We start from the raw sequence: 114,537 nt of genomic DNA, 5'->3' as shown, positions 1-114,537 counted from the left end.
CCATTCGTATAGGTGTAATTGCCCACCACGCCGAAACCGCCCCACAAGCCCTGCTGGTAACTGAGTTCCACACCCTTGTTCTTGGCGCCGATATTCGTCGGCGACTGGATCACATAGGTGTTGAATTTCTTGAAGGTATTATTGTAGTAGCTCACGGGCGCCGTACCAAACGTCACGTACGATTTCATGTCCATGTAGAAGGCCCCCACGGACAGCATGGCTTTCGGCGCGAAGTACCATTCCAGGGTGGCGTCGTAGTTGGTCGAGCGTATCGGTTTCAAATCCGGATTGCCGCCCGTTCCCGTCAGCAACTGGTCGTTCAGGTTGACGGCGCCCACCAGGGCGCTGTAGTCGGCGCGCGCCATGGTTTTCGCCACCGCCGCGCGGGCCACCAGGTCCTTGCTGAGGTCAAACTTGATGTTCGCGCTCGGCAGCACATCCGTGTAGCTGTGCTTGACGACGGTGGGCGTGTAGGTGCCGAAAATGTTTTCCTGGCCGATCGGGTTCTCGCCGCCCGGCACGTTCGTCACCGTCGTCTGCTGCGTGCGTACCACGCGTACGCCCACGTTGCCGCGCCACTTGTTGCCTGCCAGGTTGGCCATGATGTAGGCCGCGCTATCCTTTTCCTTCACGTCCAGTTCAGCCGGCCAGTTGCGCGAATTCGGGCCGCCCGTATTGTCATACTTGTTGGCCCACGCCACCAGGTCGGCCGGATCGAGCTGCCAGTAGCGTCCCTGCGCATTGCCGCCCAGGCCCTTGCCATAGTCGCCCGGGTAGGTGCCGCCATTCCATGTCGGCAAGGGCGCATTCGTCGTGCCGTCGCACACGGCGCAGCTGCGGTTTTCCGGCCATGACACATTGCGGTGGTGTTCCGCGTAGCGCGCGCCGAACTTCAGCGATTCCAGCACGCCGTAATCCATGCTCAGCTCGCCATCGGCCTGGCCGTATTTTTCCGTGTCCAGGGTTTCCACATGCGAACCCCAGGCCGATGCCGTTACCGCATTCGATAACTTTGAAACATCGAGACCGGGGAAATTCAGCCTGGCCGGCGACAGGCCGTTCAGCTGGTACGACACGCCCACACCGGTCAAGCCCGCCTCATAGCCGAGGTCGACGGGTGTTTCGCCTATGCCGCGCGTGTAGCCGAGGCTGCCCGTGATGCGCAGGCGCTCGCTGGCGCGGTAGCTGCCGTTGAAGTCGATGTAGGCGGTGGACGAGTTCGAGCCAGGGCGGTAGATTTGGTCCACCAGGGCCGGATACAGCTGACCGTTGTACGGCGTGGTGGCATTCGCGGCAGGAAATTGCGACGCGGGAAAATCGGCTGCCACCAGGGTGTTGTTCTTGACCGTAAACGCGCTGGGAATCACGCCCACATGCTTGCCGTCATTATCGACGGCATTCAGATTGGCGCCGGGCTGGTTATAAAAGCTGCGGTTGTAATTGGCTGCGTCCAGCTTGGAATAGAAGCCATTGACGTCCAGCATCAAATCAGACGTCGGCTTGAATTGCAGGTCGAGGCTGCCCCCCTGGCGCTTGCGTACCTGTTCGAACAGGGCCGAGTTGATGCCCAGCGGCGCCAGCACACCCGCCAGTTCCGGATATTTCTGCGCGGCAGGGCTGCCGGCGTCGATGGCGCCATACCCGAAGAATTCCTGTCCGTCACGGCGCTCGTGGCGCTTCTCGGAAAACACCTGGAACAGCACGCCCATGGTCTTCGCTTCGTTCTTCCAGTTAAACAGGGCATTCATCTGCGGATCGGTCTTGCCCGGCAAGTCCGCATAGATGGCTTGCACGGCCAATTCCGCCGTGAACGGCTGCTTGAAACTGAGGGGCTTGCGCGTCTCGATATTGATGGAGCCGGCCACGCCGCCTTCCACCAGGTCCGCCTGCGCGCTCTTTTGCACGGTGACGCGGCTGACGATTTCCGACGGCAGCAAGGCAAAGCTGACGCTGCGCCCCACAGTGCCCACCTGGTCGGTGACGAACCAGTCGCCCGTACCCACGGCGTGGCCGTTGATCAGGGTTTGCGTCAGGCTGGGACTGGTGCCGCGGATGCTGACCCGGTCATTTTCCGAGAAGCCGCCCTCACCGCCGGCCGACGAGGAAATGTTGACGCCAGGCACACGCTGCACGGCGTCAGCCACGTTCTTGTCGGGCAACTTGCCGATGTCTTCCGCGCTGACGACGTCGATCACGGAATCGCTGTTGCGCTTCTGGCTCAGCGATTGCTCCAGCGAGGCGCGGATGCCGGTCACGACCACTTCCTGCATGGGGGCTTGCTGCGCCTGGGCAGCCATGCTCATGGACAGCAAGGCTGCTGCGGCGGCGATGGGATGTAATACGGGATGCAAACGGCTGTTCATAGACTCCTCGTTATGGATGCCCGCCGCGCTGGCGGGACGGTTTTATGGATGAGTACAGACGGCAAACGACGGGGTGCAGCAGAAAGCGACAAAGATCAGCGGGAGCGCCGAAAAAAAAGGCAAGCCCCTGAAACAGGAACTTGCCTTGAAAGACCGAGGAAGACCGGGCCTGACGCGGGTGCATCAGGCCGGATCGTCTTGTTTACAGCTTGGCGCGCAGGCCCAGGTAGAAGGTACGGCCGTTGCTATAGAAAGCGCGTGGCTGATCCTTGTTTTCCGCGTACATCTTGATGGTCGTGTTCGTCAAGTTAAGCGCATCGAACGTGATCGTGAAGTGTTCGTTGATCTTGTAGTTGAGCGAACCGGCCAGGCCGCCGGCGCCGGCAACGTGCTGGCTGGCGCCACGGTCCACGCCCGCTTTGTAAGCCGAACGGTAGTTGTAGGCCAGGCGTGCGCTGAGGGCGTTGGCTTCGTAGAAGGCCGTCAGGTTGTACGTGCTGCGCGATGCGTTGACCAGTTCGTCACCGTTGTCCAGCTTGCCATCGGCATAGGTGTAGTTGGCCAAAATGCCGAAGTCGCCGAACAGCGGTTGCTGATAGCTGAACTCCGCGCCCTTGTTCTTGCCGCTGGTATTGAATGGCGACGTGATCTGGTACACGGCGTTGGCATTGCGCTTGCTGTTGAAGTAGGTAGCGTTGACGGTACCGTTCGACACGACCGATTTCAGGTCCATGTAGAACAAGCCCACCGAGAAGGCCGACTTCGGTGCGAAATACCATTCGGCGCTGACTTCGGCGTTATCCGACTTCACCGGATTGAGGTTGACGTTGCCGCCGCTGCCGCTCAATGCATCGTCGTTCAGCGATACCGAACCACCAAGCGCGCTGTAGTCGGGACGGGCGATGGTGCGGGCCACGGCGGCGCGCACCACCAGGTCGTTGCGCACATCGAACTTGATGTTGGCGCTAGGCAAGAAATCGTTGTAGCTGCGCTCATACAGATGCTGCGAGTACGCACCCCAGTCGGAACCGGTGATCGGGCCGCCGGCCTGATTCACCAGGGTCGATTGCTTGGTGTGAACGGCGCGCAGACCGAAGTTGCCGCTCCAGTTGTCGCCCGTCAGGTTGGCCATGGCATAGATAGCCGAGGTTTTTTCCTTCAGCTTGAATTCGTCGGTCCAGTTATGGCGACGCACGTAGTCGAACAGGCGGTTGCCCGGTGCCGCGCCCCAAGCGCCCAGTGCCGAACCGTCGTACTTGAAGTAGTTGCTCGACAGGTTGCCGCCCAGGTTGTTGGCGAAGTCGCTCGGGTACATCGTGCCATTCCACACGGGGCCAGGATTGGAGAAGCCCAGGTCGCCCGGACGGGTTTCGAACGGATGCTCCGCATCGCGCTTGTGATCGGTCAAGCGGCCGCCGAACTTGACGGAATCCCAGATACCCGAAGACAGGCGCAGCTCCGCGTCGATCTGAGCATATTTTTCCTGGTCCACGGAACGCGATTCGCCGCCGCCGGCCCATGCCGTCGAGCCTGGCTTGGTGGTGGTGCCGCCCGGATAGGAAACACTGGCCGGGCTCATGCCGTTCAATTGATACACCATGCCGCCATCGACGTTGTTCTGGTAGTACACATCGTCGCGGTCATAGCCGACGCCATGGGTCTTGCCCAGCTTGCCAGTCAGGGTCAGGTCCTTGGTGGCGCGGTATTTGAAGTTGAAATCGAGGTAGTACGACTCGCCGCCGGCATCAGGACGGTAGATATTGTCGACTTCGCCAGAGTTTTTTGCGAAGGCGGCGCCTGTCAGTGTGCCATTCTTGACCGTGTAGTTGGTCGGCACCTGACCGGTCGAGACACCTTTATCGTTGGTACTGTTCACCGAGTTGGCCGGTGCAGCCAGCCAGTTGGTGTTTTGATGCGGTGCCTTCAGCTGCGAATAGAAGCCGTTTACGTCCAGGGTCAGGTCCTTGCTGGGCTTGAATTCGATGTCGAATGCGCCGCCTTCGCGGGTTTTCTTTTGCTCGAACAGGCTGGCGCCGATAAAGGTCGGCACTTTTACGCCGGCCAGTTCAGGATGGGCCAAGGCCGCATTGCTGGTAGCGGAGATCGGCGTATAGCCGAGGATTTCCTGGCCATCGCGGCGCACCGTCGACTTTTGCGAGAAACCCTGCACCATGATGCCCAGGGTATTCGTGTCATTCTTCCAGTTTACCAGGCCGGAGAACTGCGGGTCCGTCTTGCCGGCCAGGTCATTATGGAAAGCCTGGATCGAGCCTTCGGCCGTGATCTGGTTCTTGAATTCCAGCGGACGACGGGTGATCACGTCGATCACGCCCGAGACGCCGCCTTCAGGCAGGTCGGCGGTGGCGCTCTTGTGCACGACAACGGAGCTCACCAACTCCGATGGCAGCAAAGAGAAGCTGCTGCTACGGCCCACGTTGCCGCCAAATTGATTCAAGACAAACCAGTCGCCCGTGCTGATGGCATGGCCGTTGAACAGGGTTTGCTGGAAGCTGGGGCTGGTGCCGCGCAGGCTGACGCGGTCGTTTTCGCCGAAGCCGCCTTCGCCACCGGCAGACGATTGGGTATTCACACCTGGCAGGCGCTGGATCGCGTCAGCCACGTTACGGTCCGGCATCTTGCCGATATCTTCGGCGGTCACCACTTCCACCACGGAATCCGCATTACGTTTTTGCTTCAGCGATTTTTCCAGCGAGGCACGCACGCCGGTCACCGTCACCACGGTGGCCACGTCTTCGGCGGGCGCTTCCTGCGCCTGCGCCGAAAAGGACAGACCGGCGACCATCACGGCAACGGCCGCAGCGATCGGCGTACGGCTACGCGAACCGGATTTCACGACGGCAGCTGCAGGTGTCAAATTGCGTTTCATGTACTCCCCCTTGATTTAGGCTCCAGGATTGGAACCTTTTCATTTTTAACGTAGGTCTTCTTTCCAGCCCGCCTACTCTTGCGGCATGCTGCAGACCCTTCGGCACAACCACTTACAAAACCAATTCAACGCCAATATACTACTATCCAATACCAGAACACTACCAGTTGCAACTTTTTTTTTATAACGTTGTTTGAATCACACAGACCACTTCAGCGAAATCAATTTGTAGCCCGTATGAGCGGGGTAAATACCAGCGAGGGCAGGCATAAATTGCCGCCCTGATAATTCAAATTGGTTTTATAACGGTCTTTTTTGGTATTATCCAGCGACATAAAACAGATACAGAGCGCGTCTGCAACGCGCCGTAACGGAGACCTTCAGCGTATGACAACCCTGGCTCACATCATGCAAGGCCTGGGGCAGACGAGTAGCCTGCCCCTGTACCAGCAACTGCAGCGCGCGCTGCGCGAAGCGATCGACAAGCGCATCCTCGGCCCCGACGAAGCCCTGCCGGCCGAGCGCCAGCTGGCCAGCGACCTGGCCGTCTCGCGCATCACCGTGCGCAAGGCCATCGATGGCCTCGTCAACGAAGGCTTGCTGGTGCGGCGCCCCGGCTCGGGCAATTTCATCAATACGCGCATCGAGAAAAACTTCGCCAAACTGACCTCTTTTTCGGAGGACATGCGGGCGCGCGGACGCACGCCGCGCAGTGTGTGGCTCAAGCGCGCAGAGGGCACCGTGACGCCGGAAGAGGCCTTGCGCCTGCGGCTGTCGCCGGGCGCGCCCGTGTACCGCTTCCACCGCATCCGCTATGCGGACGAAATACCGATGTGCCTGGAATACGCGACCATCGTCGCCAGTTGCCTGCCGGCGCTCGACGCCGTCGACGTGTCGATGTACGACGCGCTGGAACAGGCGGGCAACCGGCCCGTGCGCGCCCTGCAGCGCCTCAGCGCGCTGTTGCTGACGGGCGAGCAGGCCAGCCTGCTGCAGGCGGAGGAAGGCGACGCGGGCTTGTCGGTGGAAAGGCTGGGCTTTCTGCGCGATGGCCGCGCCGTGGAATTTTGCCGCTCCTACTTCCGCGGCGATATGTATGACTTCGTGGCTGAATTAAGTACCAATTAATACCAATCGCCGCATTTCACGAATACCAGATAACACCATTTATTGCAGTGCAATATATATGCCGCCATCACGCCTATTATATGCACGGCCATGGCGAATGAATCGGCGGCGATTATGTAACCTGCGTACGGAGAATATAAAAAGGGCTGCGCAATGCGTTTTTGCGCATTGCAGCAAAATCTGACTTTCCCCATCAGGAAGAAGGCATGGCACGGCGTCCCGCGCACAGCAACATCACGCCCAGCGCCACGCAGAGCCAGCCGAACAGCGGCCCCAGCCATCCAGCCCAGGTGGCGACGGACGGGTGCGCCGGCAGCGGCGCCAGCAAGGTGCTGCCCGACATGGCGCTGCTGGTCCGTTCCGCCAGCACGCGGCCATACGCGTCGCTGACCGTCAGTACCCCCTCGCGCGCCGCGCGCAGCACGGCATAACCGTTTTCCACGCCGCGCACCACCGTCATGCGCGCGCCCATCCAGCCGTCCAGCTGAAAATCCCAGGCCGGCACCAGCATCGCCTGCACCCCGGCCGCGCCATACGCCTGCCCCAGGGGCGCGAAATGCATGTCCTTGCAGATGGCCAGGCCCATGGCCACACCCGCCACCGGCTGCACGGCATACGCGTTGCCGGCAAGAAACTCGCGCTCGGGCGGCGCCAGGTGATGTTTTTGATAGCTGACGGGCGCGGCGCCATCGGGCGCGAACAGCCAGGCCAAGTTGCGCCGGCCAGCAGCATCCTGCACGCCGATGCCCAGGGTAATCCACGCACCCGTGCCGCGCGCCAGCGCCTGGAAACGCTGCCGCACGGCATCCGCCTGCGCGGGCGCCAGCACGGCTATCTTTTCCGGCAACAGCACCAGCCTGGCGCCCTGCCCGGCCAGCTGTTCGACGTGGCGCACGTACTGGTCCCAGACGGCTTGCGCGCGTGCCGGCGGCGTGGCCGGGCCGATGAAGTCGTCGATGGCCACCAGTCCCGCCAGTGGCCCGCTTGCTGCCGGTGCGCCCTGCACGCGCCAGGCGCCACCGCCAAACGCAGCCGCCAGCAGCAACAACGTCGCCCCCGCCGCTGGTGCATACGCACGTCCGCCGGCCAGCAGCAAGGCCAGCGCGGACGGCGCCAGGCACAGCAGAAACAGCAGGCCAGGCACGCCGGCCAGGGCCGCTACCTGCAATATGGCAACATTGTCCGCTTGCGAATACGCAAGGCTGCCCCAGTTACCATCGGGCAGCAAGGCCGCCATCAGGGTATCGATAGCCACCCACAGCACGGGGTACGCCAGCACCGTCCACGACGCCCGGTAACGCAGCACGAGGCGCCGCGTGGCCAGCACTACCAGCAGCCACAGCAGTGCCTTGACGGTGATCACGGCCAGCACGGCCGGCAAGGGCATGAGCAGGCGAAAATAACTGAAGTTGGATGACAGACCCAGCACGGTGGCCAGGAAGGTCATCCAGGCCGCATCGCGGCGCGACGAGCGCAGGGCCAGCCACAGCACGGGCAACGGCGCGCACCAGGCCAGCGGGCCCAGCGGCTGCGGCCCAAGCACCCAGTACAGGGGCAGGCCCGCCGCCAGCGCGGCGGCGGTTTGCGACAGGCGACGGCGCAGCGCGGTGGTGCCGGCGAACAGGGCCGGCGCAGACAAGGTATTGAACATGCTCATGCTTTCAAGGGGAGCCAGATTTCCACGCCACCGACGCCGCTGGCGGGATCGAATTGCCGGTCGTAGCGCTCAAAATCGGGCGCGTCGGCCACTTCCAGCCCCGACTGGGGCAGCCACTCGTTCCACACCGTATGCCAGGTGGCGCGGATGGTGGAAATATGGCCGCGGTGATGAAAGACGGCATAGCGCTGCGGCGCGATGCGCAGCCGCGCCCAGCCGTCGGGAGCCTGGGAAAAGTCGGCCACCGGCATGGCGCACAGGTAGTCGAAATTGCCCGCGTCGTCATTGTTGCAGCACACGCCATACACGAGCTGGCCGGGCGCCACATGGGGCAGGAAGCGCTGCCACAGGGCGGGAATGCCGGCAGACGATTCCGCGCAATACCGCTCAACGAGGCCCGCCAGCAGCAAGGCGGGCCCTTGCTCGAAACGGGGCGGCGCCAAAGGCACGCCCGGCGCCACATCCATTTTGAAGGCGTCCACCAGCGCCAGGTTGGCGACGTGGCGCTGGGCCCGCACCGTTTCCGGCGTGACGTGGAACTGGTCGCGGAAGGCCCGCGTAAAGGCTTCATGGGAACCGTAGCCGGCCTCCAGCGCGACGGCGAGGATGTCTTGCGCGCCCTGGGCCAGCGCGCGCGCCGCCTCGCTGAGCCGGCGCGCCCGCACATAGCGCATCACGGAGTGGCCCGTGGCCAGGCCGAACGCGCGCGTCAAATGACATGGCGAAGCGCCGCCCACGTGGGCGATATCGCCGAGCGAGAGATCGTCCGCATAATGCGATTCGATATACCAGAGTGCCTTGGCCAGATAGTGCATGAACGCTTCCCGTTGAACGAGCAGCGACTGTAGCATTTTCAGCAAGCCGTGACTTGACCGGAATTGCGCAATACGCGCTTACTTTCTGGTGCGCTTTTCGTGGACCAGCTGGCCGCTGCTGATGCGCGCCAGCTCGGCCATTTCCTGGGCCAGGAAGGCCAGCAAGTCGTCGATGCTGACAACGCCGGAAAGCGCGCCCAGGCTGTTGACCACGGGCAGGCGGCGGATGCCGTTGACGCGCATGCGTTCGATGATGTCGTAGACGTCTTCGTCTTCGCTGGCGGTGAGCAGCTGCGCGCTCATGATGTCGCCCACCAGCAGGCTGGCGGGGTCGAGACCGAGGGCGATGACGGAAATGACGATGTCGCGGTCGGTGAGGATGCCGATGGGGACGCGTTCGCCGTTCGGCTGTTCGGCCACGATCAGGTCGCCCACGTGGTGCTGGCGCATCAGCAGCGCGGCGTCTTGCACGCTGGTGTCACGCTGGCAATGGATGGTATGCAGGGTACAGATGTCGCCGATGCGCATGTCGCCGCTCCGTTTGAGGCAGAGTGTCCACGCTACGCCAGCCCGCCGTGGCGGGCTTGAGGCAAATCAATTGAAACGGTCTTACTTTTCTTCGGGGGGCGGCAAGAAGCAGGCTTCGACGATCTGCAGGTCGTTATCCTTGGCAAATTCGCGCACGAAGTGAAACGCCATCGGCTCGATCTCGCGCAGCTTGGTGTTGACCACCACCGACTTGACGCCATTGACGACGGTCGGGCGCACATAGGGCGAATACTGGAGGTGCGCATTGCGCCCGCCGCCGTCGGGATTGAAACAGGACATCACTCCGCAAAGGCGCTCGGCCCAATCGCTGGGTCGGAATTGCTTGCCATTGCTGGTGAGACCAAGGATGAAGAACTCGTCTGAGAGTTCCCCTGTTTTTTGAGATAACTCGGCCATGTGGCTTGTCGGGACTGGATTGCGTGAATGGCCCCGGCGGGTAAGCCGGGCTGGTAGTCAACTACGTTTGCTGCGGTAAGCCAGTATTATATCTTATAGAAGACTTGGGTTCTACCTCGATCTGCCCTGGCGATGCAAACAGGGGCCGGCACGCCTTGCGCGCCAGCCCCTATTTTAACCTTGTTCCACGCGCAAGGCGCATGGATGGCGCATGTGCGCCCGCGTCAGCCGAGGAAAACGGCGCCCGACATCAACAGCAGCAACAGCATCCACAGCAGCAAGGCGCGCCAGACGAGGCCCACCGTGCTCTGCAAGGCGCGCGCGCCCGGCTCTTCGCCCGGCAGGATATCGCTTTCGCTGTCGCTGTCGTCGACGGCCATGTCGGGCGTGACGAGCACGCGCGCGGCCGTTTCCGCTGGCGTGCCCAGGCGTACGCCCATGGCGCCGCCGCCGGCCGTCAGGATGATGCCGATGGACTCGTCCTGCCAACGCTGGGCGAAATTGCGCCAGGCGTAGATGGCGTCCTCGAAATTGCCGACCACGGCAAACGCCACGGCCGTCAGGCGCACGGGGATCCAGTCGATCCAGTAAAAGGCGCGCGCGGCGAACTGGCCGAACGCTTCATTGCGCATGTGCTCGGGCTCGTTCCAGGCGCGCGCCAGGTATTCGGCCACGCGGTACATCACGGCGCAGGCAGGACCCAGCGGCATGAGGAACCAGAAGAACACGCCAAACACATTGCGGTGCGTGGTGATCAGGGCTTTTTCCACGGCGATGCGGGCGATCTCGCTCGCTTCCATGCCCACCGTGTCGAGCTTGGTCCAGTCGGCCAGCAAGGTACGGGCCGTCGCTTCGTCGCCGGCGCTCAGGGCCAGCTGGATCGAGGTGAAGTAATGGCTGTAATGACGGAAGCCCAGGGTCAGGTAGACGATGAGGACGTTCCAGGCAAAGGCCAGCAGGGTCAGCTGGTAGTGGAGCAAGATCCAGTACACGCCCGCCGTCGGCACCATCAGCGCGCCGATCATGAGGAACCAGCCCATGCGGCCGTGGCTGGCGTGGCCGGCATTGAACCAGGTCTCCATGCGCATCGCCAGGCTCTTGATTTCGGCGTAGATCGGATTGTCCGCGCGCAAAGGTTTGAGCTGCTCGATCAGCAATGCGCAAAGTATGGAGAGAAATGTCATCAAACGTCCTTTTTGTCTTTTTCAGCAATACCGCAATGCCCGCTACGATAGCGCAGTGCCGTGCTGGAATCAAACTTATTACGTGCGCGGCGCCATTTTACGCGCGCAGCAGGTGAAACAGATTGCGCAGCATGCCGGCCGTGGCGCCCCAAATGTAGAAACGCTCGTACGGCATGGCGTAGAACGAGCGCCGTCCGCCCGGCAATTCCACCGACAGGCGCTGATGGTTGAGGCCATCCATGAGGAAGGCCAGCGGCACTTCGAAGATTTCCGCCACTTCGGACGGGTCGGCGCGCAGTTCGAACGGCGGCGTCACCAGCCCCACCACGGGCGTGACCTGATAGCCGGTGCCCGTCAGGTAGTCGGGCAGGCAGCCCAGCACTTCGATGTGCTCGCGCGCCAGGCCCACTTCTTCTTCCGTTTCGCGCAAGGCCGTGGCCACGGGCGAGCCATCGAACGGCTCGCTGCGACCGCCGGGAAAGCTGACCTGGCCCGCATGGCTGCTCAGGTGGTCCGTGCGCATGGTCAGCAAAATGGTCAAGCCCTGCGGCCGCTGCACCAGGGGAATGAGGACGGCGGCGCGCACGGGAACGGCGCGGGCGGAGAGGAAATCCTGGGTGATCTCGGGCTGCCAGTCAGGCTGTTCGGCCAGGCGCTGGCGCAGCCAGTCCGGCGTCAGGCGCACGGCGTCCAGCGCCGCCTCGCCGGCGATCGAATCGATGGCGAGTTGTTTTGGATCAAATGCGATGGTGGCCATGGCAGCTTGTCCCATTAGCAATTCTAAATAAAAAAAGGGGCACCAATACGGTACCCCTTTTCCCAACGCAGACGCTGATATTACGCGCTTGCTTTCGCCACAACGCGGCGGTTTGGCAATTTTTCTTTGATACGCGCCGATTTACCCGAACGCTCACGCAGATAGTACAGCTTGGCGCGGCGAACATCACCACGGCGTTTCACTTCGATCGAAGCGATCAGCGGCGAGTACAGTTGGAACGTACGCTCAACGCCTTCGCCGGACGAGATCTTGCGAACGATGAAGTTCGAGTTCAGGCCACGGTTACGACGGGAGATAACGACGCCTTCGTAAGCCTGGGCGCGCTTGCGCGTGCCTTCGACTACGTTGACGCTGACGATAACGGTATCGCCTGGTGCGAATTCAGGAATGGTTTTACCCAGACGAGCAATTTCTTCCTGCTCTAATTGTTGAATCAAGTCCATTTTTATAACTCCGAAAACCATCATGCCGGCGCACTGTGGATAGCAAGTATCCGCCCGGTAGAGGATGGGTAACACAATATGGGCAACATGCCCGGCACTACTGGCCACCCTGCCGGCCGTCCGGAGACGGCTTACAGGCTGGCCAAGAATTTTTCGTCGGTCTTGCTGAGCAAGCCGGCGGCGCGCGCACTGACCAGCAGGTCAGGCCGCTTTGTCGCGGTCGCTTCCAGCATGCGCTGGCGGCGCCACTTGACGATCTCGGCATGATTGCCACCCATCAAGACGGGCGGCACGGCCATGCCTTCGTATGTTTCCGGCCGCGTGTAGTGCGGCGAATCGAGCAAGCCATTGACGAAGCTGTCCTCGATGGCCGATGCCTCCGTGTTCAAGACACCGGGCAACAGGCGGATCACCGCATCCATCAGCGCCATGGCAGGCAATTCACCGCCCGACAGGACGAAGTCGCCGACGCTGATCTCTTCGTCGACGCAACGGTCCAGCAAACGCTGGTCCACGGCTTCATAGCGGCCACACAGGACCACCAGGCCAGGCTCGGCTTTCAACTGCGTGACGCGCGCGTGCGTCAGCGGACGGCCTTGCGGCGACATGAACACCACGCGGGGCGCCGCCAGTCCCAATTCAGTCTGGCGTTGCTTAGCGGCATTAATTGTCGCTTCGAGGGGACGGGCCATCATCACCATGCCGGGGCCGCCGCCATACGGGCGGTCATCCACGGTGCGGTGATTGTCGGTCGTGAAATCACGGGGATTCCACAAGGACAAGCCACATTTCCCCTGCTCGAAGGCGCGCCGGGTCACACCCGACTGCGTCAGCGCGGCAAACATTTCCGGGAACAGGGTCACGACATCAAATTGCATCGCTCACCATCCTGCAACGTTTGCCCGGCGCAAAGTTATGCGCAGGCGGTTTAATAATCGAGGCCCCAGTCGACCGTGATCTTGCTGGCAGCCTTGTCAACGTTAATGACAAACTGGCCAACAAACGGGATCAGGCGCTCAGGCGCCTTTTCAACGGTCTCATCGGCACTGGCGACGGGCGTAACGCGCAAGATCGACTGCGGACCATTGCTCATCATGTCGTGCACTGTGCCGAGGCACTCGCCTTGCAAATTCTCGACTGTCAGTCCGATCAGATCGGACCAATAAAATTCATCGGCCGACAGCGTCGGGAAATGGCTACGCGGAATTTGCACAGACACGCCTTTCAGCGCTTCTGCGGCATCCCGCCCGACCACACCCACCAGCTGGGCCACGACGTCGCCGCCGTGTAACTTCGCTTGCCTGACTTGAACATCATGCAAGGTCGGTTTATCAAACCACCAGGTTTTGACGCTTAATAATGCATCCGCATCGTCGGAGAAAGGAGTGATCCTGACCCCGCCAGCAATGCCATAAGCACCGGAGACATAGCCTACCTGTACCAGGTCATCGGGGACTTTCACCCCGGATGCAGTCTTGACCGTCAAACCAGTGATCTAATTAAGCTGCTGCTTTGTTGTTGCTGGCTACCAGGCGAGCAACGGTTGGCGACAATTGTGCGCCAACGCCTTGCCAGTAGGCCAGACGGTCTGCGGTGATACGCAGTGGAACTTCGCCACCTTGCGCCATCGGGTTGTAAAAACCGATACGCTCAATGAAGCGACCATCGCGGCGATTGCGCGAATCAGTAGCGACGATGTTGAAGAACGGGCGCTTCTTGGCGCCTCCACGAGCTAAACGAATAACGACCATAATATTTCCAAAAAGTGTGCTGAGGCGGAAAAAGCCGCAAATTATAGCGCGCTTTACCGCCAGGCAGCAAGCGTTATGATGACGGGCGTGTAATTTGGGCTAATCAAACATTATGACCAGTCAGGGCCGAAGACGCAATAGGCGTCTGCGTCTATCGTGCCGGCCATGGCTTGAACTCACGCGAAATCATTGCATAAACGCCACAGGAAAGTGCTATCGTTGTGCGAGGCAATGACCGATACTGGCAATCTTTACTGATGAGCAATTCTGGAGTCCCATGACCACCGCTACCATTTTGCAACAGTCGCACAAGAACAAGGCATTCACCACCCTGCTGGCCTTTTTGCTGGGCACGCTGGGCGCACACCGCTTCTACCTGCACGGCGCCAAAGACCGCTGGGGCTGGCTACACCTGGCCGCCCTGCCCGCCAGCGCACTGCTGCATCAGCTGTTTCCCGAGGCGGACTGGTTTTATCAGATATTGCCGCTGACCCTGTCCGCGCTGGGCGGCTTCCTGGAAGCGCTGGTCCTGGGCTTGATGCCGGACGACAAGTGGGACGCCCGCTACAATGCCGCATCAAGCCGCCTGTCGGACACGGGCTGGCCCCTGGCCGTGGTGCTGGTCGCTACCTTGATGCTAGGCGCGGGCGTGCTGATCGCCACCATGGCGCGCCTGTTCGACTTGCTGTACACAGGCGGCGCCTACGGTTAATTTCCGCATGGAAATGACATCTATCCGTCGCCCCGCACGCACATGTAAGTGTTGGTAAGCAATCATGATTTTCCTCTATACTGCATTCACAATGCCAACATTACTGGCTCATTTAACACCCCCTAGGAGAAGATCATGATTCGTCGCCCACTCATCCTCGCAGTCGCCGTCACGGCCCTGTTCAGCACATCCGCCTTCGCGCAAAACCTGTCGCCGAAGGCGCAATACGCGTACGACACGAAGCAAGCCAACACGCGCTATGCGGACGACAAGAAACTGTGCGCAGAAGAAAGCAGCTCGAAAGCCCGCATGCAATGCCTGCGCGACGCCAAGGGCGAATACGACCAGGCCATCATCAATGCCAAGGCCGCGCAAAAGGCGGGCAACTCCTACGCCAGCCAGCCCTCCAAGCAGCCGCAGCATCAGATTTGCGCCGATTGCGGCAAGGTGCTGGCAGTCAACGTCACTGAAAAAGCCGGTGAAGGCGGCGCACTGGGCATGATCGGCGGCGGCGTGGCCGGCGCCCTGCTGGGCCGCCAGGTCGGCGGCGGACGCGGCAAGGACCTGGCCACCCTGGCCGGCGCCGCTGGCGGCGCCTACGCGGGCAAGCAAGTCGAAGGCCACATGAAGAACGCCAAGACCTGGACCGTCACCGTGCAATACGAAACGGGCGCCAAGGCCGATTTTGCGTTTGACCAGGATCCTGGCCTCGCGGCTGGCGACTTGGTACGCAATTCGGGCAACGGCATCGCCCGCCGCTAAGAACGCAGAGTAAATCTGGGATCAGTCCCTGTGGGATCGGAATGCGCGCCATTGGCGCACATTCCCCCGGCGGGTCTGACCCCGGCATTTGTCTTTGTGGTTTAAAAAAGCGCTGGAGAGCGATCTCCAGCGCTTTTTTTGCCTTCTGCGGGTCTTCAGCACACTGCTGGGGTCAGACCCTCAACAATGCCAACGCCAAACTCGGCGTTAGCGGACGAGGGGGTCTGACCCCGCTTAAAACTGCTCTTCCGACAAGGCCATCACGCCGGCGCTGCCGTCGATGATGGTGGCGCGTAAGCCCGGTGCCTGCGACAGGATGTGGTCAGCAAAGAAGCGGGCTGTGGCGATTTTTGCCTTGTAGAACGATGCGTCGCCGCTGCCCTCTCCCAGCTTTTGCTGCGCCACGATGGCCGCGCGGGCCATTTGCCAGCCGCCCAGCACGATGCCGGCCAGCTTCAGGTAGGGCACGCTGCCCGCGAACACGGCCTTGATGTCCGTCTTCATGTTCGCCACCACATACTCGACCACGGCTTCCAGCGCGGCGCTGCCTTCGGCCAGGTGGCGCTGCATGGCCTGGAAGTCGGCGCCGGTCAGTTCGCCCAGCTGGGCTTCCGTAGCGCGCACCTGGGCGATGATGGCTTTTGCCACGGCGCCGCCGTCGCGCACCGTCTTGCGGCCCACGAGGTCGTTCGCCTGGATGGCCGTCGTGCCTTCGTAGATCGTCAGGATCTTGGCGTCACGGTAATGCTGGGCGGCTCCCGTCTCTTCGATGAAACCCATGCCGCCGTGCACTTGCACGCCGTCGCGCGTGACGTCCTGCGACATTTCCGTGGCCCAGCCCTTGATCACGGGCACCAGGTATTCGTACGTCGCCAGGCTTTCCGCGCGCACGTCGGCGTCCGGATGGTGGTGCGCCACGTCGCTGATGGCCGCGCCCACGTAGGCCAGCGCGCGCGCCGCCTCCGTCTGCGAGCGCATCGACATCAGCATGCGGCGCACGTCCGGGTGGTGGATGATGGAGACCGGACCGGGCGAGCCGGCCAGGTCGCGCGACTGCACGCGGTCCTTGGCGAACGCCACGGCCTGCTGGTAGGCGCGCTCGGCCAGGCCGATGCCCTGCAGGCCCACGCCGAAGCGGGCCGCGTTCATCATGATGAACATGTATTCGAGACCGCGGTTTTCCTCGCCCACCAGGGTGCCGATGGCGCCGCCGTGGTCGCCGAACTGCAGCACGGCCGTGGGGCTGGCCTTGATGCCCAGTTTGTGCTCGATGGACACGCAGTGCGCGTCATTGCGCGCGCCGAGGCTGCCGTCCGCATTGACGAGGAATTTCGGCACGATGAACAGCGAAATGCCTTTTACGCCGGCCGGTGCGTCCGGCGTGCGGGCCAGCACCAGATGGACGATGTTTTCTGCCATGTCGTGCTCGCCGTACGTGATGAAAATCTTCGTGCCGAACACTTTATAGGTGCCGTCATCCTGCGGCACGGCGCGCGTGCGCACGGCGGCCAGGTCGGACCCCGCTTGCGGCTCAGTCAGGTTCATGGTGCCCGTCCACTTGCCGGAGACCAGGTTTTCCAGATAGGTGGCCTTTTGCGCGTCACTGCCGGCCGTCAGCAGCGCTTCGATGGCGCCGTCCGACAGCAGGGCCACCAGGGCAAACGAGATGCTGGCCGAATTGAGCATTTCGATGCAGGGCGTAGCCAAGAGCTTGGGCAAGCCCTGGCCGCCAAATTCCGTCGGATGCTGCACGCCCTGCCAGCCCGCTTCGCCGTAGGCCTTGAACGCTTCCTTGAAGCCTTTCGAGGTCGTGACCTGGCCGTCGTGCCAGAAGCTCGGTTCCTTGTCGCTGGGGCCGTTCAAGGGGGCCACCACGCCGCCGCAGAACTTGGCGTTTTCTTCCAGCACGGCTTCGGCCGTGTCGGGTGTCGCGTCTTCGCAGCCAGGCAAAGTATGGATTTCGGCCAGGCCGGCCAGTTCGTTCATGACGAACAACATGTCTTTCAGCGGGGCTTGATAGCTCATCTATTTCTCCAAGAAAAAAGCCACGCGCGGCTCGCCGTGTGGGGCGGGCCGGCGTGGCTTCGTGATATACAAAACCTGATGGGTTTAAATTAACCCAGTTCTTTGACCAGTTGCGGCACGATCTCGAACAGATCGCCCACGATGCCGTAGTCGGCCACGGCAAAGATCGGCGCTTCCGGATCCTTGTTGATGGCGACGATGGTTTTCGAGTCTTTCATGCCGGCCAGATGCTGGATCGCGCCCGAGATGCCGACGGCGATGTACAGCGATGGCGCGACGATCTTGCCCGTCTGGCCCACTTGCCAGTCGTTCGGCACGAAGCCGGCGTCGACGGCGGCGCGCGAAGCACCCATGGCGGCGCCCAGCTTGTCGGCCAGCGGTTCCAGGATGTGGAAGTTCTCGGCCGAACCCATGCCACGGCCGCCCGACACGATGATTTTCGCGGCGGTCAGTTCAGGACGGTCGGACTTGGCCAGTTCGCGGCCCACGAAGGCGGACTTGCCATTGTCGGCAACGGCGGCGACGGTTTCGGTGGCAGCCGAACCGCCGGTGGCGGCAGCGGCGTCGAAACCGGTGGTGCGCACGGTGATGACCTTGATCTTGTCGCCAGATTGCACGGTAGCAATCGCGTTACCGGCGTAGATCGGGCGCTCGAAGGTGTCAGGCGAGTCGACCTTGGTGATTTCCGAGATTTGCGCCACGTCCAGCTTGGCGGCCACGCGCGGCAGGATGTTCTTGCCGTAGGCGGTGGCTGGCGCCAGGATGTGGCTGTAATTGCCGGCGATGGCCAGCACTTGCTCGGCCACATTTTCGGCCAGGCCGTCGGCAAAATAGGGCGCGTCGGCCACGATGACTTTCGTCACGCCGGCGATTTGCGCGGCGGCAGCGGCGGCGGCCGAGGCGTTCGAACCTGCGACCAGTACGTGCACGTCGCCGCCGCACTGGGCAGCCGCGGTCACGGTGTGGTGGGTGCTGCCCTTTAAGGTAGCGTTGTCGTGTTCAGCAATAACTAATGCGACCATGATATGTCCTGTAATTGTTCTGGATAGACGGCAAAGCCGCTTAGATGACTTTGGCTTCGGTACGCAGCTTGGCGACCAGGGTGGCGACGTCCGGCACCTTGATGCCGGCCGAGCGCTTGGCTGGCTCGACGACTTTCAGGGTCTTCAGGCGTGGCGCAACATCGACGCCCAGGTCTTCCGGCTTGACGGTCTCGAGCGGTTTTTTCTTTGCCTTCATGATGTTCGGCAAGGTCACATAGCGTGGCTCGTTCAGACGCAGGTCGGTGGTGATGATCGCTGGCAAGGTCAATGCCAGGGTTTCCAGGCCGCCGTCGACTTCGCGCGTGACGGTGACTTTGCCGTCTTCCAGCACGACTTTCGAAGCGAACGTGGCTTGCGGCCAACCCAGCAGGGCAGCGAGCATCTGGCCCGTCTGGTTGCTGTCGTCATCGATCGCCTGCTTGCCCAGGATGATCAGTTGCGGCTGTTCTTTCTCGGCCAGGGACTTGACCAGCTTGGCCACGGCCAGCGGTTCCAGGTCGGTCGTCGTTTCCACCAGGATGCCGCGGTCGGCGCCGATGGCCATGGCCGTGCGCAGGGTTTCCTGGCACTGCGTCACGCCGCAGGAGATGGCGACCACTTCAGTGACCTTGCCGGCTTCTTTCAGGCGCATCGCTTCTTCCAGCGCGATCTCATCGAAAGGGTTCATCGACATTTTGACGTTGGCGGTATCGACGCCAGTGCCGTCACTCTTGACGCGGACTTTGACGTTATAGTCGACCACGCGTTTGACGGGTACCAAGACTTTCATAGCTATGCCTTTGGGAAATTATAAAAATGACGGATCAAGTGCTGATTGTGCGTTCGATTATAAGAGAAATTTGAATCCTGAACCGAATTTAAGCACGATCGTGCGATTTTTTGTTAGAGCAATCCATCTAAACTGTCCAGCTTCGGGGATTTCAAGGGGGTCCGCCGCTACGCTGCAGGGCAGCAAAAGGGCTGGTTCGGGAAGGAAAACCAGGCCGCGCCACGGCGGCCCCGGCTGGCAGAATTATTTGCGTTGCATCAGGAAGACGAATTCGGTACCCGTCTGCACGTGCGACAGCAGGGCATTGCCCGTTTGCTTGGCGAAAGCCTGGAAGTCGCGCACGGAACCGGGATCGGTTGCCATGATGCGCAGCACTTCCCCGCTCTGCAGCTCTGACAAAGCCTTTTTCGCCTTCAGAATCGGCAACGGGCAATTCAAGCCGCGCGCGTCGAGTTCTTTGTGAAATTCCATAATCTCGGTATCAAGTAGTGTGTCGCTCATCATCAATATCCCACCATTGTTTTGTTGTACTGATTTTCGACATACTACTCTAAATCAGGGGCATTGACGCGCTGCACCAAAATAGTTCATCGGCTGTTGTGGTGTCACAACGAGATTCCACACGGCAAAACGGCCCGCAAACACCGTCTGCGGGCCGTTTTCAAGGGGCTGTGGGGCGAAAACCCCGCATGCCTTCTAGCTTACGCCTTATTTTGCGCGTTCGCCGACCCAGGCCGGCACGCCGGCCAGGGCGTTCGCCAGGCCGCTCGGATCTGTGCCGCCAGCCTGCGCCATATCGGGGCGTCCGCCGCCTTTTCCGCCCACTTGCTGTGCAACGAAGTTCACCAGCTCGCCCGCTTTGACCTTGGAAGTCGCGTCCGCCGTCACGCCGGCGATCAGGCTGACCTTGCCGTCGGCCACGCTGGCCAGCACGATGGCGGCCGTTTTCAGCTTGTCCTTCAGCTTGTCCATGGTTTCGCGCAGACGGGCCACGTCGGCGCCTTCCAGCACGGCCGCCAGCACCTTGATGCCGTTGACATCGATGGCTTGCGTGACCAGCTCATCGCCCTGGCCCGACGCCAGTTTCGATTTCAGCGCGGCCAGTTCCTTCTCCAGCGCCTTTACGTGGTCCTGCACCTGGACGATGCGGGCCGTCAATTCTTCCGGCTGCGCCTTCAGGGCGCTGGCCGCTTCGACGAGGCGGCGGTTGATGGTTTGCACCAGCGCCAGCGCGCCCTCGCCCGTCACCGCTTCCACGCGGCGGATGCCGGCGGCTACGCCGCTTTCGCCGATGATCTTGAACAGGCCGATGTCGCCCGTGCGCTGCACGTGGACGCCGCCGCACAGCTCTTTCGAGCTGCCGATGTCGAGCACGCGCACTTCGTCGCCGTATTTTTCGCCGAACAGAGCCATCGCGCCATGCTTGACGGCGTCGTCAAACGACATCAAATGGGCTTGCGTGGCGCGGTTTTCCAGGATTTCCTTGTTGACGATCGTTTCCACGGCGGCGATCTGCTCGGCCGTCATCGGCGCATTGTGGCTGAAGTCGAAGCGGGTCTTGTCCGGGTCGACCAGCGAACCCTTTTGCGCCACGTGGCCGCCCAGCACTTCGCGCAAGGCCTTGTGCATCAAATGCGTGGCCGAGTGGTTGCGGATCGTTCGCGCGCGCTTGGCGGTGTCGACTTCGGCCGAGACGGCGTCCCCCACCTTCAGCACGCCCGATTCCAGCACCCCGTGGTGACCGAACACGTCGGCCTGGATTTTCAGGGTGTCGCTGACGGCAAAGCTGCCGGCGCCCGAGGCGATCACGCCCTGGTCGCCCACCTGGCCGCCCGATTCCGCGTAGAACGGCGTGGTGTCGAGCACGACGATGCCGTCCTGGCCCGCCTTCAGTTCAGCTACCTGCGTGCCGGCCGCGTACAGCGCGACGACCTTGCTGCTGAACGTCAACTGGTCGTAGCCGACGAATTTGTTTTTCTCACCCGTGTACTCGACCTTGCTGTCCTTGTGCGTCTTGCCGCCCTTGCGCGACAGTTCCTGGCTTTCCTTCAGGGCTGCGTCGTAGCCAGCCTGGTCGAAACTGATATTGCGTTCGCGGCAGATGTCGGCCGTCAGGTCCGGCGGGAAGCCGTAGGTTTCGTACAAAGTAAAAGCGGTGGCGCCGTCGATGCCCGTGGCATCCTTGGCCAGCTGCGCTTCCAGCACTTTCATGCCCGTTTCCAGGGTTTCGCCGAAACGCTCTTCCTCGGCCTTGAGCATGTTGGCGACGTTGTCTTTCGCTTCTTCCAGCTCCGGATAGGCGCCGCCCATCTCGATGGCCAGATCGGCCACCAGCTTGTAGAAGAACGGTTTCGTCTGGCCCAGCTTGTGGCCATGGCGCAGGGCGCGGCGGATGATGCGGCGCAGAACATACGCGCGGCCTTCGCTGCCCGGAATGATGCCGTCGACGATCATGAAGGCGGCGGCGCGGATGTGGTCGGCGATCACGCGCAGCGACTTGTTTTCCAGGTCCGTGGCGCCCGTTTCGCGCGCGGCAGCCTTGATCAGGTGCTGGAACAGGTCGATTTCATAGTTCGAATGCACGTGCTGCAGCACGGCGGCCAGGCGCTCCATGCCCATGCCCGTGTCGACGCACGGCTTCGGCAGCTTGTGCATGACGCCCGCTTCGTCGCGGTTGAACTGCATGAACACCAAGTTCCAGATTTCAATGAAGCGGTCGCCGTCTTCGTCAGGCGAACCCGGCGGGCCGCCGGGAATGTCGGCGCCGTGGTCGTAGAAGATTTCCGTGCATGGACCGCATGGACCCGTGTCGGCCATCTGCCAGAAATTGTCCGAAGCGTAGCGCGAACCCTTGTTGTCGCCGATGCGGATGATGCGCTCGACAGGCACGCCGATTTCCTTGGCCCAGATGTCGTACGCTTCGTCATCTTCGATGTAGACGGTGACGGTCAGCTTGTCAGCCGGCAAGCCGTACACCTTGGTCAGCAGTTCCCATGCGTACTGGATCGCGTCGCGCTTGAAATAGTCGCCGAAGCTGAAGTTGCCCAGCATTTCAAAGAACGTATGGTGGCGCGCCGTGTAGCCGACGTTTTCCAGATCGTTGTGCTTGCCGCCGGCGCGCACGCAGCGCTGCACCGAGGTGGCGCGCGTGTACGGACGGCTGTCCGTGCCCGTAAACACATCCTTGAACTGCACCATGCCGCTGTTCGTCAACAGCAAGGTCGGATCGTTGCCTGGCACCAGGGAGCTGGAACGGACGATGGAATGGCCCTTGGACTCGAAAAATTTGAGGAACTTGTCGCGGATTTCAGTTGATTTCATGTTTTTTTGGCAAAGAGTGGCGGCAGCTTTAAAGGGAAGATTATACGTGATATGGGGTGCGGCATTGACGGCGGGCACGGGCATTGTTGCGCACGTGCCAACATCGACAGCCTGCCCGCTCAGGCCGGGTCGTGGCCGCTGGCGCAGGCGTGCGAGGCGGCACCGGCGGCGACCGCACTGGCGCCGGCGGCCGCATTGCAATCGGCGCAGCGGCCGTACAGGGTCAGTTCGTGGCGCTCGACAATAAAGCCTTGCGGCGCCATGCGCTTCAAGTCGCCCGGGCAATCATGCACATCGAACACGCGCTGGCACGTGGTGCACTGGAAATGGTGATGGTGGTGATTGGCGGCCGTGTTCGACTCGTAGCGCGGGTTTTCGCCCGGCAAGGTCACCACGTGCACCTTTTCCTCCAGCACCAAGGACTTCAAGTTGCGGTAAACGGTGGCGATGCCCAGCTGCGTCACCTGCAAGCTGGCCTGTTCGAGGATTTCCTGCGCCGACAGGGGGCGCTGGGCCGACTCGATGGCGGCTTGAATAGCGGTTTTTTGACGTGTTGTGCGTTCCATAGCCGACAGAATACACCATCCGCCTGTATCTACTGCCCGGAAAAACTGCCACACATTAATGATAATGGGTTATCATTATCATCTTAGGGCAGGCTATTTCCTGTTCATGCGCTGCCCCAACCCTGCCAACACCGATAGCTGATAAAGGAATTCTTGCCCATGTCCGTCCGTCCTCACCAACCCACTCCCCTCGCGCTGGCCATCATGCTGGCCTTTGCCGCCCCCGCCAGCGCCCTGGCGCAACAGGCCGCCACCTTGCCCGCCGTCACCGTCTCGGCCAGCGCGCTGGCCCTGGGCAGCGACGACATGAGCACGCCCGTGACCATACTGGAAGGCGAGGAACTGGTGCGCGCCCGCGAAGCGACCCTGGGCGAAACCCTGGCAGGCCAGCCCGGCATCACGTCCAGCCATTTCGGCGCCGGCGCCAGCCGCCCCATCATCCGCGGCATGGATGGTCCCCGTGTGAAGATCCTGTCCGATGGTGCCGAAGTGCAGGATGCCTCGACCATCAGCCCCGACCATGCCGTCGCGGCCGAACCGATGCTGTCGGAACAGATTGAAGTCTTGCGCGGCCCGTCCGCATTGGCCTATGGCGGCGGCGCCGTCGGCGGCGTCGTCAATGTGATCGACAAGAAAATCCCCACGCGCGTGCCAGCCAAGGGCTTCGAAGGCAGCGCGGAAGTACGCGCCAACTCGGCAGCGCGCGACAAGGCGGGCGCCTTTGAAGTGACTGGCGGCTCCGGCAACATCGCCTTCCACGCGGAAGGCGTCAAGCGCGACGCGAAGGAATACAAGGTCGGCAGCGGCTGGGAAGGCGGCTCCAAAGTGGCCGGCAGCTACAACAAGACGGACACGGGCAGCGTGGGCGTGTCGTGGGTGGGGCAGCGCGGCTTCCTGGGCCTGGCCTTCACCAGCCAGCATGCGGAATACGGCTTGCCTGGCCACAACCATGAATTCGAGAGCTGCCACCCGCACGGCACCCACCTGCACTGCGGCGGTCATGAAGGCCACGGCCATGGCGGTGAAGACGAGCATGACCACGACCACGAAAATGGCGCCGTGCCCTACGTGAAACTGAAGAGCGAGCGCTGGGATGTGCGCGGCGAATTGCGCGACCCCGTGCCCGGCTTCGCCAAGCTGCGCCTGCGCGCGTCGTTTACCGATTACAAGCACGATGAAATCGAAGGCACGGAAATCGCCACCACATTTAAAAACAAGGGCCACGACGCGCGCCTGGAAATGGAACACCATCCCGTGTTCGGCTGGCGCGGCGTGGTCGGCCTGCAAACGTCGAAGCGCGATTTCTCCGCCCTGGGCGAGGAAGCGTACGTGGCGCCGACGGTAACGAAGAAGCACGCCGCCTTCCTCGTGGAGGAATACAAGCTCGACCAATGGCGCTTCGAGGCGGGCTTGCGCCACGAATGGCAAGACATCGCGGTCGACAGCGCCACCTTGCAGGACCGCAGCGCCAAGGGCACGTCGGTCTCGCTGGGCGCCGTGTGGAAATTCGCGCCCCAGTATTCGCTCGGTTCGACCATTTCGCGCACCCACCGCCTGCCCAGCGCCGAGGAACTGTATGCGCACGGCGTGCACATGGCCACGGCCACGTATGAACTGGGCAATCAAAACCTGGGCAAGGAAACGTCGAACAATATCGACTTGACCTTGCGCAAATATGCGGGCGCCACGACCTTCTCGGCCAGCGCCTACCGCAACAAGGTCGACAACTACATCTTTGGCAGCACGCTGGATAACCACGAAGGCTTCCAGCTGATCCAGTACGCCCAGCGCGACGCCACGTTCACGGGTGTGGAAGGGCAAGTGCGCCAGCAATTGAACCCCATGTTCGGCGCCAGCGTGTTCGGCGACTACGTGCGGGCCAAGCTGGCCAACGATGGTGGCAACTTGCCGCGCATCCCGGCCCAGCGTTTTGGCGTGAAGGTCGATGCCAACTGGCAGGCATGGAGCGGCGTGGCCGAGTTCTACCGCGTGGGCAAGCAAGACAAGGTGGCCGCGTTCGAAACGGCAACCCCGGGCTACAACATGCTGAACCTGTCCGCCAACTACGACACGCGCATCGGCACGACGCCGGCCCAGTTCTACATCAAGGCGAACAACCTGACGAACGAACTGGCGTACAGCCATACTTCGTTCATCAAGAACGCGGCGCCTTTGACGGGGCGCAATGTCACCGTCGGCATGCGCGTGACTTTCTAAGCCGCTTGAAACGTAGGTCGGCTTAGCGCGCAAGCGCGTAAGCCGACAACACCAATAACGTCAACAATGTTGTCGGATTACGCGGGGCTTTGCCCCGTTAATCCGACCTACGCCATGGATGGAATAATATCGATCCTGTCCGTGCAAAAACCATCCACGCCCCAGGCCAGCAGCTCGCTGGCCCGTTCGGGCGTGTTGACGGTGTAGCAGAACAGCCCCAATCCCTCCTCTTTGACAGCCAGCGCCAGCGCGCGCGTCAGTTGCGTGTGGTCGCAATGGAGCGCCACCACGTCCAGTTCCTTCACCGTGCGCGCCCAGTCGTCCGGTATCCATTCGACCAGCCAGCCGCGCGCCAGTTCCGGGGCCGCCTGGCGCGCCGCTTCCAGGGCGGCGATGCTGAACGACGAGAGCAAGGGCAATAACTCTCCTTCAGCAATTTCCTTTGCAAAATAATCGCGCGTGGCCTGCGCCACCGTCTCGCCCGTCGGCACGTCGCAGCCGGGCGCCGGCTTGATTTCGATATTCATCCAGATGCGCTGCGTCTTGCAATAGTCCAGCACGGCCTCGAACGTGGGCACGCCCTCGCCCGCAAACTGCGGGCCGAACCAGGCGCCCGCCTCCATGGCCCCCAGCTGCGCGGCCGTGTAATCGTTGACGTGGCCGCTGCCGGCCACCGTGCGGCCCAGCTCGGGGTCGTGCACGACGACGGGCACGCCGTCGGACGCCAGCATGACGTCGAATTCCACGGCGCGGTAGCCGTAGGCCAGGCCGCAGCGCAGGGCGGCCAGGGTGTTTTCAGGCGCCAGGGTGCCGCCGCCGCGGTGCGCCAGGGTGCGTGGGTAGGGCCACATGAGGTTTCCTTTATAGCAAAGACTGTCTTGCCATACTATCCCGCGCCCATCGTGAAAAGTAAAGCGGCCCCGTTTGGCGGCGCGACGCTGCGAATGGCGACGCGCCGGCCCCGTTTCGTCGCAGCCCTGTTGCGCCCTGGCCTGCGCTGGCACACAATGCCCCATCGCTACCAGCAGACACTTCCATGAACTCCGACGCCCCTTCCGCCGACGCCCCCGCCAGACGCCGCTTTCCCTACTACCGCATGCTGCTCGACTCTCGCTATGCGCTGGTGCTGAACGCGATCTGCGCGCTGGTCATTACCTTCATCCTCAATCCGGGCAGCCATTTCGGACAAAACCTGATCGCCTCGATGTGCATCGGCACGATCGCCTTCCTGCTGATCGACGGCATGCGCCTGACTTTATGGGGTGCGGACCAGCGGCCCAGACTCCTGCCCTTCATGCTCATCATCCTGCTATCCGTGCCCGTGGCGCAAATGCTGGGCCTGGTTCTGTTCGGCTGGCTGACGGGAGTGGACGTGGGCGGCTTCGACAAGCTGTTGCCCACGCAAATGATGGGCACGCTCGTGTTCACCCTGCTGGCCACGGGCGGCGCCGTGCTTTTTTTCTCCAGCCGCGAAAAGATTGCCCGCCTGCAAATGATCGCCGCCGAGGAAAAGGCCCGCGCCGAATCCGTGGCGCGCCAAGCCATGCAGGCGCAGCTGCAACTGCTGCAGGCGCAGATCGAGCCGCACATGCTGTTCAACACCCTGGCCAACCTGCAGGGCCTGATCAGCTTTGATCCGGACCGCGCCCAGCTGCTGCTCGACCAGCTGATCCAGTATCTGCGCGCCACCTTGAGTTCCTCGCGCGCCGGGTCCACCACCCTCGCGCAGGAGTTTTCCCTAATGCAAGCCTACCTGGGCCTGATGTCGATACGCATGGGTGCGCGCCTGAACTATGCACTGGACTTGCCCGAGGCCTTGCGCGATATCAAGGTGCCGCCCATGCTGCTGCAGCCGCTGGTGGAAAATGCCATCCAGCACGGCCTGGAACCGAAGATCGAAGGCGGCCATATCCACGTGCAGGCATCCACAGACGGCAGCGTGCTGATCCTGACGGTTGCGGACGATGGTCTGGGCCTCGACCATCCGGGCCAGACCAAGGGCACGCAGCTGGGCGTGGCGAATATCCGCGAACGGCTGCACGGCATGCATGGCGATGCCGCCAGCCTGTCGCTGATCGCCAATACGCCGGCAGGCGTTGTCGCCCGCCTTCAATTACCGATACACTCCACCACCACGAGCCCCACGCCATGACCAGTTCCACCCCGCGCGCCCTGATCGCCGAAGACGAACCCATACTCGCCGCCGCCCTCGCGCATGCCCTGCGCCGGCTATGGCCGGAACTCGACATCGTTGCCACCTGCGCCAATGGCGTGGAAGCCTTGCAGCAAGGCCTGGCGCTGCAGCCCGACATTCTATTTCTCGACATCAAGATGCCGGGCAAGACGGGCCTGGAAGCGGCCGAGGAACTGGCGGAGCAGTGGCCGGACGGCGTCGCGTTCCCCCATATCGTGTTTGTTACCGCCTACGACGAATATGCGCTGGCCGCCTTTGAGCACGCGGCCGCCGATTACGTCTTAAAACCCGTCAACGATGCGCGCCTGGCCAAGACGGTGGAACGCTTGCAGCAACGCCTGCGCGACAGCGCCGGCGCCAGCGGGAGAGCAACGCCAGCGGCGGCAGCGGCGGCAGCCACTGCGGCGGCGCCGGTGGTGGCAACCGTCACAGCGGCCCCCAGCGACGACAACCTGGCCCGACTGCTGGCCCAGTTGCAGGCCATGGTGCCGCCCGCGCCGCGCCTGCAAATGATACGGGCGGCCGTAGGCAACAGCGTGCGCATGATCGCGCTGGCCGACGTCGTGTATTTCGAGGCGCTGGACAAATACATCAACGTCGTGTGCCAGGACAGCGAAGCGCTGATACGCACGAGCCTGAAGGAACTTTTGCCCCAGCTGGACCCGCAACAATTCTGGCAAATCCACCGGGGCACCATCGTCAATGCCAGCGCCATCGCCACGGCCGTGCGCGACGAGGCGGGCAAGCTGTCGCTGACCCTGCGCCAGCATCCGGCGCAACTGCGCGTCAGCCCTTTATATGCCCATCTGTTTCGGCAGATGTAGCGCGCAAGAGCCGGGTTCTAGTGGAGCTGATGCTTCAGGTCCGATAGTTCATCGTGGACCTTGAGCACGGCGCTCTTCATTTCCGGCGTCACGCTGGTCGCCGTGCCGCACGCCCGTTTGGCGCGGTCGCCCAGCGATTCCATCTGGTCGACGGCTTGGCGGATGCGCGCATCGTCCTGCGTGTCGATGGCTTGCCGCACGGCGCTCTTTTGCTGGTCCAGCTGATTGATGCAATCCTTCAAGTCCATTGGCATGCCCTGCTGCTTGCCGCACAACTGGGCCGCCTGGCCGATCGCGTGTTCGATGGCGCCAAAGCGCCGTGCCACTTCCTTTACCTGCATCATGATCTGTCCTCCCATGGTATCGAGAGTTGGATCGTCAGGCCGGCCCAAGGTTCCCCGCCACGCGCCATGGCCTTGAAATTTCCATGGTGCACTTTTTTGTAAGCGCTTGTGACATTCTAGATAATTATCAAATCCTTCAGATACATTGGCGTACCTGAACCACCATGCCCTCCATGACCTCGCTGCCACCCCTGCCCCGCCGCGCTCCCGGCCTGCTGCTGATCGTCCTGCTGCACGCGGGGCTGGCCTATGTCGTGGTGCAGTCGCGCCCCCGCCTTGCCGCTGACGAGCACTTGCCGCAGGGCCCGGCCATCACCTGGCTGCGCTACACGGCCCCTGCGCCGCCCAAGCCGATAGCCTTGCGCAGCGCAAAACCGGCCGCTGAACGTGTGCCGCGCCGAACCATACCGGCGCCCGTCAGCCGCCCCCTGCCCGCGCCCGCCGCCGAGCCGGCGCCAGCACCGGCAATGCAGGAAGCGATCACGGCGCCGCCAGCGCCCAGCGCCGCCGATATCCTGGCGCAAGCCAAGCGCGACGTGGGCAAGATCGACAAGGATTTACGCAAGGAATTCCCCCAGCGGGGAGAACAAAAACTGGAGGACACGGGCTTCAAGCGCATGCAGCAAGGCTTTGCCGAAGCCTACGCGGCCGTGCCGCCGAAATGGTACGAGGCATCGAAAATCGAGGAAGTGGGCGCGAATGAGGCCAGGGGCAGCCGCACGTATAAAATCACCAGCGCGCTGGGCACCTTGTGCGTGACCACGCGCGCGGGCAAGCAGGGGGAAACGATGATCGGCAACTGCCCCAAATAGCCGCCTCAGCCCACCGCTTCGCGCGCGCCCAGCGGCTGCAGATGGCGCAGGCGCAAGGCGATCAGCACGCCGCCGCCCAGGCATACGCCCAGCATGATGATGACGCCCGTCCAGCCGTCGAAGCCCCACATCATGCCCGAGGCCGAACCGATCAGGCTTGACCCCAAATAATAGAACAGCAGATAGAAGGCCGAGGCCAGTGCCTGCGGCGCGCGGGCGCGGCGGCTAACCCAGCTGCTGGCGATCGAATGCGAGGCAAAGAAACCGAACGTGGCCAGCGCCATGCCGATGACGATCAGCGGCAGCGAGTCGAACAGGGTCAATACAATGCCACTGAGCATCACCGACAGCATGATCCACAGCACGCCCCGCCGGCCCAGCCGGTCCACCAGGCGGCCCGCCCACACGGAACTGAAGATGCCGATCAGGTACAGAAAGGCCAGCAAACCGACCGTGCTCTGGCGCAAGCCAAATGGCGCGGCCAGCAGGCGGTAGCCGATGTAGTTATACAGGCTGACGAAACAGCCCATCAGCACGAAAGCCAGGCAGAACAGCCATGGCAAGCCCCGGTCGGAAAAATGTTGCTTGATCGCGTGCGGCAATGCATTCCAGCCTTTGGTACTGGGCACGAAATTTTTCGACGCAGGCAGGCTGCGCCAGAATTCCGCCGCCGCCAGCACGCCGGCCACGCCCAGCACGCCCAGGGCCCAGCGCCACGACAGGAAATCGCTGAGCATGGAAGCGATAAGGCGTCCCGACATGCCGCCAAACGCGCTGCCTGCAATATACAAGCCCATCGACAATCCCAGCGACGGCCCCTCGATTTCCTCGCCCAGGTAAGCCATGGCCACGGCCGGCATGCCGCCCAAGGCAATGCCCAGCGCGGCGCGGATGGCCAGCAGTTGCGCATAATCCTGGGCGAAGGCGGACAAGATCGTCAATATCGCGGCGGAAAACATCGACGCCACCATCAGCGGCTTGCGCCCGACCCGGTCCGAGACGGCGCTGAGCAGCACCAAGGAGATGGCCAGCAAGCCGCTCGACACGGACAAGGACCAGCTGCTTTGCGCGGGCGTCAAATGAAACTGGTGCGACAGCAGCGGAAACAGCGGTTGTATGCAATACAGCAGGCTGAAGGTGGAAAAGCCGCCAAAGAACAGGGCGCGGTTGCTGCGCTTGAATTCGATCGAGCCCTTGGCGATGGCCGTGCGGGGCGCGGGTGCGGCGGGAGAAACCGGGATGGCAGACGAGGTGGCGGGGGCAAAGGCAAGCGATGAATCAGACATGGCCGTGTTTCGGAAAGGAAGCGAGTCTTCATCTTAGGATTGCCAACTCATATCGTCCAATATATATTCAAGGCCCAACTCATACTTTTAAAATATTACTTATATGGAACTGCGCCACCTCCGTTACTTTGTCGCCGTTGCCGAAGAGCTGCACTTCACACGCGCGGCCGAGCGCCTGCACATCGGCCAACCGCCGCTGAGCCAGCAGATCCAGGCGCTGGAGGCGGAACTCGGTGCGCAGTTGTTCGAGCGCAACAAGCGCTCCGTGCGGCTGACGCAGGCAGGCGCGCTGTTTCTCGACGATGCGCGGCGCATCCTGGCCCTGTCGGAACAGGCGGCCGTCACGGCGCGCCGGGCCCAGCGGGGCGAAGCGGGCGAATTGCGCATCGGTTTTACCTTTTCCACGCCGTTCACACCCTACTTCGCGACCGTCATCAACCGCTACCGCCAGCAATTCCCGCACGTCACCTTGACCCTGCATGAAATGGCGACATTGCATCAACTGGAAGCGATCTCGGCCAGGACGATGGACCTGGGCTTCGTGCGCCCGCCGGAAACGACGTACCCGGACGACATCCGCCTGACGGAATTGCGCCAGGACCCGCTGTTCCTCGTGCTGCCCGTCGCCCACGCGCTGGCGGCCAAGGACAGCATCGCGATTGCCGACATGGCGGGCGAAGGCTTTGTCATGTATCCCAGGGATGCGGGCACGGGGATTTATCCGCAGATCTTCCGCCTGTGCAAGGCCGCCGGCTTCGTGCCCCAGGTCACGCAGGAAGCGGGCGAAGCGTCGACCATCATCGGCCTGGTGGCGGCCGGCTGCGGCATTTCCGTGCTGCCCGCCTCGTTCGACCGCATCCGCATGGATGGCGTGTGCTACCGCCCCATCGCCGACCCGCAGGCGACGACCAGCTTGTTACTTGCACAACGGGAAGAAGAGACGTCGCCGCTGGTGGCGGCATTCGTCAAGCTGGCCGAGGAAGCGGCGCTGGAAGGGGGAGCGTAGGCTGCAATGTCGGCTTACGCTGCGGCTGTGCCGCAGCTAAGCCGACCTACGGAACGCGCGCCGTCGTAGGTCGGATTAGCGGCGGCACGCCGCGTAATCCGACAACAGCGTTGGATTACGAATAATCCGCATCCAGCTCGGAACCCGCGTAATTCTCCAGGTCCTCGAACAGACTCTTCATGCTGGCCCGCGTGAGGATTTTCTGCACCACGGTGCAACTGCGGCGGTAGGACGCGATGCGGTCGAGCAACACCGGATGGTGCTGCACGGGCACCTTGGCCACCAGGGCGGCCCAGCCTTCCTCGAAGTCGGGCTTGTTCTTGCGCACGGAACGCACGAAACGTTCAAACTCCTTTTGCCCCGTGCGCGCCACGATGCGCCCGCCGCCTTCGATGGCGAAGATGATGGCCAGAGCGATGACGCCCTCGGCATTCAAATCGCTGTCGCTGACGGGGCCGTTGTCGTGGTGGCGGCGCAGCCAGCTGGCCAGGCGCACGACGGCTTGCACTTCCTTGCGCTGTTGCAACTGCAACGCATACTTTTCATAGCCGGCCCAGTTCTGGTTCGGGTCGGCCTGGCAAATATCGATGAACAGCTCGCGCAAACGGCGCTGCAGGTAGACGGGGTCCTGGTCGTATTCGCCGACGAGGGCGTCTTCGGGCAGCTGCGACAGGTCCTTGATCAGGCGAAAGCCCACCTGGAACGCGTGCTCGGCGCCGTGCTCGACGAGGAAATCGAGCGCGGCCTGGTCGCCTTCATGCGTGACGGCCTGCTCCAGGCCCAGCGACACGCCGCCTACAGTCAGGTACAGCGCCTTCTGGATGCCGTCGGCCGTGCGTTCATTCGTGAACTTCTCGGCCACCATGGCCGTGATGCCCGTCAATTCGTCGGCCAGGTTCAGCGCCGCGTCTTCGCGCGGGTCGCCCGGCAACAGCTTGATGGCGCGCACCAGGCGCGGAAGATTCTCTACAACAATTGCTGGCAGCATTAGTGATTCCCTGCTTTCATTACGAGAAAATGCCCGTGCCCAGGCTGCGGCGCGTGCTGGAACGCGGCGCGCTGCGCGTGCTCGGCACTTGCTTGCGCAGACGGTACAGCAATTCCTTGGTACTGCGCTGCAACATGGTCGGTTCTTCGTCCGGATCGTCCGAGTATTCCGCGTCGGCCAGGTCGGCGCTGTGGCGGAAGTCGGGGAACAGTTCGAACAGCGAGCGGTCCCAGCCGTCTTCATTCGCTTGCGCCAGTTCGATGGCCAGCGGCACGATGTCGTTGTCGGACGAAGTCACGCCCGTCACGTACGGTCCCTTGATGACGATTTCGCCCGCCACTTCGAGGATTTCCTTCGGCGCCATCGAGAACAAAATGGCGAACGCCGTGGCGCCCCAGTCGGTGGCGGATGCTTCGAGCAGCAGCTCGCGGCGGCGCTCGGCGTCGTCGGTGGAAAACACCACGCCGTGGATGTGCGCGAACAGCGCTTCGGCGATGCGCTCCGGATCATCCTCGATCTGGTCGTCGCTCCAGGTGGCGGCAATGAAGGCCAGGCTGTCGGCCCACGCTTTCGGCGGCACCAGCAGGGTGGCCAGCGACATCTTGCCGCCGTCGAAACCGGCCAGGTGCAGGGCCGTCACCTGCGGCGGGATGGCGCTCAGCACTTCCACCACGGCCAGGTCGCCGTACTGGTCGGCCGCGTCCGCAAACGCCTGCTCGGCGTGGCCCAGCGAACCGGACAGCACCAATTCCGTGACCTGTTTCGTCAGCGCGGGCAGGTTACTTTTTTGTTCATTATCGGCCATGGTCATCTCCATCCTGGTCAAACATCTGGGCGAAATCGTCGGTGGCTTCGTCTTCATCGTGATCGTCGTCGCCGTCGTCATTGGCGGCCAGCTGGTCGAGCGACTGGTCGTCGTCGTCCCACAGGCGCGGGTTCTTGTGCAGGAAGGCCGTGATGATGGCCTGGCGCGCCAGGTCGGGGAAGCTCTCTTCGATGGCGGCGTACATCTTCGCCGCTTCCGGCGCGGCGCACGCGGCCATGGAAAACACGCGGGACGGGTCGCCGAACTCGTAGTCTTCGCTTTCGGCCAGCAAGCCCTTCGGGTCGCTGAAGGTGATGTGATCGACCAGCGCGAAGGCCAGCATGTTCACGTCTTCGATGCCGCCGCCGCTCGCGTACTCGCTCACCAGTGCGTCGACCATGCTTTTGTAGTTCTTGCGGTTCGGCGGGTCGCCGAGGATGCCGTCGATCTGGCCTTCCAGCTCGCGCGACTGGTACGCGAATTCAGGGTGTACTCTTCTCATGCTGTGCTTTCCAATGTGATGCGCGGCGCTGTTACATTAAAAGCGCCGTTGTTGTTGTTTTTAAAATCATCCGGACTGTACCGCGTCTCACAGAACCGTAGCGAGCGGCAGTGAGGCTCGGCGCCCCCGTTGGCCTAAGAAGCGCAACCGTACTTTAGTACGGTGAGCATCGCAGGCCGCAAATCACGACGCGCAGTAGGTTATGTGAGACGCCCTCAATCGGCCGGTAGCACGGTGCCGTGAAGGCGGAACACGCCGCACCACAGGGCATAGGCTTCCGCTTCCGGATCGATGATGATGCGGTGGTTCACGCTCTGGTCGTATTCGGCGCGCTTGGCCGGGTCGGCCAGGATTTCATACGCCTTGGTGACGCTCTTGAAGCGCGCCTCGGCGCCGGGGGCCTGGTTGCGGTCGGGGTGGAAGCGCATGGCCAGCGAACGGTAAACCTTCTTGATTTCATCGTCGCTGGCATTGGGCGCGACACCGAGGACGTTATACAAATTTTCCATAAATGGCTCCGGGGTCACGTTTTGTTTGCTAATTAAAGGCGAATTATCCTATAGAACGGCGCCCGCGTCGCTTGCATGCTGGGATATGGGGCCAAATACGTGCTTATAAAGCGCCTGCGGTACGGTAAAATGCTTTTTACTGTCACTCTTCCGCATTGATCAATGAGCAACGATAAACCGAATACCGCCGCGCCAGCGCTGGCGCCCAATTTCTTGCGTAACATCATCGAAGCCGACCTGGCTGCCGGCGCGCACGTGCGTCCCGGCCTGCCCCAGGTGATCACGCGTTTCCCGCCGGAGCCTAACGGCTACCTGCACGTGGGCCACGCCAAGTCGATCTGCGTCAACTTCGGCCTGGCGCGCGATTACGCCGGCCAGTGCAACCTGCGCTTCGACGACACCAATCCGGCCAAGGAAGAGCAGGAATACGTCGACACCATCATGGACAGCGTGAAATGGCTGGGCTTTGACTGGGAACCGAAGACTGCCGATGGCCAGAGCCACCTGCACTACGCGAGCGACTATTTCGACCAGCTGTACGCGATGGCCGAGTACCTGATCACGGCCGGCTTTGCCTACGTGGACAGCCAGAGCGCCGAAGACATGGCCGCCAACCGCGGCAATTTCGGCCAGGCCGGCAAGAATTCGCCGTTCCGCGACCGTCCGCGCGACGAATCGCTGGCCCTGTTCCGCGCCATGAAGGCGGGCCAGTTCAAGGATGGCGAACACATCTTGCGCGCGAAGATGAGCGAAGATGCCATGAGTTCGCCGAACATGAACTTGCGCGACCCGGCCATCTACCGCATCCGCCACGCGCATCACCACCGCACGGGCGACGCCTGGTGCATCTATCCGATGTACGATTACACGCACCCGATCTCGGACGCGCTGGAAAACATCACGCATTCGATCTGCACGCTGGAATTCCAGGACCACCGCCCGTTCTACGACTGGCTGCTGGAAACCCTGGCCGCCGGCGGCTTCTTCCAGCAACCGGTGCCGCGCCAGTTCGAATTCTCGCGCCTGAACCTGACCTACATCGTCACCAGCAAGCGCAAGCTGCGCCAGCTGGTGGAAGAACACATCGTCGACGGCTGGGACGACCCGCGCATGCCGACCCTGGTGGGCATGCGCCGCCGCGGCTACACGCCGGAAGCGATTCAATTGATGTGCGAACGCACGGGCGTGACGAAATCGGACGGCTGGATCGACTACAGCGTGCTCGAAGGCTGCTTGCGCGAAGACCTGGACCCGAAGGCGCCGCGCACGGTGGCCGTGCTGCGTCCGTTGAAGTTGATCATCGACAACTTCCCGGAAAACGAGAGCGTCGAGTGTACGGCGCCCGTGCACCCGCACTTCCCGGAACGGGGCTTGCGCACCTTCCCCATCTCGCGCGAGCTGTGGATCGAGGAAGACGACTTCATGGAAGTGCCGAACAAGGGCTATTTCCGCCTGTATCCGCCCATCGACGACAAGCCAGGTAGCAAGGTTCGCCTGCGCTACGGCTATGTGATCGAGTGCACGGGCTTTGACAAGGATGCCGAAGGCAAGGTCATCGCCGTGCATTGCAACTATTTCCCGGACAGCAAGTCTGGCACGGAAGGCAGCGCCAACTACAAGGTCAAGGGCAATATGCACTGGGTCAGCGCGCCGACGGCGATTCCCGCCGAAGTACGCCTGTACGACCGCCTGTTTACGGACCCGCAGCCGGACGCGGGCGGCAAGGACTTCAAGCTGGCCCTGAACCCGCTGGCCAAGGAAGTGGTGCAGGCGTGGCTGGAACCGGGCGCGGAACTGGCCCAGCCGGAACAGCGCTTCCAGTTCGAGCGCCACGGCTACTTCGCGGCCGACCGGGTCGATAGCCAGCCTGGCAAGCCCGTCTTCAACCGCATCGTCACCCTGAAAGACAGCTGGCAGCCCGCAAAATAAGGCGCCGGACGACCCACAAAAAAACCGCTGCGGCGGTTTTTTTTCGTTTCAAGAACATATGTCACCCCAGAATATTGCCTGTTGACTACATTCACGATAATTTTGTATATTAGGCAGCTATTGAGCAATTTGCAATTTCAATAGCGCTTGTATAACACAGTCGCCCAGGCGGCCCCCGATTCCTCTTCCTGATGCGGATGGCGATGTCTTCTACTGCCAGCGAACACCCCTTATCTGCTGAAAAAAGACCGCTCTGGCTGCTCGGCTTCGTGATGTCGATGGTGGTGGGCTTGCTGTTCTACATGGCTGCCTCGCTGTCGATCGAAAACGACGCCAGCGACCTGTTCGACAATCTGGCCCGCAATACGCGGAAAAACATCGAATCGCGCGTCAAGTCGTATGCCAACCTGCTGCGCGGCACGGCCAGCCTGTTCCACGCCAACGCACACGTGAGCCGCGAGCAATTCCACCGCTACGTGGCAAACATTGCCCTGCAACAGAACTACCCGGGCGTGATGAATCTCAATTACAGCCAGGAACTCGACGACGCGCAGCGCGGCGCCTTCGAAGCGGCCATGCAGCGCGACTATCCGCCCGGGCGCGACGGCTATCCGGCGTTTGCCATCCATCCGCCCGCCCCGCGCGCCCGTTATTCCGTGCTGGTGTACATCGAGCCGATTGCCAGCGCCCCGGAAAAGTATGGCCAGGACATCGCCGCGCGCCCCCTGATCGCGGAAATGCTGGCGCAGTCGCGCGATTCCGGGCAGATCAGCAATTCCGGCGTGCCCGTGCCGATGGAAGGCCGGCCCCAATTGACGGGCATGGCCATGCGCCTGCCCGTGTACCGCTACGGCATGCCGGTCGATACGGTGGAGCAGCGGCGCGCCGCTTACCAGGGTTCCGTCGGCATCGGCTACGACCTGGTGACAATGATGCGCAGCGCGCTGGCCGACATGCCGGTGCGTAACGTGCGCCTGACCCTGTTCGATATCGGCCCCCAGGCGCGCGAAGCACTGAACTTGCCGCACGACACGCGCCCCATCTTCGACAGCACGACGGCGGGCATGCATGCGCCGTGGTGGCTGCCCGGCAGTTCGGGCCGCTACCTGAGCAGCACGATGCTGATTGAACACAATGGCCGCGTCTGGCAAGCGCTGTTCAGCGTGCGCAAGAGCGACCTGTATACGCGCTTCGACGCCTTCTTGCCATGGCTGGCCCTGCTGATCGGCTTTGCCAGCGCCATGCTGCTGTACATGCTGTTCCACACGCTGGCGTCGTCGCGCCGGCGCGCCATCCAGATGGCGACGGGCATGACGGAGGAATTGCGCGCCAGCCAGATCCGCCTGCAGCTGTCGCACCAGAAACTGCGCCGGCTGGCGGCCCACGCCGACCAGATCAAGGAAGAAGAGCGCAAGCGCATCGCGCGCGAAATCCACGACGACCTGGGACAAAACCTGCTGGTGCTGCGCATCGACGCCGACATGCTGGCCTCGCGCACGCAGCGCCGCCACCCGCGCCTGAATGCGCGCGCCCGCTCGACCCTGGAGCAGATCGACGCCACCATCAAGAGCGTGCGGCAGATCATCAACGACTTGCGCCCTACCGTGCTGGACCTGGGCGTGAATGCGGCCGTCGAATGGCAGGTGGCGCAATTTCGCCAGCGCACGGGCATCGCCTGCGAAGTGCATGAAAGCCATGGCGACATTTGCCTCAGCGACCAGTGCGCGACGGCCCTGTTCCGTATCCTGCAAGAGTCGCTCAGCAATATTTCCCAGCATGCGAATGCCAGCCGCGTGCATGTCAAGCTGGAAAAGTGCCGCGATACGGTATCGATGAGCATCAGCGACAACGGCGTGGGCGCGGCCATCGACGGGCGCAACAAGCTGGGCTCGTTTGGCCTGGTGGGCATCGAGGAACGCATCAAGTTGCTGGGCGGCACTTTCTACATCGAAAGCAGCCCCGGCGCCGGCATGAGCGTACACGTCAGCGTACCGCTGGGCGCGGACGCTACCGCGTTTCCCTACCAGGAAGAAAGCCGGGCCAGCAGTTGATTGGCGCCCGCCCGCATGAAGCAAGCTCAGCTTGCATATTTCGTAATTAGATGCAATATTGATGTTGAACAACTCAGCGCCCGCCCGCCATGGGCAGGCATTCCTCGACTACTTGCCAGGAGTACACACCCGCCGCCTTCCCTTGTTTCACCGTATTTCCCACAACGCTCTTTACAAAAGGACATTCATGGATACGAACGACAGTTTCAAAGCAATTGCCGATTTGAATTTGGACGCGATCAAGGTCAAGCTGATGCACCGGGAGTCAGGCGAAGGATGGAGCCTGGAAAAGGCAAATGCGGTGGAATTTGAATACCGCCGCTTCCTGATCCTGATGAAACAGTTTCCGGAAGAAGAAACGGCGCCACTGATGGATGTCGATACTTTCTGGCACTACCACATCCTCGACACCCTGAAATATGCGGCGGACTGCGAGCAGGTGTTCGGTTACTTCCTCCATCACTTTCCGTACATCGGCTTGCGCGGCGAAGACGACGAAGCGGCGCACCATCGCGTGGGCGAGCGCATGAAGCAGTTGTATGAGCAAACGTTCGGGGAAGATTATATCCGCGCAGAAACGGCGTATTCGGGGCGCGCCGTACAGGCGGCGTATTCGGGACGCGCGGTACAAACAGCATTTTCCAGTGCCGCGGTACAGGCCACCGCTTACTCGGGCCGGGCCGTGCAGACGGCGTTTTCCAGTGCGGCCGTGCAGGCGACGGCGTATTCGGGCCGCGCGACGGGCGCTGCCAGCACCGCGTTTTCCAGCGCGCCGGCTTCTCTGACCGCAGCGGTGGTCAAATCGTCTTCGACTGGCCTGGAAATGGGGCGCTTCTATGTCGATCGTCCGGTACTGAACCGCGACCCGCAATAGAACGGCGGAAAACAGATGTGGCTGCCGCACGCGGCAAGCCTGACTTACCCAGACGGCACCTCTCAGTTTGCCGTCTGTCAGGCGCTCTTAGGCAGCCATCAACTCGCGCAGTTCACGAATGCTGAAATCGCTGATTTCATGCATGCGGATGAGGATCGTGGCGCCGATCGGCAAGGTGTTGTGACGAATCTTGCTGATAACAGGTGGCGCCACTTCCAGAGCTCGCGACAAGGCGGCATCGTTTTTCAGTTGCAGCTTGTCGATGATCGCATCGAGGACGCGATTCGGGTTGTAGGTAGGCAAAGAAGTAATTTGTTTGAGAGACATGATCAAAAATCCGTACTTGTTGTATTAGAGCAAAAAGAAGCCGAATGCCTCTTTCGCTATAATTCAGGGTAAACACACTAAAAAGCGCCATCACTTATGCGGCTTTTACGCCACAAACAATATAATACACGCTATTGTTGATTTTTGCGTAACTTAAAGCAAAATTGTGATAATTGAAGAGAATTGACGCACTTGGAATGTGCTAGAGGATAACCCAAATCGGAAAAATTTGCTGCAAGTCATCAATTTTTACAATGAGGAACGCCGCTGCGCATGAGCCAGGCAATCGCCATGAGGGCGCCCAGGCGAGCGATTTCCGTCGATAAATGCCAGCCTTGCGCGGCCACGCCGGCCGGGGTGGCCAAAAGGCAGTTGCATGAAAAATCGTCGATGCGGCACCAGGCCAGTTGCCGGCGAATTTCATCGGGCGGCGGCGGCGGTTGCAGCGCACGTTCGCGCCGGCGCATATACGCGCGGACCTGCTCCTTGCTGGGGTGACTCGTAGCTCGCATGGCTCGCTCCTGCTGACGGGAAACAGCGTCGCGCTAATTGTAGATGCCGAGCCCGCCACAAGAGCCCGGACGCGTGACGACATTGCTCACCATATCGCCAGCGCGCCATGACACGTTTGCGCTGCATCAAATGGCACGGTCCCGGCGTTGCGCCGCAGCCCGTGCTGCCCCGCAACCTGACGGCCAGAGGCACAGCACACCATTCTTATTTCTTTTGCTGGCGCACGCGCTGTTGTTGTTTTTCCTGCGTTTGCTGACGGTTCTGCTTGCGCTCGAACAGGGCGACCGCATCTTTCTTGGCTTGCTCCACGGTACGCATTTCCTCATGCGCATCGTGCGGGACAAAAAATTCGGCGTCCTGCGCCGCCACGACCAGCTTGATGGCGGCATCGTCGTCGAGGTCGTACAATTCCGTCAGGACGGTGGTGACCTCGTCCAGGTATGCTTCGTAAGTGAGGGTGCTCATGCTGTCTTCCTTAAGTGAGTGGCGCAACGCGGGAACGGCGCGCTGCGCGCCGGCCCAGCAAAGTGCGCAGATAACCGGCCATTTTACCCGATGCGGCCCGCGCCGGCTGCCAGCGCCTGCAAGGCATCGGCCACGCGCGCGTAGCGCAGGCGCACGCCCAGCTCGCGCTTGATGCGCGTATTGTGCAGGCGGCGCGATTCGGACATGAACGACAGCAGCATCGGCGTGACCACTTGCCGCAGCTCGGCACGGGGCAGGCGCGGCGGACGCGGCAGCCCAAACGTATCGGCCACGGCATCGAAATACTCGGCCATTTTGAGTTCGCTGTCATCGCTGGCGTGATACACGCGTCCCGACTTGCCGCGCCACAAGGCCCGTTCGATGATGCGCGCCAGGTCATCGGCATGGATATGGTTGGTGTACACGTCGTCATCCGCGGCCAGGGCCGGCGTGCCTTCGCGCAAGCGTTTCAAAGGCAGGCGGTCTTCCGCATAGATGCCCGGCACGCGCAGGATGGCCACCGTGGCGCCACGGCGCGCGCCCCAGCCACGCAAGACCTGTTCGGCGTCGACGCGCCGCTTCGCGCGCGCATTGGCGGGCACCACAGGCCGCGTTTCATCGACCCAGGCGCCGCCGCAATCGCCATACACGCCGCTGGTACTCACATACACCATGCGGGCATGCTCGGGTAAAATGGCGGCCAGATTGCGCGTGCGCCGGTCCAGCAAGCCCGACGACAGGGGCGGCGCCAGGTGCACGATCATCGTCGCCAGTCCCGCCAGCCGTTTCAAGCTGGCGCGGTCGTCGAGATTGGCCACGATGGGCACGGCGCCGGCCGCGCGCAGCTGCGCGCAGCGGGCCGGCTGGCTGGTGACGGCAAAGACGCGAAAGCGCGCGCGCAGCAGGGGCAGCAGCCGCATGCCGACATCGCCGCAACCGAGGATCAGCAGGCGCGGCAAGCCTGAGGGCTTGCGCAAAGAGTGCTTTAACATATTTTTCATCTCAAGGATTGTATGACTTTTCAAATTACTGTTCAGCCCAGCGGCCACCAATTCAGCTGTGAAACGGACGAAACCGTCCTGTCGGCGGCGATACGCGCCGGCGTCGGCCTGCCGTACAGCTGCAAGAGCGGCGCCTGCAGCTCATGCAAGGGCAAGATCGTGTCAGGCAATGTACAGCATAAGCCATACCAGACCCGCTCCCTGACGGAAGAAGAAGCGGCGGCCGGCTATTCGCTGCTGTGCTGCGCCGTGCCCCAAGGCGATTTGGTGGTGCAGGCGCGCGAAGTGGCGGGCAGCAGCGACTACCCGATCAAGAAAATGCCGTCGCGCGTGACCACCATCGAGAAGGTCGCCCCCGACGTCGTCGTGTTGACCCTGCAGTTGCCGGCCAGCGAGCGCCTCAACTACCGCGCCGGACAGTATATCGAAATCATGCTGCGCGACAACAAGCGCCGCAGCTACAGCATGGCAAGCGCGCCCGTCGAAGGCGGCCCCGTGAGCCTGCACATCCGCCACATGCCGGGCGGCCTGTTCACCGACCAGGTGTTCGGCACGATGAAAGAGCGCGACATCCTGCGCTTTGAAGGCCCGATGGGCACCTTCTTCCTGCGCGAAGATTCCGACAAACCCGTCGTGCTGCTGGCCTCGGGCACGGGCTTTGCCCCGCTGAAAGCCATCGTCGAGCACATGATCAGCGAGCAATCCCCGCGCCCGATCACCCTGTACTGGGGCGGCCGCCGTCCGCACGACCTGTACATGGATGCGCTGTGCCGCCAGTGGGCCGCCGACTTGCCGCAGTTCACCTATGTGCCCGTCGTGTCGGAAGCCTTGCCGGAAGACGAATGGCGCGGCCGCACGGGCTTCGTGCACCAGGCCGTCATCGCCGACTTGCCCGACATGTCCGCGTATCAGGTGTATGCCTGCGGCGCGCCCATCGTCGTCGAATCGGCCAACCGCGATTTCGTGCAATTGTGCCGGCTGCCAGCCGACGAGTTCTACGCCGACGCTTTCACGACGGAAGCCGACCTGGCCAAGTAAGCATCCAGACAGCGGGGTGCTGCTGGCGCGGCATCCGCTGCCGTCACCCGCCCCACCCCGCTGTTTCCTGGAAATGTCATGTCTCTCGCTTCCGCCGGCAACGGCTTCAGTATCCTGCGTCACCGCAATTTCGCCTGTTACCTGTCCGCCCGCGTGCTGGGCACGGTGGCCGTGCAGATGCAAAGCGTGGCCATCGGCTGGCAGGTGTACCAGATCACGGGCAGCCTGTTCGACCTGGGCCTGATCGGCCTGGCGCAGTTCGCCCCCTTCCTCGTCTTGATTTTACCGGCCGGCCACGTGGCCGACCGCTACAACCGCCGCAACATCATCGCCTGGTGCCTGACGGCGCAGCTCGCCTGCGCGCTGGCCCTGCTGGCGTTTACGTTAAGCAATATTTCCATCGTCTGGCCCGTGTTCGCCGTGCTGGTGCTGTTCGGCAGCGCGCGCGCCTTCATGATGCCGGCCACGCAAGCCGTGCTGGTCAACATGGTGCCCACGCAACACTTCAGCCGCGCCCTCGCGCTCAGTTCGTCGAGCTCGCACGTGGCCATCATCCTGGGACCGACCTTGGGCGGCCTGCTGTATTACTTCGGCCCCAAGGTCGTGTATCTGATCTCGTCGGCCTTGCTGGTGCTGTCCGTGCTGCTGATGCGCGCCACCACGCCGGCGCCGCAAGTGGTCAAGCGCGAACCCGTCAGCTGGCATACCTTGCTCGAAGGCTTGCGCTTCGTCTGGTCGAAACCCATCGTGCTGGGCGCCATTTCGCTCGACCTGTTCGCCGTGCTGTTCGGCGGCGCCACGGCCCTGCTGCCGGCGCTCGCGCACGACGTGCTGCATATCGGCCCCAGCGGACTGGGCCTGCTGCGCACGGCGCCCGGCGCCGGCGCCGCCCTGTGCTCGATCGCACTGGCCCTCTTTCCCATCACGCGCCGGGTGGGCGCCTGGATGTTCGGCGGTGTGGCCGTCTTCGGCCTGGGCACCCTGGTGCTGGGCAGCACCAGCTATTTCCCGCTGGCCCTGGCGGCGCTGTTCCTGATGGGCGCCGGCGACATGGTCAGCGTCTACATCCGCCACCTGCTGGTGCAGTTCGAGACGCCGGACGAGATTCGCGGCCGTGTCAGCGCCGTCAACGCCGTCTTCATCGGCGCCTCGAACGAGCTGGGCGAATTCGAATCGGGCTTGACGGCCGGCTGGTTCGGCCTGGTGCGCGCCGTGCTCTTCGGGGGCGCCGCCACACTGGCCGTGACGGGCGTGTGGGCCGTGCTGTTCCCCGTGCTGTCGCGCATGGACCGCTTCCCCCACCACGAAAAGGAAGCGGCCGCCAGGACGCCCACCGCGACCGCAAACTAAAGGCTAAGATGCGCTATTGCCACTGACGAACTTGCACCATGAAAATCACGCTTCCCTTGCACGGCTTCATCCGCAGCCGCCCCCACCTGAGCATGGCCACGGCCATCGGCGTGGCGGTCGGCCTGCTGTTGCCCTCTTCCTGGCAACAGATGACGCGTTTGCTGACGGCGTGGAATGTCGCCGTCTGGTTCTACCTGGCAACGATGGCCTGGATGATGATGCGCGCCAACCATCACAAGGTCAAGGTGATGGCGGCGCGCCAGGATGAGCGGGCCACCACGGTCCTGTCGGCCCTGTCCGTCGCATCCGTGATGAGCCTGGTGGCCATCGTCTCGCAACTGTCTTCGATGAAAGACATGGCGCCCGACGAGCGCGCGCTGCATTACGGCTTGACGATCCTGACACTGGTCGGTTCCTGGTTCCTCGTCGGCACCCTGTTCTGCTTCCACTATGCCCACCTGTATTACCAGGCCGACCCCGCAGTACGCCCCCTGAAGTTTCCCGACGACGAGCAAAACCCCGATTACTGGGATTTTCTGTATTTCGCCTTCACCATCGCCGTGGCCGTGCAAACGTCGGACGTTTCCGTACAGACGCGGCTGATGCGGCAGATCGTGCTGGGGCAATCCGTGCTGAGCTTTTTCTTCAACCTGGTCGTGCTGGGGCTGTCGATCAATATCGCGGCCGGCCTCATCAATGGATAAAGCTGGCGCCGGCTTGAAAAAATTCCGTGAGGAAACTTGACCTGGGTGTAGGGTTAAGCTCATCTTAATCGTGCGCACCCTCTTGAAATACTGGAAAGAGGAGTAAGATAAGTTCCATGCACAGACGTCATGTGCATGAGGCAGCAACCAGGCCGCAGCACGCCTGAGATGGGTTTTTTTTGAATTGACAGGAGTAAGCATATGCAAATCAATATTCATACCGACAGCACCATCGCCAACACCGCTGGACTGAACGAACATGTGCAATCCGTACTTGAAAGCGCACTGAGCCGCTTCCGCGACAACCTGACCCGCATCGAAGTCCATATCAGCGACACGAATGGCCCGAAAGGCGGCGCCGACGATATCCGCTGCGTCATGGAAGCACGCGTTGCTGGCTATCAACCGATTGCCGTGACCGAACAAAACGCCACCGTGCATCAATCCGTTGCCGGCGCCACCGACAAACTGAAACGCGCCATCGATAGCGCCCTGGGCCGCCTGCAAGACAGCAAGCGCCACGCCACCGGCAAGAATGCCGTGATCGATACGGCCGAAGCGGAAGAAACCGCCGAGTAACTCCCCTCCTGCAGGATTTCCAGAGACTGAGGCAGCCGTTCAAGGCTGCCTTTGCACATCTGGAGCCACCTTCCTGCGCGACAACATCCATAGTAGAACAGCAAGCATTTCAACTTATTAACACGGCAATGAAATAATTGTCGTATTTCCCACAGAAAGTGACACCAAGCAAGCCTTTGTCGTTACAGCCAAGGCCGCTTTACGCTATCATGAAGCTACCGGCCCCCTGCTCGCGCGCGCCGGCTTTTTGAAAGTGTGATTGTGGAACAGATCGGCAACTTCGGCGCTTCGGGCTGCAACATCGGCGATTTACAGCTATTTCGCGATGGGGCGGATAGCCAGACGGCCGCCATGCTGGCGCCCTGCCCCGTCATGCGCCTCGAAGCGGGCGAAGCCATTGCCGACACACAGGGCACCAGCCTGTATATCGTCCTGCGCGGTTCGCTGGCCGTGGCCGCCGACATCCACACGGGCATGGATGACGGCACCGTCAGCAAGGTCTTGCCCGGCGAAAGCGTGGGCGAACAATCGGTGCTCGATGAAGCGAGCAACCTGGCCGCCATTTCCGCCCTGGAAGAAACTGACTTGCTGGTGATCGACGCGGCCGTCGTCTGGGAATTGATCGAACAATCGAACGGCCTGGCGCGCAACCTGCTGCGGCTGCTGTCTTTCCGCATCCGCGCCGCCAACGCCCTGCTGCGCCGCCGGCAGAAGCTGGGCGAGTTCTACCGCCAGATGTCGATGGTCGACAGCCTGACGGGCTTGTACAACCGCGCCTGGCTCACCGATTTATTGCCGACCATGATAGTCACGGCCCACGCCAGCGGCTCGCCGATGTCGCTGGTGATGATAGACCTCGACCATTTCAAGCGTTTCAACGACACGCACGGCCATCAGGCGGGCGACCAGGCGCTGCGCATTGCCGCACAAGTGCTGGGCGCGGCCCTGCGGCCCACGGATTTTGCCGTGCGCTATGGTGGCGAGGAAATGATGGTGATCTTGCCCGATACCAGCAAACACGTGGCCTTGCGGGTCGCCGAACGCTTGTGCGAACGCATGCAGCAAGCCGTCATCTTCGCCGATATGCGCAGCGCGCTGCCGCACATCACGGGTTCCTTCGGCGTGGCCAGCCTGGCGGCCGAGCAGGACGACGAAGCGCTGATCGCGGCGGCCGACGCGGCTTTGTATCGCGCGAAGGCCGGCGGCCGCAACCGGGTCATGCTGTAGCTCAGGCAGCCTTGCTGTCGGCCGGCTTGGCAGCATCCGGCTTGGCCGCATCATCCTTCTTGCTGCTGTGCGCAGCGATGAAATCCGCGTAGCCCTTCTGCACCAGCTCATACGTCTTGTCGATATTGCCGGCGATATCGCCGTTCAGCACTTTCAAGCCGCCCAGGATGTCGCGCGCTTCCTTGAAGCCTTTTTCCATGCCGCCGCTGATGGTGTCCATGAACTTGGTCAGGGCCGTATCGTCGTCCATGCCGGGATTCTGTTTCTTGAACGCGTCAAAAAACCCCGTCGACAGCGAGACGATGCGGCTCGCCGTCGCTTCGGCGCTGTTGTCCTGCGACGCCGCGTTCTGGATCGCATCGTCGCCGTACTGGCCTTTCAGCGCTTCATTGATGTTGGTGATGGCCGTCTTGTACAGCAGCGCCAGCGGTTCGTTCTCGGAACCGATGGACACGTTCAACGACGCCTGCATGATGGACGCGTTCAATTGCAGCTTGCTGCGGTCATTCACGCTCATTTCAGCGTTGACGCCGTCCTTTTGCTGGACTTTATCGTCCTTGCCGGCAACGCCCGGACTGACGGAAGTCACGGAAGGGGTGGAATTGCCGCCTGCGGCGATGGGAATTGACACGATAGACCTCCTTGAACGGACAATGTATGCCACCATGCGGGAAACGCGATGATGACCATCCTCTCGTGTAGTATCGGCAGGTTTTCAGAAAACTGAAGCGGCGGCTTGTTTTTAGCGGCCCGGATAACCCATTCAGCAACATTAAGTTACGACCATCAATGACTAACCAGACCTTTCTTTGGCACGACTACGAAACCTTTGGCGCCCAGCCGCGCCGCGACCGCCCGGCCCAGTTCGCCGCGATCCGCACGGATGCCGAACTCAACGAGATCGGCGAACCGATCATGTTGTATTGCCAGCCTGCGAATGATTTCCTGCCCGATCCGCAATCGTGCCTGATCACGGGCATCACGCCGCAGCAATGTCTGCAGCTGGGCGTGCCCGAACACCAGTTCGCCGCCACCATCGAAGCGGCCTTTTCGGAACCGGGCACGATCGGCGTGGGCTACAACACCATCCGTTTCGACGATGAAGTCACGCGTTTTCTGTTCTGGCGCAACCTGATCGACCCGTATGCGCGCGAATGGAAGAACCATTGCGGCCGCTGGGACATCCTCGACGTGGTGCGCATGACGCACGCGCTGCGCCCGGAAGGTATTCAATGGCCGAAGCGCGACGATGGCCAGACCAGTTTCAAACTGGAACACTTGAGCAAGGCCAATGGCCTGGCCCACGAAGCGGCACATGATGCGCTGTCCGACGTGCGCGCCACCATCGCCCTGGCACGATTGATCCGCGAAAAGCAGCCGAAACTGTTCGAATTCTGCCTGGCCCTGCACAAGAAGGACCGGGTCGCCAGCGAAATGGGCATGCACCTGGCCGCCGGCGAGCGCCAGCCTTTCCTGCACGTGTCGGGCATGTTCCCGGCCGAACGCGGTTGCCTGGGCGTCGTCTGGCCGCTGGCCACGCACCCGAGCAACAAGAACGAGATCCTCGTCTGGGATTGCGCCTACGACCCGCGCGAACTGTTCGAACTGGACGCCGACACCATCCGCACGCGTTTGTTCACGCGCAAGGAAGCCATGCCCGAAGGGATGACGCGCCTGCCCGTGAAAAGCGTGCACCTGAACAAGTCGCCCATGCTGGTGGGCAATTTAAAGACCTTGTCGCCGGCCATGGCCGCGCAATGGGGCATCGACGTGGATGCGGCGAAGATCAACGCCCAGCTGGCCGCCGCGGCGCCGAACATGGACGCCATCTGGGCCGAAGTGTTCCAGCGCCCGGGTGCGGCTGCCGCGCTGGACGTGGATGAAGATTTGTACAACGGTTTCGTCAGCAACGACGACCGCCGCCTGCTCGAATCCTTGCGTCGCGAAACGCCGGCCAAGCTGGCCACGGCCCGCCCCTCGTTTGCCGACGAGCGCCTGCAGGAATTGCTGTTCCGCTACCGTGCCCGCAATTTCCCGCAAACCCTGAGCGAGGCGGAAAGCCTGCGCTGGGAACAGCACCGCGCCGCCCGATTATTCGACGGCGACGGCGGCGCCCGCACCATCGAGATGCTGTTTACGGAAATCGACGTGCTGTCGGAATCGGTCGATGAGCGGGGAGAAGAAATTCTGGGCGAGCTGTACGATTACGCGGAGATGGTGGCGCCCATGCGCGACTGAAGGACCAGGCCGGGTAGGTCGGATTAGCGGGGCAAGGCCCCGCTAATCCGACAACATTGTTGACGTTACCGATATTGTCGGATTACGCGGCTACGCCGCTAATCCGACCTACTCATTGAACCACCAATACGGCCGTAGGTCGGATTAGCTCGTAGAGCGTAATCCGACAACATAGTTGGCCCGAGCGTGGTGGTGTCGGATTACGCGGCGTCGCCGCTAATCCGACCTACGCTGCGCGGTGTTGATTGATCGCATCGCGCGTTTCGATCGCCACGCGGCGCGCCGCCTCGGCCCAGTCTTCGCCGTCCTGCGGCGTGGCGTAGATGATGGCGCGCGAGGAGCTGATCATCATGCCCATGCCGTTCGCCGTCTGGCCAGCGCCGACGGTGGCGGCGATGTCGCCGCCCTGGGCACCGATGCCGGGCACCAGCAGCGGCATGTCGCCCACGATGGCGCGCACTTGCGCCAGTTCTTCAGGGAAGGTGGCGCCGACGACGAGCGCGCACTGGCCGTTCTTGTTCCATTTCTCGGCCACCAGGCGCGCCACGCGCTGGTACAGCGGTTCGCCGTCCGTGTCGAGGAATTGCAGGTCCGAGCCGCCCGGGTTCGAGGTGCGGCACAGGATGATCACGCCGCGGTCTTTCCACGCCAGGTAGGGATCGAGCGAATCCTCGCCCATGTAGGGGTTCACGGTGACGGCGTCGGCGCCGTAGCGCTCGAACGCTTCGCGCGCGTATTGCGTGGCCGTGGCGCCGATGTCGCCCCGTTTCGCGTCGAGGATCAGGGGGATGTGCGGATAGTTCTCGCGCACGTAGCGGCAGATGTCTTCCAGCTGCTTTTCCGCGCCCAGCGCGGCAAAATAGGCGATCTGCGGCTTGAAGGCGCAGGCCAGGTCGGCCGTGGCATCGATGATGCGCGTGCAAAAGGTGGTGATTCCATCAGGCAAGTCGCGCAGCTCGGCCGGCAGTTTCGCCAGGTCCGGGTCCAGTCCCACGCACAGCAGGGAATTATTGGCCGTCCATGCGGCGGATAATTTATTGATGAAATTCACGGCACACCTTCTCTATATTCAGTTGCAAACCCCGTATTGTAACGCGGCGCAGGCCAGGGAAGGCAGGCTGAGGCGGCGGCCGGCGCTTATTAAACCGACATGGCGGGCCGTTTCAGGTATATTTGCCCCACCTCCTTTACTCTGCACGGAACCCATCATGCAAATCACCAATCAATTCACCAAATGGCTGCGCCTGGCCCTGAGCGTCACCGTCCTGGCCGGCATCCTGACGGGCTGCGGCTACAACGAATTCCAGAGCAAGGACGAAGCCACCAAGGCCGCCTGGGGCGAAGTAGTCAACCAGTACCAGCGCCGCGCCGACCTGATCCCCAACCTGGTCAACACCGTCAAGGGCTATGCCACGCACGAGCGCGAAACGCTGGAAGCGGTGACCAAAGCGCGCGCCGCCGCCACCAGTTTCCAGATCACGGCCGAAGTGCTGAACGACCCGGCCGCGTTCGAGAAATTCCAGCAGGTGCAGGGACAGCTGTCGTCGGCCCTGTCGCGCCTGATGGTGGTGTCCGAGAAATACCCGGATTTGAAGGCCGACACCAGCTTCCGCGACTTGCAGTCGCAGCTGGAAGGCACGGAAAACCGCATCACCGTGGCACGCCAGCGTTACATCGCCGCCGTGCAAGATTACAACGTGCATGCGCGCAGCTTCCCGAACAACCTGACGGCGATGATCTTCGGCTACAAGGTCAAGCCTTCGTTCACGGTGGAAAACGAAAAAGCCATTTCGACCGCGCCGACCGTCAACTTCGGCAAATAAGATGAAAGCCTGGTCTTATCTGGCGGCGCTGGCGACGGCGCTGCTGCTGTGGACAGCCTTGCCCGCCAGCGCGCAGGGCTTGCAGCCCGTGCCGCCGCTGGCGGCGCGCGTGACGGACAACGCCGGCATGCTCGATGACAAGCAGAAAGCGGCGCTGGAAGGCGTGCTGGCCGACTACGAAGCCAAGACGGGCAGCCAGATCGCCGTGCTGCTGGTCAAGAGCACGGAACCGGAAGCCATCGAGCAATACAGCATCCGCGTGACGGATGCCTGGAAGCTGGGCCGCAAGGGCGTCGATGACGGCGTGCTGCTGATGGTGGCGAAGGACAACCCATCGTCCTTGCGCCGTTTGCGCATCGAAGCGGGCCGTGGCGTGCAGGGCGTGCTGACCGATGCGCAATCGAAACGCATCCTGCAAGACGTGATCGCCCCCCATTTCAAGCAAAACGACTATTACGGCGGCCTGGTGGCCGGCATTGGCGCCATCGCTACCCTGCTGAACCAGGAGCAATTCCCCGCACCGGCGCAAAAACAGGCCCCGGCGACCGTGGAAGCGGCCGGCCTGACCTTCTGGCTGCCGCTGCTGTTCTTCGGCTTTCTTGTGCTCGTGACCGTGTTCCGCTCGCGTGGCGGGCCGAACCGGCTGCAGCGCGGCAGCAACTGGTCCAGCGGCGCCACGGGCGTCGTGCTGGGCAGCATCTTGAACCAGGCGCTGAACAACCGCGGTGGCGGCTTCGGCGGCGGTGGCGGTGGTTTTGGCGGTGGCGGTGGCGGCGGTGGTTTCGGTGGCGGCGGCGGCGGTTTTGACGGCGGCGGCGCCTCGGGAGATTGGTAATGACGAAACAACTGACATTCGGACAACGCTGCGGACGGGCCCTGAAACATTTACGGGGCACGCCGGCGACGGCGCGCCAGGCCTTTCCTGAGCGCACCCTGAAAGCCATCGAAACGGCGATTGCCGACGGTGAAACGATGCACCGGGCGGAAGTGCGCCTGATCGTCGAAGCGGCCCTGACGCCGGGCATGGCCTATCACGGCGTGAGCAACCGCGAACGGGCGCGCGAACTGTTCGCCCAATATGGCGTGTGGGATACGGAAGACAACGTTGGCGTGCTGATCTATATCAACCTGGCCGAACACCAGGTCGATATCGTGGCCGACCGCAACGTGGGCCGGCGCGTGACGCCGGAGCAGTGGCAAGCCGTGTGCCGCACCATGACCAAAGGGTTCAAGGATGGCAATTACCACGACAGCACGCTCGATGCCTTGCAGCAGCTGAATACCTTGCTGCAAAGCCACTTCCCCGCCAATGGGACGCGCGGCAACCAGTTGCCGAACGAACCCATCCTCCTCTGATTCCTGCCCAGGGATTAAAATCTGCCCATTGCCGCGCGGGCTGGTGTTCCTGGCAGCGCGGCCCCCATACCCCGCCGAGGAGCACACATGAAATTAGTCAATAAAACCGCCATCGTCACGGGCGCCACGCAAGGCATCGGCCTGGCTTGCGCCACCCGCCTGATCGCCGAAGGGGCGCAAGTGATGCTGGTCGACATCAAGGAAGATGGCGCGCAGGCGGCGGTCGCCCTCGGCCCGCAGGCACGCTTCTTTTGCGCCGACGTCAGCCAGAAGGCGGACGTGGACGCCATGCTGAAGGAAACCTTGGCGCAGTTCGGCCACATCGATATCCTCGTCAACAATGCGGGCGTCACGCACGCGGCCGACTTCCTCGACGTGTGCGAAGACGATTTCGACCGCGTCATGCGCATCAACCTGAAATCGATGTTCCTGTGCGGCCAGGCCGTGGCGCGCGAGATGGTCAAGCGCAACAGCGGCTGCATCATCAATATGTCCAGCGTGAATGCGGAGCTGGCGATCCCGAACCAGGTGCCGTATGTGGTGTCGAAAGGCGCCATCAACCAGCTGACCAAGGTCATGGCCCTGAACCTGGCGCCGCACGGCGTGCGCGTGAACGGCATCGGGCCAGGCACCATCCTGACGGAACTGGCCAAGCAGGCGGTGCTGTCGAGCCCGCAAGCGCGCCACACGATTTTGTCGCGCACGCCGCTGGGCCGCTGCGGCGAGCCGGAAGAAGTGGCCGGCATCGCCGCCTTCCTGGCCAGCGATGACGCTACCTACATGACGGGCCAGACCATCTATGTCGATGGCGGACGCATGGCGCTCAACTACACGGTGGCCGTGAAAGAGTGAAACAGGCGAGTTATATCAAAAAAGAATAATGCATATCTAAAAAGATCATTAGACACATATCGTGCGACGCAGCATAATGCACCTGTCTCCACTATTCTCCTCCAAGAAAATAGTTTTAAGCCCGCTTTCACCAGCGGGCTTTTTTTTTGCCATCGCTGCTGCAACATGGCCATTCTTGCCATTTCTCACAATCTACCCGTTCATTCTGTCTGCCGCAAAAAAATGTTGCGGCGTGTCATCAGCCCGTCATTTTCGCCCCCTATACTTGCTTCATCTGCTGTACAGGCAACCGATATGCCTGACTACAGACAGGTGTGCCGCCATGGCACACCACTCCCCTTTCATGACCGTGGCGGGCGCCGGCAAGGCGCGCGACAGGGTAAGTACCGAGCAACTCTCAACTCTTGACCCTTTCATTTGGGTTTTTGGCCCGCGCCCCCGCGGGCCTTTTTTTTTCCTGTCCGGCAAGCTCTTGCGCAAAAACACGGTGCCCCGCCACGCCCATGATATTGTGACTGCCTTTCCACCCATCCTGACGCATCATGCCTGCAGCCTTGTCCGAACTTTGTTTTGCCGACCGCTACGAACGCCTGCGCTACCGCACGGCCCTGCTGTTGTATGTGCTGGTGATTTTGATCGGCGACATCCCCGGCGTGCGCGCGGACGTGGGCCAATATGCATCGGGCGGCGTGCTGCACTCGTTCGGCTATGGCGTGCTGGCCCTGATCCTGTTCAGCGGCACGGCCGGCGGCATGGCCCGCCGGGCGCTGCTGTCGGTGCTGATGGTGGCAGCCATGGGCGCGCTGGACGAATTCATCCAGAGTTTCCTGCCTTACCGCCATGGCGCCGTCAGCGACTGGGTGGTCGATATCACGGCCGCCACGGCCGTGGTGTTGCCGCTGTACTTCCTCTGGCCCGGCATGGCCGCCGCCGCGCTGAAGAAGGCGCGCGGCTGATCAGGGCGCCGCGCCATCGCCGGCGCTCAGCGCCAGGGGCAACTGGCCTTGCCCGGCCGCGGCCCGGCCGGCGATGCGGCGCAAGGCCGCGTGCATCTCGCGCCGGCCGTGCGCTCCCGCCGCGCGCGCCGCATCGCGCCGCATTTCCATCAACTGCTCCGACCGTGACAACCTCGTCAAGGCATGCAGGGCCTGGGTCAGCGCATGGCGGGCGCGCATATCGTTCGCCGTGCCCGGCGCACCATACACCGCAATCACCAACTCATTGATCAGCTTGACGCTAGTGGAATCGGAAGCCATTTATTCTCCTGAGATAAGCAGCGGGAAGGACAGCGGGACAGCGCTGACGCTGTGCACATTCGTACAAGAATGTCTTTTATACCAAGCTCGACAATTGAAGCGCTTGATGTATCTCAATGTGAAATAACAAGGATCGAACATCTTTCCTTCCCTGCTCTCTTACTAGCAGTAGTTACGGCCATGCCTGGCATGCGCCATTGACGCTGACCTCCGCCACACCCTGAAAACCGGGTTACCACTTTGTCAGACCAAGAGGAGAACAAGATGAGAGCAAAAAAAACCATGGCGCTGGCCGGCCTGCTGTGTACGCTGGCCGCCTGCAATTCGAATCCGAACAACACCGGCATGAGCAGTACGAATGGCCGCAGCGGTGAAAGCTACAGCAATACGGCCGGGACGGGCAGCACATCGACAGGAACCGGGACCAGCACCAGCAGCACGATGAGCAATGCCGGCACCGGCAGCGCCGACACGCGCACCTCCACGGCCAATAACGCCATGAACATGGACGGCAGCCAGACGGGTGTCCGCATCGCCTCTGCCACGGTACAGTCGATCGAGCCAGTGCCGCGCGGAATGGATCAGCGCAGCGGCGACATGCAATCCGGCAGTTCCGGCACAGCGGGCAGCACCTCGGGCAATACGCAGTACCGGGTCACCCTGCGCCTGGACGACGGCAGCACACAAACCCTCATGCAAAACTCCCAGCCCAGCTACCAGATCGGCGATCACGTCAAGGTGGTCAACGGCTTGCTGCAGCGCTACTAGGCATACCGCGTCGCCATACGCGATAGCGTCCGGGGCTGGCGTTCCGGACGCTGAACGCCAGCGCGACACCGCGCCACCAGCGTGCTGAGACAGGCAAGGCAGATATTTCATTCGCCTTGCCTGTTGTATTTCATCTGCCTTACCTGTTGCCTGTTGCGTGTTGCCTATTGCCTGTTGCCTTTTCTTGTCTACGCCTTTCCCTGCCTTTCCCCATTTGCGCCTTTTCCCTGTTTGCCTATCCATCCTGCGCCGGGAGCGCCGTTCCAGGCTCCCCCGGCGCAAGCGCCTATTCCACCATGCTCACCTTGCGCCGGCTGGCCGCCAGCCCGGCGATCTGTTCCGCCGCTTTTTTCCCGGCCAGGAAGGCATGGTCGGAATTGTAGTATTCCCATTCGCTGTAGCGTCCCGCCAGCACGATATCCTGCGTGGCCAGCCAGGCCTTCACCAGCGCCACATTGGCGGCCCGCGCGTGGTCGTACACGACATAGGCGTAGGGCATGTCCACCTGGTTGGCAGCCAGCAGCCGGTCGTCGTCGCGCAGCAAGCCCACGGCGATGCAATCGGCCATGCAACGGTCGATCAGGGCTTGCCCATCCAGCGGCAACGGTTTCCAGGGCGAATAACTGATCTCGCACGTCAAGCCAAAGCCGCCCGGCGCATTGCAGTGGGGGCTGGCGTTACCTTGCAGGAAAATGCGGTGGAATATCGTCTCTTCCGGGTAGTAAATCCAGTGTTTCTCGCTGATGTTTTCACGTGCCACGCCCAGGTTGACGCAGCGCACGGAAATATGCCGCAAGGCGTGCGCCGCCGCCCGTACCTGCTGCGGCGCCTGCTCGCCGCTCAGGCGCACCAGTTCCGGCAAGGGCATGGTGCTCAGCAAGTGCTGGTAGCGGAAGCGGCGGCCGTCGGCCAGCACGATTACATGCTGGCGCGGCAGTATCTGCACCACCTCGGCGTTGAGCTCCAGCTGGCCTTGCAGATGCGGCAGGAAGCCCGACATCAATGCCTGGAAACCACCGCGCAAGGGATAGCCGAAGCGGGCATTCGGGCCCATCGGCCTGGCCACCGGTTCGAGCGCGCCCTCGATGATGTCTTCCAGGTTCGGCAACGGTACCCGCCCGCCCAGCCACGACGTTTCCATCTCGGCCAGCGGTACAGTCCATAATTTCTTGTTGTAGGGAATGGCGAAATGGCGGGCGATGCCGCTGCCCCATACCTGATGGATGAACTGCTCGAAATTGAGCCCCGCCTGGGGCGGTGCCGCCACGGCATCGTGCGCCTGTTCCAGCCCCGTGCCGCCGTCGGCGCAGCAGTCTTCCACGGCGCAGGCCCCCGCCGCCGCATGGCCCGACACGGCAGGCGCCTTGCCGTAGCGCGCCTCGATGGCTCCCATGATGCATTCCTTGATGACGGCCGGCGGCAAGCCGTACAGCGCGCCCTGGAAAGGATAGCGCGTGTAGACCTGCTTGCTGTACACCCAGGCTTCGCGGTTTTGCCAGTGCAGGTTGGTGCCCAGCAAGGTGCGGTACATGTCGAGCACATAGTCATCGTTGGAAAACATGATGTGGCCCGCATGGTCGAAAGTGAAACCGCGGTCGACGATGGAGCGGCACCAGCCGCCCACCGCAGCATTTTTGTCCAGCAACAAGGTATCGGCGCCCAGGTGATAGGCGGCGCTCAAGCCCGTCGGACCCGCACCGATGATGGCGCAGGCCACGGCTTGCGGCGCACCGGGCGGATGCAGGAGGTTGACGCCGGCGCCCGGTGCGGCAGCCTGTGCCGTGCTGACGGCGGGCACCGCCTGGCGGGCCCCCTGCGCCGGCGGCGTCGTGTCGAGCAAGTGGCGCATCTGTTCCACCGTGGCATCCCAGGAGGTGGCCTCGACGATGGCGCGCATGCCGGCGGCCATGGCAGCACGCTGCTCCGGCGTCGCGGCCAGCGCCGCCTCGCAGGCGGCAACAAAGGCATCGGGCGTGTCGGCGATGGCCACGATGCCGCCATACGGCACGGCCACGTCGGTGATCGAGGTGCTAACGATGGGCAACTGCGCCGCCATGTATTCCAGCACCTTGGTAGGACTGATGAAGCGGGTCGCCTCGTTCCGGGCGAAGGGCAGCAGGCACACGTCCCAGCCGGCCAGGAAGTGCGGCAGCGCCTGGTACGGCTGCTGGCCCAGGTAATGGATATTTTGCCGCTGCGGCAGGCTGGCCGGGTCGATCTTGAGGATGGGGCCGACGAGCACGATTTGCCAGTCGGGATGGGCATCGGCCAGCGCCGCCACCAGGGCAGGCTCGAAACGCTCGTCGATCACGCCGTAATAGCCCAGCCTGGGACGTCCGATCTCCGCTTGCGCGGGATGGCCGTTGTGGCGGTCCAGCGCCTGTTCGAAGTGCACGGTATCGACGCTGCTGGCGAAGCAATGGACGTTCGCATGGCGCGTACGTTTCGCCTCGAACAGGCTGGGGCCGCCCGCGAACACCAGTTCGGCGCGCGCCAGCAGGGCCGTTTCGCGCTGCAGTAATTGTCGCGGAGCATTTTTGAATGCGGCCAGTTCATCCATGCAGTCATACACCACCAGGCCCGCGTGCAGGGCCGGCAGCAGCGGCAGCGCCATCGGCGTATAGAACCAGACGATGGGGTCGTCGGCGGGCGTGATCTGGGCCAGCAGCGGTTGCAGCACGGCCAGCTGGTCGTCGTGAAAACCGGGCGCCCGCACGGCCGTGCGGGGCTGGCACACGGTCACGTTCGGCGCCGGGGTCGACAGCTCCAGCGTACCCGGCCCGTCGTGCCAGACCGGTTCCTCGATGAAGACCACGCGGTAGAACTGCGCCAGCCGCGACAGCAGCTGTTGCGGCCGCTGATACACGAAATTCCAGCGCAGGTGTGAAAAGACGATAATGGTTCGCATGTCAGTTCCTTTCTGCCCCGCCGGGGCAAACGTTGAACAAAGGTGTGCGGTCAGGCGCTGGGCCTGCCGTAGTGCCGCCGCGTAAGGCGGCGAAAGGATGCGCCGCAGCCGCTCCCCTCCCGCCTCTTCCAGGCGGACATCCCACAAGCCGCTGCGGTGCCAGTGGCTGGCATCGTCCCAGTCGGGGCGGTCGATGACGGGATAGATGCAGATGCCGCGCAGATCCGCGCCGTGCTGGACGGCCAGCGCCGCCTCGGCGGCCACGTCGCGTATCCAGGCGCCGCGCCCGCTGCCCACGTGGCTCGTTTCCGCCAGCAGCAGCGGCCGCCCATAGCGCCGCCCCACTTCCAGCAATAGCTGGTACAGGGGCATGCGGCGCGGCTCGCCCAGGTGCCACCACAGGCGCAGGTTGCTGCCGCTTTCCCACTGGTTGCTGTGGTAGTAGTTCAGGCCGATCAAGTCCAGGTAGCGCGGCGCGCCGCCCAATTCCGGCGCCCGGCGGCCGCACAGCATGTCCCAGGCCTCGAACTGCGAAGCGCGCCAGGCGGCCGCCTGGTCGACCCAGTCCGGCCGTCCCGGCGGCGCGATCACGTGGATCAGGGGATCGCATTGCAGGAAACGCGCATGCGGGCTGACGGCGCGGATGGCGTCGCAGCCGGCCACGGTGGCGCGCACCAGCTGCCGCTTGCCTTCATGACCCGCGTCCGGCCGCTGCATGTTCAGGCACTGGAACATGTGCACCGACAAACCCCAGCTGGTAAACGAGATTTCGTTGACGGGCGAATACACGGGCTTGCTGCCCGCATAGGGCGCGAGAAACTGCGCCGCCGCCCTGCAGTAGCGGGCAAAGCGCGGCACGAAGTCCGGCGAGAACAGGTCGACGTCGGGCGGCCAGCCGTAGTGGCAGAAGGTCCAGTTGACCTGCAGCCCCAGTTCCCGCGCCACGGCGGCGCGCTCCTCGATGCAGGAAAAATCGAAACGGCCGTCGCGTTCGGCCAGGCGCCAGCCTATGCTTTCGCGCACGCTGCGGATACCGAACTGGCGCAGCAGCAGGTAGTCTTCGCGCACCCTGTCCAGGTGACCCGTGGCGCGGTTCATGTCCAGCGCCTGGCCGCCGTGCGTGACGTGGTCGGCGCCCTCGTAGCCCGCCTGCCAGTAAGTCAAAAACGGCGCTGCCGCGCCATCGGTATCGGCCATGCCTGCTCCTGTTAATGTAGGGACCAGATGAAACTTGTCAGGCCCGGCTTGCGTTCAATTGAGCCGGATATTGCGGGTGGCCGCGCTGAGCAGTTCCAGCGCGGCCTTCGGCGTTCGGTCCGCCGTCAGCAGGCCATTGGTTTCCTGGAACGTGTCGGCGAACTGCGTGTAGCAAAAGCCGCTGAACATTTGCGCCGTATTGACGACCGTCATCAGGCGCCGGTACAGGTCGAGGAAGGCCGCCTCGTTCCCCACGCGCGCATAGCCCCAGGTATCGGTTTCCCCCTGCTCCCGGTCAAAGGCGATGCCGCCAAATTCCGTGAGGACGATGGGCTGGCCCCGGTGCGGAAAACCGTCGAGCGTGAGGATGCGCCCGCCCGGGCGGCGCTGGTCGAACAAGGTGGTGCGGGCCGAATCGCTGATCGCATAGCGCGCCTGCAGGCGTTCCGGATCGCAGTCGTAATCGTGGATGCCGAGGATGTCGGTGGCCGACGCTTCCCAGCCGTCGTTGCCGATCACGGGCCGCGTGGGATCGAGCGTGCGCGTCAGGTGGTACAGCGCCTCGACGGCGTTGCGGTGGGCCTGGATGGCCGTCAGGTTGGGCACGCCCCACGATTCGTTGAACGGCACCCAGACGAGAATGCACGGGTGGCTGTAGTCGCGTTCGATCACGTCCGTCCATTCGCGCACCATGCGCGTGATGGCCTTGCCGGAAAAACGGTAAGTGGACGGCATTTCTTCCCACACCAGCAAGCCCAGGCGGTCGGCCCAATACAGGTAGCGCGGGTCCTCGATCTTCTGGTGCTTGCGCACGCCGTTGAAACCCATGGCCTTGGCCAGTTCCACGTCGTGCCGCAAGGCCGCATCGGAAGGCGCCGCCAGCAGGGTGTCGGGCCAGTAACCCTGGTCCAGCACCAGGCGCAGCGGATACGGCCGGCCATTGAGCATGAAGCGGTCGCGGTTGATCGCCACCGAGCGCAGCGCCGTGTACGACCTGACCGTGTCGAGCAAGGCGTCGCCATGCCGCAGCGTGACTTCGGCATCGAGCAGGATGGGCCGCTCCGGGCTCCACAGCAGTTCGTTGCGCGAATCGTCGATGCCGGGATCGGACAGGGCGATCTTGCGGCTCGCTTCGTTTTCGATCAGCTTGTACTGGTCGTCGGCCAGCAGATTGTCGCCATGCCAGATGCGCACGCCCACGATGAGATCGTCGTGCAGCTCGCCCATGGCGAACACGTCGCAGCCGATTTCATAGCCCTCGAACACGGGCGTCCAGCGCAGCTTGCCGATGTAGGTGGTGGCCACACGCTCAATCCACACGCTTTGCCAGATGCCCGTGGTGCGCGGATACCAGATGGAATGGGGCAGCAGTTGCCAGTCCTGCTTGCCGCGCGGCTTGGCCAGGTCGTGCGGATCGTCCTCGACGCGCACCGTCAGCACCTGCGGCCCGTCGGCCAGCAGGGCGTGGCTGATGTTGGCGACAAACGGCGTGTGGCCTCCCTCATGCTCGGCCACCACGTGACCGTTCAGCCAGACCTTGGCATGGTAGTCGACGGCGCCGAAATGCAGCAGCACGCAGGGTCCGCCCGGCTGCAGCAGGAAGTCGCGCTGATACCAGCATACGCGGTGAAAACCGCGGTCGCCCACGCCGCTGGCCTGCGATTCCGGCGGAAACGGCACGATGATCTCGTGCGTCCAGCCGATGCCGCCGTCGGGCAGGCGGTAGCGCCGTTCATTGTCGAAGGTAAAACGCCAGGCGCCGTTCAGCGATTGCCAGTTCTCGCGCACCATCTGCGGGCGGGGATAGGCAAAGCCGCCCGCGCCAGGCAGGGCAGTACCGGCCAGGCCGTCATTCGTATGGGGTGGGGAGAGATGGTCATCGAGCATGCCAATTGGATGCATGCGGCATGGGGCAAGTTCCGCCGTATGGGGCTTGGGCGGTGATGCATGAGCAGGATCAAACCATGCTCAGTCGAGCGGAACCAGCATGCGTGCGTGGCGTCCCAAAGCGTTAAAGCGCTGTACCACCGTACGCCCCGCGCTGGCCGCGCATTGCTTGCGGCACAGGGCCACGCAAGCGCCGCCAAAACCGGCGCCCGTCAGGCGCGCGCCGTACACGGCCGACTGCGCCGACAGCAGCGCCACCAGCGCATCGAGCACCGGCAGCGACACCTCGTAATCGTCGCGCAGGCTGGCGTGCGACTGCGCCATCAGCTGGCCGAAGCGCACGGGACCATGCTGGCCGCAAGCCTGCAGCACGCGCAGGTTTTCGCTGACCACGTGGCGCGCGCGGCGGCGGTACGGCTCGGGCAAGCCTTCCACCACGGAGGGCTCGCGCACGTCGCGCAGTGCCGCCACGCCCAGCAGGCGCGCCGCCTGTTCGCACTCGGCGCGCCGCACGTTGTAGGCGCTGCCGGCCAGAGTGCGCGGCACGCCGCTGTCGATGACCAGCACCTCGCTGTCATGGGGCAGCGCCAGCAGTTCATGGCGCAGGGTGCGTGCGTCGAGCAGCAGCATGTGATGTTCGTCGGCCAGACTGCATGCCATCTGGTCCATCACGCCGCAATTGACCTGCGCGTAGCGGATTTCCGCCTGCTGCCCCATCAGCGCCAGCGACACGTCATCGATCTGCAGTCCCAGCAACTGGCGCAGCGCGCGCAGCATGGCGATCTCCAGCGCGGCGCTGCTCGACAGGCCGGCGCCCGGCGGCACGTCCGAATCGATATGGCCGCGCACGGCCGGCACCGCGACGCCGCGCTCCTCGAGCAGGCGTATGCAGCCTTCCAGGTAGCGGCCAAAGCCGGGCGGTGCGGCGCTCTGGCGCTCGAAACGCACGAGTTCGTCAAGGGTGGCGGAATAGAACTGGTGATGCCCGTCGGCGGCCAGCGCCAGCATCACCCGCGTGCGCTGCGGCGTGGCGCACGGCAGCATGTAGCCATCGTTGTAGTCCGTATGCTCGCCCAGCAGGTTGACCCGTCCGGGCGCCGAGGCCACCACCACGGGGACGGCGCCGAAATACGCGTCGGGGGTGATCATTGCACTTCCAGTGTCAGCGGACGCCGCCGTCCCTGCACCGTTGCCGCCGGCCAGTCGGGATCGCAAGTCAGGTTGTGCAGGCGCCCGCCGCTGAGCAGGAAAGTGTCTTCCACCATGCTGCCGGGCAGGCTGGGATGGAAGGCCACGGCCATGCCGTCCTTCAGGGCGATTTCCGTATGCGCGCCGGCGGCCACCTCGGGCGCGCGGTAGCCGGCGATGCCGCCCTGCCGGAATTCCTGCACCGTATCGGGCTGGCCCGCATAGGCATAGGCGCTGTCGAGCGCGTGATACACCATGCTCAGCGCATGCCCCGCCACGCAGGCATCGAGCGCCACCGCTTCGAGCGCCAGGATGGCCGCGTCGGCTTCGCCGATGCCGTCGCGCGCGGGACGGAAACGGCGCTGGCGGCTCAGGCTGGCGCACAGGCCGAAACCTTGCGCGCACAGCGCCAGCACGGCCCGTTCGCCCAGCGGCGACGCAGCGGGTGGCGCGCGCCGGTAGCGCTCGAAGCGCTCGGCGCCGGCCGCCAGCACGTACACGGCATGCAGGCCGCGCGACCACAGGGCGCGGGCGCAGGCGCCGGCCAGCTCCTGCTCGCTCCAATCGGGCCGCGCGGCGCGCAGCGCCTCGCTGGCGGCAGCGGAGGCCAGCCGGCCCACTTCGCGGTAGCGCGCCTGTTCCGGCGCCAGCAAGGGCAAGCGCTCCTCGCGCAGGGCGACGGGCAGGCAGCGCTCGTGCAGGCCGGGCCGGTCGCACAGCACGGGCCTCCCCTGCGCCGCATGCTGCACGAAATGCTCGCGCAATTCGGCCAGCCGGGGCTGCATCCACGGCGTCACTTGCCAGGTCCAGCAGCCGCGCACCTCTTCCTGGCGCAGCCGCTGCGCCTCGGCCGCATCGGTCAGGATGTAGGCCGCATCGCGCGTGACGAGCACCTCGGCACAGCCGCACTCGGCCGTCTGGCAGGTGCTGCCCGACGCGCCGGCCGTGGCCCAGGCGAACCAGTCCACGCCGCGCAGGCGCAACGCGCCGGCCTTTTCCTGTTCCAGCCAGCCACGCATCTGCGCCAGTTTGTGCGCAATTTCCAGTTCGACATTCCAGTTCATGCGATTTCCTCTGCCATTTCCCATGCCACGCGCACTTGCTGCAGCTGCCGCGCCGATTCCTCGGGCAGGGCATCCATGGCGTACATGCCGGCGGCCAGCTCGGTGCCGGCCAGATATTTGAGCCGTTCGCGCGTGCGGTACGGCGGATAAAACTGTGCGTGCAGCTGCGTTTCCGGATGCGCGCGGCCGTCCGGCGGCGCCTGGTACCAGGCCATCAGGTAAGGCATGGCGCGCTGCCACAAGCCGTCGTATTTCAGCAGCACGGTCTTGAGGGCGCGCGCCAGGTCGTCGCGCTGCAATGCCGACAAGGCCGCGAAGCTGTCCGTCTGCCGCAGCGGCATCACCCACGCTTCATACGGATAGCGGGCGCAGGCGGGCACAAAGGCGATCGCCTCCGGTCCCAGGTACAGCAGGCGCGCGCCGCCATCGGCTTCGCGCCACGCCATGTCCACCAGCAGGGCCTGGCCATGGCTGGCGAAATATGCGTGTTCCTGCTCCAGCATGCGCGCCGGCACGGGCGGCACAAAGGGGTAGGCATAGATCTGGCCATGCGGATGGTGCAGGGTCACGCCCACTTCCGCGCCGCGGTTCTCGAACGGCAGCACGTACGCGATGCCTGGCCGGCTGGCCAGCTGTGCCGTGCGCTCCCCCCACACCTGCAGCAACAAGGCGATGTGGCCGGGCGCCAGCGTGCCCAGCGAGGCGCCGGCATCCTGCGCGAACACCACCACTTCGCAATGGCCGCGGGCGGGCGCCGTGGCGACCGTCAAGTCGGGCGGATCATGGGCGTGCGGCGCCAGGGTGGGAAAGCGGTTGTCGAAGACGGCGATATCGTAGTCGCCGGCAGGCAATTCCGTCGGCTGCGCGGCATCGCGCGTGGGCGCCAGCGGGTTGTACCGGGCCGGCGGCAGGAAGGGGCGGCCCTGGCGGTAAGCCGCATACGCCACCCATTCGCCGCGCAAGGGATGCCAGCGCAAGTGCGGATTGGCCTCCTGCGGCTCGGGGAAGGGACTCGGTGCAACGCCGGCGACGACGATGGGACGCCGGCTGTACAGGGTCAGCTGGCGCCCGTCGGGCTTGGCAAGTTGCTTGCAATACATGATGTTTCGCATTCTTAAGACACGAATTCTTAAGACTGGCACTGGCAACAAAAGTTCCACAGTCTGCAAATATTTACCAGGTTTGCTCAACACCGGTTTCCCGTCGTGACGAGTTTTTTACCGATCAGTACGCAAATTCCCGATTCGCATTATCATGTGCACAGCCTGTCATCCCTGCCGCTTTCAAGGCCGACCCTATTGTCGTCAGGGGATAGACAAATCGTCCATTGTGATTTTCCACCACGTCCCGATATCGCTACCATGATTCCATTTTCCATACTCGACCTCGCGCCCATCGCCGAAGGCAGCAACGCCAGCCAGTCGTTCAAGAACACGCTGGACCTGGCGCAGCACGGCGAACGCTGGGGCTACAACCGCTACTGGCTGGCCGAACACCACGGCATGCCCGGTATCGCCAGCGCCGCCACGGCCGTCGTCATCGCCCATGTGGCGGCCGGCACCAAGACCATCCGCGTGGGCGCGGGCGGCGTGATGCTGCCGAACCACTCGCCGCTCGTCATCGCGGAACAGTTCGGCACGCTGGAAGCGCTGCACCCGGGCCGCATCGACCTGGGCCTGGGCCGCGCGCCCGGCTCCGACCAGACGACGGCGCGCGCCCTGCGCCGCGACCTGCAGTCCGACGCGGAACAGTTTCCGCAGGACGTGCTGGAATTGATCGACTATATGTCCGACGAACCGCGCCAGCGCGTGCTGGCCGTGCCCGGCAAGGGCGCGAACGTGCCCGTGTGGATACTGGGGTCCAGCCTGTTCGGCGCCCAGCTGGCCGCCCACCTGGGCTTGCCGTATGCGTTCGCCTCGCACTTCGCGCCGCAAATGATGATGCAAGCCGTGGCCTATTACCGCGAACACTTCAAGCCGTCGAAGCAATTGACGAAACCGTACGTGATGCTGGGTTTTAACGTCTTTGCCGCCGACACGGATGCCGAGGCGCACCTGCGCGCCACGTCGATGCAGCAAGCGTTCGTCAACCTGCGCACGGGCCGTCCGTCGCGTCTGCAACCGCCCGTGCCCGGCTACCTGGAGCAACTGGGCCCGCAGGAACGCGCCATGCTCGATTCCGTCCTGTCCTGCACGGCCATCGGCGCGCCGGACACGGTGAAAGCCAAGATGGCCGCCTTCATCGCCGAAACGGGCGCCGACGAACTGATGATCACCTCGCAAATCTTCGAGCACCAGCACCGGCTGCGCTCGTATGAAATCACGGCGCAAGTGCATGCGGAGCTGGCGCGCGCGCACTAACTTCACTGTCTTCCTCGGTATTTCCCCAAATACCCTTTTCCCGGCCGTCGGCAACGATCGCCGGGATTTTTTTGCTCGCGTCCAGTCACAAAATCGGCCGCGCCCGGCAAGAAATGCGCAGCCCCGCTATCATGCTGATCCAAAAGCATCATTCCAAGAAAGTTGTACCGCATGAAATCCGCACCATCGAATGTCGACGCCAGCACCCTGCTGAGCTCCACCCGCATCCTGTTGTTCGCCCTGTCCGCCGGCGTGCTCGTCGCCAGTCTGTACTATGTGCAGCCGCTCACGTCCATGCTGGCCGCCTCGTTTGGCGTGAGCGTGCCGCAAGCGGGCTACCTGGTCACGGCCACGCAGATCGGCTATGTGCTGGGCATCGTGTTTTTGGTCCCCCTCAGTGACGTACTGAACCGCCGCCAGTTGCTGACGTGGATGCTGATTGCCAAGATCGGTGCCCTGCTGCTGGCCGCCACCAGCCAGAATATTATCGTCTTTGCCGTCGCCAGCGTCTTGATGGGGATCACGGCCAGCGCCTTGATGGTAGTCACGGCCATGGTGGCGTCGTATGCGCCCGACCACAGCCGGGGCCGCATGGTGGGCACCGTCATGACTGGCTTGTTGTTGGGCATCTTGCTCGCGCGTACCGTCTCCGGCACCGTGTCGCAGATCAGCGGCGGCTGGCGCACCGTCTACGTGCTGGCCGCCATCGTCGTGGCCGCCCTGCTCGTCATGCTGCGCCGCATCCTGCCCAACGAAGCGCCACGTGGCACGCTGCAGTACGGCAAGCTGATGGCTTCCCTGGCCGACATCATCCGCCAGGAACCGTTGCTGCGCCAGCGCGCCCTGTTCTCGGGCCTGGGCCTGGGCACCTTCAGCGTGTTCTGGACGGGCCTGACCTTCCTGCTCAGCGGCGCGCCGTACCACTATTCGGAAATGCAGATCGGCCTGTTCGGCCTGGCCGGCGCCACAGGCGCCTTTGCCGCCAACACGGCGGGCCGCATGGCCGACCGCGGCTATGCGCGCCAGGCCACGTGGCTGCTGGCCGTCGCCTCGATCGCGGGCTGGGCCCTGATCGGCTTCGGCGCCCATTCGCTGGCGCTGCTGTTGATCGGTATCGTGCTGCTGGACATGGGCGTGATGGGTTTGCAAGTGACGCACCAGTCCATCATCTATAAACTGGCTCCGCATGCGCGGGCCAGGGTCACCACCGTCTTCATCGCGGGCGGCTTCATCGGAGCGTCGGCAGGCTCGGCCCTGGCCAGCGCCAGCTTCGCCGCTGGCGGCTGGCCCGCCCTGTGCATGGTCGGCGGCGCCATGCCGCTGTTGCTGCTGATCGTGTGGAGCAAGTACCGGCATACGCAGCGCAGGCTGGAACGGGCGGCTTGATCCGGCGCTGCGGGGCTGCGGCGCAAACAATGTTGTCGGGTTACGCGCTGGCGCGCTAACCCGACCTACGCACTTGCTCCAAGCGAACAGGCGTAGGTCGGATTAGCGGGACCGCCGAGGCGCGGCGAGGCCGCGCGTAATCCGACAACGTTGTTTGCACAGACCACGTCTTATTTCGCGGCCGGCCCGCGCGCCTTGCCAAACGCATCGCCCGCCTTCCAGGCCGGCATTCTGGCCGCATTCGCCACGGCTTGCCCCAGGTTCAAGGTGAATTGCGCCTGCTGCGTCATGCCGGACAGATCCCAGCTGGCGTCGTACTCATCGGTCACCTGATGGTAGCGGGGGCCGTAGGCGGCCGCCTTGGCTTTCGACGCGGCCACGTCCTTGATGTACTCGCGTCCGCCATTGATGGAAAACGCGGGCACGCCCGCCTTGGCAAAGCTGAAATGGTCGCTGCGGAAGTAGCCGCCGGCCAGGTCGGGACGCGCGGCAGCAATGTGCATGCCCATGGCTTTGGCCGTTGCCGCCGCCATCGCCCCCAACTCCGTGCGCTCGCTGCCCTGCGCGCCGATGTCATGCGTGGCGCCCACGAAGTTCAGGCTGTCAAGGTTCAGCGCGGCGGCCGTCTTGTCCAGCGGCCACAGCGGATCGGCCGCGTAGGCGGCGCTGCCCAATAGCCCCTGTTCCTCGGCCGCCACCCACAGGAATATCTGCGTGCGCTTCGCCGGTTTCTTGACGGCTTCCTGCGCCATGGCCAGCAAGCCGGCCGTGCCGGAAGCGTTGTCGACGGCGCCGTTGTAGATCGTGTCTCCAGAGTCACCTTGCTTGCCCAGGTGGTCCCAGTGGCCGCTGTAGATGACGGCTTCATCTTTCAATGTCGGGTCGGTGCCCGGCACCATGCCCGCGATATTGAATTGCTCCACCTTGCGCACGATGGACTTCATCTCGCCCGACAGCTTGGCGTTCAAGGCAACGGCCTGGAAATCCTTGCTTTCCGCCTTGGCGCGCAAGGCGTCCAGGTCCTGGCCGCCCGCCGCAAACAGCCGGCGCGCCGCGTCTTCCGCGATCCAGCCCTGCAGGGGCGTACCGGCAGTGCGATCGGCCAACTGGAAGCGTTCGCTGCCGCTCCAGCTGTTCTGCACCACGCTCCAGTCGTACGAGGCCGATGGTTTCGTGTGGATCAGCAATACGCCCGCCGCGCCCTGGCGCCTGGCTTCCTCGAATTTGTAGGTCCAGCGGCCGTAATAGGTCAGCGCCTTGCCGGCGAAGCGGTTCGGATCAAGCGCGGTCGGCTGCGGGTCGTTGACCATCATGACGACGATCTTGTTTTTGACATCGGCGCCCTTGAAATCGTTCCAGCCCTCTTCCGGCGCCGTGATGCCGTAGCCGACGAACACGAGCGGCGCGTCGAAGGTGTGCGCGGCAACGGAGTCGCCCGTGGCCCACACCCAGTCGGGGCCGAACGCCAGCGGCACGGGCTTGCCGCCGGCCACGGCCTGCAGGCTGCTTTCGGCAGGCAGCGACTTCACGCCGGCGATCCGCACGCTCTGGCGGTAGCTGTTGCCGCGCACGGGTTGCAGTCCGGCCATCTGCGCCTGGGTTTCCAAATAAGCCACCGTCAGGTCGGCGCCGCGCTGGCCCGTGCCCCGGCCTTCCAATAAGTCGTTGGACAGGAAGGCCAGGTGGGCGCGCAAGGGCGCTTCCTGCACCACGGGTAAACCGGTGGCGGCCTGGGCGGAAAACGCCAGCGCCGTCAAGGCCAGGGAAGAAAACAGCTTCTGCATAAGATCCTTTGGATAAGAGGAGACATTCAGTCCGGCGGATAGCCGGGCCGGCGATTGTATGCCATGGGGCAGGCGCTGCAAAATGCGGACGAAAAAAATCCCCGCGGCAAGGCGGGGATGTCATGGCCGAGTAAATTACACGAGCAAGGCGGCCGCCAGCGATTCGATCTCTTCGGCCGATTCCTCGAGTATCGTATGCAGGGTGCTGCCGCCGATACCGAAATCGATCTTCGCCGCCGCCTGGCGCCGCGCGGCGCTTTCCGGCGGGTGCAGGGGCGAGCCGACGGGCGACAGATCGTTGGCCAGCACCAGGGTCGCGCCCAGGGTGCGGGGCGGGAACGTGCTGCCGCCGTGCCACATGCCTTCCACGGCCTGCAAGACCATGTCCGGCACTTGCAGCTGGCGCAGCACGCCGCGGCCGATCAGCTTTTCGCCGTATTCGATCCAGTCTTCGGTATTGTCATCGAGCAAGCCCGGATATTCCTCGGCGCGCGACAGCAGATAAAAGCCGCCCACTTCGTGCACGATGGCGGCAAACATGGCCGTTTCCACATCCACGTGCGTGACTTTCCGGGCGATCACCTGGCTCAGCGCGGCCACGTGGGCCGTATGTTCCCACAGCCTGGCCGCCTTGGCGCGCAATTGCGGGTCCGTGATCTGGCTGCCCAGCTGGCGCACAATGACGGATGCCACCATCGATTTCAAGGTGGCAAAGCCCAGGCGCGAAACGGCTGCGCGCACATTGGCGATTTCATTGCCGGAACGGTTGTAGGCGGCCGAGTTGGCCAATGCCACGACCCGCGCCGACAGCAGCGGCTCGGCCATGACCATGCGGGCGGCCGCTTCGATATGGCAATCGGGGTCGTCCAGCGCTTCCTGCAGCTTCAAGGTGGCCTTGACGTTGGCGGGGAACGTCAGCTCGCCCTTGCTCGCTTGCAACGCGATAATCTTGAATACTTCCAGTCTGTCCATGGGTCAATCTCCGGTACGGGCCTATTAGGCTCTGCTGTGTGGGTGGGCCGGGAACGCGCATGTATCCCCGGCCTGGCTCCCGTTTCCGGCAATATTACAGCAAGTTTATACGCAACCCTATTACTTTCCGGAAACTTTCCCTGCCACGCCTTCGACAAAATAATCCATCTTCGTCAATGCCGCATCGTCGAGCACGCCTTTGTCCAGGCGCACCTTGCCATCGTTATCCTTGATCGGCGCGCTGAAAGGATTGAGCTTACCAGCAACCAAGTCTTTCTCGCGCGCCAATACAAACTGTTTCACGTCAGCGGGCACGGCCGCATTGATGCCTTCCAGCTTGACCATGCCATCCTTGATGCCGCCCCAGGTGCTGCTGGACTTCCACGTGCCGTCCAGCACGGCCTGCGCCTGCTTCGTGTAGTAGTCGCCCCAGTGGTGGGTGACGGCGGCCAGCTGCGCCTTCGGCCCGTACTTTTTCATGTCCGAGTGGTAGGCGATCGCATACTTGCCCTTCTCTTCCGCCGCCTGCACCACGGCGGTCGAGTCCGTGTTGTGGGTGACCACGTCGGCGCCCTGGCCGATCAGGGTGATGGCCGCGTCGCGTTCCTTGCCCGGATCGAACCAGCTATTAACCCACACCACTTTCACTTCCGCCTTCGGATCGACGCTGCGCATGCCGCGCGTGAAGGCGTTCACTCCCTGCAACACTTCCGGGATGGGAAACGCCGCCACGTAGCCGGCCACGTGGGTCTTGCTCATCTTGCCCGCCAATACGCCAGCCAGATAGCGGCCTTCATAAAAACGCGCATTCGTGTTGGCCACGTTGACGGCCGTCTTGTATCCCGTCAAATGAATGAACTTCACATTAGGAAATTGTTTCGCCACTTTCAAGGTGGGATTCATGTAGCCGAACGAAGTCGTGATGACCAGCTTGCTGCCCGTTTGCGCCAGGTCGCGGATCACGCGCTCCGCATCGGCGCTCTCCGGCACGTTTTCCACAAACCTGGTGCTGATCTTGTTGCCCAGCGCCTTTTCCATTTCCTTGCGCGCCTGATCGTGCTGGGTGGTCCAGCCCGCGTCGCCGATGGGGCTGATATACACGAAACCGACATTCAGCGGCGCAGTCGCGGGGGCGGCGGCCATGGCGGGCATGGAAGACATCAGCGTGGCACTGCAGACGGCGGCGCACAGTAATTTCTTGGACATGGTTTTCCTTGTGGTCAGTGATTAATTTCCGGGATTGAAATTTTTCCCCAGCGAAGCGGGCATGTTGAGCTTGATGTAATTGGCATTGCTGGAAATGAGCACGAGCACGACGATGGCTGCCACATACGGCAGCATCGACAGCAGCTGCGACGCGATGGGCACGCCCATCGCCTGCGCGTGGAACGTCAATATCGTGATGCCGCCGAACAGGTAGGCGCCGCCCACCACGCGCGCGGGGCGCCAGGTGGCAAAGGTCGTCAGCGCCAGCGCGATCCAGCCCCGCCCCGCCACCATGCCCTCGACCCACAGCGGCGTGTACACGAGCGACAAAAACGCGCCGGCCAGGCCGCAGCAGGCGCCGCCGAACAGCACGGCCGCCAGGCGGATACGCCGCACGGGATAGCCGAGCGCATGCGCGGAAGACGGTGACTCGCCCACGGCGCGCAGCACCAATCCTGCCCGCGTGCGGTACAAAAACCAGGCGATGGCCACGCACAGCAAGAGCGACAGATACACCATCGGATGCTGGCGGAACAGGGCCGGCCCCAGCACGGGAATGTCTTCCAATAAAGGGATGCCGAAGCGGCCATTGTGCAGACTGTTGCCCACATACTTCAAGCCGATATACGTGGACGCGCCCGCGCCGAACAGCGATAAAGCCAGGCCCGTCGCGTACTGGTTCGTGCCCAGCCACACGGTCAGCCAGGCAAAGAAGCCGGACAGGACCATGCTGGCGCCCGCCCCCGCCAGAAAGCCCAGAGTGGGGCTGCCCGTATTGACGGCCACGGCAAAGCCCGTGATGGCCGAGACCAGCATCATGCCTTCCGCGCCCAGGTTCACCACGCCCGCCTTTTCATTCACCAATAAACCGAGGGCGGCGAGCATCAGGGGCGTGCCCGCATTGATGCTGGCGGCAATCAAGGGCGCTATCGTCAGGGCCAGGTTATCCATGTTTCCTCCAGCCCAGTTTGTATTGGATCAGCACGTCGCAGGCGAGCAAGGCAAACAGCAGGATGCCCTGGAACACGCCCGTGATGGCGCTGGGCAAGCCGAGGCGCGATTGCGCCAGTTCTCCGCCGATATAAAACAGGGCCATGACGAAGCTGGAAAAAATCACGCCGACCGGATGCAGCCGCCCCACGAAGGCGACGATGATGGCGGCAAAGCCATAGCCGGGCGAGACCGTGGGCGTGAGCTGCCCCATCGGTCCCAGCACTTCGCACGCGCCCGCCAGGCCCGACAGGGCGCCGCAGATCAGCAAGGACGACCACAAGGTCTTGCGCGAAGAAAAACCCGCATAGCGGGCGGCGGCCGGCGCCATGCCGCCCACGCGCAGGCGGAAGCCGGCAATGCTGCGCGACAGATACAGCCAGCCGCCCAGCGAGGCCAGCAAGGCAAACACGATGCCCACGTGCAAGCGCGTGTCGCTGATCACCATCGGCAACAGCAAGCCGTCCGACAGCAGTTTCGACTGGGGAAAATTGAATCCTTCCGGGTCGCGCAGCACGCCATACACGAGATAGCTGAGCAGCAATTGGGCGATGTAGACGAGCATCAGCGAGACGAGGATTTCGCTGGCGTTGTAGCGGTCGCGCAGCCAGGCCACCAGGCCCGCCCACGCCATGCCGCCCGCCATGCCGGCCAGCAGGGATATGCCGATGATGGCCGCGCCGCCCACGCCATCGTCGAGGTACAAGGCGGCCGCGCCGCCGCAGATGGCGCCCAGGGTCAGCTGCCCTTCCGCGCCGATGTTATAGATGTTGGCGCGAAAGCAGATGGCCAGGCCGACGGCGATCAGCAGCAAAGGCGCCACCTTGATACCCAGCTCGGACCAGCCATGCGCGTCGCGCAAGGGTTCGACAAAGAACACGGCCAGGCCCGCCAGCGGATCGTGTCCCAGCGCAACAAACAGCAGCGCGCCGCACAGCACGGTCAGCAGCACGGCCAGCACGGGCGACAGCCACGACATCAGGCGCGACGGTGCAGGACGGGCTTCCAGGCGCAAGGCAAACTTAGCCATGGGCAGCCTCCTGCGGCCACAGCCCGCTCATCCATTGCCCAACGAGATCGACGCTGGCCTCGCCCACGTCCAGCGACGGTGAAATTTTTCCTTTTGCCATCACCAGCAGGCGGTCGCTGATCTCGAACAATTCATCGAGTTCTTCCGACACGATGAGCAAGGCACAGCCAGCGTCGCGCAGCGCCAGCAGTTCGGCGCGAATTTGCGCGGCCGCGCCCACGTCCACGCCCCAGGTCGGCTGCGCCACCACCAGCACCGTGGGCTCGCGCATGACTTCGCGTCCGACTATGTATTTCTGCAAGTTGCCGCCCGACAGGCTGCGCGCCAGCGCCTGCGGCCCGCCCGCCTTCACCTGGAAGCGGGCGATGATGGCGGCCGCCCGCTGCGCGATGACCTTGCGGCGCAGGAAGCCGTGGCGGATGGTGGCGGGGGTCTGCAAGCTCAATAAGACGTTGTCGGCCAGCCCCATGTCGGGCACGGCGCCGCGTCCCAGCCGCTCTTCCGGCACGAAGCCGAAGCCGAGGGCGCGCCGGCGGCCCGGCGGCAAACGGCCGGCAGGCGTGCCGTTCAGCACGATGCTGGCGGGCGCCGCGCGCAGGTCCTCGCCCGACAGGGCAGCCAGCAATTCCTGCTGGCCATTGCCGGACACGCCAGCGATGCCGACAATTTCTCCCGCGCACACGTCGAAATGGATGTCGATCAATTGCGTGGCGAACGGATGGCTCTTCGGCAAATCCAGCTGCCGCACGCTCAGCATGGCCGCGCCGGGCGCGCGCGCGACGCGCGTGACGGCGGGCGGCTCCGCGCCGATCATCATGCGCGACAGGCTGGCCGCCGACTCTTGCGAAGGGTCGCACACGCCCGCGTTCTTGCCGGCGCGCACCACGGTGCACGTATGGCACAGGGCGCGGATCTCGTCGAGCTTGTGGCTGATGTACAGGATGCTGCAACCTTCGGCCGCCAGCTGGCGCAACGTGCCAAACAGTTTTTCCACGGCGCCCGGCGTCAGCACGGACGTCGGTTCATCGAGGATCAGCAGTTGCGGCTTGGCCAGCAAGGCGCGCACGATTTCCACGCGCTGGCATTCGCCGACGGACAGCGTGTGCACGTGGCGCTGCGGTTCCAGGTCCAGGCCGTACTGGCGCGCTGTGTCTTCGATGCGCTGGGCCAGCTCCGCCATGTTGGTGCCGGCAGGCAAGCCGAGGGCGATGTTTTCCGCCACCGTCAAAGTGTCGAACAACGAAAAGTGCTGGAACACCATGGCGATGCCGAGCGCGCGCGCGGCCGACGGGTTGGCGATCTCGACCTCGCGGCCATTCCACACGATGCGGCCGCCATCGGGCTGCACGGCGCCGTAGATGATTTTCATCAAGGTCGATTTGCCGGCGCCGTTCTCGCCGAGCACGGCGTGAATTTGTCCGGGCGCGACGGTGAGGTCGATGCCGTCATTGGCCACCACGGCCGGATAGCGCTTGCTGATGTCGTGTAATTCCAGGCGTGCTGTCATTGTTTTTTTCGTGCCTCGCTGCGGGGTCGCCGGCATCATCGCCGGTGGAAAAATTCAAGCTCTTGTCTCTATCGTATCGGCATCCGCGGCGCTTGGGGGATGGTGTGGCGGCGCGCATTTCTATTTCCACAAAAAAACAACACCTGTATACAATTTTGAAAAAAATTATCAGCTTTACAGCGGCCGCCTTGCCCCGCAAGGCTGAGAAGGTGCGATGATTATATGCAAGAACTGATAGTAAGTATGCAGATAAGACATATCGCCCAGCGCGGCACTTCTCGCATCATGGATTGAACGGCGCGCAATATCCCATCGCAGCACTTCATGCGCGCCAGTGGGCTCCCCCCTGCGCCCAGCCATTCCCAGTTCCCGTTTTCCAACACCGCCATCAGGAGCCGAAAGTGCCAAAAACCCTACCTTGTCTGTTGCTCTGCCTTACTACCACCCTGGGCATGGGCGCGACCGCCCAGGCCGCCGAATGGAGCGATACCGCGCTGAGCTGGCGCGCCGGCAATGACTACCGCGAGCCGTTCAATCCGGACGACATCAAGAAAAACATCTTTGCCATCACGCACGCCAGCGGCTACAAATACGGCAGCAACTTCGTCAACCTGGACTTCCTGATGTCCGACAGCAAGGACCCCGGCGCACTCGGTAAAACGTCCGGCGCGCAAGAGGCCTACCTGGTGTACCGCAACACCATCGACATCGGCAAGGTGCGCGGCAGCGACATCAAGTTCGGCCCCGTGCGCGGCGTGGGCGTGACCCTGGGCTTCGACGTCAACACGAAGAATGACGTCGGCTACAACTCGCGCAAGCGCATGCTGGTGGCCGGCCCCACGCTGATGTGGGACGTGCCCGGCTTCTTCAACACCAGCCTGCTGTTGCTGCGCGAAAGCAACGCCCCCAGCGGCGCCTTCCCGCCCATCTCGCAAGTGACGGGCCGCTACACATTTAAAACGCACGCCATGCTGACGGGCGCCTGGGCCATCCCCTTGTCGCCGCTGTTCTCGTTCGAAGGTTTCTTCAACCTCATCGATTCCAAAGGCAAGGATGAAGTGGGGCGCGACACGGCCGTGGAAACGAATATCGACATGCAAGTGATGTACGACGTGGGCGCGGCCCTGGGCAGCGCCAAGAACACCTTCCGCGTGGGCCTCGAATACCAGTACTGGAAGAACAAGTTCGGCAACTCGCCCGCCACCACGGGCAACGTGGGCCAGACGGCGAAGACGCCGATGATACGCGCGGAATACCATTTCTAAGAATCATTGTCACGTATCAACACCCACCGTCGCGCCTGATGCCAGCATGAAGCTTTCCTGCTGGCGGAGAGCGCGACCGTGGAACAACTGCTGCCGTATTATGAGCGTGAGCTGGGCCTGTTCCGCCAGTACACGCGCGAGTTTTCCAGCCGCTATCCGAAAGCGGCCGGGCGCCTGCTGATCGCCGGCGAGACGTGCGAAGACCCGCACGTCGAGCGCCTGATCCAGTCCGTCGCCCTGCTCACGGCCAGGGTCGCCAAGCGCCTCGACGACGCCTATCCGCAATTCACCAATTCTCTGCTGGAAACTTTGTACCCGCACTATCTGCGGCCCTTTCCCTCGTGCTCCATCGTGCGCCTCGCGGCAGACGAAGCGCCGGGCGGCGGCCAGCTGTCCCAGGTGGCGCACGTGGCGCGCGGCACCGTGCTGCGCTCGCAGCCGGTGCAGGGCGTGGCCTGCAAATTCACCAGCGCGTATGACGTGACCCTGGCACCGCTGGCTATTTCTCGCCTGCATTTTTCGCCGCTCATCGACGCGCCGCCCGGCCTGCGCCTGCCCGCCGGCGCCAGCGCCTTGCTCAGCATTCAGTTCACCAGCAGCAGCGACATCTACCATCTGGATCAGCCAGGTTTTGCCAGGCTGCGCCTGTTTGCCGATGGCGAACCGTCCGTGCGCGCGGCCCTGCTCGACGCCCTGTTCCTGCGCGGCACGGGCGCGTATGTGGCGCTGGACGAACACAGTCCGTGGCTGGCCGTCGACGGCACGCCGCTGGCGCCGGCCGGCTATGTGGACGACGATGCGCTGATCCCCGTTTCCGCCCGCTCGCACCCGGCCCAGCGCCTGCTGACCGAATATTTCGCCTTCCCGGAAAAATTCCATTTCATCGATGTCGCCTGGTCCCTGCTGGCCGCCTTGCTGCCGAAACAGTGCCGCCAGTTCACCTTGCACCTGCCGCTCAAAGGCGTGCGCAGCGACAGCCACGAGGCGCGGCTCCTGTCCGGCGTCAGCCGCGACAACCTGCTGCCCGGCTGCACGCCCGTCGTCAACCTGTTTGCCAAGTCCGGCGTGCCGATCCGCCTCACGCACACGGAGCCCGACTACGCGCTGGTGGCCGATGCCACGCATGCGTTTGCCTACGACATCCACAGCATCGAGGCCGTCACCGTGGTGCGCAAGGATGAGGCCGGCGAGCGCCTGAGCACCTTCTTGCCGCTGTATGCATCGCTGCAGGGTTCTCGGACTGAGCATGGCCAATACTGGCTGGCGCGCCGCGACGAAGCCGTGGCGGACGTCAGCCCCGGCCATGAAATGCGCCTGAGCCTGATCGACCCGCAGTTTTCGCCGGGCAGCGCCGCCTGCGCCACCATTTCGACGCAGCTGCTGTGCAGCAACCGCGACTTGCCCACGCAACTGCACTATGGCTCGCCCGGCGGCGACCTGCTGGCCGAGGACGTGCCCGACGGCATACCCGCGCGCTTCCTGCGCAAGCCCACACCCAGCATGCGTTTCCCGGCGGACACGCACTGGCGCCTGATCGCGCACCTGTCGCTCAATTACTCGAGCCTGACGCAGGCTGGCCTGGGCGACTTCCAGAAAATGCTGAGCCTGTACGACCTGCCCCGCTCGCCCACCACGCAACGGCTGATCCAGGGCATCGTCACGCTCGAGCACGGCAGCACGCGCGCGTGGATGCCAACCGTACCGTTTCCCACCCTGATGCCCGGCATCGCCATCCGCCTGGGCATTGACGAGCAAGCGTTTGTCGGCAGCAGCGTGTACATCTTCGCGCAGGTGCTGCAGCGCTACTTCGCCCTGAACAGCCAGCTCAACTGCTTTAGCCAATTGACGCTGCTGTCCCATCGCAGCGGCGAGGAAATCCTACGATGCCCAGAACGCAGCGCCGACGCCACGCCAGCGTGATCCAGCAATTGCTCGACGCGCCGCAGCGCTTCGAGTGCTTCCAGGCGCTGCGCCTGCTGCTGGCCTGGCTGGCCGAACACGGCATCGATGAACACACGGCGCTGGTGAAGGTCATGCGCTTCGACAATAGCGTCTCGCTGCGCTTTCCCGCCAGCCAGGTCGAGACGCTCACGACAAGCGGCATCGCCGACGCCGATGCCTTGCTGCAAGCGCTGCTGTCGGGTCATGTACACCATATCCACATCACGCCCGCCTTCATGGGCCTGCTGGGTTGCCAGGGCAGCTTGCCCAGCCACTACTCGGAGCGCATTGCCGCCCACCAGTACAGCGAACGCGAGAATAGCCCGCGCGCTTTTCTCGACCTGTTTTCCAGCCGCACCGTCGTCCTGTTTTACCAGGCCTGGCAAAAATACCGCATCGAGCAAGCCGGCCACAGCGGGGACTTCCTGACGCGCCTGCTGGCCCTGGCCGCATGCCGCCCAAGCCAGGACGAGGCCGCCGCCGGCCTGTACAGCGGCTTGCTCCAGCAGCGCAACATCTCGTCCATCGTCATGGCGCGCATTCTCGCCGACCACTTCGGCGTGCCCTGCCATATCGACGAGGCGACGGGCGCCATGGACGTGCTGGCGCCGCGCGAACAAACGGCGCTGGGCATGGCAAACGCCGTGCTGGGCCAGCGCGCCACCGTCGGCGAGCGCTGCCGCCGCCCCGACCTGGCCGTGCGCCTGCGCCTCGGCCCGCTCACCGCGGAACAGCACGCCGGGTTCCTGCCGCGCGCCCCGGCCAGCGTGGCACTGCGGCACATGCTGATGCTGTTCCGCCAGCCGCTCGTGCGCTACGACATCGTGCTGGTGCTGCGCGCCAGCGATGTGCGGGGGACGACGTTGACGGCCGCCGGGCAAGCTGACCTCGGCCGCAACAGCTTTCTCGGCGATGCGGCAACGCCGCGCCACCGCGACGACATGCATTACGACATGCAATTGATGCCTTCACTCAACGATTGAATCTTGTTGCCGCGCAAAAACGCTTGTGTTCGCTATTGCTACAGTCGGCCAACGATTCCTACCGTGAAGCGATGCGCGATGGGCCAGTTCCCCGATACGACGGCGGCATGGACGGCATTAATGGGCGACATGCAGGGCCAGCGCCTGCTGCGCCTGCACTTTCCGCATGGCGACGGCCCTGCTGGCATCCAGTTTCTGGCCAACAGCCTGGCCGCCAGCGAAAGCCTGTCGCGCGATTTTTCCTAGCAAAGGTGGCACGATCAATCTATTCACTTTACCAACGAACAATATTGACACGCTCAAGAAGCGACTGGAAAAAACTGCTTTTTTCGTCAATTACGTAGAGGCTCCCTACGCAAGTTTTCTGAACGTCGAAGATCCGATGGGGAACAATATTTGCCTCTACCAACCGTGCTGAATCACTGTAATAATTCATACGAGATGCCTCATTCAAAATTCCGCATGACAGAATGAAAAAATTTGAAATCCCAAGCTATATTTTTGATTTCATTGATGGATTACTGCTCGTCAATAGAGAGATTGCATTATCGAAAAAAACTCCAGCAAACTATTTCATAAATAGCATTATCAATACATTCCACACCAAACCCACAACAACAGGGGCTGGAATGTATATTTTTGATATCAATGGATGGGTAGGCGATTACGTTGTCGAGTTGATTATTGTAAAAGAAAATTTCCCCGAAATAGATTACGTAATAATGCATTACTTTGAAAATAATTCTGTAGGCAACGGCGTGAGTGAATCATCGTTAGTCAAAAAAATTCAAAGAAAGTCTGGCATTCCCGGAAAAATGAAAGGGTTATCAGAAATAATATTTCAATTTCCGTGGGGAAGCGTTATCGTACAACATGACATAAAAACATCCTCATCATGCATAATCTTGCAGTACAAAATAGCCAGAAAATCACCCATCCGATTGAAAATGAATGATAATTGTGAATCGCATATCAATATAGATAAATCGATAAAAGTGCAGCAACGAATAATGGAATCCATAAAAAATAGTGATACTTTTTTCCCAAAAACAAGTGAGATACAATGGCTGAATTTATTGAAAAAGCTACCTCGAAGATTAAAAATCTGTCTTCTCAATGAAATTTCTTTTGAAAAAGCATTGATAGCAATATATTCTTCAAACTGGCCAGATGAGGGGAGCGTTGTAGCACTGCTGAGTAACAAGTTCAGAACGAAGAAACTCGACAAGGATTTACATTTCCGAGAGCTGAATGACCCGCATTACTGCAATGAAGAAATTTCATATGTTGAAGATAACGTTACACACTTGATTATCAATTAGGCAGCACCTGGAACAACCCAAGATTTGACTTGCCCATCGCCCTGCACGATACTTGCCGCTGTCGCCAAGCTACCGATCCTGCGCAATAAACCATCAGTGCCTGTCACCACCGCCTACACTTACAGCATGCCGTCTCCGAACTCCCCCACCGCTCCCTACATCGGCCGCTTCGCCCCCTCCCCCTCCGGTCCCCTGCACATGGGCTCGCTTGTTGCCGCCATGGCCAGTTATCTTGATGCCAAGGTGCATCAGGGCACGTGGCTGTTGCGTATCGAGGATCTGGACTACGACCGCAATGTCGAGGGCGCCGATCTGGGTATCCTGGCCAGCCTGCGGCGCTGCGGCATGCACTGGGATGGCGAGGCGACATGGCAGAGCCGCAGGCTGCCGCTGTACGAGGCGGCGCTGAAGCAGTTGCAGGACGATGGCCTTGTATATGCGTGCGGCTGTTCGCGCAAGGAGATTCAGGATTCGGTGCTGCAGGCGGGCGCGCCCAAGAGTGGCGCCGCCGTGTATCCGGGCACCTGCCGCCATGGCTTGGCGCCGGGCAAGGCGGCGCGGGCCTGGCGGCTGCGCGTGCCGCAGGGGCCGCAAGCCGTGTACGGCTTTACGGACCGCTGGGCGGGTCCGCAGCGGCAAGACCTTGCCAGCGAAGTGGGTGACTTCATCGTGCTGCGCGGCGATGGCTTTTGGGCGTATCAGCTGGCCGTGGTGGTCGACGATGGCGCACAGGGCATCACGCAGGTGGTGCGTGGGGCGGACTTGCTCGACTCCACGCCGCGCCAGCTGTATCTGCAGGATGTGCTGGGCTTGCCTCATCCCGGCTTCTTGCACGTGCCTGTCGTCACCAATGACAGCGGCGAGAAACTGTCGAAACAGACAGGCGCCCTCGCCTTCGATACGGGCACCGATGCGGCCGAACTGCTGGCGTCGGCGCTGCTGCCGGCGGCCCGCTTCCTCGGTCTCGACGTGCGCGCCGACGACGTGGAAGATTTCTGGCGGCAAGCCATTCCCGCCTGGGCGCAGCGGCTGGCGCGCCTTCCCGGGCACGCATAAAAAAACCCGCCGCGGCGCGAGCCGGGCGGGTAGCAATGCAGGCGCCAGCACATGGCCGGCGCCTGGAACTGAACACTTAAGAAAACCGTAGCGAGCGGCGGTGAGTTGCGGCCGAGAAGCGCAGCTGTGCTTTAGCACAGTGAGCATCGCAGGCCGCAAATCACGACGCGCAGCAGGTTTGCTTATGTGTTCTTAGAAGTTGCCTTTGAATTGCACCCCAAATTGACGTGGCTCATTAATGAAGCCCGTGCGATTGTTGAAGTCGATGGCGCCCGTGATACGCTGGGTGTCGGTGATGTTGCGGCCGAACGCGGCCACTTCATACTTGCCGGCATCCCAGGTGTAACCCACGCGCAAGCCGCCTTCGACCATCGGCTTGCCGGTGAACTCGGTTGCCTCATACAGGAAGAAGTTGATCTTGCTGCGGTAAGCCCAATCTGTGAAGACGAAGAATTCGCCGTTTTCCATCGGGATCGAATAACGGCCCGTGGCGGTGATCGTCCACTTCGGCGCTTGCGGCAATGGATTGCCGTCGATGATGGCACGGTTGCCGGTGGTCAGCGGGTCCGTCACGGTGCAACGCGTTTGCGCGCAGGTGGCGATCGACAGGCTCGGGTCCTTGATTTCCGTGAAGTTGTAGCTGCCGCCCAGCGACATCTTCAGGCTCGGCGTGACAAAGCCTTCCAGTTCCAGCTCGGCGCCGCGGCCGTTCGTCTTGGCTGCATTGATCAGGCGCGTGATATTCGACGTGCCGCCCACCACCGTCAGTTGCTGGTTTTTCACCTGGTAGTCATACACGCTGAACGCGACGCGGGCGCGGCGGTTGAACAAATCGGCCTTGATACCGGCTTCGTACGAAGTGATGGTTTCCGCATCGGCAACTGTCACGGACACCTTGTCGCTGGCCGGGGCGATACTTGGCGCGCGGAAACCAGTGGCGATACGGGCGTAGAAGTTCACGTCCTTGTTGTATTTATAGGTGCCGCTCAAGTCCCAGTTGACCTTGGCTTTGCTGACATCGGCGCTGGTCGGGTTGACCTGCACGATGTTGGTCGCTTCCACCGTGTTGAAATCTTTCTTGTCCTTGGTGTAGCGCAAACCGGCGCGCAGCATGAAGTCATCGTTGACGGCGTAGTTGACGGAACCGAACGTGGCCCAGGCCGAGTTCTTCTGGCGGCTGGCCAGGTGCGTGGTCAGCACGTGCGTGTCGGTATCGAAGTTGTCGGTGAAACCGTTGGCATCTTCGTTGAAGTAGTACACGCCTGCCTGCCAGTTCAGCGGACCGGCATTTTTCGATTCGGCGCGGAACTCCTGCGAGTATTGTTTCACGCTGGTGATGCCGCCGGCCGTTTCAACCTGGAAAGGAATGAAGCCGGGGCCCGTCGGCGTGCCGCCGTCGATGTCGCCATGCGACACGTAACTGCCGACCTGTTCAAAGCCGGTGATCGAGTACAACTTGACGCCGTCCAGGTCCCAGCTCAGGCGGGCGCTGGCGCCGTTGGTGCGCAGACGCTGGAAATTCGGCGCATTCGTGAACGACTTGTTCGGGTCGAAACCGTCGACGATGTCGTTCGTGCCCTGCTTGATCATGTTGGCGTAGAAAACGCGCGCGCTGCCCGTGGTGTTGCGCTGGTGCACATTGAACAGGGCGTTGAACGTGGTGTTCGGTGCGTACAGCAATTGCACGCGTTCAGCATGTTCGTTGTAGCCGTCCAGCGCGTTTTTCTGGCCCGTAAATGTGTTGTCGACGTAATCGTCGCGGTGCTGGCGCAGGGTCGAGAAGCGCAGCGCCCATTCTTTGCTCAGCGGCACGTTGACGGCGCCGTCGAAGTTGGTCGTGTTGTGCGTGGCGGCGGAAACGTTGTAATAGCCTTCAACCTTGTCCAGCTTCGGCTTGACGGATTCGAACTTGACCACGCCGGCCGGCGTATTGCGGCCGAACAAGGTGCCTTGCGGGCCGCGCAGTACTTCCACGCCAGCCACGTCGAAAATCGGATAGCCCTTGAGGATGGGATTTTCTTGCACGACATCGTCGTAAATCAGGGAAACAGGTTGCGATGCAAAGATGTTGAAGTCGGTATTGCCGTAGCCGCGGATGTAGAAGCGGGGGAAGGTGCGGCCATTCGACGATTCCACGTTCAGGCTCGGCACTTTGCCGGCCAGCACGCGGATATCCTGGCCGCTGGACACGAGCACGTCGAGCTTCTCGTCGCGCAGCAGCGACACGGAGACGGGCACGTCGCGGATATTTTCCTTGCGGCGCTGTGCCGTCACGGTCACGGTTTCCAGCTGGCTGGCGGCAGGGGTCGTATCAGCAGCGACTTCATCAGCATAAGCCGAGCCGATAGGCAAGGCAGCGGACAGTGCCAGCATAGCAGCGCTTTTGGCGCACAAACGCTTGTGCATCTTGGACATCTTGATCATGTGGTTTCCCAGAAGTTTAAAAAAAGAATTGCGAAATCTGTCTTTCTTGCAACCTGTCTCCGGGTTATATACGGCGCTGGACGATCGTTTGCACCATCACGGTGCAGCAGCGCGAGCGGATGTTCCCCCGCTCTCGGCGTCACTGGCTCTGTCCTGGCTGTCACTGAAGTTGACAGCGGTTCCGGCCGCATCTCTCGGATGTCTGATGAACACCAACTTTTAAGTAAGGCGCCAATTTAATTCAAGCGGCTTATGCGCTGCAAGAATATTGTTATGTAAAATATTTATTCACCAACATAAAAGCCTGACTAGTGGTTATTCAGCCACAATACGCTCAGGAGCTTGCTGTTTTGCCCATTTTCCGGCCCTGGCGCCGCCATTGCGCCGCGGCGGCGAAATGCTGCCTGCAAGACAGGCTCCGGCCGGTATTTGACTGTAATATCGCCATACTTGAGCTTGCCGTGCTGCCCCATCCCAGTGCAGCGGCGGCGCGCCGCACCATTGCCGACCTTATCCATGCCAGAACCGAGCCAGCACAGCCACGACATCATTTCCTCCCCCGCCGCCGCGCAGGCCGCGCATAGGCTGCTGGGCGCCCATTGCGACATCGTCTGGAGCACGAAAACCTTCGGCCAGTTCGATACCGACCAGCCGTCCTGGCGCGCCTTCACGGGCCAGACGGAAGCCGAACTGCGGGGCCGCGGCTGGCTCAATGCCCTGCATCCGGACGACCGCAACTTGCCTTACGTCATGCCGTCGCATCTGACGACCGTGTTCGAGGCGGAATACCGGCTGCGCCACGTCAGCGGCAGCTACCGCAACATGCTCGTGCGCATGCTGCCCGTGCTGGCGCCCGACGGCAGCATCGTTGAATGGCTGGGCTCGCATTGCGACGTGACGCAGCAGCGGCAGACGGAACAGCGGCTGCGCCTGGCCATGCAGGGCGGCCGCATGGGCACGTGGGAGATCGACCTGGGCAGCGGCAGTATGGCCGGCTCCGATGCGTTCAAGGCCAATCTGGGCCTGCCACCTGACAGCCACATCGATTATGCGCAGCTGACCGGTGCCATGCTCGACGGCGATCTGCAGCAATGGCAAGCGGTGGTGCACGCAGCCATTGCCAGCGCCAGCGATTTCGAGATCGATATCCGCGTGCGCTGGCCCGATGGCGCGCTGCACTGGGCGCACATGCGCGGCACCTGCGCCAGCGACGGCGCCGGCAATGTGATCGCCCTGTCCGGCATCTCGCTCGACCTGACGGCCAGCAAGCAGAACGAGGAAACCCTGCGCCTGACCCTGGCGGCCGGCGAAGTGGCCACCTGGAACTGGGACATCGTTGCCGACCGCGTGACGGCCGACAGCAATATGGCGCGCCTGTTCCCCGTCAATGCCGATGCGACCACGGCGGCGCCGTTGGCGCGCTACCTGGACATCATCCATCCCGATGACCGCGAGCAAGTCAGCGCTCAAATTGCCCAGGCGCTGCACGCGCACGCGCCGTTCGAGGCCAGCTACCGCGTCGCTGCCGGCGATGGCCAGTACCGCTCGGTCATCGCGCGGGGCCGCGCGGAATATGCGCCCGATGGCACCCCCTTGCAATTGCCCGGCGTGCTGCTCGACATCACGCGCCAGAAACAGGTGGAAGATGCGCTACGGCGCAGCGAGGAACGCTATCGCACTCTGATCGAGCTGATGGACCAGGCCTTTTGCGTCATTGAAATGCTGTACGACGAGCAGGGCCGCCCCGTGGACTTCCGCTACCTGGAAGGCAACGCCGCCTTCGTCAAGCAGTCGGGCCTCGACAATGCCATCGGCAAGACCATCCGCAGCTTCGTGCCCGACCATGACCAGCACTGGTTCGACCTGTACGACCAGGTCGTCAAGACGGGCGAGCCCGTGCGCTACGAAAACGAAGCCGCGGCCATGGAACGCTGGTTCGAAGTTTTTGCGGCGCGCCTCGGCGGCCCCGGCAGCCGCCTGCTGACGGTGCTGTTCAGCGACATCAGCGAGCGCAAGCGCTCGGAACAGCAGCTGCGCCAGCTGGCCGATAACCTGTCCGAGATGGACCGGCGCAAGACGGAATTCCTCGCCACCCTGGCGCACGAACTGCGCAACCCGCTGGCACCGATCCGCAACGGCTTGCAAATCATGCGCCTGGCCGCCGACAAGCCCGCCACCGTGGCGAGAGTGCGCGACGTGATGGAGCGGCAAGTCAATCAGATGGTGCACCTGGTCAACGACTTGCTGGACGTGGCGCGCATCACGCGGGGCCAGATCGAACTCAAGCTCGAACGCACGGACTTGAAAACCATCATCGCCAGCGCCGTGGAAACGAGCATGCCGCTGATCGAAGCGAACCATCACCTGTTGCAGGTGAAGCTCGACGAGCAGGCGTTGCCGCTCGAGGCCGACCCCACGCGGCTGGCGCAAGTGCTGGGCAACTTACTCAACAATGCCGCCAAGTACACGCCCGCCGGCGGCCACATCGCCTTGCGCGCGGTACGCGACGGCAACGAGGTCTTGATCGAGGTGGAAGACAGCGGCATGGGCATTCCCGCCGAATCGATCGCCACCGTCTTCGACATGTTTACCCAGGTGGGCCAAAACATGGGCCGCGCCCAGGGCGGCCTGGGCATCGGCCTGTCGCTGGTGCGGCGCCTGGCAGAGTTGCATGGAGGCAGCGCCACGGCGGCCAGTCCCGGCGCCGGCCTGGGCAGCACATTTACCGTGCGCCTGCCGCTGCTGAAGGAGGAAGCCAACGCCCCCGCCGCACTGGACGCGCCCGCCCCCGCCGCCAGCGCCCGCCATTTCCGCGTGCTGGTGGTCGACGACAATGTCGATGCGGCCGAAACCCTTGCCGCCGTGCTCGACATGATGGGCCATGCCACGCACGTAGCCCACGATGGCGCGCAGGCCTTGGCCGTGGCGCCGCAATTCTTGCCTGACGTCATCTTCCTCGATATCGGGCTGCCCGGCATGAACGGCTACGAAGTGGCGCGCGCGCTGCGCCGGATACCGGCCGGCGCCAAGGTCGTGCTCGTTGCCTTGACGGGCTGGGGCGCCGAAAACGACCGCAGTCAATCGAGCGCGGCCGGTTTCGACCACCATTTGACCAAGCCGGCCAACCTGCTCGCCATCGGCGAACTGCTGGCCACCCTTTCCACTCCAAAAATAGCTACAGACCATGACTGACTCCCCGAACCACGTCCGCCGCACCCTCCTGCTGGCCGCCGGCACTACCCTGCTGTGCCCGGCACCGCTGCTGTTTGCCGCACCCGCCACCAGCATCGCCGCCGCCCACACGCAACTGGCCGCGCTGGAACAGGCCGCCGGCGGACGCCTCGGCGTTGCCGCCTGGCGCCAGGGCAGCGAACTGCGCGTTGCCTACCGCGCCGACGAACGCTTCCCCCTGGCCAGCACCTTCAAGGCCATGCTGGCGGCCGCCGTGCTGGCCCGCAGCGTCAGCCAGCCAGGCTTGCTGGAACAGCTCGTGCGTTACGAGAAAAAAGAACTGGTCACCTATTCGCCCATCACGGAAAAGCATCTGGCCGATGGCATGCGCGTGGCCGAGCTGTGCGCCGCCACCTTGCAGTACAGCGACAATAGCGCGGCCAATTTCCTGATGAAAATATTGGGCGGGCCGCAAGCCGTGACGGCGTTTGCACGCAGCATCGGCAACACGGTATTCCAGCTGGAACGCTGGGAAACGGAACTCAATAGCGCCATCCCCGGCGAAGTGCGCGACACGGCCAGCCCTGCGTCGATGGCGCACAGCTTGCAACAAGTGTTATTGGAAAATAGCTTGCCAGCGCAGCAGCGCCAGCAACTGGCCACATGGATGCGCGGCAACACCACGGGCGACAAACGCATCCGCGCCGGCGTGCCGGCCGGCTGGCAAGTGGCCGATAAAACGGGCTCGGGCGCCTACGGCAGCGTCAACGACATCGGCGTGGCCTACCCGCCCAGCGGCGCGCCGCTGCTCATCGCCGTGTACTACACGCGCGAACAGAAAAACGCGGACACCAACCAGGACATCATCACGGCCGCCACGCGCATCGTGACGGCCGCATTGGTGTAATTACTTGGGCAGGGCGGCCATAAAGCCGGCATAAGTCGACCAGGCGGGATCGGCCGCGCTGCGGATTTCAATCGGAAATTTCGGGCGCGAGGCCAGCGCCGTGTTCAGGCGATTGAAGAATTCTTCACCCGACTGCGTGTAATAAATCCATTCACGCAAGTTTTCACCCGTCGACACGAGCGCCAGGGTGGCGAAGCCGTCTTCTTCCACCACGGGCGCCAGCGCCGCTTCCAGCTCCTCCATGTGCTCGCGCTCGTTCGGCGCGGGCATGCCCGTTTCATCTTCATAACGCCAGGCGATGATGATGCGGTCCGGCTGCGACGACAGGTCCCAGTCGTCATGGAAGGTGTCGACATAGCGGTAGATGATGGCCATCTCGTCGCTATGCGTGACGATGGTGCCCCAGCTGCGGGCGGAAGTGGAATTTTCGTTCATGGTTGCAATAGTCAAAAAATAAATCGAGGGAGCGCAGCTTACAGCACTGGCGGGCAAGTCACATTCCAGGCGTCATACTGGGCGCCGCTCTTGCGCAGCCAGACGCGGGTGTAGCTGTCGCGGTCGCTCTTGAACACCAGCGCGTAGCGCTCTTCGGCGCGCGGGGCGGCGGCGCCCACGTCGACGGCTGCCAGCGTAAATTTCAGCGCCCGTAGCGGCGCGCAGGCCGTGTTACCCGCCATCAATAATCGCGCCCGCTCCAGCAACGGCTTTTGGTACAGCAACACGCCTTCCAGTTCCACATCGGGAATCCGTTGCAGCATGCGCACGGGTTCGGCCACCGCGCGGCAGGTGCCACGGTCGAGCCAGGCGTAATACTCCATGCCCGCCTCCTGCCAGCGCGCCTGCTTGCCTTCGCCATGCAGCACGAACTTGGTGCGCTGCGTCCGGCACAGCGCGCCATGGCCGCGATACGGCGGCGTTTCCACGCTGCCCACCACTTCGCGGCCGCGGCCGCCGACCACGGGCACGCTCTCGAACACGGTGCGCGTGGCCGGCTCGCCCGGATATTGCTGCGCATAAAACTCCAGCAAGGACGCGCGCTGCTGCGCATCCACCGCCACCGCCTCGGCGGCACTGGCAGAGAGACACGCGGCCGACATTACACACAGCGCCAAGGGGCGCACCAAATATCCTGGCATGGCATTCCTTCAATCGACGTTCAGAGGCGGGTATCGCCCAAGCGCCGATTATATAGTTAGCAGGAAATACCGGGAGGACGCGGCGTCAGGACGTGTGGAAGTTGACGCCGCCAGCCAGCAGCTTGGCGCCGCAAGTGGTGGTATCGCCTTCGAAGGCGATGGCGATGCCGTTGATGCTATGCCGGGACGAGCCGCTGGCAATCTTGCAGCCTTGGTGCCCCTTGATGGGGCAACTGCACAAGTCCCCGACGCAGGCGACAGCGATACCATTGACCGTGAAGTGCGTGGCGGCACAACTGAGCACCTTGCCGCCATGCGACGTTGCGTCGCCCAAACGGATGACTTTGCGCATGCTACCTCCCGTTCTACTTGCCCGCCGAGCTTTCCAGGATGGCTTCCACCGATGGCGCCACGTAGTTGGCCGGATCGACGGCCGGCGTGATGCGGCTGCGGAAGATATCGCCATTGGCATCCTGCTGCTGGCGTTTGGCATCCGATGGTGGCGTAATAAAAATGATGCTGGCCTCATTGCTGTCGCGTAAATTAATTGCCGCACTGGCGCCCCCATCGCGATAACTGCCCATCACGCCGATGGCTATCTGCATGAACCACGTGGCCGCGCCCGTGTTGCCCAGGCGAAGATCGGTATTGATGAACTGCATGCTCTTGCTGCTGTCGATTTCGGGGCCACCCTGTGCCGCATAGTCATGCAGCATGCTTTCCAACATCAGTAACTGCTCCGGCTGGTTTCCCGTGCCGGCCACGATGCGCGCAGGCCCCTTGCCGCGCTCGGCTTCCGGCAAGGTCTGCAGCGCTTGCCGCCAGCCCGCGTTAAAAATATTCTGGCGCGCATCGCGCCGCGTGACGGGCTTGCCTTCCTCATCCGCGAACTTGACGAACACGGGCCTGTGCACGAATCCAAACGAAGGCAATCGGTCGAAGGTTTCCATCTGTTCCCGGTTCCACGGAATGGGGAACCACGGCGTCGGCTTCCAGTCGCGCGGCGGACGATTTTCCCAGGGATTGAGCTTGTCGAAGGTGTGCAAGCCGACGCCACGGATGTCGGGCCGCTGGGCGAAAGCAGCGGCAGCGGCGAGCCATTCGGCGACGGTGGGTTGGCGAGGTATGGGAGCAAATTCCGCTCCTAGTTCCTTATCTGGTTTCGCCAGAGATTCCATCAATTGATAATACATCGCTCTGAATTGCTCTTGTACGAACTTATTTCCGGGATCGTCCCATATCGCTGGCCGCAAAAAATCAACACGTTCGCGCCGTGCCAGGATAAATACTGCCGTGGCATCAGGCATATCAGGAATGAAATATCCGTTTACCAATTTCCTTGCAGTGCCTGGCTTCCGGTTGCCATCCCGCGTGCCAACACTGTCCTCGGAATGTAAAACGATGTAGGGTACATCAGGATGCCTATCGAAAAAATCAAACACATCAATCAGCAATTGGTCAGGATGCTCATCCAGCTTCCAGGAAGCAATCGAAAACAAGTGCCAAGCCATTCCAGATGTGCCAGCGCCAGCCACGAGTCCCGCCATCGGCTCAGTTAAGCTCGGTTGTGCCGCCGGGTCAAGGATGGGAGTACCTGCATAGAACGATGGCAGCCCCCAGTATAATGGGGTAAAATTTACACCATTTTCCAGCGCGTCATAGGCCCTGCTGCCACCTTCCCCGTCCTTGTCATCGCCCGTCCACGGGTATTTCTTGGGATCTTGTTCGCGTATGCTGGTGTAAGCACTTCCTTTTTGCAAGGCCTCCCACAATTTGCCCTGACGATATTTATCCAGCGTCACTCCCAATCCGATCACTTCCAGCACGTACTCTTGCTCTGGCTCCATAGGTTTCTTTGGCTGTTGCGCCTGCAACTGTGACGCAATTTCACGCGCCTGGCTCTTCGATAAGGCACTGAGCCATAACAAACCAAAAAATAAAATTACAACAACTATTGATATTCCCAACCAACGAAGCGTCATCATGATTATCACCTTTCGGCCTGCAGTTTCGAAGGAACAATAGTCGGAAGAAAATTATTACCGACGGGGCTACGACAATCCATTTATTTCGCTTTTTTTCAGTCACTATTTTTGTATTTTTTGTTTGTGACACTACAATTTTCCACAATGGCCCTGATAGCAAGGGTAATCCTGCGGGCAAAACTCCAGTGTTGTAATAGTTAATGGTGCCATTGATCACGGCACTTCTCCAGGCAGGCTCGACGGACAAATATGGCGCAAACTCCAATATGAACTTTTCTTTTATCCGTATTCCATTGCGCCCTTTTTCATTGCTCTTTAGGTTCTTCACCCGCCAATCCGCCACCGCAAATAAATACGCATAAAACTGCGGATCCGAACTAGCCTTGCCGCTGCCAATCGCCACGTCATACGCGGTCACTTGACTATGATTCTTCGCGCTACCGATAATAGAACTATGAAAAGACTTGGCGCTGACCTCCCGCTGCCAGCGCAAGCGGGCCTCATTCGGGCTTTCCTGGATGGTTGCCAAGACATTTCCGTCCGTGTAGCGGGTGGCTGCAATGACGTTGCGTTGATCGAGCGGCCCTTTGCCATCGAGTTTCTTTTCCTTGTTATAGGCAGTCGTCATCAAGGCTAATTCGGCCCCGCGTATAGCTTCATCGCGCTCTGGAAAGCGGCGATAGCCGGCCGGATCCGGGCGATCCTCGACGCTTGTGTACAGGCCGCTTCCGCTGGTAAGTGCTACTGATGCATCGCAGGGATCGACTTCTTCCACAGGTCCCTGATCTTCAGGTTTACGGTTTCGCATCATCGAAGTTTTGGGAATATTGGGCGAATCGATTTGCGAGGTGCCGCGCAAATCGGCCGGCACCGGCTGTTTCAATGCTTCGCCAGTGATGGTGCGTATGCCATTACGCTGTTCCGTCTTGCTCAACCTGGTATTGATAGGCCAAGCCACCGCCTTGTGTTGCGCACGATATTTTCGTAATGAAACATCAACGTGTGCCTGTTCGCTTTCTGTTGTAAGACGCAGTGGAAAGTCAAAAGGCGGCGGCTTGCCTACCAACGACACCGTGGTCTTTCCAGTGGCCGGATCCAGCCTGGTCTTGTTGCTGAATATCCGCTGATAAAATCTGCCGCCCAGTTCCGCCAGTGCATTGCGTACCTGCTCGCGTTCCACGATGCGGGAATGTCCAGTAAAAACGCTGTTTCCATCAATGCTGGAAGTTTCCTCTTCCTCCATGAGTTCACTTCCCGATGCATAATCCGGTACGCCATCCCACCCCATGCCCTGGATATTATCCAGTGCCACCGTCATGTCTTCGGGACAAAAATACAGATAAACTTTGCGGCGATTGTCGCGGTCGTCGGCACTCTGCCAGCGGCTGCCGACCATGCCACGATGTTCGTCCTTCTTCAAGTCGGCAAACGGCGGCTGGCAGGCCTGGCCAGTGCCCTTTGCCACACAGGCCACGATATTCGCCAAAGTCTTCAGGCGCGCTCCCATGGTCTGCGCACCACTGAGCAAATGGTAATAAGGCTTCATCGCCGCATCCTCGCCGCCGTCGAACCAGGCGGCGCCTCGCATCAGCAGAGGCAGGCTGTCCACCAGGCTGTACGGCGGATGCGTGAGTATCAAATTATCGGCCGGCGCCAGCCCCTTTTCCATCAGCATGGCTTGGGCCAGCAGCGACAGCAGGCAACCCTGGCTGTGCGCGACGATGCTGACAGTATCGTCAGCATCATAATCGCGGATCATGGAAATCAGTGCGGCCAGACGCTGGGCCGCCAATACCATGTACATGCGGCCAGGCGCCGTCCTCAATGGACGCAAGGCATCGCCCATGGGATCCGCAGGCGCATAGATACCCGGACGCCACATGTCGGGCAAGCTGCTGGTGGCGTTGCCGAAGGGACCGCCTTCCTTGGACAGGTCCTTGTCGAGGCGGTTGCCGTAGCGGTCAACAAACTGGCCGTTGATCGTTTTGCATTTCACTCCCACTTCACGGTAGCCCCAGTAAAACGGGATCACGGGGCTGTTGGTATCCTTGGCGATAGTGCGCTTGAAGAACACGGCGTCGGGATCGTCTTCCAGCCTGTCCTTGTCCGCCGCCACAGGCATGCGGTAAGAAGCTGGCGTAAAGCCGCGGCCCAGCCTTTGCGTCAATCCCTCGCACAAGCCGTGCTCCACCGCCTTGTAGCTGACGCCCACATCGTTGACACCGTGAATAACGATGATATTACCCGGCAAGTTGCGGCGTATTTTCACCTTCTTGCAGACGCTGCGTTCGCAATGCAGGAGCGTCACGTCTTCGCCCACCACGTACGGCACTTTCGGATAGCTGCCCATTGCACTCTCCTGGCGTCATCAATCCTTGTTGTTGAACACTTCGATGGCGGCCAGGTGCATGGCCGCGCGCTCCAGCACCTCCGTCTTGCCGTCCCCGTCGCTGCGGCCATCGGCCGACGAGCCATCTTCCAGCTTCACGGCAAACTGGACTTGCGGCGCCAGCTGGGGGGCTGGCGGCACGCCATCGACGGGACTGTCGTCGCCCTCATATTGAAAGATGAATTGCTGATCGGCCTTGCCTTCGGCAAAGCTTGGCAATTGCACTGCCATGCTCTGCGGGTCATTGAAGACGAAATTGGGTGCATTGAAGTTCAGTGGCGACTTGCTGCCAAAGGTGATGCCGTCGCCGATGCGGATGAAAGCGCCATGCTTGGAAATCAACACAATTTCATCGGCCATGCCCGTCAGCTTGCCCTCGCTGGCGGTGAGCTTCAAATTTTTCGCCGCGTTGAGGTCCATGTCGTCATGCTGGCTTTGCAGCAGGAACTTGCCATGGTGGGCGATGGCGCGGATGCCATCCGCATGGGCAAACAGCGAAATGCCCTTGCCCGCGTTCACACTGTAGCGCTGGCCCGCCACCGCTTGCAGATGCTGCTGCGCCACCGTATCGATGCTGCCGGCGGCATAGCTGATGATGGCCTTCGAACTGGCAAAGCTGATGCCGGCCGGCGCCGTGACGGCAATCGCCGCCGCACCGCCCAGCTCGGCACGGGGCTGCGTATTGCTGCCGCCTTCCCAGCTTTTCAAGCTGTGCTGCAGCTCCTGCTGCGCTTCATCCGTATTCTCCAGCGCCTGATGCGTGGCAGCATAGCTGCCCAGCGAGCGAAACAATTCCAGGCAATTTTCCATCAGCCCCAGATATTCGCTGCGTGCCATGTGCCCGCCGTCGCCGTTCAGGCGCTTCCAGGCCGAAATCAGCATGCCCTTGCCCGCCCGCATTGCCAGTTGCTCATCGGTACGCAGCTCGGCGCCCTCGCCGCGCGCCTCTCCCTGGCCATTGCGCCGGTCCTGCGTCAGCCAGCCCAGGTTGAGCTGGGTGGAGCCATGGTCGCTGGCAAGCTGGGCATTGATTTGCCCATGCACATCATCGAAACGCAGCTGGTTGCCACGTGTGCCCTTGATCTCGCGGCTCTTGATGCCGGACAAATAACGGTTGCCGGGCAAGTCGCCCGCCTTGCTCAATGCGATCGGCAACGCACTGTGGTTGTACAGCTGTCCCACGATGATGGGCCGGTCCGGGTCGCCGCCGAGGAAAGCCAGCAGGACTTCGCTGCCCACGCGGGGCAAGCCCAGATAGCCGCCTGCTGCATGCTGCCAGGCCCGCTTCCCGCCCAGCTCGACGCGACTCTTACCCAGGCCGAATCGGCATCCGTGTCGGAAGCGCCCGTGCCGCCTGCATGCTCATGGTCCACCTTGCGCGTGGCGGGAAAGCGCACCTTGACCCGGCCCATGGCGTCGCAATGAACCTCTTCATTCGCCGGCCCCACCACCACGGCGCTTTGCATGGTAACTGGCGGCAGGTCGATGCGCGTGTCGTAGGCCGGAACGATGGCCACGCCGCGCCGCACAGCGCTCAATTCGATATGCATGCGCAAGGGGCCATCGTCCACCGCCGTCGCCAGTTCGCGCTGCGGCAGCGATGCATCATCGGCCTGCCAGCGATTGCGCGCGAACAAACGCGCCACCCTGGCGGCCAGTTCCCGGGGTAAATTATTCTGCGCCGCCACCTGTAGCGCCGTCACGACAAAATCGCGCTCGGCCGGCGGAAGTGCGTCGATATCGGGATGTTCGGCCAGGCTAAAGTATTCGCCCGGACACAGGTCGCGCACGCTGCCCTCGGCATGAAAACAATGGCTTTCGTAGTCATGCTGCTGCATGGCCAGCATGCCCAACTGGCACAAGGCATCATGATCGCTCCCCGCACGTGGCGGCAGCACGCGGTAATCATCGAGGCTGGCGGCAATGGCATTGCCATGCATGCCTTGCCGGCCCTGCCCCATGGCGTCGGCAGTCATGAACGGCCGCGCGCGTGGATGTTCCTCATTCCAGCTATGGCGCGTCACCTTGCCCACCTGCAACTTGCGGACTTCGTTCCACGACGTCAGGGTGTCGCGCTGTTCCGTCGCGCGGTCCGCGTGATAGCGCACGGTATCGGCCATGTTTTTCCGCAAGCCATCGGCATGGTTGAACAGCACCAGGGTATGTGCCGGCTCGGCATGCGCATCCGCATTGCCTTCCGCTCGAAAAAACCAGGCGACGCCGCTGCGCTTGAGCAGGCGCCGGACGAAGGCCGCATCGGACTCATTGTGCTGCATGACAAATTCGCGCTGTGGATACGTCTGTGCCTCGAAGAAATCGGCAAACACATACTGGAAGGCATGCCCCAGCACGGAATTGCTGCGTATCCATTCGTCGAGCAGGATCTTGATGATCTCGATATCCGTGAGGCGCCGGAAAACACGCGTATTGCAGCGCTTTTCCATGACGGCGAAGGCGTCCGTCAGCACCAGCTGATAGCTGGCCAGCGCGCCATCGCTGTCACCGGCACTCGCTTGCGTGACGAGGCCGCAGATGCTGCGCAACTTCCCCTGGTCGGTGACGATATCGATAGCGGCGGGTAAGGCGATGAAACTGCTCAGCGGCAAATCCGCATGCGTCGAGACGCACAGCACACGGTATTCGATCCCGCCACAGATGGCCTCGCTTCCGGCGACGCGCTGCGGTATCAGCGCACCGGCGGGCACCTTTGGGGATACGCCCAGGCGCAGGCGCAAGGGACGTTCGCCACCCGATATCGAATCATCACCGTCCATGGCGTTCTCCTCATTCTTACTTGCATTTAATCAAGCTGGAGAAACGACAATGCCATGGGACGGCAAGGAAATACTTGATATTTAGTAAGAATTCTCCAAGGTTCCCAATACTTCCATCAATCTTTGCCGCTTCGCCAGCAGGGTGGGATCAAACGCCGTCCACTGCTGCAGCCGCAACGCATACGCGGGCGCCATCATCCAGCCGAACACCTCCGCCTTGTCTTCCTCGGGGCCGTAGGCGGCGTACAGGCTCACCAGCCCGGGCTGCGGGTGGCCCAGGTTCTGGAAACCCTTGCCGTAGGCCGTGGCGCCGCCCTGGCCGTAGGCTGTGCCGGGCGGGTTCAGGGCCAGCCAGGCGGGGTCGCGGTAATAGAAATCGTTGAACAGCCGGTATTCGATGAAGTGGTAATACTCGTGGTGCACGCGCAGCTCCATGCCGGACGGACACAGGGCGGCCAGCAGGTTGTCGGCGTAGACGACGCTGTCGATGTCCGGCGCCGGCATGGCCAGGCGGCGCTGGCCGTCCACGCTCAAATCCTTCACCAGCACGACGTGGCGCAAGCCCGTGCGCGCGAAGACGCCGGCCGGGTAGCGCTCCATGGCTGGCAGGACGATGCTGAGCAGCAATTGCAGCCCGGCACGGTCTTGCGCCGAGTCCGTAAAGGCGTGCGCCTCGCTGCCGGGCATGGACAAGGTCCAGACGGGTGCCAGTTGCAGCGCCGCCAGGCGCGCCGTGGCGATGGCCTGCAATTGCGCCACGCTGGCGTCCTGTGGCGCGACGGGCGCATAACGCACGTTCCAGTCGCACTCGCTGCGCATGCTGTCTTGCTGGGCTGCACGCTCGAACGCTTGCAGGTCGGCCGCCGATGATGCGGACGGGCCGGCGCCGGCGCAAGCGGACAGCAATACAACGGCAAGACAGGACAGCAAACGGCAAGCAGGCATGGGATCTTTCACGGGCATAAAAATGGGGCGCAATTGCTGCGCCCCATTGTACAAGCTGCTAGTTCCTTACAGCATCAGCGCTGGTAATTCTTGAAGAAGTTCCAGCTGATCACGGTGGCGTCCGGGCCCAGCTCATCGCTGAATGGCCAGCCCGGTGGGCCGCCGCTCCACGCGTGGTTCATGCCCTCGACCGTGTACTTTTGCGCGATGACGGCGCCGTTGTGCAGGTAGGTGTCGATGGAATAGCTGCGGCCGTACGGCACCGTCTGGCGCACGATGCTGTCGGCACGGTAGCGCACGCTGTCATTGTCGAGGCCATCGTCGCCGTAATCGCTGGTCTGCAGGAATTGCTCGATGGTTTGCTCGCCGTTGACGGGATTGACGACGATGTCGGAAGTGCCGTGGAACACCATCGTCGGCATCAGCCGGCGCGGCGAACCGGAGCAGCGCCAGGCATCCTTGCCGCGCACTTTCGGGTCGAAGGAGCTGCCGTTGAACAGCGAATCAGCCGCCGTGACCAGGCCGGTGGCGCCCTTGTACATGCCGCCCGAATGCACCATCACGGCAGCGAACACGTCGGAATAACAGGCGGCCATGATGGACGCCATGGCGCCGCCGGCCGAAATGCCCGTCACGTACACGCGACTGTCCTGCACCGCATATTTGCTCTTGACCTTGTTCAAGATGCCCATCAGCACGGCCGGTTCGCCCGTGCCCCGCTCCTGGTTCAGCGGCAACATGAAATTCCAGCAGCGCATGGGGTTGGCCGTGACGTTCTGGCGCGGGTAGACGACGATGAAGTTTTCACTGTCGGCCAGCTGGTTGTAGCGGCTGACGGCAGCCATGCTGTTCGGCTCGGAACCGCAGCCGTGCAGCATCAGCACGACGGGCAGCGGCGTGTTCGGATTGTAATTGCTCGGCAGCCAGACCTGGTATTCGCGCGAGCCCCACAGGCTCGCGTACAGGCCGAAGTCCCACTGCCCGGCGGAAGCCGGCAGCGCGGCCAGCAAGCCGCAGGCGGCGATCAGTGCAGAAAATAAATGACGCAGTTGCTGATGCAGATGTGCCATGCCAGTCTCCTGATTATTATTCACGACGAAAACAGCGACAACGACCCGGCTTGACGCCCGTCAAGCCGGCACTTCCGACCCGCGAGGCCGGACCCAGCGGGTCCAGCCCCGGCAGTGAAGAACTCTAAAATTTGTAACCGGCCTTGGCGATGATCTGGCGCGGCGGTCCATAGAAACCGTCGAGGATGAACACGGCGGGAATGTTGTAGCCATCCGTGCGGTAGCGCTTGTTGCCCAGGTTGCTGCCATGCAAGCTGAAGGTCCAGTTCTTTGGCGCTTCCCACACGACGCCGGCCGTCCAGATGCTGTAGCCGCCCTGCGCCAGGGTTTCGCTCAAGTCCGTCGTCGGGTAGACCTTGCTGCGATAGCCATAGCCGACCATGCTGCGCAAGGCACCGCCGAACACGTCGCGGTCCGTGCGCGTCACGTTCAAGCCCACTTGCCGGGCTGGCGTATTGCTGAACTTTTGCGTATCCGCAATGTTCTTGCCTCCGCTCATGAACTCGTCATAGTTGGCATCGAGCAAGGCGAGGAAGCCGTTGACTTCCCACTGGCGGTTCGGCCGCCACGAGAATTCGAACTCCGCGCCTTTCACGGTGCCCTTGCCCGCATTCGTGAAGTCGCCATAGAAGCCCGGCACGCCGCCCGGCTGCACATAGCTGGTGAAGACGGACAATTGAATATCCTTGTAGCGGTTGTAGAACAGGGCCACGTTGGCGTCGAAGGTGTCGTCGGGCGCCGCATACTTCATGCCCACTTCCAGCGCGTCGAGTTTTTCATCCTTGTAGGGCCGCGCGGAATCGGGCACCACGAGGTTGTTGGCGCGCACGTTGTAGCCGCCCGACTTGAAGCCGCGCGACAGGTTGCTGTAGAAATTCGTCGTCTTCGACGCTTCATAGCGCACGGAAATTTTCGGCGAGGTATTGCTGACGGACAAGGACTTGTCGAAGTCGGCCGCCGTCTGGATGGGCCGCGTGAAGCCCACATCGGCAAAAGCGCGGTTGAGCACGATGGCGCGCTTTTCCTCGCGCGTGTGGCGCAAGCCCGCATTGATGCTCCACACCTTGCCCAACGGCCAGGTCCAGTCCGTGTACAGCGCCGTGCTGTCCGTCTCCACCGTGCTGACGGCGGTCGTAAACTGGCGCCCCAGGAAGTTGTTGTAGATGCCGCCGCCGGCCGTGCCTTCGAAGCGGTACAGGCCGATCACGCCGGCGCCGTAGTCGCCGCTGTACGAGGCCTGCAATTCCAGGCTTTTCTGTTCGTCGCGCGAATCGCCGAACACGTCGGCAATCGGCTGCGGCAAGCCGTCGAAGTCGATGGTTTGCTCGGACGTGCTGCGCCGCTTGGCGCCGATCACTTTCACGGACCAGTCGTTCGACAAGGTGTAGTTGGCCACCAGAGAACCGCCCCGGTTGTGCGTGAAGTTGTTGCCCGGCATGCCACTCTGGATGTCATACGCATCCGTGCTGGCGGGCCGCTTGAGCGGATCGAAAGCGCTCACGCCCATGCGCTGGAAGCCGCGCACACCGGACTTGTCGTCCGTGGCGTCCAGGCTCAGCACGACGGTGAGCGGTATGTCCTGCGGAAAGTAGCCGACGGACAGGCGCGCGGCCGTGCTGTCCTGGTCGCTGACCTGTTCGCCGTTAAAGGTGTTGCGGCCGAAACCGTCGCGGTCCAGCTTGGCAGCGGCCAGGCGCGCGCGCCAGGTGCCGCTCTCGTTGGCCAGGTTGAAGGCGGCCTTGAAGTTGCGCTGGTTGTAATTACCAATGCCCACTTCCGCCGAGGCGCCGTTTTCCTTCGCCAGCGGACGCGAAATGTACTTGATGGCGCCGCCGATGGTGTTCTTGCCGTACAGGGTGCCTTGCGGGCCGCGCAGCACTTCGATGCGCTGCACGTCGAATACGTCGAGCAAGGCGCCTTGCGGACGGGCCATGTAGACGTCGTCAAAATAAATGCCCACGCCCGGGTCCACGCCCCAGACGGGATCGGCCTGGCCCACGCCGCGAATGAAGGCCGTCAGGGTGGTGTTGGTGCCGCGCGAAGCGTACACGGTCAGGTTCGGCACGCGCTCCTGCAAGTCGGCCAGGTTCTGGATATTCGCCCGTTCCAGGGCCTTGGCGGAAAACGCCGTGACAGCCAGCGGCACGTCCTGCAGCCGTTCTTCGCGGCGGCGGGCAGAGACCGTCACGGTTTCCATGCGTTCTTTTGCGTCGCTGGCTTCGCTGGCTTCCTGGGCGCTGACAGCAGTGGCCGGACTGGCCTCCTGCGCCTGGGCCTGGGTGGCAAACGCGCCGGCAACGGCGAGGGCGGCGGGCATCAATTTCAAAGCAAGTTTCATAGCGTCTCCAATGTCAGGCTTGCTTACCACCAGGGAAGACGGCCGGATATCAGGATCGCAAGACGTCACGGTACCCGCGCGCAAAAAGCGTGCACCTGCCCTGCGATGACTGTTTCCCGGCCCCTGCCCGTGTAGCGAGTGGCCTGTTTATTTTGAATGTGTGGCGAGGAAGGACTGCAACAAGGTATTCACACGCTGCGCCTGGTCCAGGGGCGTGGCATGGCGCGAGTTCGCGATGATCTCGATCTCGCACTGCTGAAACTGTGCGGCAAAGGCCCGCTTGCTGGCGACGGGCGTGTAATCCTGGTCGGCCGCCATGATGAAGACGGGCATGGCCAGGGCCTGGAAATGGATGTCGATATCCCAGTGGAAAATGGCGTCCAGCGCGGCCAGGTAGGCGCGCTTGTCCATGCCCGCCATCTGCGTGGCGAAGCGCTCGACCAGAGGCTGCTGGGCAGGATCGGGAAACAGTTTCTTGCCGATGATCTTGCCCATGGCTTTCAAGCCGAAGGTGGCGATCACCGTGCGCCGCAGCCAGTAGGCAAACAGCAAGGACGCGGGTTTGCTGCCCTGGAACGGTTGCGAGTTGATCAGGCACAAACTGGCCACCCGGTCCGGGGCGCGGTTGGCCATTTCCAGGCCCACCATGCCGCCCAGGGAAAAGCCGACGATGTGCGCGCGCGGCACCTCGAGCTGGTCCATCAAATTGAAAAGGTCGTTGGCGAAGTCCCCGATCTGCCAGTCGCCGTTTGGCGCGGGACTGGCGCCATGGCCACGCAGGTCGGGCACGATCAGGCGAAAGCTGCTGCCGAGGGCATCGATCTGCGGACGCCAGTCTTCGGCGCACGAACCGAGACCGTGCAACAGAAAAATAGGCTCTGACTGCGCAGGATCGCCCTGCTCCCTGCCCAGGTCGAGGTAATGCAATGGAACATCGGATGTCGTGTGACGCCGCATTCTGTCTCCTTGCTGTTGAACATGCTTTGTGTTCAGGTGCAGGAATATGTTTTCCTGCTGTTGGAAAACATAATACGGAATCCGAATTCCGATTTCAAGTTAAATCGCTAAATATCTCAAGTCAGGTAATTTAAAGCAACGCGCACCAGCTCATCCTCAAGTGCCGCACCCGACAAAAAGGACAGCGACCCCGTCAAGGTATGCTGGTTCAGGATGCCCAGCAGCACGGGCGGCACGACCATCATCGCCTGCGTGGGGTTCGGGTGGCGGATGCTGGACGACTTGCTGGCCAGCACGGCGACCGTGCGTTGCGAGATCAAATGATTGATCTGGTGCACCCTGTCGCGAAATTGCGCATCCTGCGACGCACGCGTGATCAAGGCCCGCAAGACGCCGCTGCGCCCGCCATTCACGGCCACGAACATGGCCACCATGGCGCGGATGAAGTCTTCCAGGCTGCGCCCTTCCCACTGGCGCAGTTCCGTCAGGGTCTCGACCTTTTCCACCATGTCGGAAAAAAAGCGCTGCAGCAGCAAGCGGCTCAGGGTGTCCTTGTCGCCCAATAAACGGTAAAACGTGCCGACGGATGTTTCCGCCAGCCTGGCCAGGTCGGCCACGCCGATTTCATCGAAACGGTTTTCCGCCAACAACTGTTCACCCACCTGCAGCAGGCGTTCGAACGCCTGCTTGCTGCGCGCCTGGGTGGGCTCCGGGGGAACGATCATCTGCGGAAAGGGCATCGGGAAGGAAGGCATGCGGCGTCGGCGTCTCTCGATAGTGGAACCGTGGTTCCGTTATGGGAGCACGTATTGTAACGCGGGAGACGGCCGATGGGGAGCGCCGCGTGGCGCCCTGGCGTGTGCTACCTGCCCTGCCATTCCATGTAGACGTCGGCGCGCTGGTAATGGGCGTCGCCGGCCGGCCGCGCCACGTGGGTAAACCCGCTGCTTTCGTACAGGCGGATGGCGGGCGCCAGCTTGCTGTTCGACTCGAGGAACAGCAGCGTGGCGCCGCTGGCCTCGAAGGCGTCGAAGGCCCGTTCGATCAGCCGGCGCGCAATGCCCAGGCCCTGGCATTCGGGCGTGACGGCCATCTTCGACAGCTCGATGCTGTCTCCGCCGGCGCGGATCAGGGCGCAGGTGCCGACGATCTTGCCGTCCAAACGCGCGAGGAAAATCTGCCCGCCATCGTCGAGGATCGAGCGTTGCGGATCGGACAGCACCTTGTCGTCGAGCGCCTCGACATAGAAATAGCGCTCCAGCCATGCGATATTCAGGCGCTTGAAGTCGGACGCGTAATCGGCGTCGTAGTCGATGATCTCCACGGCGGCCCGCTCGCGCTGGCGCCGGCACGCGGCGATCGTCTCGCCAAAGCCCTGCGCCTGCAAGCGCGCTTCGGCCCGGTCCAGGCTGGCCATCAGCTGCGGCGTGCCTTGCTCGAATACCGTATCGACGGCGGCGCGCACGTCGTCCCACAGCGGCGCCATGTTGCGCAGCAAGGCTTGCCCGGCGTCGGACAGCGCCAGCAGGCGGCGCCGCTCATCCCTGGCGTCCGGCAGCTCCGCCACCACGCCGGCATCGAGCAGCTTGCGTCCCAGCTGCACCACCACCGGGTGCGTCTGCCCGATCTGCGCGGCCAGGGCCGTGATCGCCGTGGGGCCATTGTCGCGCAGCAGCAATAACAAGGGGAAACAGCGTGACGTCAGCTCGACGCCGGCCGCCAGATAGCTGGTATCAACGCCCGCATACAATTGATCGGAAAGACGGCGCAGGCGGCTGGCCAGCATCAGCGAGCCGTAGGTTTGCAGGTTGGAGGACATGTTGAGCAGAATATAGGTAATTAGTTACGTATACCCTAACGTAAACGGGCTTTCGGCGTCAAGCGTCGGCGTTTGTTGATCGCTTGTTCATCGCTTATTCATCATCATCGTCATCGGCCAGCGCCGCTTGCAGCCTGGCCTGGAACACGTTCTCGACCACCGCCCCCAGTCCCGGCCACACCTGCGTCAGCCAGCGCTTGCCCTCCTCGCTCACCTCCACGTACGGCGCGTCGCGCGTCGCGCAGGCCCGGCCAATCGCGATGACTTGCCCCGCATCGTCCAGGCCGCCCGCGATCATGGCATCGATGGGGAATACGATCAGCCCGGCGGTCAGATGCGGACGCAGCAGGCAGGCTGGCGCGATGATGGCGAACGACGCTTCCACGTAACTCCAGCAATTGGTGGGCCAGTGGGCAGCCTTGACGGCATCGAGGAAGGCAGCGTCGCTGATCGTTTCCGGATGGGCCTGCGCCTGCGCATAAAAGGCGGCCAGGGCGACGAGTTGCGGCGGAGAAGTCCAGGTGGGCATAGCGCATTGATCCAGGCAAAGCCGCACCGGGCTGGCGGCAAAGGCGGACTGTAGCATGTTCAATCAGCACGCTGAAACACCAATGGTCGGGGCATAATCATGGCCGACGCCACTCTCGCCAGCCACAGCCATGCCAACAGCCTTTGAACTCTGGAAAGCCGAATTACTAATTGTGGGGAACATCATCCAGGATGGCGACAAGCACACGCCGCCCGATGAAGCGCAGCGGCGCTTCCAGCGCTACTGCGCCATGCTCGATGCGCTGACGGGGAATGAGGGCGCGCACTACGCGCTGGCGATTGTGCAATCCGTACAGGCCGAGCACGATTACGGCGCCTACCAGACGGCCAGCCGCGCCGCCTGGCGTTTCGGCGAGACGGCGTATTGCACCGCCCTGCTGCACGAACTGCCGCGCCTGATCGCCACCCTGCCCGACTGGGCGGGTGACTTTCTCGTCGGTATCGCCAACGGCGCCGGCACACCCAACGCCTCGGCCATCACCTGCTTCAACACCCTGCTGGCCGCCGCGCCGCCCGCGCAGCAGGTGCTGATCGCGGCATTTATTGCCACGGAAGAAGACGATGGCTGGTTTGAGCATTGCCCGGGCGTGCTGGGCGCCGCTGCCGGCGAACGCTACGCGGGCATCATGCCGGGCCAGGATGGCGCCGCCGGCTACCAGTTGTTCCTGCTGCCCGGCGAGGCCGATGCCCTGCCCTGGCAAGCCGCGCTAGCCTGGGCCGCGGCGCGCGGCGCCTGCCTGCCGACGCGCAGCGAGCTGGCCCTGCTGCACGCCAACCTGGGCCACGCCTTCCCGGATGCCTGGTACTGGTCGTCGGAAGCGGACGCCATCCTGCCCCGCATGGCGTGGAGCCACGATTTCGACAACGGCACCCAGTACAACTATCGCAAGACTTATTCAGGCCGCGCCTGCGCCGTGCGCCGGGTCACATTGGCGCCATCGGCCGACGCGCCCATCGCCCTGCAGCCGGGCGAACGCTATGCCGGCCTGATCCTCGGCTGGGATGGCGCGCCCGATTACCACCTGGTGCTGCTGCCGGACGAGTACGAGCAGGAGAACCATTCCTGGCAAGCCGCATCCAACTGGGCTGCCAGCCTGGGCCACAGCCTGCCGGATCGGCGCGAGCAGACCTTGCTGTATGCGACATTGAAAGAGGCGTTCCGGCCGAACTGGCACTGGTCAAGCGAGCCTGGCGACATCGAGGACGAAGCCTGGTGCAAGGATTTCGACACGGGCGTCGCCTACCAGAACGCGCGCGAATTTGACGGCCATGCGCGCTGCGTGCGCCGGGTGCTTGTCGAGGTCGACGGCAAACACGCGTAAAGCTTGAAGTAAGCTAGAAACGCTCGTCGCGCAGCGCCGGCAGCACCAGTTCGCGCACGAACGAGGCATTCGACAGGTTCAGCAGCATGCGCACGACGGCGACGACGTCATGCACGGGGATCAGCTCGCCTTCGCCCCGCGCGGCGGCGTCCGCCAGCGGCACGGACAAGCCATCGTAGGTATTCAGATAGCCGAGCTGCAGCGCCGTCACGGCCAGTCCCTGTGCACGGAAACCTTCGCGCAAGGCATCGGCGATGCCGTTCAGGGCGAATTTCGAGGCGCTGAACGTCACTTCCGGGCGGCCGCTCTGGCGCAAGCCGGACGTCGAGCCCGTGAGGATCAGCTGCGGCTTGCTGCTGGGCAGCAAGCGCGGCACCAGCCGCTTGAGCAGCAATATCGTTGACGTGATGTTGGTATTGACCATGTCGACGATAGTATCGTCCGCATCGCCGAGAAATGCATAGTCATCGCTGAAGGCTTTTTCTTCCCACACGCCCAGGTTGTAGATCACCGCGTCCAGCGCGGCGGGCGCTGCGTGGGCGATGCGTTCGACCGCCTCGGCGGGTGCGGCCAGGTCCGCCGCGATCCATTGCAGCCGCGTGCCCTGGCCGGCAGGCAAGTCGGCGGGTTGCTGGCGCGATACGCCGATGACGGCATGCCCGTCAGCAAGCAAACCGTCCACCAGTGCGCGTCCCAGGCCCCGGCTGGCGCCCACGATCATGATGTGCATACTGTGTCCTTTCCAATGAAGTCAACACCGATGATAGCGACGTTGTATTAAGCACAGCTGAGGCTGATCCCCGTACGCCCCGCGTTTACTCACGCGGCGGAAATGCGTATGCTAGATCTGGCAATCTCCGATAACACACAAGAACGAGACACATGCCTACTTCCAACACCGCCGCCATCCACGCCGCAAGCCGTCCCCTCACCAAACAAGACTACAAAACCCTGTCGCTGGCCGCCCTCGGCGGCGCGCTGGAATTCTACGATTTCATCATCTTCGTCTTCTTTGCCAACGCCATCGGCCAGTTGTTCTTCCCGCCGGAAATGCCAGAATGGCTGCGCTTGCTGCAAACCTTCGGCATCTTCGCCGCCGGCTACGTCGTGCGTCCGCTGGGCGGCATCGTCATGGCCCACTTCGGCGACTTGCTCGGCCGCAAGCGCATGTTCACCTTGTCCATCCTGATGATGGCCGTGCCGACCCTGCTGATCGGCCTGCTGCCGACCTACGCCAGCATCGGCCTGGCCGCGCCGCTGCTGCTGCTCCTGATGCGCATCTTCCAGGGCGCGGCCGTGGGCGGCGAAGTGCCGGGCGCCTGGGTGTTTGTCTCGGAACACGTGCCGAGCCGCTACACGGGCTTTGCCTGCGGCGTGCTGACGGCCGGCCTGACGGTGGGCATCCTGCTCGGCTCGCTCGTCGCGACGGGATTGAATACCGTCTACACGCCGGCAGAAATCGCCGAGGGCGCCTGGCGCTATCCGTTCTTGCTGGGCGGCATCTTCGGCTTCGGCGCCATGTATTTGCGCCGCTGGCTGCATGAAACCCCTGTTTTTGCGGAAATGCAGCAGCGCAAGGCGCTGGCCACGGAAATGCCCCTGAAATCCGTGCTGCGCAGCCACCGCGGCGCCGTCGCCGTGTCGATGCTGCTGACGTGGATGCTGTCGGCCGGCATCGTCGTCGTCATCTTGATGACGCCTGCCCTGCTGCAAAAGATCCACCACATCGCCCCGCGCACCACCCTGGTCGCCAATACCGTGGCAACACTCTGCCTGGCCTTCGGCTGCATCATCGCCGGCATGCTGGCGGACCGCCTGGGCGGTAAGCGCGTGATCTTCACCGGCTCCGTACTGCTGGCCATCAGTACCTATATCTTCTACACCACCATCGGCAGCCGCCCCGACCTGCTGCTGCCCCTGTACGCGATGACGGGCCTGTTCGTCGGCGTCGTCGGCGCCGTGCCCTACGTGCTGGTGCAAGCATTCCCGGCCCAGGTGCGCTTCTCGGGACTGTCGTTTTCCTACAACTTGTCGTATGCGATTTTCGGCGGCCTGACGCCCGTGGTCGTGACCCTGATGCTGAAAAACAATGTGCTGGGCCCCGCCTATTACGTGATCGGCGTGTGCGTGATCGGCATGTTGACGGCGCTGTTCATCAAGGATCAGCGGCAGACCGTGGGACGCTAGATCAGCCGCCAGCGGCCCAGGCCACCTTCGGGTGGCTTTTTTTTTCGCCCAGATTTTGTCGCGCTGCACCAAATTCTGAAAAGACGTTTCACATCGCGGAATTCCGAACAGCAGACTCAGCAATAAATCCTCTCACTTTTTGAAAATTCATTTCACATCCTGAAAAATCATAATTAAACCTTTGAAAAACAAAGACTTAATTTAAGTTATATGTCTTATATAAGACTTGAAGATCGGCGCGAATCAGCCTACTATTTAGTCATGCAGTTTGCTTCGACAAGACGTTGTGGCGCACTCGGCGATTTTCTCAAACATAGCTTTTCTTTTTAGGAGATTCACATGTCCCAATATCAAGACGACATCAAAGCTGTTGCTGGTTTGAAAGACCAACAAGGCAGCGCATGGAACGCCATCAATCCCGAGTCCGCCGCCCGCATGCGCGCCCAGAACAAGTTCAAGACCGGCCTGGACATCGCCAAGTACACGGCGAAGATCATGCGCAACGACATGGCCGCCTACGATGCGGACCCATCCAAGTACACCCAGTCGCTCGGTTGCTGGCATGGTTTCATCGGTCAACAGAAGATGATCTCGATCAAGAAGCACTTCAACAGCACCGACCGCCGCTACCTCTACCTGTCCGGCTGGATGGTCGCCGCCCTGCGCTCCGAGTTCGGCCCGCTGCCAGACCAGTCGATGCATGAAAAGACCGCCGTCACCAGCTTGATCCGCGAACTCTACACCTTCCTGCGCCAGGCCGATGCCCGCGAACTGGGCGGCCTGTTCCGCCAGCTGGATGCGGCCCAAGGTGCTGAAAAGCAAGCGATCCAGGCCAAGATCGACGGCCATGTCACCCACGTCGTGCCCATCATCGCCGACATCGACGCCGGTTTCGGCAATGCCGAAGCCACCTATTTGCTGGCGAAACAATTCATCGAAGCGGGCGCCTGCTGCATCCAGATCGAAAACCAGGTGTCCGACGAGAAACAATGCGGCCACCAGGACGGTAAAGTCACGGTACCGCACGAAGACTTCCTGGCCAAGATCCGCGCCATCCGCTACGCCTTCCTGGAACTGGGCGTGGACGACGGCATCATCGTCGCCCGCACCGACTCGCTGGGCGCCGGCTTGACCAAGCAGATCGCCGTGACGACTGAACCAGGCGACCTGGGCGACCAATACAACTCCTTCCTCGACTGCGAAGAAGTGTCGGCCGACGCGCTGGGCAATGGCGACGTCATCATCAAGCGCGAAGGCAAGCTGCTGCGTCCAAAACGCCTGCCGAGCAACCTGTTCCAGTTCCGCGCCGGTTCCGGCGAAGAGCGTTGCGTGCTCGATTGCATCACCTCGCTGCAAAACGGCGCCGACCTGCTGTGGATCGAAACGGAAAAACCGCATATCGCACAAATCGGCGGCATGGTCAGCGAAATCCGCAAGGTCATCCCGAACGCCAAGCTGGTGTACAACAACAGCCCGTCGTTCAACTGGACCCTGAACTTCCGCCAGCAAATCTTCGACGCGATGAAAGCGGCAGGCAAAGACGTGTCCGCCTACGACCGTGCCCAGCTGATGAGCGTGGAATACGACCAGACGGAACTGGCAGTCCAGGCCGACGAGAAGATCCGCACCTTCCAGGCCGACTCGGCCCGCGAAGCCGGCATCTTCCACCACCTGATCACGCTGCCGACCTACCACACGGCCGCCTTGTCGACCGACAACCTGGCCAAGGAATACTTCGGCGACCAGGGCATGCTGGGCTACGTGGCCGGCGTGCAGCGCAAGGAAATCCGCCAGGGCATCGCCTGCGTGAAACATCAAAACATGTCCGGCTCGGACATCGGCGACGATCACAAGGATTACTTCAGCGGCGAAGCGGCGCTCAAGGCGGCTGGTAAAGACAACACCATGAACCAGTTCTGAGCTTTTGGCTTGACTGTAGAGTGACAAGGCCCGCTTCGGCGGGCTTTTTTGCGTCTGGCCCGTCGGTAGGCGGCAGTTGCGTAGGTCGGCTTAGCGGAACGCGTAAGCCGACATGCACAGCTGCAGGCACTGATTGCAGCGGCCTGCGATTCACCCAGCAATACCGCTGATACCAACTCACTTACCGGCAATCGATATCGATCTCGTTCTGCCCGGCCTTGCGGCCTTTCCTGTAGGTGAACTCGCACAGGCTGACACTGTCGTCCATCCTCCGCGACAGCGTGACTTCACCATGCCCGCCATAGCTGCATTGCAGCCACTTGCCGTCTGGGTAGGGGCCTTCCAGCCGGTAGCTGAGCGTCGCTCTCCCTTGCTTCGTGCGCTCCCCGCTGGGCACGAGCTGCCCCCTGCGCGCCGGCACGCCGTCGATCGGCGCCGCGGCGCTCAAGTAAAGCGGGCTGCCGATATACGGCGTCCAGCCAGCCGGCACGGCGTTCAGCCTGATCGATGCCTCGGGCACGCTGTCCGGGCAAGCATGGACGGCGGGCATCGCAGCCTGCGCGAACACAGGGAATAGGCAGCAGGCGGCGCCGGTCAACAAACGTCGATGTGGCATCGATGCTCCCTTATTCGATGACGGAAAAAGCATCGGCATTGTTGCTGGGGTCGATATGCAAGCCATTCTTGTACTGGCCTTTGGCACGCAAGGTGCGCGAAGTCACAATGCCCGGGCGCTTGCCCGCCCACTGATCCATGACAATGATCCCGTCCAGCGCCTGCCCCATATACAGGGCCGCGTGATTGCCTTGCTGATGATTCGCATACTTGCCGTTGACGAATGTGGCAATGGCCGTGCCTTTGCGCAGCAAACGATTCCCCAACACTGCCTCGCCCTGCTTCCAGGCCAATGTGGCAGGCGCACCCGCGTAGTGGCGGACCAGCGCGACGCATTGGTGGTTGCCAACCATGGTGGTTTTTTCCAGATCGTCGACTTTGGTGCAGGCATAGGGCACGGGACTCTCCGGGGGTGATGGGAGAGGCTTACGATACATGCGGGAAACAATAGGGGAGTTGAGATGGGATAAGGTTTGCGGGGGAATAACGGCGGTGGCGGCGTCCGTGAATTACGCATCCCGCGTCGCTGTGCAGTACATGGGTTGTACAGGACTTCGGTAAGCCGCATATCGTCGACAAAACAGATTATGTATTTGCGCGTACCTTGCTCCCGAAGATATGGCTGTAGTGTCACGCTCGAGCAGACTCAGCACGACATGCTTATGGCCGGGACTTTAACATAACAAAATAGTCAGGTGACTCTTCAGGATCACATTGTGCCAACCGCCTCTTTTCCGCCGGCTTGCGAGCTGGTTCACAACTTGGATCATAAAGCTGACCCGGCCCCAGCACCTGCGCCCATAATTCCTTCTTTCTTTCAGAAATCTGCGTACCAAAAAGCTGTGCGGCTTGTTGATAATTAAGGTGAATATCAACGTCTCGAATCTGATCATCTATCACTGGGCGTGCAATCACCCTGATTTCCTCATTTGTGGCTGGATTGATAATCCTCAGCCTTTTCCATGCATAGTCTGCACCTATTGGTACATTGACATAAAACCGACGTGGCTGATCTGGACCTATTTTGGGAACGCCTGCCCATAGCTTGAGGCCCAGACGTTCAAAGGGAGCCTCCGTTCGCTCCGCCCGTCTCCGTAGTTCGGCGACAGATGGAGCTGCGTCAATTTTTTCCTGCATTTTCTGCGTTCTCTCAAGTATCCCCAACTTCAACTCATTCTTGTCGAGTTTTACTAGCTCGCTCAGAGCACGAGGCAAATCAGTATCAGAAATAGGATATATCTGATGTCTCTTCAGTGCAGCCACTGCCTCTAGCTTTTGCTGCCCCTCCAGCAGATCCTTGATAGATTGTTCCGCTGGTAATTGATAAATGGCGAAAGCTGACAAAGCAAGCATTCCAAACGCCACCACCATGAACGCAGCAAATGCCAGTTTGAGTTTAAGTGCCCTTCCGTGCAGAAGCTGTGTAGCAATCTCAAATCGCCGCGCCAGAGGTAATTTGTCCACATTGACACGAAGCACCTCCAGCACGCCTTCGAGCAATATGCGCCTGTCAGATTCTTTGGCGCTATTGATTAGTACCTCAGTACGTTTAAGCTGGGTGACATAAACCCATGCCACAACGGCAGCAAGGAATGCTACGAGCGTCAGAGGCGAACTCACATAGGTTATCGCTTTCCATACATCCATGGCTGCACCCGTTCCTTGTTGTTATGTGTTCGAACCTCGGCATCATCAACGATGACATCAAGAAGGCCCTCCCACATCACAAACAGGGATAGATCACCGACGTCTACCCCACATAACTAAAATAGAATTCTTCTTGCAAATAAGGGAAATGGCAATGAGTACTGCTACGTGGGCGCAGCACAATTCATACACTGAAAGGTATGCTCAACACCCACGGCAAGGTATGTGATAGGTCAATAGAAACGGACTTACCTAATTCAACAACCCACGCTTCATGCGGCCTGGACCGATGTTGCAGAGAGCAGCACCTCTCCTCCGAGCTGCCGAGTTCGACCAATATTGCATGAGAAAACAGGCATGAATATCCCCGCTGTCATTTTTAAAGATGCTGCCAGCGTGTACGCATCGTCCAAGCACATGCCTGCACGATCTCAATGATGGGAGGCAGCCGATTGATGACAATGCTTCAACTGCCGCCAACAGAACGCGCCGCAAAATATCGTGCCGGGGAGTCGCCGAAGGAACGGCGAAACATGGCGATGAAGTTGCTCGGTGAGGCATAGCCCAGCGTGTCGGCAACATGCGTGACCGAGTCTCCACGCGCCAGCATTTCCAGGGCGTGCGTGAGTTGTGCCTGCTGGCGCCATTGGGCAAAGCTCAGGCCTGTTTCAGCCTGCATCTGACGGCGCAGCGTTCGAGCCGACATCGCGCCCCAATCTGCCCAAGCTTCCAATGTTCGAATCGAACCGGGATCGTCCAGGATCGCCCGAGCGATGCGCTCCAGCCGAGCATTTGTCGGCATTGGCAAGTGCAGCGACTCATGCGGCGCGCGACGGATTTCGTCAAGGATGACGGTAACGATGTGCTCTTGGTCCAGTGCCAGCTGAGCGGACTGGTCCCATTCGGCGGCCCGGCGCACCAATGCGCGCAACACCTCGGTGATGCCGATCACGCAAGGCTGGCTCGGCAAGCACGCACTGGATTTCGGCGTGATGAACACGCTCCAGCCGGCAAGAGCACCGCTGACACGTACTTGATGCGGTACCCCTGGCGGCATCCAGCCGGCCCGGTTCGGCGGGAGCAACCACGATCCTTGAGCTGTCCGCACATGGATGAGCCCGGCTTCTACGCAGAACACCTGCCCTCGATGATGGTGATGCAAACCGTACTCGCGTGTTCCGAGGCGGTACTCGCTGGCCTGATCGTCATTCCCCAACAGCGCGATCAGACGAGGGCCATCCGACCACTCGCTGAAGTCGTCTTCCGGTTGCTCATGCTCAGGATTCAGTTTGGCCATTTATCACCATTTTAAGTCCATTTACCGTTATATGACTTTTCATACTGTTCAGCATACTTGGCTCCTACCAAACTTTTAGGCGGCAGTTGCCGCCGTCTTCGTGCTGAAAGGCAACAAATGTCTATATCTTCCGTACCGGCGATGCCGCCACCGCTGCTGCGCAGTGGCGTATCGACCTGGATTGCTACCTTCGTCGCCTGCGTGTGTGCCTTCATGGTCGTGGTGGACGGTGCCATCGTGAACGTCGCGCTACCGGCGATGCGCGATGACCTGGGTCTGTCACCTGTCCAATTGCAGTGGGTAGTCGACATCTACCTGCTGTTGCTGGGTGGCTTCATGTTGCTCGCTGCACGCGCCAGCGACATCTATGGGCGCCGGCGCCTTCTGTTGTGGGGTTTGACGCTGTTCACTGGAGCCAGCCTGGCAGGTGGCTTTGCGACTTCCGGGAGCATGCTGCTGGCATCGCGCGCAGTGCAGGGTTTGGGCGCGTCGGTACTGGCGACCTCACCGCTGGCAGTCATCGTCGCCGCCCATCCCAAGGGGGCGAGTCAGGAACGAGCGATCGGCCTGTGGGCGGCCTGCGCCGCGATGGGCTCCGCCTTTGGCGTGGTCATTGGCGGCTTGCTGACGAGCCTAGCCAGCTGGCGCTGGGTGATGTTCGTCAACATACCTGTCGGTATCGTCCTGGCTGCGGTTGTTGCCGGCTGTCTGCGACCACAGCTAACGGACGACGCCCGGGCGAAGCTCGATGTTCTGGGAGCGTCCACTGTCACGCTGGCGTTGGCCTCGTGTCTCTATGCGATCTCAGAATCGGTACATGCAGGCTGGACATCCAGTACCGTGCTCAGTGCCTTGGCTACCGCGCTGATCATGTTCGTCGCCTTCATCGCAGCTGAACGCCGTTCGGCCCAGCCCCTGATCAATTTCGAAATATTTCGCCTGCGAAACGTAACGATCGGAATGGCTATGGTGTTGAGCCTCGGCGCGGTTCTCACGGTGTCGATGTTCTTTCTGTCGCAGGCGCTGCAGCGGATCGACGGGCGCAGTCCGCTCGACACCGGACTGGCTTTACTGCCAATGGCTTCGGCGCTGGCTATCGCATCGATCGCATCACGCTATTTGCGGGACGCTGGCTTTAAACAGTTGCCCTTTATTGGCAGCCTCGTGTCGGCAGCAGGCCTAATCTGGCTCAATTGGCTACCTGTTCACCCATTGCAGGTCAGCGAATTTCTGCTGCCTACATTGCTGGTCGGCGCTGGCAACGGCTTGGTGATGATGAGTGCCACGCAAGCAGTTCTTGCAGGCGTTCCGCGGAAAGACTCGGGTCTTGCAGCAGGACTACAGAACACTGCACGCCAGTTGGGTGGAGCCGTGGGGATAGCAGTACTCGGTGCCGTCGCCCATTCAGTAATGGCGACGCAATTGGCCACGGGGCAACTCCCCCAGGCGGCCGAACTTGCGGGTTACCGGTTCGCATTCTTGATAGCAGGCATCGTCAGCGTTGTCTCGGCAGTTGCGTCGCTCATGCTTCGAAGGACGCAGGGTCAGGTCTGCCATTTGGACACGAACTGATACGCTAGGCGCCGTAAAAGCATGCTCATTCACAAAATTGATTAGAACCACTAATGCGCTGGGCTTCAGCGCAGCGACAGCAGTTGGTCGATTCGAAGCGCACTGCCCTGCGCCTGAGGAACGAAGTGCTTCTCTCCGCGTATAGACGAAAAAAGAAAAAGCTACCCGAAGGTAGCTTTTTTTTTTCGAGAGGGGGATTCGAATCGGTGCAAGACCCTTATAGGTAAAGGCTCTCTGCGAATTTATACAGCGGAGCATGGTCTAAAAAATGGTATTTTTTATAACAAAACTCATCCGCGATATCGATCCGTCCGTCTTCGCGATTTGCATAAAATCAATTAAGAAGCCCCAATAGTCTCTGTCCTGCTGGTTGGACCTCTACCGTTCATCGAGGTTCAATCCCTAGCCATCATAAGACCTAACATTTCAGAAAAAACGTCGGCATGCACAAAGCCCAACTGGCGCTTGCCGGAATCGAAC

101 protein-coding genes (1 of these 101 cut by a window edge) are annotated in these 114,537 nt (G+C 62.3%); 37 read left to right on the top strand and 64 right to left on the bottom strand.

Going from position 1 to position 114,537, the window contains the following annotated elements; all coding sequences use genetic code 11:
- Together IGS60_RS08300 and IGS60_RS08295 are read right to left on the bottom strand one after the other, a co-directional pair.
- On the bottom strand, positions 1 to 2,363 hold the 5' portion of the coding sequence (locus tag IGS60_RS08300; RefSeq protein ID WP_230503680.1) for a TonB-dependent receptor. Its footprint begins 337 nt before the window's first position; 2,363 of the gene's 2,700 nt are visible here — the first part of the coding sequence; its start codon is at positions 2,361 to 2,363; the stop codon falls past the left edge of the window.
- A 202-nt stretch (positions 2,364 to 2,565) separates the two neighbouring features.
- Positions 2,566 to 5,250, bottom strand: a complete 2,685-nt coding sequence (locus IGS60_RS08295; RefSeq protein WP_230503677.1) for a TonB-dependent receptor — start codon at positions 5,248 to 5,250, stop codon at positions 2,566 to 2,568.
- A gap of 387 nt (positions 5,251 to 5,637) precedes the next feature.
- Here IGS60_RS08295 and IGS60_RS08290 point away from each other — a divergent pair, with 387 nt between their 5' ends.
- Positions 5,638 to 6,378 carry a GntR family transcriptional regulator gene (locus IGS60_RS08290; protein WP_070221847.1) on the top strand — a complete coding sequence of 247 codons (741 nt, stop codon included), beginning with the start codon at positions 5,638 to 5,640 and terminating at the stop codon, positions 6,376 to 6,378.
- A 193-nt stretch (positions 6,379 to 6,571) separates the two neighbouring features.
- Here IGS60_RS08290 and IGS60_RS08285 read toward each other — a convergent pair whose 3' ends face one another.
- The 10 genes from IGS60_RS08285 to rpsP all read right to left on the bottom strand — a co-directional run bounded on the left by IGS60_RS08285 (position 6,572) and on the right by rpsP (position 13,951).
- On the bottom strand, positions 6,572 to 8,035 hold the full coding sequence (locus IGS60_RS08285; RefSeq protein WP_230503675.1) for a carbon-nitrogen hydrolase family protein: 1,464 nt from the start codon (positions 8,033 to 8,035) through the stop codon (positions 6,572 to 6,574).
- Positions 8,032 to 8,850 (bottom strand): AraC family transcriptional regulator, encoded by an 819-nt coding sequence (locus IGS60_RS08280; protein ID WP_230503673.1) that lies wholly within the window; start codon positions 8,848 to 8,850, stop codon positions 8,032 to 8,034. Before IGS60_RS08280 ends, IGS60_RS08285 begins: the two co-directional genes overlap by 4 nt.
- 78 nt (positions 8,851 to 8,928) lie before the next feature.
- On the bottom strand, positions 8,929 to 9,378 hold the full coding sequence (locus IGS60_RS08275; protein WP_070221849.1) for a CBS domain-containing protein: 450 nt from the start codon (positions 9,376 to 9,378) through the stop codon (positions 8,929 to 8,931).
- A gap of 81 nt (positions 9,379 to 9,459) precedes the next feature.
- Positions 9,460 to 9,795: a DUF3579 domain-containing protein gene (locus IGS60_RS08270; RefSeq protein ID WP_070221850.1), complete on the bottom strand. Its 336-nt coding sequence runs from the start codon at positions 9,793 to 9,795 to the stop codon at positions 9,460 to 9,462.
- Positions 9,796 to 10,019: 224 nt separating this feature from the next.
- Positions 10,020 to 10,979, bottom strand: a complete 960-nt coding sequence (locus tag IGS60_RS08265) for a CobD/CbiB family protein (RefSeq protein WP_070221851.1) — start codon at positions 10,977 to 10,979, stop codon at positions 10,020 to 10,022.
- A gap of 97 nt (positions 10,980 to 11,076) precedes the next feature.
- Positions 11,077 to 11,736, bottom strand: a complete 660-nt coding sequence (locus IGS60_RS08260; protein ID WP_070221852.1) for a CoA pyrophosphatase — start codon at positions 11,734 to 11,736, stop codon at positions 11,077 to 11,079.
- A gap of 80 nt (positions 11,737 to 11,816) precedes the next feature.
- The gene (rplS, locus tag IGS60_RS08255) at positions 11,817 to 12,200 is read right to left on the bottom strand and encodes a 50S ribosomal protein L19 (protein ID WP_010395528.1); all 384 of its coding nucleotides are present in this window, start codon (positions 12,198 to 12,200) and stop codon (positions 11,817 to 11,819) included.
- A gap of 131 nt (positions 12,201 to 12,331) precedes the next feature.
- Positions 12,332 to 13,078 (bottom strand): tRNA (guanosine(37)-N1)-methyltransferase TrmD, encoded by a 747-nt coding sequence (gene trmD, locus IGS60_RS08250; protein WP_230503671.1) that lies wholly within the window; start codon positions 13,076 to 13,078, stop codon positions 12,332 to 12,334.
- 50 nt (positions 13,079 to 13,128) lie between these two features.
- Positions 13,129 to 13,686 carry a ribosome maturation factor RimM gene (rimM, locus tag IGS60_RS08245; RefSeq protein WP_070221854.1) on the bottom strand — a complete coding sequence of 186 codons (558 nt, stop codon included), beginning with the start codon at positions 13,684 to 13,686 and terminating at the stop codon, positions 13,129 to 13,131.
- Positions 13,687 to 13,699: 13 nt separating this feature from the next.
- Entirely contained in the window at positions 13,700 to 13,951 is a 252-nt protein-coding gene (gene rpsP / locus IGS60_RS08240) for a 30S ribosomal protein S16 (RefSeq protein ID WP_010395524.1), read from the bottom strand.
- A 277-nt stretch (positions 13,952 to 14,228) separates the two neighbouring features.
- Between rpsP and IGS60_RS08235 the strand changes: the two genes are divergently transcribed.
- A complete protein-coding gene (locus tag IGS60_RS08235) occupies positions 14,229 to 14,663 on the top strand; it encodes an NINE protein (RefSeq protein WP_070313683.1) in 435 nt (144 codons plus the stop codon).
- A gap of 135 nt (positions 14,664 to 14,798) precedes the next feature.
- Positions 14,799 to 15,425, top strand: a complete 627-nt coding sequence (locus IGS60_RS08230; protein WP_070221856.1) for a glycine zipper 2TM domain-containing protein — start codon at positions 14,799 to 14,801, stop codon at positions 15,423 to 15,425.
- A 234-nt stretch (positions 15,426 to 15,659) separates the two neighbouring features.
- Here IGS60_RS08230 and IGS60_RS08225 read toward each other — a convergent pair whose 3' ends face one another.
- From IGS60_RS08225 to IGS60_RS08200, 6 genes are all read right to left on the bottom strand, one after another.
- Positions 15,660 to 17,450 (bottom strand): acyl-CoA dehydrogenase, encoded by a 1,791-nt coding sequence (locus IGS60_RS08225; protein ID WP_070221857.1) that lies wholly within the window; start codon positions 17,448 to 17,450, stop codon positions 15,660 to 15,662.
- 89 nt (positions 17,451 to 17,539) lie between these two features.
- Positions 17,540 to 18,472 (bottom strand): electron transfer flavoprotein subunit alpha/FixB family protein, encoded by a 933-nt coding sequence (locus IGS60_RS08220; protein ID WP_034781780.1) that lies wholly within the window; start codon positions 18,470 to 18,472, stop codon positions 17,540 to 17,542.
- A gap of 40 nt (positions 18,473 to 18,512) precedes the next feature.
- Positions 18,513 to 19,262 (bottom strand): electron transfer flavoprotein subunit beta/FixA family protein, encoded by a 750-nt coding sequence (locus IGS60_RS08215; RefSeq protein WP_070221859.1) that lies wholly within the window; start codon positions 19,260 to 19,262, stop codon positions 18,513 to 18,515.
- 243 nt (positions 19,263 to 19,505) lie between these two features.
- On the bottom strand, positions 19,506 to 19,733 hold the full coding sequence (locus tag IGS60_RS08210) for a sulfurtransferase TusA family protein (RefSeq protein ID WP_010395510.1): 228 nt from the start codon (positions 19,731 to 19,733) through the stop codon (positions 19,506 to 19,508).
- A 237-nt stretch (positions 19,734 to 19,970) separates the two neighbouring features.
- The gene (gene alaS, locus IGS60_RS08205; RefSeq protein ID WP_230503669.1) at positions 19,971 to 22,583 is read right to left on the bottom strand and encodes an alanine--tRNA ligase; all 2,613 of its coding nucleotides are present in this window, start codon (positions 22,581 to 22,583) and stop codon (positions 19,971 to 19,973) included.
- 119 nt (positions 22,584 to 22,702) lie between these two features.
- Positions 22,703 to 23,149, bottom strand: coding sequence for a Fur family transcriptional regulator (locus IGS60_RS08200; RefSeq protein WP_230503667.1), 447 nt, complete (start codon positions 23,147 to 23,149; stop codon positions 22,703 to 22,705).
- A 159-nt stretch (positions 23,150 to 23,308) separates the two neighbouring features.
- Here IGS60_RS08200 and IGS60_RS08195 point away from each other — a divergent pair, with 159 nt between their 5' ends.
- A complete protein-coding gene (locus IGS60_RS08195) occupies positions 23,309 to 25,366 on the top strand; it encodes a TonB-dependent receptor (RefSeq protein WP_230503665.1) in 2,058 nt (685 codons plus the stop codon).
- Positions 25,367 to 25,473: 107 nt separating this feature from the next.
- Here IGS60_RS08195 and ugpQ read toward each other — a convergent pair whose 3' ends face one another.
- A complete protein-coding gene (gene ugpQ / locus IGS60_RS08190; protein ID WP_230503662.1) occupies positions 25,474 to 26,217 on the bottom strand; it encodes a glycerophosphodiester phosphodiesterase in 744 nt (247 codons plus the stop codon).
- A 185-nt stretch (positions 26,218 to 26,402) separates the two neighbouring features.
- Here ugpQ and IGS60_RS08185 point away from each other — a divergent pair, with 185 nt between their 5' ends.
- On the top strand, positions 26,403 to 27,518 hold the full coding sequence (locus IGS60_RS08185; RefSeq protein ID WP_230503659.1) for a sensor histidine kinase: 1,116 nt from the start codon (positions 26,403 to 26,405) through the stop codon (positions 27,516 to 27,518).
- The gene (locus IGS60_RS08180) at positions 27,515 to 28,384 is read left to right on the top strand and encodes a LytTR family DNA-binding domain-containing protein (protein ID WP_230503657.1); all 870 of its coding nucleotides are present in this window, start codon (positions 27,515 to 27,517) and stop codon (positions 28,382 to 28,384) included. The genes IGS60_RS08185 and IGS60_RS08180 overlap by 4 nt, the downstream gene beginning before the upstream one ends.
- Positions 28,385 to 28,401: 17 nt before the next feature.
- Here IGS60_RS08180 and IGS60_RS08175 read toward each other — a convergent pair whose 3' ends face one another.
- Entirely contained in the window at positions 28,402 to 28,728 is a 327-nt protein-coding gene (locus IGS60_RS08175) for a hypothetical protein (RefSeq protein WP_070221866.1), read from the bottom strand.
- 164 nt (positions 28,729 to 28,892) lie between these two features.
- On the opposite strand from IGS60_RS08175, the gene IGS60_RS08170 reads away from it, so the two are divergent.
- Positions 28,893 to 29,540 (top strand): hypothetical protein, encoded by a 648-nt coding sequence (locus IGS60_RS08170; RefSeq protein ID WP_230503655.1) that lies wholly within the window; start codon positions 28,893 to 28,895, stop codon positions 29,538 to 29,540.
- A 5-nt stretch (positions 29,541 to 29,545) separates the two neighbouring features.
- Here IGS60_RS08170 and IGS60_RS08165 read toward each other — a convergent pair whose 3' ends face one another.
- Entirely contained in the window at positions 29,546 to 30,826 is a 1,281-nt protein-coding gene (locus tag IGS60_RS08165) for an MFS transporter (protein ID WP_230503653.1), read from the bottom strand.
- A gap of 103 nt (positions 30,827 to 30,929) precedes the next feature.
- Between IGS60_RS08165 and IGS60_RS08160 the strand changes: the two genes are divergently transcribed.
- On the top strand, positions 30,930 to 31,832 hold the full coding sequence (locus tag IGS60_RS08160) for a LysR family transcriptional regulator (RefSeq protein ID WP_230503651.1): 903 nt from the start codon (positions 30,930 to 30,932) through the stop codon (positions 31,830 to 31,832).
- A gap of 115 nt (positions 31,833 to 31,947) precedes the next feature.
- On the opposite strand, the gene IGS60_RS08155 is transcribed toward IGS60_RS08160, so the two are convergent.
- The 4 genes from IGS60_RS08155 to IGS60_RS08140 form a co-directional block, all read right to left on the bottom strand.
- Complete coding sequence (locus tag IGS60_RS08155) at positions 31,948 to 32,820, bottom strand: hypothetical protein (protein ID WP_070313672.1); 873 nt, start codon at positions 32,818 to 32,820, stop codon at positions 31,948 to 31,950.
- 19 nt (positions 32,821 to 32,839) lie between these two features.
- On the bottom strand, positions 32,840 to 33,625 hold the full coding sequence (locus IGS60_RS08150) for a hypothetical protein (protein ID WP_099410539.1): 786 nt from the start codon (positions 33,623 to 33,625) through the stop codon (positions 32,840 to 32,842).
- Complete coding sequence (locus IGS60_RS08145; RefSeq protein WP_230503649.1) at positions 33,615 to 34,127, bottom strand: hypothetical protein; 513 nt, start codon at positions 34,125 to 34,127, stop codon at positions 33,615 to 33,617. The genes IGS60_RS08150 and IGS60_RS08145 overlap by 11 nt, the downstream gene beginning before the upstream one ends.
- Positions 34,128 to 34,342: 215 nt before the next feature.
- Complete coding sequence (locus tag IGS60_RS08140) at positions 34,343 to 34,636, bottom strand: DnaJ domain-containing protein (RefSeq protein ID WP_010395442.1); 294 nt, start codon at positions 34,634 to 34,636, stop codon at positions 34,343 to 34,345.
- A gap of 162 nt (positions 34,637 to 34,798) precedes the next feature.
- Here IGS60_RS08140 and IGS60_RS08135 point away from each other — a divergent pair, with 162 nt between their 5' ends.
- From IGS60_RS08135 to IGS60_RS08125, 3 genes are all read left to right on the top strand, one after another.
- Positions 34,799 to 36,565, top strand: a complete 1,767-nt coding sequence (locus tag IGS60_RS08135; protein WP_121668639.1) for a glutamine--tRNA ligase/YqeY domain fusion protein — start codon at positions 34,799 to 34,801, stop codon at positions 36,563 to 36,565.
- Between the two features lie 203 nt (positions 36,566 to 36,768).
- Positions 36,769 to 38,616: a CHASE domain-containing protein gene (locus tag IGS60_RS08130; protein ID WP_230503647.1), complete on the top strand. Its 1,848-nt coding sequence runs from the start codon at positions 36,769 to 36,771 to the stop codon at positions 38,614 to 38,616.
- A gap of 61 nt (positions 38,617 to 38,677) precedes the next feature.
- Positions 38,678 to 39,490: a hypothetical protein gene (locus IGS60_RS08125; RefSeq protein ID WP_306798469.1), complete on the top strand. Its 813-nt coding sequence runs from the start codon at positions 38,678 to 38,680 to the stop codon at positions 39,488 to 39,490.
- An 87-nt stretch (positions 39,491 to 39,577) separates the two neighbouring features.
- Here IGS60_RS08125 and IGS60_RS08120 read toward each other — a convergent pair whose 3' ends face one another.
- From IGS60_RS08120 to IGS60_RS08105, 4 genes are all read right to left on the bottom strand, one after another.
- A complete protein-coding gene (locus IGS60_RS08120) occupies positions 39,578 to 39,817 on the bottom strand; it encodes a hypothetical protein (protein ID WP_029496207.1) in 240 nt (79 codons plus the stop codon).
- A gap of 242 nt (positions 39,818 to 40,059) precedes the next feature.
- Positions 40,060 to 40,329: a hypothetical protein gene (locus tag IGS60_RS08115; protein ID WP_070288590.1), complete on the bottom strand. Its 270-nt coding sequence runs from the start codon at positions 40,327 to 40,329 to the stop codon at positions 40,060 to 40,062.
- Positions 40,330 to 40,534: 205 nt separating this feature from the next.
- Positions 40,535 to 40,795 carry a hypothetical protein gene (locus IGS60_RS08110; protein ID WP_070221371.1) on the bottom strand — a complete coding sequence of 87 codons (261 nt, stop codon included), beginning with the start codon at positions 40,793 to 40,795 and terminating at the stop codon, positions 40,535 to 40,537.
- 83 nt (positions 40,796 to 40,878) lie between these two features.
- Positions 40,879 to 41,796, bottom strand: a complete 918-nt coding sequence (locus tag IGS60_RS08105) for an SDR family oxidoreductase (protein WP_230503645.1) — start codon at positions 41,794 to 41,796, stop codon at positions 40,879 to 40,881.
- A gap of 12 nt (positions 41,797 to 41,808) precedes the next feature.
- Between IGS60_RS08105 and IGS60_RS08100 the strand changes: the two genes are divergently transcribed.
- The 5 genes from IGS60_RS08100 to IGS60_RS08080 all read left to right on the top strand — a co-directional run bounded on the left by IGS60_RS08100 (position 41,809) and on the right by IGS60_RS08080 (position 46,694).
- A complete protein-coding gene (locus IGS60_RS08100) occupies positions 41,809 to 42,834 on the top strand; it encodes a CDP-6-deoxy-delta-3,4-glucoseen reductase (RefSeq protein WP_230503643.1) in 1,026 nt (341 codons plus the stop codon).
- A 78-nt stretch (positions 42,835 to 42,912) separates the two neighbouring features.
- A complete protein-coding gene (locus tag IGS60_RS08095) occupies positions 42,913 to 44,184 on the top strand; it encodes an MFS transporter (protein WP_070221368.1) in 1,272 nt (423 codons plus the stop codon).
- Positions 44,185 to 44,222: 38 nt separating this feature from the next.
- Positions 44,223 to 44,888: a DUF1345 domain-containing protein gene (locus IGS60_RS08090; protein WP_070221367.1), complete on the top strand. Its 666-nt coding sequence runs from the start codon at positions 44,223 to 44,225 to the stop codon at positions 44,886 to 44,888.
- 201 nt (positions 44,889 to 45,089) lie between these two features.
- Positions 45,090 to 45,467, top strand: a complete 378-nt coding sequence (locus IGS60_RS08085) for an HPF/RaiA family ribosome-associated protein (protein WP_070221366.1) — start codon at positions 45,090 to 45,092, stop codon at positions 45,465 to 45,467.
- 261 nt (positions 45,468 to 45,728) lie between these two features.
- Positions 45,729 to 46,694, top strand: a complete 966-nt coding sequence (locus tag IGS60_RS08080) for a GGDEF domain-containing protein (protein ID WP_070221379.1) — start codon at positions 45,729 to 45,731, stop codon at positions 46,692 to 46,694.
- Position 46,695: 1 nt separating this feature from the next.
- Here the strand turns inward: IGS60_RS08080 and IGS60_RS08075 are convergent, their stop codons facing one another.
- Positions 46,696 to 47,325, bottom strand: coding sequence for a DUF5610 domain-containing protein (locus IGS60_RS08075; RefSeq protein WP_227742112.1), 630 nt, complete (start codon positions 47,323 to 47,325; stop codon positions 46,696 to 46,698).
- A gap of 158 nt (positions 47,326 to 47,483) precedes the next feature.
- Here IGS60_RS08075 and sbcB point away from each other — a divergent pair, with 158 nt between their 5' ends.
- Entirely contained in the window at positions 47,484 to 48,932 is a 1,449-nt protein-coding gene (gene sbcB / locus IGS60_RS08070) for an exodeoxyribonuclease I (RefSeq protein WP_230503641.1), read from the top strand.
- A gap of 226 nt (positions 48,933 to 49,158) precedes the next feature.
- Here sbcB and pyrF read toward each other — a convergent pair whose 3' ends face one another.
- Complete coding sequence (gene pyrF, locus IGS60_RS08065) at positions 49,159 to 49,983, bottom strand: orotidine-5'-phosphate decarboxylase (protein ID WP_230503639.1); 825 nt, start codon at positions 49,981 to 49,983, stop codon at positions 49,159 to 49,161.
- A gap of 157 nt (positions 49,984 to 50,140) precedes the next feature.
- On the opposite strand from pyrF, the gene IGS60_RS08060 reads away from it, so the two are divergent.
- From IGS60_RS08060 to IGS60_RS08040, 5 genes are all read left to right on the top strand, one after another.
- Complete coding sequence (locus IGS60_RS08060; RefSeq protein ID WP_230503637.1) at positions 50,141 to 50,755, top strand: LemA family protein; 615 nt, start codon at positions 50,141 to 50,143, stop codon at positions 50,753 to 50,755.
- A 1-nt stretch (position 50,756) separates the two neighbouring features.
- A complete protein-coding gene (locus IGS60_RS08055) occupies positions 50,757 to 51,590 on the top strand; it encodes a YgcG family protein (protein ID WP_230503635.1) in 834 nt (277 codons plus the stop codon).
- Positions 51,590 to 52,111, top strand: a complete 522-nt coding sequence (locus IGS60_RS08050; RefSeq protein ID WP_230503632.1) for a TPM domain-containing protein — start codon at positions 51,590 to 51,592, stop codon at positions 52,109 to 52,111. Before IGS60_RS08055 ends, IGS60_RS08050 begins: the two co-directional genes overlap by 1 nt.
- An 87-nt stretch (positions 52,112 to 52,198) precedes the next feature.
- On the top strand, positions 52,199 to 52,963 hold the full coding sequence (locus IGS60_RS08045; protein WP_230503630.1) for an SDR family NAD(P)-dependent oxidoreductase: 765 nt from the start codon (positions 52,199 to 52,201) through the stop codon (positions 52,961 to 52,963).
- A 542-nt stretch (positions 52,964 to 53,505) separates the two neighbouring features.
- Positions 53,506 to 53,919, top strand: a complete 414-nt coding sequence (locus IGS60_RS08040) for a VanZ family protein (protein ID WP_070288585.1) — start codon at positions 53,506 to 53,508, stop codon at positions 53,917 to 53,919.
- Here IGS60_RS08040 and IGS60_RS08035 read toward each other — a convergent pair whose 3' ends face one another.
- A complete protein-coding gene (locus tag IGS60_RS08035; RefSeq protein ID WP_070218140.1) occupies positions 53,920 to 54,219 on the bottom strand; it encodes a hypothetical protein in 300 nt (99 codons plus the stop codon). It lies immediately after the preceding gene.
- A gap of 264 nt (positions 54,220 to 54,483) precedes the next feature.
- Here IGS60_RS08035 and IGS60_RS08030 point away from each other — a divergent pair, with 264 nt between their 5' ends.
- Positions 54,484 to 54,987, top strand: a complete 504-nt coding sequence (locus IGS60_RS08030; RefSeq protein WP_230503628.1) for a hypothetical protein — start codon at positions 54,484 to 54,486, stop codon at positions 54,985 to 54,987.
- 286 nt (positions 54,988 to 55,273) lie between these two features.
- Here the strand turns inward: IGS60_RS08030 and IGS60_RS08025 are convergent, their stop codons facing one another.
- From IGS60_RS08025 to galT, 5 genes are all read right to left on the bottom strand, one after another.
- Positions 55,274 to 59,092: an NAD(P)-binding protein gene (locus IGS60_RS08025; protein ID WP_230503626.1), complete on the bottom strand. Its 3,819-nt coding sequence runs from the start codon at positions 59,090 to 59,092 to the stop codon at positions 55,274 to 55,276.
- A gap of 54 nt (positions 59,093 to 59,146) precedes the next feature.
- Positions 59,147 to 60,994 (bottom strand): glycoside hydrolase family 2 protein, encoded by a 1,848-nt coding sequence (locus tag IGS60_RS08020; RefSeq protein WP_306798468.1) that lies wholly within the window; start codon positions 60,992 to 60,994, stop codon positions 59,147 to 59,149.
- 66 nt (positions 60,995 to 61,060) lie between these two features.
- Positions 61,061 to 62,128: a galactokinase gene (gene galK / locus IGS60_RS08015; protein ID WP_230503624.1), complete on the bottom strand. Its 1,068-nt coding sequence runs from the start codon at positions 62,126 to 62,128 to the stop codon at positions 61,061 to 61,063.
- Entirely contained in the window at positions 62,125 to 63,231 is a 1,107-nt protein-coding gene (locus IGS60_RS08010) for a M24 family metallopeptidase (RefSeq protein WP_070218144.1), read from the bottom strand. Before IGS60_RS08010 ends, galK begins: the two co-directional genes overlap by 4 nt.
- A complete protein-coding gene (gene galT, locus IGS60_RS08005) occupies positions 63,228 to 64,331 on the bottom strand; it encodes a galactose-1-phosphate uridylyltransferase (RefSeq protein WP_230503622.1) in 1,104 nt (367 codons plus the stop codon). The genes IGS60_RS08010 and galT overlap by 4 nt, the downstream gene beginning before the upstream one ends.
- Before the next feature lie 261 nt (positions 64,332 to 64,592).
- Between galT and IGS60_RS08000 the strand changes: the two genes are divergently transcribed.
- Together IGS60_RS08000 and IGS60_RS07995 are read left to right on the top strand one after the other, a co-directional pair.
- Positions 64,593 to 65,591 carry an LLM class flavin-dependent oxidoreductase gene (locus IGS60_RS08000; RefSeq protein WP_230503620.1) on the top strand — a complete coding sequence of 333 codons (999 nt, stop codon included), beginning with the start codon at positions 64,593 to 64,595 and terminating at the stop codon, positions 65,589 to 65,591.
- A 171-nt stretch (positions 65,592 to 65,762) separates the two neighbouring features.
- Positions 65,763 to 66,977 (top strand): MFS transporter, encoded by a 1,215-nt coding sequence (locus tag IGS60_RS07995; RefSeq protein WP_070218147.1) that lies wholly within the window; start codon positions 65,763 to 65,765, stop codon positions 66,975 to 66,977.
- Between the two features lie 170 nt (positions 66,978 to 67,147).
- Here IGS60_RS07995 and IGS60_RS07990 read toward each other — a convergent pair whose 3' ends face one another.
- The 6 genes from IGS60_RS07990 to IGS60_RS07965 all read right to left on the bottom strand — a co-directional run bounded on the left by IGS60_RS07990 (position 67,148) and on the right by IGS60_RS07965 (position 74,466).
- Positions 67,148 to 68,761: a M28 family peptidase gene (locus IGS60_RS07990; protein ID WP_230503618.1), complete on the bottom strand. Its 1,614-nt coding sequence runs from the start codon at positions 68,759 to 68,761 to the stop codon at positions 67,148 to 67,150.
- A 135-nt stretch (positions 68,762 to 68,896) separates the two neighbouring features.
- A complete protein-coding gene (locus IGS60_RS07985) occupies positions 68,897 to 69,733 on the bottom strand; it encodes an HDOD domain-containing protein (protein WP_070218149.1) in 837 nt (278 codons plus the stop codon).
- Positions 69,734 to 69,853: 120 nt separating this feature from the next.
- Positions 69,854 to 70,939 (bottom strand): BMP family ABC transporter substrate-binding protein, encoded by a 1,086-nt coding sequence (locus tag IGS60_RS07980; protein WP_230503616.1) that lies wholly within the window; start codon positions 70,937 to 70,939, stop codon positions 69,854 to 69,856.
- 21 nt (positions 70,940 to 70,960) lie between these two features.
- Positions 70,961 to 71,890 (bottom strand): ABC transporter permease, encoded by a 930-nt coding sequence (locus tag IGS60_RS07975; RefSeq protein WP_230503614.1) that lies wholly within the window; start codon positions 71,888 to 71,890, stop codon positions 70,961 to 70,963.
- Complete coding sequence (locus tag IGS60_RS07970; RefSeq protein WP_230503612.1) at positions 71,883 to 72,959, bottom strand: ABC transporter permease; 1,077 nt, start codon at positions 72,957 to 72,959, stop codon at positions 71,883 to 71,885. The genes IGS60_RS07975 and IGS60_RS07970 overlap by 8 nt, the downstream gene beginning before the upstream one ends.
- Positions 72,952 to 74,466, bottom strand: a complete 1,515-nt coding sequence (locus IGS60_RS07965) for an ABC transporter ATP-binding protein (protein WP_230503611.1) — start codon at positions 74,464 to 74,466, stop codon at positions 72,952 to 72,954. Before IGS60_RS07965 ends, IGS60_RS07970 begins: the two co-directional genes overlap by 8 nt.
- 452 nt (positions 74,467 to 74,918) lie before the next feature.
- On the opposite strand from IGS60_RS07965, the gene IGS60_RS07960 reads away from it, so the two are divergent.
- From IGS60_RS07960 to gluQRS, 6 genes are all read left to right on the top strand, one after another.
- Positions 74,919 to 75,731: an outer envelope protein gene (locus IGS60_RS07960; RefSeq protein ID WP_230504064.1), complete on the top strand. Its 813-nt coding sequence runs from the start codon at positions 74,919 to 74,921 to the stop codon at positions 75,729 to 75,731.
- Positions 75,732 to 75,809: 78 nt separating this feature from the next.
- The gene (gene tssF, locus IGS60_RS07955) at positions 75,810 to 77,651 is read left to right on the top strand and encodes a type VI secretion system baseplate subunit TssF (RefSeq protein WP_230503609.1); all 1,842 of its coding nucleotides are present in this window, start codon (positions 75,810 to 75,812) and stop codon (positions 77,649 to 77,651) included.
- Positions 77,615 to 78,655, top strand: coding sequence for a type VI secretion system baseplate subunit TssG (gene tssG, locus IGS60_RS07950; RefSeq protein ID WP_230503607.1), 1,041 nt, complete (start codon positions 77,615 to 77,617; stop codon positions 78,653 to 78,655). The genes tssF and tssG overlap by 37 nt, the downstream gene beginning before the upstream one ends.
- 63 nt (positions 78,656 to 78,718) lie before the next feature.
- On the top strand, positions 78,719 to 78,901 hold the full coding sequence (locus IGS60_RS07945) for a hypothetical protein (protein ID WP_230503605.1): 183 nt from the start codon (positions 78,719 to 78,721) through the stop codon (positions 78,899 to 78,901).
- Positions 78,902 to 79,125: 224 nt separating this feature from the next.
- Complete coding sequence (locus IGS60_RS07940) at positions 79,126 to 79,977, top strand: hypothetical protein (RefSeq protein WP_230503603.1); 852 nt, start codon at positions 79,126 to 79,128, stop codon at positions 79,975 to 79,977.
- A 126-nt stretch (positions 79,978 to 80,103) separates the two neighbouring features.
- Positions 80,104 to 81,033 carry a tRNA glutamyl-Q(34) synthetase GluQRS gene (gluQRS, locus tag IGS60_RS07935; protein ID WP_230504062.1) on the top strand — a complete coding sequence of 310 codons (930 nt, stop codon included), beginning with the start codon at positions 80,104 to 80,106 and terminating at the stop codon, positions 81,031 to 81,033.
- 192 nt (positions 81,034 to 81,225) lie between these two features.
- On the opposite strand, the gene IGS60_RS07930 is transcribed toward gluQRS, so the two are convergent.
- Together IGS60_RS07930 and IGS60_RS07925 are read right to left on the bottom strand one after the other, a co-directional pair.
- A complete protein-coding gene (locus IGS60_RS07930; protein ID WP_230503601.1) occupies positions 81,226 to 83,457 on the bottom strand; it encodes a TonB-dependent receptor in 2,232 nt (743 codons plus the stop codon).
- Positions 83,458 to 83,765: 308 nt separating this feature from the next.
- The gene (locus tag IGS60_RS07925) at positions 83,766 to 83,975 is read right to left on the bottom strand and encodes a hypothetical protein (protein ID WP_230503599.1); all 210 of its coding nucleotides are present in this window, start codon (positions 83,973 to 83,975) and stop codon (positions 83,766 to 83,768) included.
- On the opposite strand from IGS60_RS07925, the gene IGS60_RS07920 reads away from it, so the two are divergent.
- Positions 83,974 to 86,649, top strand: a complete 2,676-nt coding sequence (locus IGS60_RS07920) for a PAS domain-containing protein (protein WP_230503597.1) — start codon at positions 83,974 to 83,976, stop codon at positions 86,647 to 86,649. The genes IGS60_RS07925 and IGS60_RS07920 overlap by 2 nt on opposite strands.
- The gene (gene bla / locus IGS60_RS07915; protein ID WP_230503595.1) at positions 86,642 to 87,535 is read left to right on the top strand and encodes a class A beta-lactamase; all 894 of its coding nucleotides are present in this window, start codon (positions 86,642 to 86,644) and stop codon (positions 87,533 to 87,535) included. The genes IGS60_RS07920 and bla overlap by 8 nt, the downstream gene beginning before the upstream one ends.
- On the opposite strand, the gene IGS60_RS07910 is transcribed toward bla, so the two are convergent.
- From IGS60_RS07910 to IGS60_RS07845, 14 genes are all read right to left on the bottom strand, one after another.
- Positions 87,536 to 87,970: a DUF695 domain-containing protein gene (locus IGS60_RS07910; protein WP_070310540.1), complete on the bottom strand. Its 435-nt coding sequence runs from the start codon at positions 87,968 to 87,970 to the stop codon at positions 87,536 to 87,538.
- Positions 87,971 to 88,008: 38 nt separating this feature from the next.
- Positions 88,009 to 88,671 carry a hypothetical protein gene (locus IGS60_RS07905; RefSeq protein WP_230503594.1) on the bottom strand — a complete coding sequence of 221 codons (663 nt, stop codon included), beginning with the start codon at positions 88,669 to 88,671 and terminating at the stop codon, positions 88,009 to 88,011.
- An 85-nt stretch (positions 88,672 to 88,756) separates the two neighbouring features.
- Entirely contained in the window at positions 88,757 to 89,023 is a 267-nt protein-coding gene (locus tag IGS60_RS07900; protein WP_070310542.1) for a PAAR domain-containing protein, read from the bottom strand.
- Positions 89,024 to 89,036: 13 nt separating this feature from the next.
- Positions 89,037 to 90,656: a DUF2875 family protein gene (locus IGS60_RS07895; protein ID WP_230503592.1), complete on the bottom strand. Its 1,620-nt coding sequence runs from the start codon at positions 90,654 to 90,656 to the stop codon at positions 89,037 to 89,039.
- Complete coding sequence (locus IGS60_RS07890) at positions 90,559 to 93,006, bottom strand: DUF3274 domain-containing protein (RefSeq protein ID WP_230503590.1); 2,448 nt, start codon at positions 93,004 to 93,006, stop codon at positions 90,559 to 90,561. Before IGS60_RS07890 ends, IGS60_RS07895 begins: the two co-directional genes overlap by 98 nt.
- Positions 93,007 to 93,024: 18 nt before the next feature.
- Positions 93,025 to 94,284: a type VI secretion system Vgr family protein gene (locus tag IGS60_RS07885; protein WP_230503588.1), complete on the bottom strand. Its 1,260-nt coding sequence runs from the start codon at positions 94,282 to 94,284 to the stop codon at positions 93,025 to 93,027.
- Entirely contained in the window at positions 94,185 to 95,819 is a 1,635-nt protein-coding gene (locus tag IGS60_RS07880; RefSeq protein ID WP_230503586.1) for a type VI secretion system Vgr family protein, read from the bottom strand. The genes IGS60_RS07885 and IGS60_RS07880 overlap by 100 nt, the downstream gene beginning before the upstream one ends.
- A gap of 81 nt (positions 95,820 to 95,900) precedes the next feature.
- Positions 95,901 to 96,764 carry a hypothetical protein gene (locus tag IGS60_RS07875; protein WP_230503584.1) on the bottom strand — a complete coding sequence of 288 codons (864 nt, stop codon included), beginning with the start codon at positions 96,762 to 96,764 and terminating at the stop codon, positions 95,901 to 95,903.
- Between the two features lie 74 nt (positions 96,765 to 96,838).
- Positions 96,839 to 97,834, bottom strand: coding sequence for a PHB depolymerase family esterase (locus tag IGS60_RS07870; RefSeq protein WP_230503581.1), 996 nt, complete (start codon positions 97,832 to 97,834; stop codon positions 96,839 to 96,841).
- Between the two features lie 124 nt (positions 97,835 to 97,958).
- A complete protein-coding gene (locus IGS60_RS07865) occupies positions 97,959 to 100,172 on the bottom strand; it encodes a TonB-dependent receptor (RefSeq protein WP_230503580.1) in 2,214 nt (737 codons plus the stop codon).
- A 147-nt stretch (positions 100,173 to 100,319) separates the two neighbouring features.
- Positions 100,320 to 101,129 carry an alpha/beta fold hydrolase gene (locus IGS60_RS07860; protein WP_230503578.1) on the bottom strand — a complete coding sequence of 270 codons (810 nt, stop codon included), beginning with the start codon at positions 101,127 to 101,129 and terminating at the stop codon, positions 100,320 to 100,322.
- A gap of 116 nt (positions 101,130 to 101,245) precedes the next feature.
- Complete coding sequence (locus IGS60_RS07855; protein WP_230503576.1) at positions 101,246 to 101,884, bottom strand: TetR/AcrR family transcriptional regulator; 639 nt, start codon at positions 101,882 to 101,884, stop codon at positions 101,246 to 101,248.
- Between the two features lie 107 nt (positions 101,885 to 101,991).
- On the bottom strand, positions 101,992 to 102,948 hold the full coding sequence (locus tag IGS60_RS07850; RefSeq protein WP_230503574.1) for a bifunctional helix-turn-helix transcriptional regulator/GNAT family N-acetyltransferase: 957 nt from the start codon (positions 102,946 to 102,948) through the stop codon (positions 101,992 to 101,994).
- Between the two features lie 94 nt (positions 102,949 to 103,042).
- The gene (locus tag IGS60_RS07845) at positions 103,043 to 103,477 is read right to left on the bottom strand and encodes a hypothetical protein (protein ID WP_230503572.1); all 435 of its coding nucleotides are present in this window, start codon (positions 103,475 to 103,477) and stop codon (positions 103,043 to 103,045) included.
- Positions 103,478 to 103,607: 130 nt separating this feature from the next.
- Between IGS60_RS07845 and IGS60_RS07840 the strand changes: the two genes are divergently transcribed.
- Positions 103,608 to 104,819: a DUF1566 domain-containing protein gene (locus IGS60_RS07840; protein ID WP_230503570.1), complete on the top strand. Its 1,212-nt coding sequence runs from the start codon at positions 103,608 to 103,610 to the stop codon at positions 104,817 to 104,819.
- A gap of 13 nt (positions 104,820 to 104,832) precedes the next feature.
- Here the strand turns inward: IGS60_RS07840 and IGS60_RS07835 are convergent, their stop codons facing one another.
- Complete coding sequence (locus IGS60_RS07835; RefSeq protein WP_230503568.1) at positions 104,833 to 105,549, bottom strand: SDR family oxidoreductase; 717 nt, start codon at positions 105,547 to 105,549, stop codon at positions 104,833 to 104,835.
- Positions 105,550 to 105,701: 152 nt separating this feature from the next.
- On the opposite strand from IGS60_RS07835, the gene IGS60_RS07830 reads away from it, so the two are divergent.
- Positions 105,702 to 107,006 carry an MFS transporter gene (locus IGS60_RS07830; protein WP_230503566.1) on the top strand — a complete coding sequence of 435 codons (1,305 nt, stop codon included), beginning with the start codon at positions 105,702 to 105,704 and terminating at the stop codon, positions 107,004 to 107,006.
- Between the two features lie 339 nt (positions 107,007 to 107,345).
- Positions 107,346 to 108,926, top strand: coding sequence for an isocitrate lyase (locus IGS60_RS07825; RefSeq protein ID WP_099410495.1), 1,581 nt, complete (start codon positions 107,346 to 107,348; stop codon positions 108,924 to 108,926).
- Between the two features lie 181 nt (positions 108,927 to 109,107).
- On the opposite strand, the gene IGS60_RS07820 is transcribed toward IGS60_RS07825, so the two are convergent.
- The 4 genes from IGS60_RS07820 to IGS60_RS07805 all read right to left on the bottom strand — a co-directional run bounded on the left by IGS60_RS07820 (position 109,108) and on the right by IGS60_RS07805 (position 112,485).
- Positions 109,108 to 109,542, bottom strand: a complete 435-nt coding sequence (locus IGS60_RS07820) for an STY0301 family protein (RefSeq protein ID WP_230503565.1) — start codon at positions 109,540 to 109,542, stop codon at positions 109,108 to 109,110.
- Positions 109,543 to 109,552: 10 nt separating this feature from the next.
- The gene (locus IGS60_RS07815) at positions 109,553 to 109,939 is read right to left on the bottom strand and encodes a BPSL0067 family protein (protein ID WP_230503563.1); all 387 of its coding nucleotides are present in this window, start codon (positions 109,937 to 109,939) and stop codon (positions 109,553 to 109,555) included.
- A 262-nt stretch (positions 109,940 to 110,201) separates the two neighbouring features.
- Positions 110,202 to 111,188, bottom strand: a complete 987-nt coding sequence (locus IGS60_RS07810) for a hypothetical protein (RefSeq protein WP_070291185.1) — start codon at positions 111,186 to 111,188, stop codon at positions 110,202 to 110,204.
- Between the two features lie 466 nt (positions 111,189 to 111,654).
- Positions 111,655 to 112,485, bottom strand: coding sequence for a helix-turn-helix transcriptional regulator (locus tag IGS60_RS07805; RefSeq protein ID WP_230503561.1), 831 nt, complete (start codon positions 112,483 to 112,485; stop codon positions 111,655 to 111,657).
- 117 nt (positions 112,486 to 112,602) lie between these two features.
- Here IGS60_RS07805 and IGS60_RS07800 point away from each other — a divergent pair, with 117 nt between their 5' ends.
- Positions 112,603 to 114,057 (top strand): MFS transporter, encoded by a 1,455-nt coding sequence (locus tag IGS60_RS07800; protein WP_230503559.1) that lies wholly within the window; start codon positions 112,603 to 112,605, stop codon positions 114,055 to 114,057.
- Positions 114,058 to 114,537: the final 480 nt, after the last annotated feature.

The sequence above is a fragment of the Janthinobacterium sp. FW305-128 genome, assembly GCF_020858135.1.
GTDB lineage: Bacteria > Pseudomonadota > Gammaproteobacteria > Burkholderiales > Burkholderiaceae_D > Janthinobacterium.
The sequence above is the reverse complement of the archived record's forward strand: the minus strand, read 5'-3'. Positions and strand labels throughout refer to the sequence as shown.

Excerpts from the sequence above, each read along its gene's own strand:
- IGS60_RS07940 (WP_230503603.1), top strand. The coding sequence starts at position 79,126 with ATGAAAAAATTTGAAATCCCAAGCTATATTTTTGATTTCATTGATGGA.
- IGS60_RS07985 (WP_070218149.1), bottom strand. The coding sequence starts at position 69,733 with ATGGACAGACTGGAAGTATTCAAGATTATCGCGTTGCAAGCGAGCAAG.
- IGS60_RS08280 (WP_230503673.1), bottom strand. The coding sequence starts at position 8,850 with ATGCACTATCTGGCCAAGGCACTCTGGTATATCGAATCGCATTATGCG.
- IGS60_RS08115 (WP_070288590.1), bottom strand. The coding sequence starts at position 40,329 with ATGCGAGCTACGAGTCACCCCAGCAAGGAGCAGGTCCGCGCGTATATG.
- IGS60_RS08170 (WP_230503655.1), top strand. The coding sequence starts at position 28,893 with ATGCCCTCCATGACCTCGCTGCCACCCCTGCCCCGCCGCGCTCCCGGC.
- ugpQ (WP_230503662.1), bottom strand. The coding sequence starts at position 26,217 with ATGTGGCCCTACCCACGCACCCTGGCGCACCGCGGCGGCGGCACCCTG.
- gluQRS (WP_230504062.1), top strand. The coding sequence starts at position 80,104 with ATGCCGTCTCCGAACTCCCCCACCGCTCCCTACATCGGCCGCTTCGCC.
- IGS60_RS08110 (WP_070221371.1), bottom strand. The coding sequence starts at position 40,795 with ATGAGCACCCTCACTTACGAAGCATACCTGGACGAGGTCACCACCGTC.
- IGS60_RS07965 (WP_230503611.1), bottom strand. The coding sequence starts at position 74,466 with ATGACAGCACGCCTGGAATTACACGACATCAGCAAGCGCTATCCGGCC.
- IGS60_RS08185 (WP_230503659.1), top strand. The coding sequence starts at position 26,403 with ATGAACTCCGACGCCCCTTCCGCCGACGCCCCCGCCAGACGCCGCTTT.
- IGS60_RS08230 (WP_070221856.1), top strand. The coding sequence starts at position 14,799 with ATGATTCGTCGCCCACTCATCCTCGCAGTCGCCGTCACGGCCCTGTTC.
- IGS60_RS08095 (WP_070221368.1), top strand. The coding sequence starts at position 42,913 with ATGTCTCTCGCTTCCGCCGGCAACGGCTTCAGTATCCTGCGTCACCGC.
- IGS60_RS08145 (WP_230503649.1), bottom strand. The coding sequence starts at position 34,127 with ATGAGAAGAGTACACCCTGAATTCGCGTACCAGTCGCGCGAGCTGGAA.
- galK (WP_230503624.1), bottom strand. The coding sequence starts at position 62,128 with ATGATCACCCCCGACGCGTATTTCGGCGCCGTCCCCGTGGTGGTGGCC.
- bla (WP_230503595.1), top strand. The coding sequence starts at position 86,642 with ATGACTGACTCCCCGAACCACGTCCGCCGCACCCTCCTGCTGGCCGCC.
- IGS60_RS07830 (WP_230503566.1), top strand. The coding sequence starts at position 105,702 with ATGCCTACTTCCAACACCGCCGCCATCCACGCCGCAAGCCGTCCCCTC.
- IGS60_RS07900 (WP_070310542.1), bottom strand. The coding sequence starts at position 89,023 with ATGCGCAAAGTCATCCGTTTGGGCGACGCAACGTCGCATGGCGGCAAG.
- IGS60_RS07910 (WP_070310540.1), bottom strand. The coding sequence starts at position 87,970 with ATGAACGAAAATTCCACTTCCGCCCGCAGCTGGGGCACCATCGTCACG.
- IGS60_RS08200 (WP_230503667.1), bottom strand. The coding sequence starts at position 23,149 with ATGGAACGCACAACACGTCAAAAAACCGCTATTCAAGCCGCCATCGAG.
- rpsP (WP_010395524.1), bottom strand. The coding sequence starts at position 13,951 with ATGGTCGTTATTCGTTTAGCTCGTGGAGGCGCCAAGAAGCGCCCGTTC.
- IGS60_RS07970 (WP_230503612.1), bottom strand. The coding sequence starts at position 72,959 with ATGGCTAAGTTTGCCTTGCGCCTGGAAGCCCGTCCTGCACCGTCGCGC.
- IGS60_RS08290 (WP_070221847.1), top strand. The coding sequence starts at position 5,638 with ATGACAACCCTGGCTCACATCATGCAAGGCCTGGGGCAGACGAGTAGC.
- IGS60_RS07960 (WP_230504064.1), top strand. The coding sequence starts at position 74,919 with ATGGGCGCGACCGCCCAGGCCGCCGAATGGAGCGATACCGCGCTGAGC.
- IGS60_RS08275 (WP_070221849.1), bottom strand. The coding sequence starts at position 9,378 with ATGCGCATCGGCGACATCTGTACCCTGCATACCATCCATTGCCAGCGT.
- IGS60_RS07920 (WP_230503597.1), top strand. The coding sequence starts at position 83,974 with ATGCCAGAACCGAGCCAGCACAGCCACGACATCATTTCCTCCCCCGCC.
- IGS60_RS07840 (WP_230503570.1), top strand. The coding sequence starts at position 103,608 with ATGCCAACAGCCTTTGAACTCTGGAAAGCCGAATTACTAATTGTGGGG.
- IGS60_RS08090 (WP_070221367.1), top strand. The coding sequence starts at position 44,223 with ATGAAAATCACGCTTCCCTTGCACGGCTTCATCCGCAGCCGCCCCCAC.
- IGS60_RS08040 (WP_070288585.1), top strand. The coding sequence starts at position 53,506 with ATGCCTGCAGCCTTGTCCGAACTTTGTTTTGCCGACCGCTACGAACGC.
- IGS60_RS08285 (WP_230503675.1), bottom strand. The coding sequence starts at position 8,035 with ATGAGCATGTTCAATACCTTGTCTGCGCCGGCCCTGTTCGCCGGCACC.
- IGS60_RS07855 (WP_230503576.1), bottom strand. The coding sequence starts at position 101,884 with ATGCCTTCCTTCCCGATGCCCTTTCCGCAGATGATCGTTCCCCCGGAG.
- IGS60_RS07845 (WP_230503572.1), bottom strand. The coding sequence starts at position 103,477 with ATGCCCACCTGGACTTCTCCGCCGCAACTCGTCGCCCTGGCCGCCTTT.
- IGS60_RS08180 (WP_230503657.1), top strand. The coding sequence starts at position 27,515 with ATGACCAGTTCCACCCCGCGCGCCCTGATCGCCGAAGACGAACCCATA.
- IGS60_RS08210 (WP_010395510.1), bottom strand. The coding sequence starts at position 19,733 with ATGGAATTTCACAAAGAACTCGACGCGCGCGGCTTGAATTGCCCGTTG.
- IGS60_RS08130 (WP_230503647.1), top strand. The coding sequence starts at position 36,769 with ATGTCTTCTACTGCCAGCGAACACCCCTTATCTGCTGAAAAAAGACCG.
- IGS60_RS08215 (WP_070221859.1), bottom strand. The coding sequence starts at position 19,262 with ATGAAAGTCTTGGTACCCGTCAAACGCGTGGTCGACTATAACGTCAAA.
- IGS60_RS07995 (WP_070218147.1), top strand. The coding sequence starts at position 65,763 with ATGAAATCCGCACCATCGAATGTCGACGCCAGCACCCTGCTGAGCTCC.
- IGS60_RS07980 (WP_230503616.1), bottom strand. The coding sequence starts at position 70,939 with ATGTCCAAGAAATTACTGTGCGCCGCCGTCTGCAGTGCCACGCTGATG.
- trmD (WP_230503671.1), bottom strand. The coding sequence starts at position 13,078 with ATGCAATTTGATGTCGTGACCCTGTTCCCGGAAATGTTTGCCGCGCTG.
- IGS60_RS07865 (WP_230503580.1), bottom strand. The coding sequence starts at position 100,172 with ATGAAACTTGCTTTGAAATTGATGCCCGCCGCCCTCGCCGTTGCCGGC.
- IGS60_RS08270 (WP_070221850.1), bottom strand. The coding sequence starts at position 9,795 with ATGGCCGAGTTATCTCAAAAAACAGGGGAACTCTCAGACGAGTTCTTC.
- IGS60_RS08035 (WP_070218140.1), bottom strand. The coding sequence starts at position 54,219 with ATGGCTTCCGATTCCACTAGCGTCAAGCTGATCAATGAGTTGGTGATT.
- IGS60_RS08055 (WP_230503635.1), top strand. The coding sequence starts at position 50,757 with ATGAAAGCCTGGTCTTATCTGGCGGCGCTGGCGACGGCGCTGCTGCTG.
- IGS60_RS08140 (WP_010395442.1), bottom strand. The coding sequence starts at position 34,636 with ATGGAAAATTTGTATAACGTCCTCGGTGTCGCGCCCAATGCCAGCGAC.
- alaS (WP_230503669.1), bottom strand. The coding sequence starts at position 22,583 with ATGAAATCAACTGAAATCCGCGACAAGTTCCTCAAATTTTTCGAGTCC.
- IGS60_RS08105 (WP_230503645.1), bottom strand. The coding sequence starts at position 41,796 with ATGAAAAATATGTTAAAGCACTCTTTGCGCAAGCCCTCAGGCTTGCCG.
- IGS60_RS08010 (WP_070218144.1), bottom strand. The coding sequence starts at position 63,231 with ATGAACTGGAATGTCGAACTGGAAATTGCGCACAAACTGGCGCAGATG.
- IGS60_RS07860 (WP_230503578.1), bottom strand. The coding sequence starts at position 101,129 with ATGCGGCGTCACACGACATCCGATGTTCCATTGCATTACCTCGACCTG.
- IGS60_RS08155 (WP_070313672.1), bottom strand. The coding sequence starts at position 32,820 with ATGCTGCCAGCAATTGTTGTAGAGAATCTTCCGCGCCTGGTGCGCGCC.
- IGS60_RS07890 (WP_230503590.1), bottom strand. The coding sequence starts at position 93,006 with ATGGGCAGCTATCCGAAAGTGCCGTACGTGGTGGGCGAAGACGTGACG.
- IGS60_RS07820 (WP_230503565.1), bottom strand. The coding sequence starts at position 109,542 with ATGCCACATCGACGTTTGTTGACCGGCGCCGCCTGCTGCCTATTCCCT.
- rplS (WP_010395528.1), bottom strand. The coding sequence starts at position 12,200 with ATGGACTTGATTCAACAATTAGAGCAGGAAGAAATTGCTCGTCTGGGT.
- IGS60_RS08030 (WP_230503628.1), top strand. The coding sequence starts at position 54,484 with ATGAGAGCAAAAAAAACCATGGCGCTGGCCGGCCTGCTGTGTACGCTG.
- IGS60_RS08085 (WP_070221366.1), top strand. The coding sequence starts at position 45,090 with ATGCAAATCAATATTCATACCGACAGCACCATCGCCAACACCGCTGGA.
- IGS60_RS08125 (WP_306798469.1), top strand. The coding sequence starts at position 38,678 with ATGTTGAACAACTCAGCGCCCGCCCGCCATGGGCAGGCATTCCTCGAC.
- IGS60_RS07880 (WP_230503586.1), bottom strand. The coding sequence starts at position 95,819 with ATGGACGGTGATGATTCGATATCGGGTGGCGAACGTCCCTTGCGCCTG.
- IGS60_RS07800 (WP_230503559.1), top strand. The coding sequence starts at position 112,603 with ATGTCTATATCTTCCGTACCGGCGATGCCGCCACCGCTGCTGCGCAGT.
- IGS60_RS07925 (WP_230503599.1), bottom strand. The coding sequence starts at position 83,975 with ATGGATAAGGTCGGCAATGGTGCGGCGCGCCGCCGCTGCACTGGGATG.
- IGS60_RS07875 (WP_230503584.1), bottom strand. The coding sequence starts at position 96,764 with ATGCCTGCTTGCCGTTTGCTGTCCTGTCTTGCCGTTGTATTGCTGTCC.
- IGS60_RS08295 (WP_230503677.1), bottom strand. The coding sequence starts at position 5,250 with ATGAAACGCAATTTGACACCTGCAGCTGCCGTCGTGAAATCCGGTTCG.
- IGS60_RS07975 (WP_230503614.1), bottom strand. The coding sequence starts at position 71,890 with ATGGATAACCTGGCCCTGACGATAGCGCCCTTGATTGCCGCCAGCATC.
- IGS60_RS08220 (WP_034781780.1), bottom strand. The coding sequence starts at position 18,472 with ATGGTCGCATTAGTTATTGCTGAACACGACAACGCTACCTTAAAGGGC.
- IGS60_RS07990 (WP_230503618.1), bottom strand. The coding sequence starts at position 68,761 with ATGCAGAAGCTGTTTTCTTCCCTGGCCTTGACGGCGCTGGCGTTTTCC.
- tssG (WP_230503607.1), top strand. The coding sequence starts at position 77,615 with ATGCCCAGAACGCAGCGCCGACGCCACGCCAGCGTGATCCAGCAATTG.
- IGS60_RS08175 (WP_070221866.1), bottom strand. The coding sequence starts at position 28,728 with ATGATGCAGGTAAAGGAAGTGGCACGGCGCTTTGGCGCCATCGAACAC.
- IGS60_RS07905 (WP_230503594.1), bottom strand. The coding sequence starts at position 88,671 with ATGCCAGGATATTTGGTGCGCCCCTTGGCGCTGTGTGTAATGTCGGCC.
- IGS60_RS08235 (WP_070313683.1), top strand. The coding sequence starts at position 14,229 with ATGACCACCGCTACCATTTTGCAACAGTCGCACAAGAACAAGGCATTC.
- galT (WP_230503622.1), bottom strand. The coding sequence starts at position 64,331 with ATGTATTGCAAGCAACTTGCCAAGCCCGACGGGCGCCAGCTGACCCTG.
- IGS60_RS07930 (WP_230503601.1), bottom strand. The coding sequence starts at position 83,457 with ATGATCAAGATGTCCAAGATGCACAAGCGTTTGTGCGCCAAAAGCGCT.
- IGS60_RS08050 (WP_230503632.1), top strand. The coding sequence starts at position 51,590 with ATGACGAAACAACTGACATTCGGACAACGCTGCGGACGGGCCCTGAAA.
- IGS60_RS07895 (WP_230503592.1), bottom strand. The coding sequence starts at position 90,656 with ATGATGACGCTTCGTTGGTTGGGAATATCAATAGTTGTTGTAATTTTA.
- sbcB (WP_230503641.1), top strand. The coding sequence starts at position 47,484 with ATGACTAACCAGACCTTTCTTTGGCACGACTACGAAACCTTTGGCGCC.
- IGS60_RS08165 (WP_230503653.1), bottom strand. The coding sequence starts at position 30,826 with ATGTCTGATTCATCGCTTGCCTTTGCCCCCGCCACCTCGTCTGCCATC.
- IGS60_RS08100 (WP_230503643.1), top strand. The coding sequence starts at position 41,809 with ATGACTTTTCAAATTACTGTTCAGCCCAGCGGCCACCAATTCAGCTGT.
- IGS60_RS07825 (WP_099410495.1), top strand. The coding sequence starts at position 107,346 with ATGTCCCAATATCAAGACGACATCAAAGCTGTTGCTGGTTTGAAAGAC.
- IGS60_RS08160 (WP_230503651.1), top strand. The coding sequence starts at position 30,930 with ATGGAACTGCGCCACCTCCGTTACTTTGTCGCCGTTGCCGAAGAGCTG.
- IGS60_RS08150 (WP_099410539.1), bottom strand. The coding sequence starts at position 33,625 with ATGGCCGATAATGAACAAAAAAGTAACCTGCCCGCGCTGACGAAACAG.
- IGS60_RS08265 (WP_070221851.1), bottom strand. The coding sequence starts at position 10,979 with ATGACATTTCTCTCCATACTTTGCGCATTGCTGATCGAGCAGCTCAAA.
- IGS60_RS07835 (WP_230503568.1), bottom strand. The coding sequence starts at position 105,549 with ATGCACATCATGATCGTGGGCGCCAGCCGGGGCCTGGGACGCGCACTG.
- IGS60_RS08135 (WP_121668639.1), top strand. The coding sequence starts at position 34,799 with ATGAGCAACGATAAACCGAATACCGCCGCGCCAGCGCTGGCGCCCAAT.
- IGS60_RS07805 (WP_230503561.1), bottom strand. The coding sequence starts at position 112,485 with ATGGCCAAACTGAATCCTGAGCATGAGCAACCGGAAGACGACTTCAGC.
- IGS60_RS08195 (WP_230503665.1), top strand. The coding sequence starts at position 23,309 with ATGTCCGTCCGTCCTCACCAACCCACTCCCCTCGCGCTGGCCATCATG.
- IGS60_RS07870 (WP_230503581.1), bottom strand. The coding sequence starts at position 97,834 with ATGGCACATCTGCATCAGCAACTGCGTCATTTATTTTCTGCACTGATC.
- IGS60_RS08045 (WP_230503630.1), top strand. The coding sequence starts at position 52,199 with ATGAAATTAGTCAATAAAACCGCCATCGTCACGGGCGCCACGCAAGGC.
- IGS60_RS08000 (WP_230503620.1), top strand. The coding sequence starts at position 64,593 with ATGATTCCATTTTCCATACTCGACCTCGCGCCCATCGCCGAAGGCAGC.
- IGS60_RS08025 (WP_230503626.1), bottom strand. The coding sequence starts at position 59,092 with ATGGCCGATACCGATGGCGCGGCAGCGCCGTTTTTGACTTACTGGCAG.
- IGS60_RS07810 (WP_070291185.1), bottom strand. The coding sequence starts at position 111,188 with ATGGATGTATGGAAAGCGATAACCTATGTGAGTTCGCCTCTGACGCTC.
- IGS60_RS08060 (WP_230503637.1), top strand. The coding sequence starts at position 50,141 with ATGCAAATCACCAATCAATTCACCAAATGGCTGCGCCTGGCCCTGAGC.
- IGS60_RS07850 (WP_230503574.1), bottom strand. The coding sequence starts at position 102,948 with ATGTCCTCCAACCTGCAAACCTACGGCTCGCTGATGCTGGCCAGCCGC.
- IGS60_RS08120 (WP_029496207.1), bottom strand. The coding sequence starts at position 39,817 with ATGTCTCTCAAACAAATTACTTCTTTGCCTACCTACAACCCGAATCGC.
- IGS60_RS08260 (WP_070221852.1), bottom strand. The coding sequence starts at position 11,736 with ATGGCCACCATCGCATTTGATCCAAAACAACTCGCCATCGATTCGATC.
- IGS60_RS08225 (WP_070221857.1), bottom strand. The coding sequence starts at position 17,450 with ATGAGCTATCAAGCCCCGCTGAAAGACATGTTGTTCGTCATGAACGAA.
- IGS60_RS08020 (WP_306798468.1), bottom strand. The coding sequence starts at position 60,994 with ATGCATCCAATTGGCATGCTCGATGACCATCTCTCCCCACCCCATACG.